Consider the following 115,343-nt stretch of genomic DNA (forward strand, 5'->3'; position numbering starts at 1 on the left):
CCCCGCCGACCTGCCGCCCACCCTGGCCGACCACTACCTCGCCCTCAAGGCCGCGGGCCGCCTGTAGTCGCCCGTCTCGGCCCCGGTTGCCGCGAGGACGCGGATCGGGCGTCCCTGCTGCTGTCGCCCGCGCACGGCGAAGACGTCGGGGTCAGCCGGCGACGAGCTGCCGGGATCCCGCCTCGAATTCGTCGAGGTCGCCGGTCTGCCCGGCCCGGAACGCCCGCCCGCCGATCACCCACTGGTAGAAGACGAACGCGGCCAGGGCCACCGTCCCGATGCCGATCTTGATCGGCCACGGCCACGGCTGCCGCGTGACGAACCCCTCGATGACGCCCGACACGAGAAGCGACACGACGAGCCCGACCGCGATGCTGATCAGCGCGCGGCCGTCTTCGGCCAGGGCCTGTCCGCGAGTGCGGGCGCCGGGCGCGATCCACGCCCAGAAGATCATCAGGCCCGCGGCCATGCTGACGAAGAGGCTGTAGAGCTCGAGCTGCCCGTGCGGCGCGATGTAGAGGAAGAAGTACGGAAGGCGCCCCTCGTCGGCCAGCACTCCCGCGCTCATGCCCACGTTCTGGGCGTTGGTGAGGAGCAGGTAGGCCGGGTAGACGCCCGTGATGCCGAAGGCGACGCTCTGCGCCGCGATGAATGCGTTGTTCGTCCAGACCTGGCCGGTGAACGACGACGGCGCGTTGTCCGAGTAGTAGTCGACGAAATCGTGCGTGGCGAACTGCTTGCGGAACTCGGGGCTGCCGAAGTTCGCGAGAACGGCAGGACTCGAGGCGGCCCAGACCGCGAACAGGATCGCGACGATGGCCGTCACCGCGGCGACCGCGAGCGACAGCCAGCGCACGCGGTAGAGCGCCGCCGGGAGCTGGGCCGCGAAGAAGGCGGGAATCTGGCCGGCGAGGTTGCGACCGGCTCCCGTGAATCGGAGCCGCGCCCTCGAGAGGGAGAGGCTGAGACGCTCGCCCGTGGCGCTCGATCCTGCCGTCGATTTGATGGCCGAGAGCTGGGCTGCGCCGGACTGGTAGAGCTCGACGAGGCGATCGGCCTCGGGGCCGGAGTAACGGCGACGCTTCGAGAGCGCGTCGAGCTCGCCCCAGTCGGCGGAGTGGGCTTGCGTGTAGGCGTCGAGGTCCATTCTGCTTAGATACTGTCATGCCGGATCATCGCGCGCTCCGAGAAGCACCGCCCGCGTTCGACGCGTTCGTGGCCGACGACGACGAGCTCGTCACCGGCGAGGCCGTGGGGCTCGACGTGAGGCCGGCGAGCTTCGTGCTGCGCCTCGCCGGAGTCGTCATCGACTACGTGGTGTACTTCCTCGGTCTCATCGGACTCCTGATCGTCGTGTCGCTGGCGGCGTCCCGCGGAATCGTCGACGGCTCGACCGCCACGGCGCTCGTCGTCGCCGTCATCGTCCTCTGCCTGATCGTGGCTCCCACGGCGATCGAGACCGCCACGCAGGGCAAGTCGCTCGGCAAGCTGGCGGTCGGCGCGCGCGTCGTCCGCCTCGACGGCGGAGCCATCGGGTTCCGGCACGCGTTCACCCGCGCCCTGGTCGGGCTGCTCGAGATCGTGATGACCACGGGCGGAATCGCCGTCGTGGTCGCGCTGCTGAACGGTCGATCGAGGCGCCTCGGCGATCTGATGGCCGGCACCTACGCGCTCAACGAGCGCGCCCCCAAAGAGAGCCGTGCCGTCTACGGAGTGCCGGTGGCCCTGGCACGCTGGTCGGAGGTCGCCGATGTCGCCCGACTCCCGGACTCTCTGGCGCGCAGGCTCTCGGCCTTCCTCCAGCAGGCACCACGGCTGACGCCGGAGAGCAGGATGCGCGTGGCGGCCGGGCTCGCCGCGGAGGCCTCGCGCTACGTGTCACCGCTTCCGGCGTCCGATCCCGAGACCTTCGTCGCCGCGGTGTCGGCGGTGCGCCGCGACCGCGAACTGCGGGCGCTCCAGGGCGAGGCCGCTGTTCTCGCCCGGCTGGAGCCCGCCCTGCACGGACTCCCGCAGGGGTTTCCCCGCCGCTGATCGCATCGAGCCGTCCGACGCGGAGAGACGACTCACGGACGGCACGGCGAGGTCAGCCGGCGAACCACACCTTGCGCAGGGGCTCCTCGATGGTCCAGATCGTCCGGGATCCTGCGGCCAGGCGCGCAATCGTTCCCGGTTCGAGCAGGATCACGGTGGCCGGCTCGTCGGCCGACCCTGCGATCTCCACGCGCCCGCGCCCTGACACGACCACGAAGACCTCGTCGGCTTCGACGTCGGTCGACACCCCCGCGGTGTGCTCCCACAGCCCGAAGGAGACCCCGCCCACGGCGCCGAGTTCGACGACGCCGGTCTTGACGTCGCCGGCGTCGACGAGGCCGGCCAGCAGCTGTGCAGAGGGCAGCGGCTCGAGCGAGAGAGCGAGGGCGGTCGCCGAGAACCCGGCGGACGGCGGCAGCAGTTCGGTCACGCAACGACCCTAGGGCATGCCCTTCGGCCTGCCCTGGGCCGACCGCGCCGGCCGGAGACCCGTCGGCACCAGCACCGCGCGGCGCAGCAGGGCGCCGCGTGGCGAGGGTCAGTACCGGTAGTGATCGAGCTTGTAGGGCCCCTCGACCGGAACCCCGATGTAGGCGGCCTGCTCGGGAGTCAGCGTGGTGAGCTCGACCCCGAGGGCGTCGAGGTGGAGGCGGGCGACCTTCTCGTCGAGGTGTTTCGGCAGGACGTAGACGCCGGTCGGGTACTCGGACTGCTTCGTGAACAGTTCGATCTGCGCCAGCACCTGGTTCGTGAACGAGTTGCTCATGACGAACGAAGGGTGGCCGGTGGCGTTGCCGAGGTTCATCAGCCGCCCCTCCGAGAGCACCAGGATGCTGCGGCCGGTGGGGAGCCGCCACTCGTGCACCTGAGGCTTGATCTCGATGCGCTCGGCGCCCTCGAGGGCCTCGAGGCCGGCCATGTCGATCTCGTTGTCGAAGTGGCCGACGTTCGCCACGATCGCCAGGTGCTTGAGACCCACCAGATCGTCGACCGTGACGACGTTGAGGTTGCCGGTACCCGTGACCAGGATGTCGATCTGGTCGACGACGCTCGACAGCGTGGCGACCTGGAACCCGTCCATCGCCGCCTGCAGCGCGTTGATCGGGTCGACCTCGCTCACGATGACGCGCGCGCCCTGGCCCTTGAGCGCCTCCGCGGCGCCCTTTCCGACATCGCCGTAGCCGGCCACGAAGCAGACCTTGCCGCCGATCAGGACGTCGGTGGCGCGGTTGAGCCCGTCGGGCAGGGAGTGACGAATGCCGTACTTGTTGTCGAACTTCGACTTGGTGACGGAGTCGTTGACGTTGATCGCCGGAAAGAGCAGGGCGTTGTCGCGGGCGAGCTCGTACAGGCGGTGGACGCCCGTGGTGGTCTCTTCGGTGACCCCGAGGATCTCGGAGCCGATGGTCGTGTACCGGTCGCTCGACTCGGCGAGGGAGGCGCGAAGCAGGTCGAGGATGACCTTGTACTCGTGGGAGTCGTCGCCGGAGTCGGCCGGAACGGCCCCGGCCTCTTCGAACTCGCGCCCCTTGTGGACGAGCATCGTGGCGTCGCCCCCGTCGTCGAGGATGAGGTTGGGGCCCGTGAAGTCGGCCCCGGTTGCTGCGGCCTCCGCACTCCAGTCGAAGATCTGGGCGGCGCACCACCAGTACTCTTCGAGGGTTTCGCCCTTCCACGCGAAGACGGGAACGCCTGCGGGCGCCTCGGGCGTGCCGTTCGGCCCGACGACGACGGCGGCGGCCGCCTCGTCTTGGGTCGAGAAGATGTTGCAGCTCGCCCAGCGCACCTCGGCGCCGAGCGTCACGAGAGTCTCGATGAGCACGGCCGTCTGCACGGTCATGTGGAGGGATCCTGCGATCCGCGCGCCCTTGAGAGGCTTCGACTCGCCGAACTCCGCGCGCAGGGCCATCAGCCCGGGCATCTCGTTCTCGGCCAGGCGCAACTGGTGACGGCCGGACTCGGCGAGGGTGAGGTCTTTGACTCGAAAGGAGAAGGCTGCGGCGGTGGCGACTGACATGCCCTCATTCTCGCATCCCGTCCGGCCCGCCGGCCGTCCTCCCGGCCGTCGTGCGCAAATGACGACGATTGCCGAAGGTGAGCGGCATGTTGCGCACGACCACCGTGGGCGGGCGGGCCGGGCCGGAGGCGGGGGCGGGCCGGAGCCTGGGCGGGGTCAGGCCCTACGGAGGCGCAGGCTGTTGCCGACCACGATCAGGGACGAGAGCGCCATCGCCAGGCCGGACACCACGGGGTTCAGCAGGCCGAGGATCGCGATCGGCAGCGCGGCGACGTTGTAGGCGAAAGCCCAGAACAGGTTGCTCCGGATCACGCGCAGGGTGCGCTGCGACAGGGCCAGGGAGTCGGCCACGAGCCTGAGGTCGTCGCGCACCAGGGTGATGTCGCTCGCCTCGATGGCCGCATCCGTGCCGCCGCCGAGCGCGATGCCGAGGTCGGCTCCGGCGAGGGCGGCAGCGTCGTTGACCCCGTCACCGACCATGGCGACGACGTGACCGTCGCGTTGCAGCGCGCGGACCGCGTCGAGCTTGCCGCCCGGCAGCACACCGGCGATGACGCGCTCGATGCCGACGGCGGCCGCGACCCGGGCGGCCGCACCGTCGTTGTCCCCCGTCAGCAGCACCGGCGTGAGGCCGCGGGCCACGAGGCGGGCGACACCGTCCCTGCTGGTCGCACGCAGGGTGTCGCCGACCGCGACGACAGCGCGGGCCCGGCCGTCGATGACGACGACGACGGCCGTGGATCCTGCGCCCTCCGCCTCGTCGATCGCCGCCGCCAGGCCGCCGTCGAGGGCGATGCCCCAGGAGTCGGCGAGCCACGAGCGACGCCCCGCCACGACGAGGCTTCCGTCGACGAGGCCGTGCACCCCGAGCCCCCGTGCGTCTCGAAGGCCCCGACCCGAAGGGCGGCCTCGGCGGCGGGAGCGACCGTCCGGGCGATGGCTCGCCCGACGGGGTGCTCCGAGAGCGATTCGAGAGCCGCAACGGAGGCGAGGACCGCCTCCCTCGACTCGCCAGGGGCCACGACGACGTCGGTGACGCGCATCTCGCCCGTCGTGAGCGTTCCCGTCTTGTCGAGCACGACGGTGTCGACTTTGCCGGCCTGCTCGAGCACTTGCGGCCCACGGATCAGGATGCCGCGGGTCGCGCCCGCGCCCGTCCCGACGAGGAGGGCCGTCGGTGTGGCGAGCCCGAGTGCGCAGGGGCAGGCGATGATGACCGTGGCCACAGCGGCGGTGATAGCGAGCGTGAGCGAGTGCCCGGTCGCGAGCCAGCCGACGAAGGTCGCGACCGAGAGCAGGATCACGACGGGGACGAAGATCCCGGAGATCCGGTCGGCGAGACGCTGCACCTGAGCCTTGCCGGTCTGCGCCTCCTCGACGAGCCGGGCGATGTGCGACAGCTGCGTCTCGGAGCCGACCCTCGTGGCGCGCACCGTCAGGTGGCCGCCGGCGTTCAGCGTGCCCCCGAGACGTCGTCGCCCTCGGATACCTCGATCGGCACCGACTCGCCGGTCAGCAGACTCGCGTCGACGGCGGCCGAGCCTCGCGTGACGACGCCGTCGGTCGCGATCTTCTCGCCCGGGCGTACGACGAACACGTCGCCCACCACCAGGGACGACACCGCTACGCGCTCCTCCCGACCGTCGCGGACGAGCGTGGCCTCGAGGGCGCCGAGCTCGAGGAGCGCGTGCAGAGCCGCACCGGAGCGCACCCTCGCCTTCGCCTCGAGGTACCGCCCGGCGAGGAGGAACACCGTCACCGTGCTCGCCACCTCGAGGTAGACGTCCTGCGCCCCCGCGTCGGGTCGGCCGAACAGCTGCAGAGTCATGTGCATGCCCGGCATTCCGGCACCGCCGAAGAACAGGGCGTAGATCGACCAGCCGTACGCGGCGATCACGCCGAGGCTGATCAGGGTGTCCATCCCGACACCGAGGTGACGCGCCTGGGTGACGGCCGTTCGGTGGAAAGGCCAGGCTCCCCAGACGGCGACCGGGCTCGCCAGAGCGAAGGCCAGCCACTGCCAGTTGGTGAACTGGATCGCCGGGATCATCGACAGGGCGAACACGGGCACGGTCAGCACGGCCGACACGACGAGGCGCTGGCGGAGGCCGTCGGCGGAACCGTGGTCGTGCCCGGCGTGGTCGTCCGCGTGGTCGTGCGCGGCGTGGTCGTCCGCGTGGTCGTGCGCGGCGTGCCCGGTGTCGGCGTGTTCGTGGTCGGTGTGGTCGTGGTCGTGGTCGGTGTGGTCGTGGTCGTGGTCGACGTGGTCGTGGTCGGCGTGGTCGCGGTCGGCCAGGTCGCGCTGGGCCGGGTCGCGCAGCGCCGCGTCAGGCCGACCGGCGACCGGCGCGAGAGCGGGGCAGAAGTCGCTGCCCGCGCAGAGGCCGAGGACCGGGCCACAGGCCGCAAGGCCGCAGGCCCAGCGGGGGCCGAAGTCGCTGCCCGCGCAGAGGTCGCGGACCCGGCCACAGGCCGCACGGTCGCGCGGTAGCCCGCCGCCGAGACCGCGGCGAGGGCGAGCTCGTCGCCGGCGGAGGGCGGCAGTTCCACGCGGGCTCGCTCCGTCGCCAGGTTGACGGACGCCGTTGCCCCCGGGATCTTGTTGAGCTTCCGTTCGACGCGCTGGGCGCAGCTCGCGCAGGTCATCCCCTCGATGGTGAGATCGACGATCCTGCGCTCGTCGCCCCGACGCTCGTCGCTGACCGCGGTCACGAGTGCACCGCGTAGCCGGCCTCGTCGACGGCCGCATCGACGAGGGCAGGATCGAGAGGCGCGACGCTGGTCACCGTGACAGCGCTCGAGGCCCCGGGTTTCAGATCGACGGCCACGCGTTCCACGCCGCCCAGCGCACCGAGCTCGGTGGTGACGGCGTTCACGCAGTGCTCGCAGGTCATTCCGTCGATGAGGTAGGTCGCAGTGGACATGGTGTGCCTTTCGTGGAGGTCGAGGGGCGGACGCGCGGCGCAGGATCTAGGAGCGCACGAGGCGCGCGATCGCGGCAGAGGCCTCGCGGACCTTCTGCTCGGCGACGTCGCCGCCCTGCTGCGCCGCCTCGGTGACGCAGTGCGCCAGGTGGTCGTCGAGGAGCTGGAGGGCGACGGTCTCGAGCGCCTTCGTCGCGGCCGACACCTGGGTGAGGATGTCGATGCAGTAGGTGTCGTCTTCGACCATGCGCTGCAGGCCGCGAACCTGACCCTCGGCGCGTTTCAGCCGCTTGATGATCTGGTCTTTGTCGCCGGAGTAGCCGACGTGCGCCGCGTGGTCGTGCTGTTCCATGATCCTGCCGTCCTCTTGAATACCCCCAGGGGGTAATGACTATACCCCCACCCCGTATCCCACGCCACCCCCTCCCGAAATCGAAGGGGATCCTCGCTTGCGGCGCAGGGTTATGGGGCAAAACGGGGTGCCGGCTGAAAATCCCCTTCGATTTCGGGAGGGGCGGGATCGGGCGGGGCGGGATCGGGAGGGGCGGGATCGGGCGGGGAGGGGCGGGATCGAGCGGGGCGGGGCTGGGAGGGACGGGGCGGACGGGCGGGGCTGGGCTGGGCGCACGACGAAGGCCCACCGTCGAGACGATGGGCCTTCGGTGAAGCAGGACTACGCGCGGATGAGCTCCAGGACGGCGTCGCGGACGCGCTGCATGCCGGCGGGAGTCGCGGCCTCGGCGTTCAACCGCAGCAGCGGCTCGGTGTTGGACGGCCGGACGTTGAACCACCAGAACGCGCCGTCGTCGCTCGTGCCCGACACGGTGAGCCCGTCGAGCTCGTCGAACTCACCCCGGCCGGTGTAGGCCTCGACGATGCGGGCGTAGGCGGCGGGGACGTCGGTGACGGTCGAGTTGATCTCGCCGGACGCCGAGTACGGCGTGTAGCGGTCGGTGAGCTCGGACAGGGGCGCGCTGCCGGAGCCGAACTCGGCGAGGACGTGCAGCGCCGCGAGCATGCCGTTGTCGGCACCCCAGAAGTCGCGGAAGTAGTAGTGCGCCGAGTGCTCGCCGCCGAAGATGGCGCCGGAGGCCTTCATCTCGTCTTTGATCAGCGAGTGGCCGACGCGGGTACGGACGGGGGTGGCGCCGGCAGCCTCGATGGCCTCGGGGACGGACCGCGAGGTGATGAGATTGTGGATCACGTTGATGTGCTCCTCGGGCGAGGCGGCTCGGACGCGCGCGATCTCGCGAACCGCGACGATGGCCGCGACGGCGGACGGCGTGACGGCGTCGCCCTTCTCGTCGACCACGAAGCAGCGGTCGGCGTCGCCGTCGAAGGCGAGCCCGAGGTCGGCGCCGTGCTCGACGACGGCCTTCTGCAGATCGACGAGGTTCTTGGGCTCGAGCGGGTTCGCCTCGTGGTTGGGGAACGAGCCGTCGAGCTCGAAGTAGAGGGGATGATCTCGATAGGCAGCTCGGGCAGGCCGGCCGCGGTGCCGAGGACGGCGGGAACGGTCAGACCGCCCATGCCGTTGCCCGCGTCGACGACGATCGTGATCGGCCGGATCGCCGACAGGTCGACCAGGGAGCGCAGGTACGCCGCGTACGACGGCAGCGCGTCGAAGGGAGTGACCTCACCGGATTCGTCGACGGCTGTGACGCCGTCGGTGAGGAAGGCCGAAGCTCGGTCGCGGATCGACGAGAGCCCCGTGTCGAGGCTGATGCCCTGCGCGCCCGCGCGGGAGAACTTGATGCCGTTGTAGGTGGCGGGGTTGTGGCTGGCGGTGAACATCGCGGCGGGTGCGTTGCGCGACCCGGACGCGAAGTAGGTCTCGTCGGTCGAGCACAGCCCCAGCAGGGTCACGTTCGTGCCGCGGGCGGTCACGCCGCGCGAGAAGGCTGCGGCGAACTCGGGTGAGGAGTCGCGCATGTCGTGACCGACGACGATCTCGGGAGCGGACGAGCCGATCTCGTCGGCGAACGCCGCTCCGAAGGCTTCGACGACCTCGGGCGTGAGCTGGGAGCCGACCAGACCTCGAACGTCGTACGTCTTGACGAAGGCGGTGAGGTCTACGGGCGAATCAGAAGTCATTCCCCAAAACTACATGGCGAACGACCTGCCATCCCTGCGGAGCGGAGAGTCGCTCGGCGTGCCGCGCGCAGAGGTCGTACCCGTGCGGCTCGGCCGTGACGGCCAGCGGGCCCACGACGGCCATCGAGTCGGCGTAGTCGTACGTCAGAGTGGCCACGGCCTCGTTCTGGCACGTGACCTTGCTGCAGGGTCGCCCGTTCATCTCCGATGAGCCTAAGCCCGGCCGCGCGGGAATCCGGCACGCCGTACCGGCGACGGCGAGGTGGGGATCACGGGTCGTCGAGCTGTCGGGCCGACTACCATGAGCGCATGGCCAGGTCTCCTCGAGTTCGCACCAGCGGTCGAGCGGGCTTCCGCGACCGGCACGGCCGAGGTCTGCGCTCGTCGGCGACGGGGCCGCACCTCCCGTTCCTCCGCACCCGCAGCGATCTCTTCGACGACATCGTGGCCGGTGCCGCCCAGTACCTCCGCGAGTTGTGGCCGGACGAACTCGACGACGTCGTCTTCGAGGTCGCAGGTCTCCCCCACGGGGCCGCCGACCGCACCTTCGAGCGGTGGCACGTCGACCCGGTGCGCCGCCGCATCGTGCTCTACCGACTGCCGATCGAGCGACTCGCGCGTCAGCACGAGTCCCGGCAGGCGGGCGACGCGGAGTGGCTGCATCGCGCGGCCGTCGAAGGGTACGTGTTCAGAGCGGTCGGAGACCTCCTCGGCAAGGACCCGTGGGATCTCGCGCCCGACAGGTACCGCGACCACTGAAAAGCGCCGGCCACCCCGGCTCAGGCGCCGTCCACCCCGGTTCAGGCGCCGGCCACCGCGGCTCGGGCGCCGTCCGACGCGTAGGTCAGGGATAGACCTTCACCGGCGTCGACACGGCCGTCGGCGAGAAGAGCGCGTACGCCGCGATCCTGCCCGAGGCGCTGTAGCTGACTGCCGCCCTGAGCCCGTTCGCCTTCGTCAGCGTGCCCACGGACCCCGTGCTGAGCTTCTGGGTGAGCGAAGCCCCGGCCGGAACGGTGAGCGTCGTCGGCGTGCCGCCGATGCTCTGCAAGCGGGCGGAGATGGCCTTGGTCGTCGGGTTCGCGAGCGTCAGGGTGGCGTCCGGCCCCTGGGCGACGGCCAGCATCGTCGATCCGGCGAGTGCGGGGGCCGCTCCCACCCAGGCGAGGTCGATCGCGCCGCCCTTCGACACGCTCGACGATCGCACGCCCGCCACCACCGGCACCGAAGCCGCGATCGTCGCCGTGTACTGCCCGTTCGGCAGACCGTCGAGGGGCACGTCGGTGACCTGCCCGGCCTGGGCAGTGACCGAGAACGTGGCGCCGTTCCCGGTCGGCGTGCGGAGCTGGATGGTCAGGTCGGCGTTGCCCGTGCCCGGCACGAAAGCCCGCAGGATCGTGGTCAGGTCGTCGTAGCCGTCCTGGCCCGACTTGCTGGTGACCGCATCGCTGTCGCGCACGATGATGCCGGGAATCGTCTGGCGCTTCGAGGGCCCGGCCGCCGCGCTGACGGTGTCCGCACCGCCCGGCTCGAGGGTGCGGACGACACCGACCTGCAGATTGGCGGTGATCTGGCCGCCGCGGCTGGTGACGTGCACGACGGGCGAGGCGAGCCCGGTCGCGAACCCGGAGAGGGGGACCGCCTTCTCGCTGTTGGGTGCGACGACGATTCCTTCCAGCCCGGGTCCGTTGACCTTTCCGCTCTCGCCGTAGACGGCGAGGTCGACGGTCGAGTTGACGTCGGTCGGGTTGACCAGATCGATCAGGGTGGTGCGCCCGGTCTCGGTGGAACCGCCGACGAGCCAGCTCGAGCTCGTCGGCTCGGAGCACGGCGACGCCGCGAACCCGGTGAGGTCGGTGGACTGCGCGTCCTGGCTCTGAGCACCGGCGACGAGCGGCACGGTCGTGGACCCCTTCGCCGCGGCGGTGATCAGAAGGGGCTTCGAACGGGTTCCGCCCGGCCCCTTGAGCGTCGACACCTCGGGGGCGTCGCCGTCGCCGGCGCCGGTGACCGTCGACGCCGAGCCGGTCGCCGACACGCTGGTCGCTGAATCGCCGCTCTGCCCGGCGAGGCGGAGGAGGGACCCGGAGCAGACCCGCTGCTGGTCGAGTGCGACCGGGGTGACGACCCGGCCGGCGGGCGTCTCGCTGAACGACGGGAGGGGAAGGGCCGTTGCGGCGGCGATCACGCCCGCCCCGATGGCGAGGGTCACGACGCCGATCGCGGCGCGGACGCCGGTGCTGACGTATTTTCGCCTAGTCATCTCGCTCCTCGTCGAAGGTCGTCGCCGGCTGCTCGGCCTCCGGCTTGCCCGGGCGGGCGCGGCGGCGGCGCGGTGTGGTCGGGATCGCCAGGAGGAGCGCGGATCCGAACACGATGGCCCAGGTGATCAGGATGATCGGGCGCAGGGCCCCCGGCAGGGTTCTGAGTCGTGCGCTCCTTGGCGTCGACGTAGCGCCAGAGCTGACCGCTCGTGGTCTTGCCGACGGGCAGGAACAGGGCGTTGCCGTCGAGGGCTCCGCTGGCGCGCTGCTCGAGGTCGCCGGCCGGACCGTCGTCTTTCGTCGACCCGAGCAGCACGAATCCGACCCCGAGCTCGGAGAGATCCCGCTTCGGATCGAATCCGCTTCGGCTGACCAGGTTGCCGGCGAGGACGGTGAGGTCACGAGTCGACGACGAGAGCTGCTGCTGGGTGGAATCGAGCGTGGACTGCTGGTCGAGCGTCTCCCCTGCCCTCGCTGGAGCGACACGGCGAGGCTGCCGTCGGGTTGCGGGGAGAGCACCAGCGTGCCGACGTCGGGTTTTGCAACGGCCTCGGCGGTGACGTACGCCGACAGGATCCTGCCGGACGACGGCACGATCGTCGCCGTCCCCATGAGCGTCGCGAGGATCAGCGGAACCGAGGCCGCGATGCCGACGACGCCGAGTAGGAAGCCGAACGGCGGCGTGAAGCGTGGGATGCGGTCGAGTGTGATGCTCGCGGCACCGATGAGGCCCGCGAAATAGAGGCTGAGGCCGCTTCCCGCCCAGACCCCCGTCGTGCTGCTGCCGACACCGGTGATCTCGAGGTGCGTGGCGCCCACCGCCGACGCGTAGCCGAGCAGAGCCACCGCCAGGCAGGCGACAGCCGCGCCGCGCGACGGGGCGAACACCGAGAGGGCGGCCAGGATCCCGAGAGGGAGCATGGCGAGGACGATCACGATCGCCATGGTCGAGCCGGTGATTCCGACGGTGGCCACGAGGTCGGTCCAGCCGTTGAGACCCGTCTCGGGCGAGCCGAGGGCGAGCTGCAGAGGCGAGGCGGCCGCGGAGCGCGTCGGAACGCCGGGATCGGCGAACACGGCCCACCAGGTGCCGCGCGAGATCTGGGCGATCGCCAGCGGGACGAACAGGGCGATCGCGGGCACGGGGATCCCGAGCATGCGGTGGGTTCCGCGAGGACGGGTCGCCATCGCGGCCAGCCAGCCGATCACGAGGGCCGGGATGAGCGACGGCGTCGCCGCGGCGACGACGGCGAACAGGATCGATGCCGTGGCGCCCGCCGCCCAGGAGCGGTGGGACGAGACCATGGCGAGGACGAGGAACGGCAGCGCCACGTGGGTGATGACGGCGCCGAGGTGTCCTGTCTGAAGGGCGGAGAGCACGGGCGGCGACACGGAGTAGACGAGCGCCGCGACGGCCGGAACCCAGTGCCGATTCGTGACGCGGCGCGCCGCCAGCCAGGCGCCGATCGCCGAGACGGGCAGAGCGACGAAGAAGAACAGGACGATCGCGGTGGACGGCGACCAGAAGGTGATCGACCCGAGGACGGCGACGAGACCCGTGAACGGGTCCGATGGCCCGACGAAGCCGGTGCCGATGTCGTGCCAGCCGTACCCCACGGACTGCCAGAGAGAGCCGAGCGTCGTGCTGACCGGCAGCAGGCCGCCGCCGGTGACAACGGGCGAGTTCAGAAGGGGAAGAAGGCGACGATTCCGACGACGGCCGCGAGAAGCGTGATCCAGAGTCCCCCAGCGCCGATGAAGCTCGCCTTGGGCTCAGCGGTGTCCTCCACACCGGCCAGACGTGCGTCGCGCTCGTTGACCCGGCGTTCCCGAAGTTGGGCCCAGGTCGCGCGCAGCGGACGAACGACCCGCCAGCGCAGCTTCTTCGATCGTGCGAGGTTCACTCGGGCGGCCGAGACGTGCGATCGGCCGAACGCGACCGAGAACGCGGTGCGGAACTCACCGATCGCGGCACCTGGATTCTTGGCCAGGAGATGCCAGATGGAGCGCAGGATCGCGAGGGGCACGAGACTCAGCCAGTGGAACGGCAGCGCCGCAGCCGGCGCGTAGACGAGGCGACGGTGCAACTGCGCTGCCCGACGCAGCCTGGATCGGCGCGCGTGACCGCCCTCGGAACGGCCGAAGTCTTCGGGGTGTCCCTTGCTCAGCACGCGCGCGGACGGAACGAGGACGACTCGGTGCCCTGCTAGGCGGGCGCGCGTCGAGAAGTCGAGGGACGCATCGATGTGGGGCAGACCGGGATCGAAGCCGCCGAGCGACTGCCAGACGCTCCGCCGCACGAGCATTCCGCCGGCGGCGACACCCAGGACGTCCGCCTGCACGTCGTGCTGAGCCTGATCGAGTTCACCGGCGATCAGGGCGACCGAGGCACCGAAGCGGGTCATGGTCTCGCCGAACTCGGCGATGACGCCTGGGTCTTCCCAGCGCATCAGCTTGGGGCCGGCGATGGCGACCGACGGGGCCACCTCGACGGTGGCCATCAGTTCTTCGAGGGCGGCGTCCTCCGGGGCGTTGTCCTCACCCAGGATCCACAGCCACTCGTCGTCCTCGGTACCGACGGCGGCGGGTCCGATGGCGCGCAGCGCGTGGGCGACGGCGGCGCCCAGGCCGGTGCCGGCGGGAGCCGAGATCAGCTGCGCCGCACCGCTGAGCGAGAGGCGTCCCGCAGGCGAATCCGGCCCTCCGGTGTCGACGACGACCAGAGCCTCCGGGGGTCGCGTCTGGCGCGACAGACCCTCGAGGGTTCTGTCGAGGGAGGCCGCCCCTCCCGGGGCGGCGAGGATCGCTGTGACTCTCGGCTGCATGACGAGGGTGACTCTAAGCGCCCGCGGGAGGCGGAACGGGGATCAGCCCCGCGCGCCGCAGCGATTCATAGAAACGAATCGGGGTACGTCGACGTTCTGGCGGCAGGGCTACGCGCGCTTGCGGAGTTTGCGACGCTCGCGCTCGCTGAGCCCACCCCAGATGCCGAAGCGCTCGTCGTTCTGCAGCGCGTACTCGAGGCACTGCGCGCGGACGTCGCAGGATGCGCAGATCTTCTTGGCGTCGCGGGTCGAGCCTCCTTTTCGGGGAAGAACGCCTCGGGGTCGGTCTGGGCGCACAGTGAGTCGGCCTGCCAGGCGAGCTGGCTGTCTTCGTCTTCGACGACCTTCCGCACCCCGGGAACACCGAGGAGAACGGGATCGACGTGCCAGTCGTCGGGAACCCCGGCGCCGATGTGGCCTGCACGGCCGGCTCCAGAGCCGGCGTCGTAGAAGTCAGTGCCTTCGCCCGCCCCGAAGGTGTCGTGGGCTGGGTTCTCGTGGGCGCTGCGGTCTTGGATGGCCAATGCGCATCTCCCCTCGTTGCAAGTCGCTCCCCCGGCGGTCGCGATACCTGTAATTACACCCGTGTAACTACCGATACGTCAAGTCGGGCATCATAAAACCCTCGACCCCCGACTGAGGGTGATTTGCCGGTCGGGCGTGTCGGTCGGGGGACAAAAGGAGGACCGACGCATCGTTCGGTCCTCCCTGGATGTGCTCGCCCGTGATCCTGCGCGGACGCCGCCGGTTACTCCGCGGCCCTGCGCGCCTCCCAGGCGCTGGACACCATCTCGAGCAGCGAGTGCCGCATCTTCCAGTCGAGATCGCGGCCCGCCAGGACGCCTTCGGCGACGATCCGCGCGGGATCCCCGGGCGTCGCGGCGCGACCTCGGGGGTGAACGCGATTCCCGTGGCGTCCGCCATGGCGTCCATGATCTGCTTCACCGAGACGCCTTCGCCGGAGCCGAGGTTGTAGGCGGTCTCGAGCGTGTCGCCGGCGTCGAGGCGCTTCGCAGCCGCGGCGTGCGAGACGGCGAGGTCGGCGACGTGGACGTAGTCGCGCACGCAGGTGCCGTCGGGGGTGTCGTAGTCGTCACCGTTGATCTTCGGCGTCCGGCCCTCGAGCAGCGCCTGGAAGACGAGCGGGAACAGGTTGTGCGGACTCGCGTCGTAGAGGTCGCTCTGGCCCGAGCCGACGACGTTGAAGTAACGGAGGCTCGTGTGACGCAGCCCGACAGCGACTCCCTGATCGCGGAGCAGCCACTCGCCGATCAGTTTCGACTCTCCGTACGGAGACTCGGGGTTCTTCGGCGTGTCTTCCGTGACCGTGGCCGTCGGCGGCGTGCCGTAGACGGCAGCGCTCGACGAGAACACGATCCGGTCGACGCCCCGATCCGCCATCGCCCCGAGCAGGACGCCCGTGCCCGTGACGTTCTGCTCGTAGGTGTGCAGAGGTCGCTGCACGGAGACGCCGGCGTACTTGTAGCCCGCGACGTGAACGACGCCGGTCACCCCGTGCTCGTCGATCGCCCTTTCGACCAGGCCGGCGTCGAGGATCGTGCCGCGGACGAAGGGGACGCCCTCCGGCACGAACGACTCGAAACCCGACGACAGATCGTCGAGCACGACCGGCTCCAGCCCCTCCTGAGCGAGTGCTCGAACCACGTGTGAACCGATGTACCCGGCGCCGCCGGTGACCAACCATGCCATGCAGCCAACCTAACGTGGTCCGGCGGATGATCTCCGTCGGGCCGCGGCCCTTGCGGAAGCCCTTGCGGGGCGGAGAACAACACTGGCAGTATCTGGATGCACGTCAAACAACCGCCAGCACGGAAGGACTCCCATGCTGCACTCCGTCGCCGTCCTCGCCATCGAGGGCCTCCCGCCGTTCGAATTCGGGGTCGCCTGTGAGGTGTTCGGCATCGACCGCCGCGACACGGGCGGGCCGGTCTTCGACTTCCGCGTCGTGACGGCGCACCCCGGCCCGGTCCGGACGAGCCTCGGTTTCGACATGGTGATCGACAACGGTCTCGACGAGGCCGACGGGGTCGACCTGGTCGTCGTTCCCGCTCATGGCACGGGAGAGGTGGATCCTGCGTACCTCGAGTTCCTGCGACGGGCGCACGCGAACGGCGCGACGATCCTCAGCATCTGCAGCGGCGCGTTCGTCCTGGCGGCGACGGGGCTGCTCGACGGTCGCCGGGCGTCGACCCACTGGATGCATGCCGACGCCCTGAGACGACTCCACCCGGCCGTGACGGTCGACCCCGACGTGCTCTACGTCGACGAGGGGACCCTCGTGACGAGCGCAGGCACCTCGGCCGGGATCGACGCATGCCTTCACCTCGTGCGCCGAGAGCTCGGAGTGGGCGCGGCGAACGCCATCGCCCGGCGCATGGTCATCCCGGCGCAGCGCGACGGCGGGCAGGCGCAGTTCATCGGTGCGCCCATCGCCGAGCGCTGCTCCGACTCGCTCGCGAGCGTCATGGACTGGATGATCGAGAACCTCGACCGCGACCTGACCGTCGACGAACTGGCCCGCCGAGCACTGATGTCGCCGCGGACCTTCGCCAGGCGGTTCCGTGCCGACGTCGGGACGACACCGGGGGCGTGGCTCAACCGCCAGCGACTGCTCCGCGCGCAGAACCTGCTCGAAGAGACCGACGACACGCTCGAGGCGATTGCAGCGGCCACCGGCTTCGGCTCGGCGGCGGTGCTGCGGCACCACTTCTCGCGGGTGCTCCAGACCACTCCGACGGCGTACCGTCGGGCCTTCGGCGAGCGCCAGCTCGCCTAGCGTCCCCGCCCGCTGCACTCGGCTCGCCTGCCGCCTCCCCCTCACGCTGCCCCCGACCCCGCCCCGCCCCCTCCCCTCTCCCTCCCCCGTCCGAAATCGAAGGGGATTTTCGGCCGACACCCCGTTTTGCCGCGTGAACCGTCGGCCCGCAGAAGAATCCCCTTCGATTTCGGGAGGGGCGGGCAGGGTGGGGCGGGCATGGTGGGGCGGGATTTCGGGAGCGGGCAAGGAGGGGCGGGCAGGGTGGGGTGGTGCGGGGCAGAGGACGGGGAGGGGCGGCGGCGGAGAACTAGGCGCTGGTCGCGACGAAGGCCTCGCCGGTGCCGGTGACGGCCAGCCGCCATTCGTCGGGCGTGACGTAGACCGACTCTCCCTGCGAGAGCCGGATGTTGCCGTCTTGACCCTTGAGGTGCAGCTCGCCCTTCGTGACGAGGACGATCGACGGGCCGCCGAGCGAGACGACGGCGCCCTGATCCCCCGGCACGACGTGCAACAGCGCGAAGCCGACGTCGTCGGGGTCGAACCGCTCGACGCCCGCGCCGGCGACGGTCGGCCGCAGGTACGGCAGGGGCAGCGGTTCGAAGTCGAGCACGCGAAGCAGTTCGGGGACGTCGACGTGCTTGGGCGTGAGACCACCGCGCAGGACGTTGTCGGACGGCGCCATGAGCTCGATGCCGAGGCCGCCGAGATAGGCGTGGATGTTTCCGGCGGGGAGGAAGAGCGCCTCGCCCTTCGCCAGGGTCACCCGGTTGAGGAGGAGCGCGATCACGACGCCCGGGTCGCCCGGATAGAGTTCGGCCAGTTGCTCGACGGTCGCGATGGTCGGCGACACCTCGACGTCGGTCGCAGCGACGAGGGCCGTCGCCGAGCCGCTGACCGCTTCGATGGTCGCGGCCGCGTCGTCGCCCTCGAAGAGCCAGGCGACTGTGGCCTCGAGCGACTCGTCCAGGTGCTCGCGGAGGGCATCCAGGTGCCCCAAACCGTCGTCGAGGGCCGCGAGGTCGGCTCGCGTGTCGTCCAGCGGCCGGAAACCGCACAGGGCGTCGAAGGTGTCGCTCAGCGCGTAGATGATCTCGGGCTTCGGAAAAGGATCCTTGTAGTTGCGCTCGGTCGCCACGAGCGGGACGCCGGCGCGATTCTCGCGGTCGAAGCCTTCGCGGGCCTGCTGCGGCGTGGGGTGGGCCTGGATCGAGAGGGTGCCGCGGCGGCCAACACCTTCATCAGGAACGGCAGGTGACGCTTCCCCTGGCCGAGGGCGCGATCGGGCTGAGCGGCGATCCAGTCGGCGAGCGTGTCTGCGCCGTCGACGACGGCGGGATTGACGACGACGCTGGGCGACCCCGGGTGGGCGCCGAGCCACAGCTCGGCCTCCGGGCGGCCCGACGGGGTTCGGCCGAGGAGGGTGGAGATCGCCTCCGTGGAACCCCACGCGTAGTCGCGCGGAACGTTGGTGATGGCAAGGAACATGCCCCCAAGGTATCAACCGGCCGCTGGACCCGTACCGCTTCGCCTCGGGCGCGAGACTCCCTGGCACCTCCGTCGTCTAGCCTGGTCGCATGTCCGTCGCCCGAGCCCTCCCCCGCGTCGACTCCGGGGCGAAGCGTCCGGCAACCGAGCGGACCACCTTCGCCACGTTCGTGTTCCTCGTGCTGTTCTTCGGCGACGCCCTACGGAATTCGATCGGCTGGTGGGGCTGGGGCGCGATCTGCCTCGCCATGGTGGCCTGGTCGGTCGTGCTCGTCGTGAGGCATCCGATCAAGGCGGGCCGTCTGCCGATCCTGCTCGGACTTCTCCTCGCCTGGATGATCGCTTCGCTGATCTGGTCCGACTATCGCAGCGGGTCCCTCCTCGGGATCGGAACACAGCTCATGACGACCGTCGCCCCGGTCGCCATCGTGTCGACCGTGTCGTGGCCCGGCATCGTGAAGGCCCTCGGGCGTGCCCTGCGTTCCATCGTCGTGCTCTCGCTCCTGTTCGAGCTCGTCGTGTCGATCTTCGTGCGGCACCCGTTCTGCCCGGTCTACGTCGACTGCTCGGCGAGCAGCTACCCGGCCGCGTTCAACTGGACCCGTGACAACCTCTTCACCGGGGGCCAGATCCAGGGCCTGCCCGGCAACAGCAACCTGCTGGCGATCTTCGCGCTGCTCGCCCTGATCGTCACGGCCGTGCAGGCGCACGCGCGGGTGATCTCGAGGCGCGAGGCGTGGCTCGGCCTCGTCGCGTCGATCCTGGCCCTGGGCCTCACCCGTTCGTCGACCGTCGTCGCCTGCCTCGTCGTCTGCGCCATCGTCTTCGGCTTCGCCGTCGCTGCGCGCAGGATCCCGCTCGGCCGCCGCTGGGTCGTGGCCGTCGGCGCCCTCGTGCTGGCCGCCCTGGTCGCCCTCGTGGTGACGGTCGGCCGCGGCACGATCCTGCACGTCCTCGGCAAGAGCGAAGACCTCACCGGTCGCGTGACGATCTGGAGGGACGTCGTGAGGCTCGCGGTCGAGCGGCCCGTGGTCGGCTGGGGCTGGACCGGCTGGTGGCAGCCGTACCTCTCGCCCTTCGCCGACCTCGCGCACCGCAAGGGCGTCGTCTACCTCCAGGCGCACAACGCCTACCTCGACGTGTGGTTCCAGCTCGGCTTCATCGGCCTGGGGCTCTTCCTCGCGGTCCTCGTGACGACGGCCTCCCGGTCGTGGTGGTGGGCGACCGACCGTCGCATGCTCGGTGTCGGGCGACCGGCCCCGTGGAACTCGCTCGATCTGCTCCCTCTGCTGCTCCTCGCGACCCTGCTCGTGCACGGTCTCGCGGAGTCGAGGCTGAACGTGGAGTGGGGCTGGGCACTCCTGGTCACGATCTGCCTGTCGACGCGCGCCGACAACTTCCGGTGGTGGACCACACCCGAGGTCGCGCGCTCCGACGTGGCCGCCCCCGTCGCGCCTTAGCGGTCGAGGACCACCGCGCAGCTCAGATCGGTCTTCCAGGAGGGAGCCTCCGGGATCGAGGCGGCCTGCGCACCCGACTCGCAGCTCGTCGTCGCGGCGGCGACGCCGGTGGTCCAGAGCGGGCCACCGTCCCGTCGGTGCGACTCGACGTGCACGTGCACGGCTTGAGCGCAGAACGTCAACGCGAGGGCGACCACCCCGACGGTCACCGCGGCACGGCCCTTCGCCCGGAGCAGACGATCGGCCGCGAGCACGACGAGAGCGATCAGGAACATGGCCGGGACCACCCCGTAGCGGAGGATTCGGCCGTGGAGCTCCTCCGCCGGCGTGTAGTGGTCGAACTGCACGTAGTGGTCGGCATTGACGAGCGCTCCGGCGACCCAGGGGACGGTCGCCCCCGCCGCGACCGCTCCGATCGCGACGAAGTCGAAACCGCGGGTGCGGAGCACCAGGATGACCGCCGCGACGAGGAACGGGATGAGGGCGAGCAGCCCGATCCACCAGCCGAACTGGGTGACCCTGGCCCCGACCCAGTTCGCGGAGGGGTTGGCGATCGGGAGGACGACGCTTTCGAGATAGCCGCGGATGACATCGAGCGCCGTCAACGGACTCCGCTCCGGCCTCGTGCGCGCATGAGTCGCCAGCGCCGCAATCTGGGCCGCCACACCGACGACGAGCGCCGCCGACACCGGCCACGATTTCGGACGGCGCAGGGAGAAGAGCACGAGCGGCAGGAACAGCGCCACCTGGATCTCCGACAGGGCGCAGGCCAGCAGGATCACGGCCACCACCCCGGACTGCCACCACGCCCGCGGGCGGAAGAGCAGCAGCCAGGGCGTCAGCCAGAGGAGCAGCCAGTGGAAGTTGGCCATGTTGCCCAGCACCTCGATCGGCAGCGCCGGCACCAGAACCGTGATCGACGCGAGCGCGGCGCGAGACCACGGCGACGACACGACGTCGCGGCTGCACCAGAACACGAGGCAAGCGACGATCCCGGACGCCGTGCAGACCAGCGCGGTGACCGTCGTGGCGAAGTGGTCGAGAGGCGACACGGCGGTCGCGATGTCGGTGAGGATCCGGGGCACGAACTGCAAGTAGCCCTGATACGGGTGGAACAGGCTCCCGAAGACGCCGAGGTCGTAGCGTTCGTGAAGGAAGACTCGGCCGTCCTCGGCCCAGACCGTGGCCCGGACCTCGGGCGGAAGGCGCAGCCTCGCGACCAGGGCGAGCAGGATCGCGATCAGCACGCCGGCGAGGATCTCGCCACCTCTCGCGGTCGGCCGGCGGCGTCGCACCTCGGCCGCAGGCATGCGGGTTCGGGCGACGTCCGCGGGCAGGTAGGTCATCCCGACAGGCTGCCACGACTCCGCTCGGACGCAGGCTTGCCGGGCGATGCGGCGTCTCCTTCGCCAGCTCACCTGTCACAATGAGGCGTGACGATTCCCGACGCGAGGCGTGATCCGCCGCGGCGGTACCTCTCGGCCTGGATCGGATTCTCGGCCGGCGGCACCTTCAGTCAGTCGCTCACCGTCGCGATCCTGCTCTACGCCCTCGGCATCCACACGGTGCGGGCCCTGATCGGCTGGCCCGGCTCGATCGCCGTCCTGGCCACCCTGGTGGTGCTCGCCTCGCTGTCGCTGCTCGGCGCACGACACCGGATCGAATGGCGAGGCATCCTGCCGATTTCGCTTCTGGGCCTGTTCGGGTTCCTCGGCGTCAGCGTCTTCTGGAGCCAGTACACCTGGGTCACCGTCGGCGGCGTCTTCTACGCTCTGGCGTTCGGGGCCCTCGGCATGTATCTCGCACTCGGGCGCGACCTGGTGCAGGTCATCCGGGCCACCGGCGACGCCCTGCGGATCCTGCTCACCATCTCGCTCTCGCTCGAGGTCCTCAGCGGCCTGCTGATCGACCAGCCGATCTCTTTCCTCGGCATCCAGGGCCGGCTCGCGGAGGGCGGGCCCATCCAGGGCGTGGGAGGCACGCGCAACTTCCTCGGCTTTCTGGCGGCTCTGGCCCTGATCACCTTCGCCGTCGAGTGGATGACCCGGTCGATCACGCAGGGCACGGCCATCGCCTCCGGCGTCCTGGCCCTCCTGACGCTCGTGTTCGCGTCGTCCCCGGTCACGTCGATCGCCGTGCTCGCGCTCGTCGTGGCGGCGATCGCGCTGCGCAGCATCCGCAGGGCGCCCCGCGAGCGGAAATCCGTGATGCAGACCGTCCTCCTCGTGCTCGTGGTGATCGGAGGCGCCCTCGCGTTCTTCGCCCGCGACCGCCTCTGGACGACGATCGGCGCCACCTCCGACGTCGAGACCCGGCTCCGGCTCTGGACCGACATGCGGAGCCTGATCGATCTGCACTCGATCGCCGGGTGGGGATTCACGGGCGCCTGGCAGAACGACGTCTTCCCCTTCACCATCCTCACGACCGGCGGAAAACCCTCCGAGACAGGGCTCGGCGCTTTCTTCGACACCTGGCTCCAGGTCGGCCTGATTGGCCTCGTGCTCCTCCTCGCCGCCGGAGGCCTCGCCTTCGTGCGCGCCTGGCTGACGGCGTCCGACCACCCGATCGTGGCGTACGTGTGGCCGGCGCTCGTGCTGATCCTGATCGCCGTGACGGCCATGGCCGAGAGCTACGTGCTGTTCGAGTCGAACCTCATGCTGTTCGTCGCCATCGCCACGATCACGGCCCGCAAGCGCTCCTGGCGCCTGCGGCTGCCGCACTTCGAGCACAGCGGCAGCGACCTCCCCGACCCGCGCTGAACCGCACGCCCGCACGGCGGGCGGCGGACCGGGCGTCACCTCTCGGCGGGCGTCACCTCTCGCCGGGCGTCATCGATCGGCCACGGTTCCGTCGGCCGTGAGAGTGCCGATCCACGTGGTACGCGACGACTCGCTGATCTCGTTCGGGGCACCGATGAGCCGGGAGGTCCAGAACTTCACGTGCGCCGTCACGAGAGGAGTCGGATCGTCCTTCTGCCAGGGCACGGTCGATTCGTTGGACGTCACCACGGGCGTCCCCGGATCGAGTCGCGTGGCGAGCTCCTTGAGGTGCGCGGTCGTCGCCGCCGTGGACGCGGAGGTGACCGGCCCGGTCGAGACCATCACGACGTCGACGCCGCAGAAGGTCTTGAGACCGAGCCCGTACGGATCCGGGCCGAGGTTGACGAGGACGACGTCTTTGGCGTCGCCGAGCCGAGAGCAGATGGCCGAGATCTCGGCAGCCTGACCGTTGCCGTTGATCGTGCCGAAAGTGCGCGGGGTCCAGGCCGAGACGGTTCCGCCGACGACGAGGACGATGCACATGGCTGCGACGAGACGCCCGAAGCGAACGGAACGCTTCTTCACGCGTCCGGCCAGGAGCCGGATCGGCTCTACAGAGGCGATCACGAAGCCGGGGGCGATCAGCGGAAGAGCCCGCCGGAAGGCCCAACTCTGGTCTGGCGTGATCGACATCTTGTCGAGGTAGAGCAGCGAGACCGCGAAGGTGAGCGCGGTGAGCACGAGGAGCCCGGGCTCGTGTCGCGCGACGGCCCGGCGGACGAGGAGGCCGAGGCCGATGCCGGCGGCCAGGAGGAAAGGCAGCCCGAAGTACCAGACGAACCAGTACAGGGACCACTCGTCGTAGGTGCGGGTGCCGTCGACCGGCGCTCCGGCCGCGCGCTGAAGGCCTTCGACGACAGCCTGGACGCTCGGCGAGTTGCCACCGTGCACGTGGAAGAGAGCCGGGCGCACGGCCCAGAAGGCGAAGGTGAGCGGCACGATCGCGCCGAGGACGGTGCCGAGGCCCGTGGCGCCGCGGTCACCGAGTTCACCGCCGAGGAGGAAGGGTGCGGGACGCCCGCCACGGCTGGAAGCGACAACGCGCTGGACGAGGAGGACGACCGCCGTCAGGACCGTCACGAGGGCGAACAGCACCCAGAGCGCTTTGGTCTGCGAGCCGAGATCGGTCACGTAGGTGTGGAAGTTGGTCTCGAAGTCGTAGACGCTGAACGCGGTGATGACGACGGCGGGAAGAGCGAACAGCGCGAAGGCCCGACCCAGAGGGATCGAGAGGCGTGGCCGAGCGATTCCCAGGATGACGAGCAGGAACGCGACGACCATCGCGGCCACTCCGAGCACACCGTCGATCCGGGTCTCACTCGTCGCTCCGGCCAGCACTCCGGCGAAGAAGAACTCCTGTCGGCGCCCGGTGCGGAAGGCGCTCCAGAGCCAGGTGATCGCGGCGAAGAACAGCGCCAGACTCACGACTTCGGTGTACGTGCCGCGCGAGAAGTAGACCATCGGCATCGAGACACCGAGAATCGTCGACGGCAGAAGTGACCACACGGGGCCCAGGAGACGTCGAGCGACGGTGTAGACGGCGAGGAGGGCCACGCCGCCGAGGACGATGTTGACGACGACCAGCCCGTTCACCCCGGCGGCCCAGTAGCCGAGAGCCAGAAGGGACGGGAATCCGCTCCCCCTGAAGGCGCACGTTCAGGTCGCTCTCGTACCCGAAGATCCCGGGCGCACCGCTCACGCCCGCGATGCCGGACGCGGCCTTCACGGCCTGCGAGACGTCGATGGCCGTCGCGCCCGTGCGAGCGAGCCACGCGCCGAGGTTCGTGTAGATGCCGGGGTCACGACTCGCCACGATGTACTGCGTCGCGAACGGCACCTGGACGATCGTCCAGACGATCGCAGCCCCCACGGCGACCGCGGCGCTCCGGGCCCGGACCACGCTCGGCTCCAGGTCGATCGGCAGGAACCGCCAGCAGAGGGCGCAGAACACGACGATCAGAGGCAGCACGGTGTAGGGCTTGTAGACGCCGAACGCCGCCATGGACGACGTGGCGAGGAAGACGCCCACCAGGATCTGAAGGATCCGCTCGGGGAGACGGCTCACCACGGAGATCGGGCGCGACACCGGAGCCTGCGCTTCTGCCACTGTCACCGGTCTGCGCGGGTGAAACCGTACTGGATCTCTTTCAACCGCTCGAGTGTCTCCTCCTGGAGGATCCGGTTGGTGCGGAGAAGATCGGCGATGACGGCCAAAGCGAACGAGAGGACGGCCGCGACCAACAGGAAGATGCCGATGATCAGGGACTGCAGGTGGTTGCCGCCGGAGTTCGCGGCGATGAGGATGGCGTAGCGGACGAACGGGATCAGCCCGACCACGCCGAAGAAGACGCCGAGCCAGATGAAGAACGCCAGCGGCTTGAACATGAAGTAGCTGCGCACGATCGCCTTGCCCGACTGGAGCATGTGCTCCCCCATCGAGCCGAACAGGCGCGACTCACGGGTCTTGGCGTTGGTCGTGACCGGCACGCTGGCGATCTTCATGCGCTTGTTGCCGGCCTGGATGATCGTTTCCATGCAGTAGCTGAACTGGGTGACGACGTTGAGCTTGATGAGTGCCTCGCGGCTGTAGGCGCGGAAGCCGGAGGCGGCGTCGGGCAGGTTCGTCTCGGCCGCGACGTTCACCACCTGGCTCCCGAATTTCTGCATGCGCTTCTTGAACGGCGAGAAGTGCTCGATGAGATGCGTCTGGCGGTCGCCGATGGCGATGTCCGCCTCGCCCGCGATCACCGGAGCCAGGAGCTCGGGGATCATCGACTGCGGGTACTGGTTGTCGCCATCGGTGTTGACGACGATGTCGGCGCCCTGGCTCAGCGCGTAGTGCACGCCGTCACGGAACGAGCGGGCCAGGCCCTGATTGCGCACGTGGTGCACGAAGTGGGTCACGCCGTGGGCCCTGGCGACCTCCACGGTTCGATCGGTCGAGCCGTCGTCGATGACGAGAACGTGGAGTTCGTCGACGCCCGGGATCGATTTGGGGATGCTCTCGAGAACGGCGGGGAGCGTCGTCTCCTCGTTGAGGCACGGAACCTGGACGAAGACCTTCACGAGGACCTTTCGGATGTTCGGATCGGGAGGACTGCTGCAGCGGCTCGCGCTACTGCGTGGCGAAATTGGCGCGGAGCGCCGCGACACCGTCGACGGAGCCGCCGTCGAAGATGACCTGGCCGTGGGAGAGGACGATGGCGCGGTCGCACATCTCTTCGACCGTGGTGAGGTCGTGCGTGACGAGCACGATGGTGCGCCCCTCCTGCTGGAACTCCTTGATCTTGTCGAGGCACTTCTTCTGGAACGGCTCGTCGCCGACGGCCAGGACCTCGTCGACGAGCAGGACGTCGGGATCGACGTGGATGGCGATCGCGAAGGCGAGTCGCACGTACATGCCGGACGAGTAGAACTTCACCTGCGTGTCGATGAAGTCGCGGATCTCGCTGAAGTCGACGATCGAGTCGAAGTACCCTTCGATCTGCTTCTGAGAGAGCCCCAGGATCGCGCCGTTCAGGAAGACGTTCTCGCGCCCCGTCAGGTCGGGGTGGAATCCGGCGCCGAGCTCGAGGAGAGCAGCGAGCTGGCCGCGGCGGCGCACGGTGCCCTTCGTCGGCTGGATGATGCCGCCGATGACCTTGAGCAGCGTCGACTTGCCGGAGCCGTTCGCGCCGATCAGGCCGACGGTGGTACCGGCCTCGATGTCGAGTGTCAGGTCGCGGAGGGCCCAGAAGTCTTCTTTGTGCTTGCGCGATCGGCCGAAGTTGACCAGGCGCTCCTTGAGCGACTTCTCCTTACGGATGATGAACCGCTTGGAGACCTCGTTCATCGTGATGACGGGAACGTTGCTCATTCTCAGATCTCCTGCGCGAAGTTGCCCTGCAGGCGGGCGAAGACACGCTGAGCCACGTAGACGAGCGCGAGCCCGATCACGAAGAGCACCAGCAGCCGGAACTCGAGGTGGGCGGGCCAGTCGACGGGCGGGACGGCGTGGTTCTTGCCGTCGGCGCCCTTGAGGACGTTGATCTTGCTGCCGGCCTCCCACATGCCTTTCTGGAACGCCAGGATCGCGTTCGACATGGGGTTGAGCAGGTAGACGTCGGCCACCCAGGCGTGGTTCTTCGCGACCGTCTGGACCTGGGTCCAGGAGTAGACGATGGGCGATGCCCAGAAGAAGATCAGCAGTGCCACCTCGACGAGGTACTGGATGTCGCGGAGGTAGACGTTGAACGCCGACAGCAGCAGTGCCAGGGCCACGCCGTACGTGACCACCATGACGACCGCGGCGAGCGCGTAGAGGAGGTTCCAGCTGAGGGGGAACTGCCCCGTCACGAGGATGGCGCCCAGCAGGACGATCATCTGGATGCCGAAGTTGAACAGGGCGGAGCCGATCGAGGCGAGCGGGAACAGCTCGCGGGGAACGTAGACCTTCTTGATCAACCCCGCGTTCGCCAGGATGCTCATCGTCGATCCCGCGACGATCTCGTTGTAGAGGCCCCAGATCGTGAGACCCGAGTAGACGAAGATCGCGTACTGCGGCACGTTACGGGCGGCACCGAGGAACTGCCCGATGGCCACGTAGTAGATGAGGAGCATCGTCAGCGGCCGGATGAACGACCAGACGAAGCCGAGGCTGGAGTCTTTGTAGCGGGCCTTGAGCTCGCGCCGGATCAGCAGGTCGAGCAGGCTCCTGTGCGTGATGACGTCGCGGACGCCACCCCAGAAGCCGCCGAGCAGCGTCGCGTCGGGAGCGCCCGCCGCCACGAAGGGAAGCTTCTCCAGTCGGCGGATGCGTTCTTGTGCAGCAGTGGTAGTCACCGGACTCCTCAATCTCGCCCGACTCCCCCGCTGGAACCGGAACCCGGACTCGACGAGCGCGAGGCGGGTAAACGGGCGGGCTGGATCGGGCGCGGTTTATTATGCCAGAGTCATGCCTGGAGCTCGCCAGCAACCCGGCGCGGTGCCCTCGGAACATGCTGCGAGCCACCGCTACACTGCCACTGGCCGCGGATTCGGTGGCCCCGATGCATCGAAATGGTGGCCCCACATGACGTCCGCTCCTCCTCGCTCCGTCAGTGTCGTGATCCTGGCCTGGCGGCTGGTCGAGGAGCTCGAACGCTGTGTCCGTGCGGTTCGGTCGCAAGAGGGCGACTTCTTGCTGGAGGTCGTCGTCGTGGTGAACGGTGCTCCCGAGGCCGTCCAGGAGGCCGCGCGTCGAAGCGCGCCCGACCGCCTGCTCGTGTCCGAGACGAACCTCGGCTACGGCGGCGGCTGCACGCTGGGCATCGATGCCGTCGACACCGACTACGTCGTGCTGTTGAACGACGACGCCGTCCCCGAGGCCGGCTGGCTCCAAGCACTGGTCGGCGCGGCCGAGGCCGATGAGACCATCGCCGCGGTGTCCAGTCTGCTGCTGAACGACGACGGAACCATCCAGGAGGCCGGCTGTCGAGTCGTCGCCCACGGTGCGACGCACCCGATCGCCGGCGGACTCACCGTCGAGGCGGCCCGCGAAGCAGGACTCCTCGTCACGCACGACGTCGACTACGGCTCCGGTGCCGCGCTCTTGCTGCGACGCTCCGCCGTCGCCGCCGTGGGAGGGTTCGACAAGCGGTACGAGCCGGCCTACTACGAAGACGTCGACCTGCAGTTCCGGCTCCACCTCGCCGGGCACCGGGTCGTCGTCGAGCCGTCGGCGGTCGCGGTTCACTCATCCGGGCTGTCCACCGCGGGTTCGAGCACCTACTACCGCGACTTCCTGTCCAGCCGCGCGCTCGAACTCTTCCAGGAGCGCTGGGCCGAAGTCCTCGAGCGGTTGCCCGAAGCGTCGGCAGACGCACCCGGCCTGGCGCCCGTCGCCGAATTCGGTGTCGCCGAGCGACCGGCGTCGCGCAACGACGAGCCGTCCGTCGTGTTCACCGGTCTCGAAGCCGAGTTCGAGCGATGGGCGTTCGAGCGCCTGGCGTTCGCCGACGACCGTCAGAGGCACACGCAAGACACCCTCGACCTCGCCGCGCGGAGGCAGGCCCTCGCCGAGGTCACGCAGGCCGAGCTGCTCCGACTGCGGGACGAGCTTGCGCACCTTCGGGCGCAACACCGCGAGCTCGGAGAGACGGCGAACGCGCTGCGGCGGCGTGTCGACCAGTTCGAATCCAACCCCGTCCGTCGGGCCGCTAGGAAGGCCCTCGGCCGGTCGAACTGACCTGCTACAGTCGGCACTCGTGTCTGGAACCCGTAGTCTCGTCGTCGGTTCAGGTGGTCTTCTCGGCGGCGCTCTCGTGCGCGAACTCACCGCCCGAGATCGACGGGTGCATCGCGTCGCGGTGCCGTGGGACGACTCCGCCGCCGTGCCCGCCGTCATCGCCGAAGCCGTCCTTCACCTCGTCGAGAGCGGCCCCGGGTCCGAGTGGTCCCTCTACTGGACCGCCGGAACCGGCGTCGTCGCGACGGGTGAGGCCGAGTTCGAGACCGAGCAGCGCGTCGTCGAGGCGACCCTGGCCGAGATCGAGCGCGTCCTGCCGTCCGGGACCAGCGGAACCCTGTTCTTCGCGTCCTCCGCCGGAGCGACCTACGCCGGCAATCCGGCGCCGCCCTTCAGCGAAGACTCCGAGACCGCTCCTCTGGCGCCGTACGGCCGGGGGAAGCTTCGCCTCGAGGACACCTTCCGCGACTTCGCCGCGTCCTCGGGCCACCGCCTCCTCATCGGACGCATCTCGAACCTCTACGGCCCCGGCCAGAACATCGCCAAGCCTCAGGGCCTCATCTCACAGCTGGCAGCGGCGCGTCTCGACGGACGCCCTTCGAACATCTACGTGCCCCTGCACACCGTGAGGGACTACCTCTTCGTCGACGATGCCGGCGCCATGATCGTCGACGCCGTCGACCTCGTCGAGGACCTCGAGGCGGGCAGCAGCCTGCTCAAGATCTTCGCGGCGCAGGAGGGTGTCTCGATCAGCGGCATCATCGCGATGCTCGAGAAGGTCATGGACCGCTCGCTGGACATCGTTTCGGGCCATGATCCTGCCGCGGTCTACCAGGCGCTCGACCTGCGGTTCCGTTCGACGCAGCTCACGCAGGTCGACGCCCGCTCTCTCACGTCCCTGGAGGAGGGCGTGCGCCGCACCGTCGCCGCCCTGCAGACCGCGCCCCGCGACTCGTAGGCGACCCGGCCGAGGGGAGGCCGACCTCGAGGGGTTACTCGGTCGCCAGGCTCCACATCGCGTCGGCGTAGTCGTCCCAGCTCGGGTGCTCGAGACTGTCGGCCTGCTGCGCCAGCCGGGACACCAGGGCATCGTCCGTCAGGAGGGCCCCGATCGACATGGCCATCGCCGCGATGTCATGCGGCGACACGAGAACCGCACCGTTGTCTTCACCGAGATCGCGCATGCTGCCGAAGTCGCTCGTCAGCACCGGCGTCCCGCTCGCGAGGGACTCGACGACGGGCAGGCCGAACCCCTCGTTGATGCTGCAGAACACCGAGAATCGGGCGAGCCGGTAGAGGCTCCAGACGATCTCGTCGCTGACGCCGGAGAGGAGCGAGATGCGTCTGCCCACCCGTCGCAGATTGGCGACCATCGTCTTGAACTCTCCGTCGCCCCAGGCGTTGCCGCCGACCAGGACGAGATGGAAGTCGTGCCCCCGACGCCAGTTGAGCTCGGCGGCGGCGAGGAGATTGAGGTGGTTCTTCCGCGGCTCGTGACTGCCGACGGCGAGAACGATCGGGAGGCCGTCGTCGAGGCCGAGCTCGCGGCGGGTGCTCTCGACGACGTCGTCCGCCACGTCACCCGTCTGCCAGGGCAGTGCGATGGTCTCGACCCGAGGACCTTCGAGACCCGTGCCTCCGAGCATCCGCCGCCAGCCGCCGTATTCGGTGGCCGCGGCGGACGAGATGGCGCCCACGGCGTCGAAAGCCGACAAAGCGGCGAGGTACTTGGAGAAAGCACCCGGCATGCCGGGCCCGCTGGTCTCGGAGGTCGTCACCGGGATGCAGTCGAACCCGATGGCCGTCGAGCGACTCCGGCTGAAACGCGCGATCGTGTGGATGTTCCAGGTCCGCTTCGATTCCGTCGTGATCTCGGGAAGCACGAACGTCGCGCGAAAGGGGACGACGAAAGCGTCACGGTGTTGGACGATGCGGTCGCGGACGGCGTCATCGAGAATGACCCGGGAGATCTCGTCGTCGCTCGAGCCGACGAGTCGCGCTCCGTTGAGGGTCCAGGAGACGAGACTCACGTCGTGGTCTCGGGCCCACCGGGTGATCGTCGCGCGAGACACGCGCTGGATTCCGGTGGTGAACCGGCTGCGACCGGTGTCGGTCACATCGATGACGATCCCCGAGTCGACGACCACCTCGCCCGCCTGCGCCGGGACCGGTGTCGCCGCGGCGCGCGACCAGCTCGCCCGAAGGGGTTTTCGCAGCCCCTGCAGGCGCCAGTCCCGGGTGAAGTCGAGGATCTCGGAGGAGGTCGGGATCCGACGCTCGAGACACGCGAGGAGAAGGTAGGACACCGAGTCGTCCGGGGCGCCCAGAGCTGTCGACACCTCGTCGACCAGTCGGGCACCCTTACTTCGCTTCCAGCCGTCGGCCGCACCGAGGAGCGCCGTCGCGGCGACCCGAAGGGCTGCATCGGCTGCAGGGCGACCGAGGACGGCGAGGCCGGGGATCGTCATGGTCGTCATCGGAGGCTTTCTGTTGCGGAGGCGGCGGCCGGGGCCAGGGGGACGACGGCGGCCTGCCAGAGCTCGTCGGCGTAGGTCTTCCAGGTTTTCTGGGTCTGGCCCTCGATCTCGCGGCGCAGACCGCTCAACGCGACGTCATCGGTCAGGAGTGTCCGCATGGCGGCGACGATCTGCTCGTCATCACGCGGATCGACCTGGAGGCAGCCACCGGCGGCGGCGACTTCGTCGAGACTGCCGAAGTCGCTCGTCAACACGGGGGTCCCGAACGCGAGGGACTCCGCCACGGGGAGGCCGAAGCCTTCGTGGAGCGAAGCGAAGACCGAGAATCGCGCCCGCGCGAAGAACGACCACAGGTCTTCGTCGCCGAGTCTGCGGTGTGACTCGACGCGCATGCCCTCCTTTCGCAGCTCGGCGACCTTTCGATCGAACCGGTAGGTCGCCTGTCGGCTCCCTCCGCCGATGAAGACGATTCGGAAGTCGTGACCCTCGCGGAAGAGGACCTCGGCGGCGAAGAGCGCTGCGTCCTGATTCTTCCGCGGCTCGTGGCTGCCGACGGACAGGATGATCGGCGGTTCTTTCGGGTCGACGACGACGCTGGCCACGGCGCGCCGGGCGATCTCGGAGACTTCCGTCGCCAACGACACGGCGACGACGCTCGGACCCTCGACGCCTTGACTGGGCAACATGTCGACGAAACCGCGGAACTCGTCGGACGCCGACTCGCTGATGCCGGCGACGACGTCGACGTGCTTGACGACGCTCAGGTAGTGCGCGAACCGCTCCGATTCGGCGTTGGGAAGCGTGTCGGCGCTGATCAGCGGAATCGCGTCGTAGCCGATGGCGGAGACGGTGTTCGGAGAGTCGGCGGCGAGGCACGCGATCTCGGGGCAGACGCCGTCGGCCGGGACCTCGGCGAGAAGGAGGGTGGACTCCCACGGCACGAGGATCGCCGCGGTCTCGAGCTCGGCGTTGGTCACCGGGTCGTCGACGACCTTCTCGAAGCGGCGATCGTTCCAGTGCAGGACGCGGTCGCGCTGGCGCTCGGTGAGAGGAACGTAGCCGGAATTGTCGACGGTCCAGGCGACGAGGCGGTGCGGACGATCCGGGTCGTCCTGCCATTCGGGCACGGTGTGCCGGACGACGCGCTGGATGCCGGTGTTGTGCTCCCAGCGCGCGCAGAAGTCGACGTCGACGAGCACCTCGCCCGTCACGATCTCGATGCTGCGGAGCGCCGAGAACGACCGTGATCCTGCCTGGATCGTGCCCTCGAGGGCGCTGATCATCGCGGTCGCGGGCGTCGACAGCACCAGTGCCCGCGAGAGGCGGGCGAGGTCGTCCGGTTCGGGGAAGATGCCGGTGATGCCGATGTGCAGGAGCCAGACCTGGCGGTCGTCGTGCGACGAAGCCACGGAACGGCTGAGGGTGTCGAGGACTTCGGCGGCGGTGGACGTGTCGCCCACTGTGACGCCGAGGGTCGCGGCCACTCTGACCAGTCGCGCCCGGAGGGCGCGCTGCAGCTCGGTCGTATCGACTCGCGGCATCAACGCCCCAGTCGCTTGGCGATGGCGGCCGCGGAGAGTTGGGCGGCCGGAACGACGCCGAATTCGTCGACCTTGCGCTGGACCATGCGGACCAGGCGCAGAGGCCTCGTGATCCGCCAGGACAGGGTCGACTGCATCTCGCGAACGGCATCCGTCACGCTCGAGGTCACCCGGAGCCAGTCGTCGAGGACGGCTTCGCGGAGCTCGTTCAGGTCGTCCTCTGCACTCTGGGCGGCCCCGCCCTCCGGGATGTTCTGAGGGTCGCTCTGCGGCTCGGAAAGTGACACGTATGGATCCTTCTTCTGATCTCGGAAGCGCCCTCTCGCCCCGCACGGGGGTGTCGAGAGTTCGAGAGAACACCATACCGTGGTGAGGACCCTGTCTTTCGGGAGACGGGCATCGAAGCTAGGGAAGCATGAACCGCAAATCCACTGCGATCTGGATCGTCGGGGCCGTCGTGGTCGTCGGGGCAGGAATCGGCGTCGCCGCGCACGCCGTGGCGACGCGTGACAGCTCGGCTGCGAGTTCGCCGCGTCCGTCGGCGACGTCGACCGGCGCTGCCTCGACAGCCCCCGGCGTTCCACCGACAAGCACGGCGGTCAACCCGCGACCCGCTGCGTCCGATCCGGCATCCACGACACCGACGCGTCCCAGCGCTACCCCGTCGACACCCGCCACAGCCGTGAAGAAGGTCACTCCTCTTCTCAGCTACTACGCCTTCTCCGGCTCCACCCTGACTCTCGGCGCCGGAGTGAACGGCCTGGTCGACACGGGCGGTACCTGCACGGTCACGGCCTCGCGCGGCGACTCCACCGTCACGCAACGCTTTTCGGCCTCGCCCGGTCCGACCTCGACCGACTGCGGCGCCATGGCACTCACTTCGCCCCGATTCGTCCACGGCACCTGGAGCCTGATCATCGCCTACTCGTCCCTCCGCGCTTCCGGAACGTCCGCCGCGATGCAGGTGACCCTCTGATGCGACGTCGTCTCTCGCGACTGGCTGCGCTGCTTCTCCCGGTGGCTCTCGTCGCGGGCGCCCTGACGGTCGCGTTCGACGTCGCCGTCCCGGCCCAGAAGGCCACAGCCGCCGACGCGTCCCTCTTCCAGGCGGGCAACATCATCTCCGACCAGGCCTTCAACGACACCGGCACGATGTCGGCGGCTCAGATCCAGGCGTTCCTCGCGAGCAAGGTGACGACGTGCACGTCGGGGCGCACGTGCCTCAAGGACTACCGTCAGACCACGAGCACTCGCGCGGCCAACGCCTACTGCTCGAAATACACGGGGGCTGCGAGCGAGACAGCGGCCACCATCCTCTCGAAGGTGTCCAAGGCCTGCGGTATCAACCCCCAGGTCCTGCTGGTCACCCTGCAGAAGGAAGAGGGCCTGGTCACCTCGACGGGCCCGTCGTCCGGTGCGTACACGATCGCCACCGGCTTCGCCTGCCCGGACACCGCGGCGTGCGACTCGCGCTACTACGGCTTCTTCAACCAGCTCTACAGCGCCGCCAGACAGTTCCAGGTCTACGCCAAGAATCCGATGTCGTTCCGATACCGATCGGGCGTGAACAACATCATCCAGTACAGTCCGAGCGCCGCCTGCGGCTCGGCCTCCGTCTACATCCAGAACCAGGCGACGGCGAGTCTCTACAACTACACGCCCTACACACCGAACGCGGCCTCCCTGGCAGCCGGATACGGGTCGGCGAGCTGTGGCGCGTACGGCAACCGCAACTTCTACCTGTACTTCGCGGATTGGTTCGGCAATCCCTCGAACTGGTTCAAGTCGTCGTCCTTCGAAGGCGGCTCGGTCGCCGGCTGGACGCGCAGCGTCGGCACCAGCAACCGCTCGATCGCCGTCGACCCCGCGCACGCGCAGTCCGGCATCGACTACATGGTCATCAACACCCAGCAGAAGGGCTCCGCCCTGACCCAGGACGTCACCCGCACCACGCGGGTCGGGGAGCAGGCGATCGCGAGCGTCTGGGTGCGGTCCGCCACCGCGACGCCGTTCTCCGGCCGACTGTCGCTCTGGGGGCTCGGAGGGACGACCGAGCAGGCCGTAACGAATTTCTCGGTGACCGGCACGTGGACCCTCGTCACCGTCACCCTTCCGGTGCGCACATCGGACCACGGGACGATCCGGCTCGACATCAATATGAACACGACAGGCGCGAACCTCTGGGTCGACAACACCTCTCTGACGTTCGGCACCGCTCCCGTGCTCCAGAACAAGTTGGCGAACCCGTCCTTCGAAGGCAGCTTCGCGGGCTGGGGCCCGGGCAACGGCGCGATGAACCAGCAGATCTACAAGCAGACGACTGCTCGGCAGGGCTCCTGGTTCGCGGCGGCTAACACGCCTGTCGCCGGCCGGAGTTTCTCGCAGACGGTCAAGCAATCGACGGCCTCGGGCCAGCGCTGGACCTTCAGCGTCTATCTCCGCTCCAGCACCTCGAAGCCGTTCACCGGCAGCCTCGCGCTCTGGGGGCTCGGCGGATCGTCGAACATCCGGAGCACCGTGCCCTTCACCGTCGGCAGCACCTGGACCAAGGTCGAGACGACTCTCGACATCGGCGCGATACGCCCGTCACAGCTGAAGGCGGAGGTCTACCTCTCGACGACGGCGGCCACCGCGAGCCTCTGGCTCGACCAGGCGTCGGTGTCCAACAACCTCCTCACGGCGGGTTCGTTCGAGGCGGGACAGACCACGGGCTGGAACCGGGCGGTCTCCACGATGAACCTGGTGTCGTACCCGGCCTCCGCCACAGCCGTGACGGCCCAGAACGGGGTGTCCCTCGGGGCGACCAACACGCCGAAGGCTGCCTACTCCATCTCGCAGTCGCGAACCATGGCGCCGGCTCCCGGCGAGACCTACTCGGCCGAGATCTGGGTGCGGTCGGCGTCCGGCGCCGCGTTCAAGGGACGCCTCGCCCTCTGGGCGCTGGGCGGGACGACCGAGGCGACCAGCACCTCGTTCACGGCCGGCGCCACGTGGCAGCGAGTGGCGATCGAGCTCCCGATCGCGAAGACGGGCCACACGAGTCTGAAGTTCGAAGTCTATGAGGACACGGTGGGTTCGACGCTCTTCCTGGACGGCGCTCAGCTCCACTGACCAGGCGCGTGTTCGGGCGGGCCGACAGGGTGGCCGGGCTATAGTGACGTGTCGGAAAACGCCGAGGAACCTAAGGAATTTGAATTGACGAAGCGCGCCCTCATCACCGGAGTCACGGGTCAAGACGGCATGTACCTCAGCCGCCTTCTCCTCTCGAAAGGGTATGAGGTGTACGGCCTGGTCCGCGGCCAGAACAACCCGAAGCGTCAGATCATCGAAGAGTGGGCGCCGGAGGTGAAGATCCTGACGGGCGACCTGCTCGATCAGTCGAGTCTCCTCCGTGCGCTGAACGCCTCGAAGCCCGACGAGGTCTACAACCTGGGCGCGATCTCGTTCGTGGCGTACTCGTGGGAGAACGCTCAGCTGACCAGCCAGGTGACCGGCCTCGGCGTCCTGAACATCCTCGAGGCGATCCGCCTCTACGCCGGCGACGACATCGAGAAGGTGCGCTTCTACCAGGCTTCGTCCTCCGAGATGTTCGGCCGCGTACAAGAGGTGCCGCAGAAAGAGACCACTCTCCTGTGGCCGCGCTCCCCTACGGCGTCGCCAAGGTCTACGGCCACTACATGACCATCAACTACCGCGAGTCGTACGGCATGCACGCCTCCTCCGGTGTGCTGTTCAACCACGAGTCCCCGCTGCGTGGCCCGGAGTTCGTCACCCGCAAGATCTCCATCGCTGTGGCTCGTATCGCCCTCGGCCTGCAGGAGAAGCTCACCCTCGGCAACATCGACGCGAAACGCGACTGGGGTTTCGCCGGCGACTACGTCGAGGCCATGTGGCGCATGCTGCAGCAGGAGACCGCCGACGACTACGTCATCTCGACGGGTGAGACTCACGAGGTGCGCGAGTACCTCGACATCGCTTTCAACCACGTCGGCATCAGCGACTGGGAGAAGCACGTCTACCAAGATCCGCAGTTCTTCCGCCCCGCCGAGGTCGACCTCCTCATCGGCGATTCGACCAAGGCGACCGAGGCTCTCGAATGGAAGCCGACCCTGTCGTTCGACGGCCTCGTGAAGAAGATGGTCGACTCCGACCTCGAGATCGAGAAGGCCAAGGCCGGCAAGTAGCAGGCGGACGAGTCCGGGAGCACGCACGATGCCACGCGCACTGATCACGGGCGTCTCCGGCCAGACCGGGAGCTACCTCGCCGAGAACCTCCTCGCCCGCGGGTGGGAGGTGCACGGTGTCCAGCGTGAAGACACGCGCGATCCCATCGTTCCGGCGCCGGTGACGGTGCACCAGGCCGACCTCGCCGACTTCCCCGCGACGGCCGCCGTCGTCGCCGCCGTCGCCCCCGACACGCTCTTCAACCTCGCAGCGCTGTCGTCGGTCGCCGCGTCGTGGCAGAAGCCGATCGAGACGGCCCTGCTCAACGGCGCCGCCGTGGCGAACCTTCTCGATGCGGTGAGCGCGCTGCCGCCCGCCGATTCCGGTGCCTTGCGCGGATTCGTGCAGGCGTCGAGCGCCGAACTGTTCGGAGCGGCCGACGAGTCACCCCAGACGGAGTCGACCCCGATCCGACCGGTGAATCCCTACGGCGCCTCGAAGGCCTACGGCCACGCACTGGTCGGCGCCTATCGTGCCGCCGGTCTCCGCGCCTCGAGCGTGATCCTCTACAACCACGAGTCTCCTCGTCGTCCCGAGGCCTTCGTCACGCGCAAGATCACCGCAGGCGTCGCCAGGATCACGCGCGGCGAGCAGGACGAACTCGTGCTCGGCAACCTCGATGCGCGGAGAGACTGGGGCTGGGCGCCCGACTACGCGGAAGCTCTGGCCCTCGTGGGTGACTCCGACTTCGCGTCCGACTACATCGTCGCGACCGGCGAGTCGCACACCATCCGCGACTTCGTCGCCGCCGCGTTCTCCGCGGCCGGCATCGACGAGTGGGAGCACCTCGTCCGAGTCGACCCAGCCTTCGTCCGACCCGTCGACGCCACGGAGCTGCGGGGAGACTCCAGCCGTCTCAGGAACGCGCTGGGCTGGTCGCCCACGAAGGGTTTCGCCGAGGTCGTTGCGGCCATGGTGAGTCACGACCTCGGCCAGAGCTGACGGGCTCTCCGTCTTCTCCCACGGTGCGCGCGCTCAGAGACGGGCGGCCGACGACCAGACGAGATCGGTGAAGCGCTTCCAGGAGGCATCCGTCGAGACCTGTGCCGGCACGGGCAACGCAGCCGCCGAAGCGATCGCATCGGCCAGCGCGAGTTCGTCGCGCTGCGTCACTGTGACGCACGACCAGCGCTCCTGGAGCTCCGCGCCGAATCCCGTCCGGGCGATAACACCCCGCAGGCCGGCAGCCAGGAGGGATTCGACGGCGACGTCGTGACTCGAGTACGGAGCCATGCTTACGATGATGTCGGACGCACGGACCCGAAAACTCGTCTCGTGACCGATGACGGCCGTTCGGAGGAACGGGTCACGGCTTCCGTCGGAGGACTCCGCGGGAGCGGAGATGCGCACGACCTCGAGGGGCTTGGATCCGAGACTCGCACCGTCACCCTCTGATGCACCGACCAGCGATAGGGCGTGCACGACTGTTTCGAAGTCGGCCGTCACGGCGTCGGCCCCCGCGAGAACGATCCGGGGCCGTTCGTCGGCGGGGCCGATCTCGACTGCGTCGAGCCCCAGTGCTCCCTCGACGAGGGTCGGACCGGGTACTCCAAGCGCCGGCAGCATCGACTTCCATCCGGCCAGTTCACGGTACGCCGTGGACGAGACGGTGACGACACGGTCCATGACGCGAACCGCCGCCAGATGCCAGCTGAAACGCCGGGGGTCATCGGCCGGTTCATCGGGCCACTTGTCGTAGAGCTCCACGTCGAGGAGAGGGCCGAGGCCATAGCCGATGGACATGGTCGCGGTCGACGATCCCGAGGCGAGCGACATGACCTTCGACGCCCTGGTCGGTTGATCGCACACGTCGGGGAGGAGATAGACGCCGCGCAGCGGCACGATCACGGTGCCCGCAGGATCACGGTCGCGTGACGAAGAGGGCGAACCGTCGCTCGCTTCGACAAGGGAGCCGTATGCAGCGGACCACGTCACCGACACGACGCCCTCGGGGGCAGAGGCCCTTATCTCTTCCGCCACTCGTCGGCTGTCGCCGAGGCCGTCCGTTCCGAGGAGACCCTGGACATCGAGGAGCACGGCGTCTTCCACGACGCGGACGACGGGTAGCGTCGCTGAGCCCTCCGACTCCGCCGCGGCGATGAGGAGGTCGGCGGCGCGATCGAAGTCGGAGAGGTCGACGGCTCGGGTGATCTCGTCGACGAACAAGGCGTGCGGCAGGGTCGCCGTAACGACGGCGGCGAGGAACCAGTGCTCGTGGGGTTTGAGGGCCCTCACGAGAGCGACGAGCCTGCGCCGCACGGCCGCGGACGGCTCCGCCGATGGCGAATCCCTGTTGTTTCGCCCGTCACCCGCGCTCGGATCAAGGACGGTGAGCGGGCGGTCCGGGCGACCGAGGCTCCTGACGATCAGGTCGAGGCGCGCAGCGACGGCGGAGAACAGAGCGGGGCGCGAGGTCGTCGAGGGGTCTGCGGTGGTCATGCGAAGGCTCCGAGGGTCGCGCCCGCGGTCAGGACGGCCCAGAGTTCGTCGGAATAGTCGTCCCAGGTCCGGAGTCTCGCCGCGCGACACTCGGCGGAAAGCTTCGCCAGTGCCTCACCGCCCGAGAGAAGGTCTCTCATTGCGGTGACGAGTGCGGCGTCCGAGCGGGGATCGATGACCAGGGCGCCGCCCCGTTCCGCGATCTCCAGGGTACTGCCGTAGTCCGTCGTGATGACGGGGGTGCCACAGGCGATGGACTCCGCGACCGGCAGGCCGTAGCCCTCGTGCAGCGACGGGAAAAGGGTGAATGCCGCCTCGCGATAGGCGCTCCACAGGAAGTCGTCGCTCACGCCACGTCGCGCCGAGACCGGTCGCCCCAGTGCGATGAGCTCTTCCAGTCGAGTATCGAAGGACGTGCCGAAGCCTGCTCCACCGAGGAACATGACCTCGAACTCGAGCCCTTCTCGCCAGAGGATCTCCGAAGCCTGAAGAATCGCAAGATGGTTCTTGCGCGGTTCGTGAGTGCCGACGGCGACGAGAAGCGGCGTGGACAACGAGCGGCCCAGGCCGAGGGAACCCGGCGTCGAGGGCGGAGCATCTGCAGCGAGCTCGCACTCGACCACCCGCGGTGTGGGTCGGTTCTGTGCGGCCACCGCCGAGAAGAAGCCGTCGAACTCAGCCGTTGCGGCCCTGCTAATCGGCGAGACGACCTCGGCTTCTCGAAGAACCCTGAGGTAGTGCAAGAAGTCGGTTCCGCCGGGCGGAGGAAGCGCTTCGGGGCTCACCAGAGGGATGCAGTCGTAGCCGATGGCACTGATGGTGTTGCCCGAGTACCGACCGATCGATTCGTAGACGGCACTCTGGCCCCGGGTGCAGACCTCCGGCAGGATGATGCGGCAGCGCCAAGGGACCAAGATCGGCGAGATGTTGTCGTCGAGGTCACGATCGATCTCCGCATCGGGTTCGACCTTGCCCCACTGGAGGACTCGGACTCGCTGCGCGGCCGTGAGGTCTTGAAAGGCGTTGGAGCGGTCGTTCCACGCGACGAGCCGGACCGGGAAGCGGCCGTACCAACGACTCATGGTCTCGCGAACAACTCTCTGGATGCCCGTGTTTCGATTCGACCGGGCGCATCCGTCGACCTCGGCCACGACTTTGTCTTCGAGGACCTCTGCGAAACGCTCTCCGCGACCGCGCTCGTAGGCGACCTGGGCCGTCTCCGCGAGGAGCCACACGAAGAAGTCGGCGCGCGCGAGGGTGGCGAGGTTCCGCCGGGCTTCGAGAAGCAGCGTCTCCGACGGGAAGACCGTCGTGAGTACTGTCAGCGTGAGCCACAGCTCATCCGTGCGACGCCCCGAGACGAGGCGATCGACGACTCGGGCGAGAGCCACGGAGCCGTTGTCCCCGGACGCCAAAGCATCGAGGGGCGCGTCGTATACCGGCACCTCGACCGGGCCTGTCCCGAGAAGAGTTGCAGCGAGCGCCGCAGCTCGCTGTGCGAAAGCGGCGCGGACGCGCTCGTGGCCCGACGCGACGTGGCTCACTTGCGCCCCAGACCGCGCGCGCCGAGGCCACGGATTCCGCGGATCGGTTTGGTGATCCGCCACGAGAGTGTGCCTCGCATGTCGGTCACGAGCGCGCGATGAGCGAGGATCTCGGATCGCGTATTGGCGACGAAATCGGTCCAGCGCTCGACCTGCGCGGCTTCGAGGGCTGCCACCTCGGCTCGCAGTCGCTCGATCTCAGCGAAAAGCTCTTCTCTCGAGGCGTCCGGCCCCGTGCTGCCGTCGTGGCCCGTGTCGCCGGTCGTCATCGTCTTCCCTCCGAGTCCCTCGCGCGAGCCGGACAAGCAACCCCCGCGACCATCACTTCTGTGCCTTGGGCATCAGCCAGAGTCCGTTGTTCTGGAAACTGTCGCTCGCGATCAATTCTGCTCCGGCTGCCTTGCCGGCCGGCCAGTCGCGGCGGGTGATGACCAGATCGGTCGTCGGCAACTGCTTCGTCTTGCTCGTGTCGATAATCTTCACGGGCCGGGGTTCCAGGAGATACGCGTAGATGTTGCGACTCACGCCGAATTCATCGCCGCCGGTATCGAACGAGACCGAGTCGTGCGGATACTGCGCCACGTAGTTCTGGAGGACGAACGCGTTGTTGAAGCCACCGAAAACCGGTCGCATGGTGCGCACCTGCGCGACGTTCGACGCGACGGCGAAGTAGCCGCCGAGCACGACCAGGACAGTCGCCGCCGAACGTGGTCGCATGAGGAAGAAGCAGCCGATGGCCGCCGCCAGCGTGGCCGCGACGAGCGGTGTCGAGTGCGCTGCCGTCACGTTGGGCCAGTCGAACTGCGTGAGTCCGGCCACATTGATGGCCAGCCAGATGCCGCCTTTGTTTTCGATGATGTCGGGCAGGACGCGAAGACCGACGACGACGTAGGCCGCCATGGCCAGCATCGTCGCGAGGAGTGCGGTTCGCCGGATCTTGCCCCGAACACCGCCCAGAGCGGCGAGGATTCCGAAGAGACTGAGCAGGGACGCCATCGGTTGGAAGTAGCGGCCGTAGGTGTAGGTGTCGAGCCGGAACGGTGACGACGTGACTGCCGGGCCGACGTATACCGCGGTCACGACCTCGAGAGCCAGAGCGGCGATCAAGATCCACGTAGCGGCCCCGAACGTGCGGGTCTTCCACTCGAGGCGACCTTTGAGGACCAGGAAGACCACGCCGATCACGACCAAGCCCAGACTAGCCGCGAGGTGGTACCAGACCTGTCCTGACGTCGCCACGAGGAAGCCCGCCGGGTTCTGGTGAAAGATGCTCAGGATGCCTTTGACCTCGCGCTTGCCCACCATCGGGTAGAGAGAGCGCGTGACCGACCGGTAGACCAGGAAGAGCACTCCCGAGAGGATGATCGAGCTCGCCAGCAGGCTGATCGCGTTGGCCCACTGCTTCTTGACGAGGAGGAAGACGCCCCACAGGATCGACGCCCCCACGAGCCCGACGAGTCGACCATGGCTGAAGAAGGCGTAGGCCGACGCCGCCCCGAGGATGACGAATGCGACCGGCGTCGGGCGCTGGAACGCCCGGACCGCCGCCCAGCCGCACACGGCGACCATGAGTCCGAGAAAGTTCTCGGCGAGCGCAAACCCCGACATCTGCGTGATGGCCGGCAGGAGAGTGATGATGGCTGCGGCACTGACGGCGGTGGGCCAGGCGGTGCCGAACCGGCGCGCGATCAGGGCGTAGAAGGGAAGGGAGGCCAGCGCGGCCAGCGCCGACATGATCAGGGCGGCGCGATAGACGCGGGATGGATCCTGCAGCACCCACCAGAGGGGCACGAGGACGACGCTCCAGCCCGGGTAGTAGCTCTGCCCGGAGAGATGGGGGATGGAGCCGAAGCCCGACATGACGATCGAGTTGGCCAGATAGCCGATCTCGTCGTCGGAGAACACCGGCGACTGACGAGACCGCGCCGCAAGGAACTGGGTCAGGATGCTGATGAGCACCAGCACGACGGGGAGGACCCACGCGCCGATCGTGGTCATCCGGGCTGACAACCGGACGGACCGATCGGCGAGCGCGGGTTGAGCTACTTGGCTGATGAGTTCTCCTGGTTAGCGGGCCACGGCGCGCCGCGCGCTGGTCTCACCCCGGCGCGACGCCAGTCATCTTAGCCGGGGCGCTTTGCCGGCAGCCGTCCGATGCGCGACTGTCGGAGCTGCCTGGCAAGGACCACGGGCTGGGGACGGTACCGTCTCTGTGTGAGCATCCGAGTCCTGGTCGACGCCACGTCGATCCCCACGAACGCCGGGGGCGTCGGCCGCTACCTGCTCAACCTGATCCCCGCTCTCGCCGAGCGCGACGACGTCGAGCTCGTGGTGGCGTCCCAGCGGAGAGACGCCGACCTGTGGGCCGAGAAGGCACCTCGAGCCCGCGTCGAAGTCGTTCCCGGCTGGGCCCGCTCCGTACCCGGGCGGCTGATCTGGGAGCAGCTGGGCCTCGGCCGTCTGGCCTCGAGGCTCGCCGTCGACGTCCTGCTCGCTCCGCACTACACCGTGCCGCTCGCCTCCCGGGTGCCCATCGCGGTGACCCTGCACGACGCCACCTTCTTCTCGCACCCGCATCTGCACTCGCGCCTGAAGCGCACCTTCTTCCGCACGTGGACCCGCGTGTCCGTTCGACGCGCCGCCGTGTGCATCGCGCCGAGCGAGGCGACTCTCGAGGAGGTCCGTCGCGCCACCCGAAAGCCCCTGCCCGGCGCTGTCGTCGCGTATCACGGCATCGACGCCGAGCGGTTTCGCCCGCGGGGAGCCTCCGACCAGGCCCGCGCCGTGTCGTCCTTCACGGGCCGCGGTCCGTACGTCGGGTTCGTCGGCACGATCGAACCGCGGAAGAACGTCGTTCCGCTCGTCGAAGCCTTCCTCGAGGCCACCGACGACGAGCGCCTGGCCGGCTGGCGGCTCCTCATCGCGGGCGGCGCGGGATGGGACGACGAGGCCGTCGAGCTCCTCCGTGCGAAGACGCACGCCCCCGGGTGCAGTGGACCGGTTTCCTCGACGACGGCGACCTGCCCGGCTTCCTCTCGGGAGCGGATCTGATCGCGTATCCGAGCGACGGTGAAGGCTTCGGGCTGCCGCTGCTCGAAGCGATGGCCTGCGGCACCGCCGTCCTCACGACGAAGCGCCTCGCCCTCCCCGAAGTGGGCGGCGACGTCGCCTTCTACGCCGAGCCGACCCGGTCGTCCCTCGTGGAGGCGATCCGAGGCATCCTGCTCGACAGCCGTACCCGCACCGAGCGGGGTCTCGACGGGCCGGCCCGCGCCGCGACCTTCACGTGGGAACGCTCGGCCGCCGACCACGTCCGCGCTTTCGAGAGCGCCAGGCGGGTGCGCCCGTGACGGCGTCCGGCGATGTCGCCGTCATCACGATCACGTTCTCCCCTGGTGACACGCTGGAGGCGTTCATCGGCTCCCTCCGCAGCGAAGCGTTCCCGCCCGGCCGCGTGATCGTCGTCGACAACGGGTCGACCGACGGCGCGCCGGAGGCGGCCGCGCACGCGCACGACCACGTCGAGCTCGTCCACTCGCCCGGCAACATCGGCTACGGCGCCGCTGCCAACCTCGGAATGACCCATGTCGACACCGCCGTCGACTGGATCCTCGTCTGCAACCCCGACACGCAGGTCACCCCCGGCGCCATCGCGACTCTCCTCGAAGCCGCTGCGTCGCACCCCGACGCCGGAGTCCTGGGGCCCCGCGTCGTCGAGCCCGACGGCAGCATCTATCCGTCGGCCCGCGCTCTGCCCGCGATCCGGACCGGCATCGGGCACGCGCTCTTCTCGGGCATCTGGCCCACGAATCCCTGGACCAGGCGCTACCAGCAGCGCGACGTCTCGAACGCGAGCTCCCCTCCGAGGTCGGCTGGCTCTCGGGAGCCTTCCTCCTGGTGCGGCGGGGGCCTTCGAGTCGGTGGGTGGCTTCGACGACGACTTCTTCATGTATTTCGAAGATGTCGATCTCGGCCGACGAATGGCGCTGGCCGGGTGGCGGAACATCTTCGTGCCGGATGCCGTCGTCGTACACATCGGCGGAGCCAGCACCGAGAAGGTCGCCGACGTGATGGTCCGGGCGCATCACCGCAGCGCGTACACGTACATCGCCAAGACGCACCCCGGCCTTCTGTGGGCACCCGTCCGGATTGCCGTGAAGCTCGGCCTCCGCGTGCGGGCCGGATCGATCATCCGAAAAGCTCACCGAGCGGAGTGATCGTCGGGCCGCGCGGCACGCCCGGCACTCGCCGTCAGCCGTGCAGCGTTCGCCCCAGGATGTCGCGGTACTTCGCCGAGACGGCCTCGACCGAGTAGTCGCGGGCCGTCTCGCGAGCGGCCGAGCCGAGGCGTTCGCGAAGCGCGGCGTCACCTTCGACCCTGCTCACGGCGTTCGCCAGGGCGGTGGCGTCGCCGGGCTCGACCAGCAGCCCGTTGACCCCGTCGACGATCACGTCGACGATGCCCGGCGCGCGCGAGGCGATCACGACGCAACCCGCCGTCATCGCCTCCAGCAGGGCGACGGGCAGGCCGTCGCGGTCGCCGTTCGAGGCGGGGACGGAGGGGTAGAGGGCGACGGAGGCCATTGCATACTCCCGCGCCAGGTCGTCGCGACCGCGCTGCCCGACGAACTCCACCTCGGGGCCGGCCTGGGCCTCGAGGCGCCCGCGCAGGGGTCCGTCGCCGACGACGATGACACTGCGCGACTCGTCGGCGGGGAGAAGCGCGAGCGCGTCGAGCAGGACGGCGGCGCCCTTCTTCTCGACGAGCCGACCGACGAAGAGGAGCCGACCCGACTCACGGGGTGTGCTCTCGACGGCGCGCTCGACCGGCCCGACGTCGACGCCCATGGGAATGACCCGCACCTGATCGGACCTGGCGCCGAGCTTCTCGAGCTCGACCGCCATGTCGGCGCTCATGCAGGTGACGAAGCGGGCACCCCGGATCACGCGACGCTTCAGACGCGTCGGCGCGCCGCCCTGGAGGGCGTAGAGATCGCCGCCGAGCGTCGTGACCACGCGGGGCAGGTCGCCGAGGACGGCGCTGCCGACGATGCCCTGCGGGATGATCCAGTGCAGATGCGCGAGCGCGGGCGCGTAGCGCTTGTTGGCGCGGCGTAGGGCGAACGCCATGGCGGCGAAGAAGAAGGGCACCTGGACCCAGCGTGAGCGCTTCGCCCGGAGGTTCTCGACGATCGCCCCGTCCGCCAGATCTTGGAAGCGGCGAGGGAAGTAGGAGTACCGGTGGATGGTCACGCCGTCGATGACCTCGTGCCGCGCCGCCCGTCCGACCATCGGGGCCACTATCACCACGTCGAAGTCGCCGGAAACGGCCTTCGCGAGATCGAGGACGAATCCTGGAGTGCCGTCGCCGGCTCGCGCGGGGAGGGTCGATGTGGCTACGAGCAGAGTTGGCTTCGGGGTGGGAATCGACATAATGTTGCACTCGGCCCGGCTGAGCAGCTGGGCCGACAGCAGCCTCCTAGGTCCGGTGCGAGGGCGGTAGGTGTTCGCCACCGATCTTACGGGCCGCTCCCGTGGTTCGAGTTCGTGGCCGGCCGTGAGGCTGTTGCCGACCAGACAGCGAGGAGCCCCGTGACGACGAGCACGCCGACACCGACACCGACCAGAAGGTCGGGCCGAGCCTCCGTGATCTTCTACGCGAAGATCTTCTTCGGGGTGGTCGCGCTCGCTCTCCTCGTCATCGGAGTCGTGCGCGAGCGTTCCAGCATCGCCCACGGCCTCTCGCAGATCGACGTCGCGACGGGCGTCCTGGCGGTCGTCTTCACGCTCGTCGCGCTGATCAGCAACATGCTGTCGTGGAAGTCCGTCATGGCCGCCCTCGGCTCCCCCGTGCGCCTGCCGGCAGCGGTCTCGATCTTCTTCGTCGGCCAGCTCGGCAAGTACATCCCGGGCGGCGTCTGGTCCATCGCCTCGCAGGCCGAACTCGGGCGCGCCTACGGCATCGCCAGGAGCCCCAGCGCTCTGGCCGCGATCACGTCGATGCTCATCGGCATGGTCACCAGCGCCGTGGTGGGAGTCGTCGGCCTCCTGCTCTCGTCCAGCGACGGGCTCCGCACCTACTGGTGGCTTTTCATCTTCGCCCTGGTCGGTCTCGTCCTGTTGACCCCGCCGGTCCTCGGGCGCCTCGTGCATCTCGCGCTGAGGCTCCTCCGCCGCCCCGACGACCTCGGGCGGTTGACCTGGACCGGCACCATCAGCGCGTTCTGCTGGTCCGCTCTGATGTGGGTCGCGTACGGCGCCCAGGCGACCCTCCTGCTGCGCGCCTTCGGCGCGCACGGCGCCGGGCTCTTCGCTCTGGCGATGGGGTCGTACGCGATCGCCTGGCTCGTCGGCTTCCTCGTCATCATCGCCCCCGCGGGCCTGGGCGCGCGCGAAGGCGTCCTCCTCCTGCTGCTCAGCGGAGTCGGCGGGGTTCCCGGCGCGGCCACCAGCCTCGCCGTGCTCAGCCGCGCCATGATGACCCTCGGCGACGTCCTCCTGGCCGCGATCGGAGCGGGAGTGGCGTCTCGACGACGCCTCGCCCTGGCGCGTTCGGCTCAGGCGGGCTCGCAGGCCCGCTGACCCGCATCGGGTCACCAGCGCCGTGCGCGCAGGGTGTTCGCGCTAGGCCAGGAGACCCCGGAGGTACTCGCCGTAGCCGCTCTTGACGAGCGGCGCGGCGAGCGCGGCCAGCCGGGCGTCGTCGATCCAGCCGCGGCGCCAGGCGATCTCCTCCACGCAGCCGACCTTGAAGCCCTGCCGGTGCTCGATCACCCGGACGTACTCGGACGCCTGCATCATCGATTCGTGCGTGCCGGTGTCGAGCCAGGCGGTTCCCCGCTCGAGGACCTGCACCTGGAGTTTGCCCTCCGAGAGATACCGCTCGTTGATGGCGGTGATCTCGAGCTCTCCGCGCGGGCTCGGCTCGATGTTCTTGGCGATCTCGACGACCCGGTTGTCGTAGAAGTAGAGGCCGGGCACCACGTAGTTGCTCTTGGGGTGCTCGGGCTTCTCTTCGATCGAGACGGCCTTGAAGTCGTCGTCGAACTCGACGACGCCGTACCGCCGCGGATCGGCCACGTGGTACGCGAAGATCACGCCGCCGTCGGGGTCGGTGTTCGCCCGCAGATTCGTTCCGAGGCCGACGCCGTGGAAGATGTTGTCGCCGAGTACCAGGGCGACCTTCTCGTCGCCGATGAACTCCTCGCCGATGATGAACGCCTGCGCGAGGCCGTCCGGCGACGGCTGGACCGCGTAGGAGAGCTCGACGCCGAGATCGCTTCCGTCGCCGAGGAGGCGACGGAACGACGGCTCGTCTTCGGGAGTCGTGATGATCAGGATCTCCCGGATGCCGGCCGACATCAGCGTCGAGAGGGGGTAGTAGACCATCGGCTTGTCGTAGATCGGCATCAGCTGCTTCGAGATGCCCTTGGTGATGGGGTAGAGCCGGGTGCCGGAGCCGCCGGCCAGGATGATCCCGCGCATGGTCTAGACCTCCGCCCGCTGCGTGCGCAGCGATTCGTAGTAGGCGAGGCACTCGTCGTAGGAGGGCAGCAGGCCCTGCTCCGCAGCCTCGGCCAGGGTCGGGGCGGCGACGTCTTTCGGCGAGAGGAGCGGCTCTCCGAGGTCGGACGGGAAGACCAGGCCGATCTCGGGGTCGGTGACGCTGAGCCCCTTCTCGCGCTCCGGGTTGAACACCTCGGAGACGAGGTAGTTGACCGTGGCGCCCTCGGTCAGGGCGACGATCGCGTGGCCGAGCCCCTCCGACAGGTAGACCGCCCGGCGGTCCACGTCGTCGATCAGGACGCTGTCCCATTGGCCGAAGGTGGGCGAGCCGGTGCGGATGTCGATCACGAAGTCGATGAAGGCTCCTCGGGGAGCGGAGACGTACTTGGCCTGGCTCGGCGGGACGAGCGCGTAGTGGATGCCCCGCGCGACACCGCGCACCGACACCGACGTGTTCGTCTGCTTGAGCGTGAGAGGGTGGCCGACCGTCTCTTCGAGGGTCTCGTAGCGGTACTGCTCGAAGAAGACACCTCTGTCGTCGCCGTGCTGCTTCGGCGTGAACTCCCACGCCCCCGGGATCGTCAATTCGCGAATCTGCACCCGCTGAGCCTAGCAAGGGGCCGCGCTAGGCTCGAAGGGAGCCGAATGCGGCCGTCGGGGCGGTAGTGCCCTGCTGATCCCGGAGCAGTTTCCTTCATGAACACCACCAAGATCCGCCGCCTTCTGGCGGACCTCGTCCGCGTCAACGCCCGTTACGCGCGCGACGACATCTACCGGAACACGATCCGCGAGCGCCTCAACACCGTGGGGGTCGGCAGCCACAGCATCGAGGCCCGCGAGGCCAAGCAGTCGCCGCGAAGCGCCCGCCCTTTCCGGGGGCTGGTCGAGACGAGCCTCGCCCTTTCCGGCATCGGCCACTCGGGCCCCGGCCGGCACGTCAACATCGTGCTCGGCGAAGTGCGCGAGGGCGCGGCCTTCGCAGGAATCCAGACCGCCGTGTCGGTGGGGGTCTCGTTGGCCGGCGAGCTGGGCCTGCCGGTCCGGGTCGTCATGGTGTCGTGGACGACGCCCGGCAACTCGTCGAAAGCCGCCGCCGCGGTGCTGCGCGAGCGCTTCGAGGGCGTGACCTTCGAGGTCGTCGCCCGCGAGGAGATCCTGCGCACCACGTTCGGCGAGCGCGACGTCTGGCTCGCGACGCACTGGAAGACGGCTCACGCCATCGACGTCGCCGCGACCGCGGGTGTGATCGACCGCTCCCGGGTCGCTTACCTCGTCCAAGACTACGAGCCCGGGTTCAGCCCCTGGTCGACCGAGTTCGCGCTCGCCAGGGCGACCTATCGGGCAGGATTCCGCCTGCTCGTGAACTCGAAGCCGCTCCAGCAGTACCTTCTCCGCGAGGAGGGGGTCGAGGTGCCCGACGCCGCGACCTTCTCACCCCACTTCGACCTCGAGCTGCTGCGCCGCGTCGCATCCGAGCGCACGCACGACGACGTGACCCGTGTGCTGTTCTACGGCCGCCCGTCGAAACACCGCAACCTCTTCAGGATCGGCGTCTCGGCGCTGCAGATCGCGGCCGACCGGCTCCAGGGGAGGGAATCGCACTCGAATTCGCCTCGGCGGGCGAGGTGCACCGCGACGTCGACCTCGGGCACGGGCTGAAGCTCGAGAGTGTCGGAACCCTGCCGTGGGACGCCTATTTCCGATTCATCGCCTCGCGTAACGTCGTGCTGTCGCTCCAACTGAGCCCGCATCCGAGCCACCCGCCGTTCGACGGCGCGATCTCGGGGGCTCAGGTCGTGACGAATGAGTTCGCCGGCACGCGCGCCCACCTGCACCCGAACATCGCGGCCGTGCCAGCCGACCCGGTGAGTCTGGGCGAAGCCGTCGCCGAGGCCGTCCGCCGTGCTGCCGGCGCGGGGCCGACCGGCTACCTCGACCTCGCGCCGGGCACGCTGGGCGGCTCGCTCGACGACGCCGTCGCCCATCTCGCCCACGACCTGGAGAAGGACGCATGACCGCCACTACCACCACGGGACCGGGCGTCGTGGTCGTCGTCCCGGTCTACGGCGACCTCGACTCGTTGCGCGAGTGCCTCGGGGCGCTGCTTCGACACCTCGACCTCACCCGGCACCGGATCCTGCTCGTCAACGACTGCGGCCCGGACGCCGACGAGATCGAGAACGCACTTCTCGGCATGATCGACGGGGTGTCGGGCGTCACCTACGCCCGGAACGACGAGAACCTCGGCTTCGTCGGCACCTGCAACCGCGCGGTGAACGAACTCGACACGTCCGACCGCGACGTGCTCCTGCTCAACAGCGACACGGTGCCGACTCCGGGCTTCGTCGACGAGATGCTCGAGGTGCTCTACGCGCAGGACGACATCGGCGTCGTCACGGCGCGCAGCAACAACGCCACGATCGCGAGCTTCCCGTTCCGTCTCAGCGCCGGGGGCGATCGCACGTTCGAGCGCACGACCGAGGTGTTCGAGGCGCTCTCCGGCCGGCTCCCCCGCTGGTACTCCCCTCCGGTCGCCATGGGCTTCTGCTTCCTGACCCGGCGTACGCTGATCCGCCGCTTCGGTCTGTTCGACGACGCCTTCGCTCCCGGCTACGGCGAAGAGAACGACTACTGCCTGCGCATCGGCAGACAGGGCTACGTCTCGACGATGGCGAACCGCGCGCTGGTCTTCCACTCGGGATCGAAGAGTTTCGTCGGCGCCCGGCGCAACACGCTTCGCACGTCCCACCAGCGCGAGCTCGAGCGGCGCTATCCGTTCTACGGCGAGGCGGTGCAGTCGTTCCTCCGGCACGACGTCGCCCCGGCCGACCGGTTCTCCGATGTGCTCGTTCCGCGGGCCGGGTCGCGTCCGCGGATCTCACTCGATCTGCGAGACGCACCCGCCGAGGTCGTGGCGACAGCCGTCCCGAGCTTCCTCGCCGCGTTCCCCGGATCGTCCTGGACGCGCGAGGTCGTGGTCGACGCTGACGTGGTCGACTCGGCCGTGGTCGACTCGGCCGTGGTCGACGATGCAGTGCCCGCCGACGACACCTCCGTGGCGACCACCACGAACGACGACGACATCGTCACGGCGACGATCCTGGTCGACGGCTTCACGACCCCGCGCGCCCTGGTGAGAGCCCACCGACGCTCGTCGGTGCTGGTGTCGCTTGCTCCAGATCCTCGGCCGTCGGCCTCGGCACCCTGGACCGACGCCGCCTTCCGGGCCCGCGCCCGAGACGTGGCGACCACCCTCGATCGTCACAGCGCCGTCAGCATCGACGGCGACTGGGCGAGCGCCGCGCTCTCGCTCACGGACGCGCTGGCCGAGCCCGTCGGCGCCCGGGTCGATGCTCTCGACGCTCGCTGGGCCGACCTCCACCTGGCCGACGTGACCCTCGACGCGGCCGGCCCCGAGTCGGGTGCCGAGGTGGAGCGCCTGCGCACCGAGATCGCCGATCTCCGGGCCAGCCGCACCTTCCGCACCGGCGAGAAGATCGCGCGTCTCGCCCCTCGCCTGCCCGGACGCCGCAAGTGACCGACGACCGGAGTCGCCGCCCCGGCTCTGCCCTGCGCGCCGTCGCCAAGCGATTCCGCCCTGCGCCCGCCCCGCTGACCGTCAACGACCGGCTGCTGCGCTGGGCGAGGCGGATCGGCGAATTCGGCGTCCTCGACCGCGAGTACTTCGAGATCCTGGTCGGTCGCACGTTCGCTTCCGACGCGGAGGCGATCGAGTTCTACGTGCTCAACGACGGCAGCCGTGGCCTCTCCCTGTCTCCCCTGATCGAACCGGAGTGGCTCCACGACCGGCAGCCCGACGAGCGCATGAGCTGGTACGACTTCCTCCACCAGGAGTCGGGCGACCTCGTCGCCACGTCGCCGGTGTTCGACTCGGCCGTCTACGCCGCGTCCGTCGACTCGTCGTCCCGTCCCTCCACGCCGCTCGACGCTCTCCGACACTTCCTCGCGCACGCGACCGCCGCGACGCCGATGCCCGTGCCCGAGAGCCGGCCCGGCCCGGCTCCCACCTGGGCCGACCAGCGCGCCCGCGCCCTCGACACGGCCCGCCGCTTCGCCGCCGCCCAGCGTCGCACCCGGCGCCGCTACCGGAAAACATGGGGCGGCCCCGACCTCGAGCAGGCCAGAGAGACGTACTCCGCAGGCCTGGCGCGGCTCGACGCCGAGAAGCCCGTGGTCTCTATCATCCTTCCGACCCACGACCGGGCCGGCAGGCTCGAGCAGGCGATCGCCTCCGTCGTCGCTCAGACCTACACGGCGTGGCAGTTGATCGTCGTCGACGACGGCTCCACCGACGACACGCCAGAAGTCCTCGCGCGATTGACGGCGTCCGAGCCGCGAATCACGAGCATCGCGCAGGATCCCGCCGGGGCCGCTGCGGCGCGCAACACCGGTCTGGCGAATGTCACGGGGTCGTACATCGCCTTCCTCGACTCCGACAACACCTGGCGCCCCAGCCACCTCGAGATCGCCGTCGCCGCCCTCCTGCAGGGCGACTCCCCCGCCGTGTACACGGGGCTGCGCATGGTCGGCCTGAACAACACCGCCGACGCCGCGGCGGAGTCGCAGGAGACCTTCCGTGGCGAACCCGGCACTCTCGACGATCTCCTCGCCGGAAACTTCATCGACCTCAACGCGCTGGTCGTCTCGGCGGTCGCCGTCGCCGACATCGCCCCGTTCGACACGAGCCTGAAACGCTGGATCGACTACGAGTTCGTCCTGCGGCTGGCGTCGCGCAGCGGAGTGCCGGCCTACGTCGACCACCTCTCGGTCGACTACGACAACACGTTCGACCCGCAGCGGCTCTCGTCGCGCGAGGGCGCTTCCTGGCAGGAGGTCGCCGTCGCCCGGCAGCTGATCGACTGGGAGGGCCTGGAGTCGTCGGCAGCGGCGCGCCGCGCAGACCTGGTCTCCGTGGTCATGCCGGTCTACCGCGAGTGGCGAATGACCCTCCGGGCCATCGAGGCCGTCCTGGCGTCCGCGGCGAGCGGCCCGGACGTCGAGGTGGTCGTCGTCGACAACGCTTCGCAGCGGAGCGTCTCGGCGATTCTCACCGCCTGGTTCGGCGACGAAGCGCGCGTGCGGGTCCTCCGACAAGACCGAAACCTGAACTTCGCCCTGGGCAGCGACGTCGGACTCGCCGCCACCACCGGCTCCGTCGTCGTCATGCTCAACAACGACACCGAGGTGCAGGCGGGATGGCTCGCTCCGCTGCTGCGCGAGCTGGACGATCCTGACTGCCTCGGGGCGCAGCCCCTGCTCCTCTACCCCGAGGGCACCGTGCAGGCCGCCGGCACCGTGTTCGGTGGCGACAAGGTTCTGCCGTGGCACTTCCTCGCCGGGCACCCCCGCGCCGACGTCGACCGGGCGGCCCAGACGGCCTTCTCAGCCATCACCGCGGCCGCCGCAGCCTTCCGGGCGGCCGACCTGATCCGCTGGCGCGGATTCGACCCGGTGTTCGCCAACGGCCTCGAAGACGTCGACCTCTGCCTCCGCGCCCTGGCGTCCGCCGAGTCCGGCGAAGCGCACTTCGCGGTCGCGCTCGACTCCGTCGTGATCCATCACGAGAGCAAGTCGCCGGGACGGGACGACGCCAGGATCACGAATCGCAGGATCTTCGACGAACGCTGGCAGGGCAGCTATCCGGCTTCCGAACCGGGGCGCTACTCGGCAGCCGGCTTCGTGTTCGCCGGGGTCTCGGCAGGTGAGCCCAAAGGACACGACGTCATGGTGCGGTCGTCGCAGCCCGTCGTGCTCCGGCCGGATCGGGTCGTCGCAGACGGTCCGTGGGCGGGGCGCCCGTCGCTGCGGTGGGCCCTCAAGGTGTCGCCCGGACTCCGAGAGAGGGCCGGCGAACTCGCCGCCTCGCTGAGAAAACGGGGCCAGGAGGTCGTGCTGGACGAGCCGGACGCGTTCTACCGGTCGTCCTGCTCCCTGGACGACGTGGCCGTGGCGCTGATCGACGCCGACCGGTTCGTACCGCAGCCAGGGGCCGTGAACGTGCTCTGGGATCCGGCCGGGGTCGCCGACCCGCTCGCGACGGCGGCGTTCGCGCTGCACGCGGGCCCCGGAGGGATCGTCCGAGCTCCGTCGACCCCCTCCGACGTCGAGGCGCTCGTGCTCGAGGCGCTGGCGAAGCGGTGAAGGTCCGCGCCCGCGTCGGGGTGTTCCCCGCCTACGACGACAACCCGTACATCACTCTCCTGACTCTCGCCGCGCGGGCCCGAGGCTACGAGTTCGTCGAGTCGACGTCGCTCGAGGGCCTCGAACGCACGGCGGCGCAGCTCGGATCAGGAGACGCGCTGCATCTCCACTGGACGGCGCCGATCGTCCAGCGCGCCTCCTCCGCGGACGAGGCCGCCACGCGCGCCGCGCGCTTCCGGACCGCGGTCGACGGGGCGGCATCCCGCGGCGCACGAGTGCTGTGGACGCTCCACAACGTGGTGCCGCACGACGTGCGGCACGAGGCGATCGAGCTCGAGCTCTGCCGCTACCTCGCCGAGCGGGCCGACGTCATCCACACCATGACCGACGACGTGGCCGAGGTCGCGGCGCCGTTCTACGCCCTCGACGCCCGGAAGATCGTCGTGATCCCGCACCCCAGCTACCAGGGCGTGTACCCGTCCCAGGTCGATCGCGGCGACGCCCGGAGTCGCTTCGGCCTCGCGGAGGGCGAGCACGCGATCCTGTTCTTCGGGCAACTGCGGCCCTACAAGGGGCTCGACGCTCTGCTGTCGGCCGTCGCCCTGGCTTCTCCGCGGCCGCCGGTCCTGCTGCTGGCCGGCCGCGCCGGTGACGACGACCGGGCGGCCATCGAGGCGCTGCTGCCAGACGGGGTCCGGGTGATCACGCACTACGAGCACGTGGACGACGCCGACGTGCAGCGGTGGTTCCGCGCGGCCGACGTCGCCGTGCTGCCGTACCGCCGGGTTCTGAACTCGGGCACGCTCCACCTGGCGGCGACGTTCGGGTTGCCGGTCGTGCTGCCCGACGAGGTCCATCTGCGGCGTGCCTTCGGTGGCGAGGAATGGATCGCGTGGTTCGATCCGGCGCGGCCGGTCGAGAGTCTCGCCGACCTACTCGGCTCTCCGACGACGTTCGAGCTTCCCCGAGAGGCCGCTGCGGCATTCTCGCACCGCCTGGCGCCGTACGCGCTCTCCGAGCGCTACGCGGATCTGCTCGACGCGCGTCTCGGTTGACGCGTCGGTCGGTACCGCGCCGCGGCTGACGTAGCGCGTCTCGTCTCGGCCCGACGAGGTGCCGGCCGCGGACGCGAGAAACCCGCCGCACGCGGGGCGTGTGGCGGGTCCCATCCGGACGCGAGAAACCCGCCGCACGCGGGGCGTGTGGCGGGTCCCATCGGGTTGCCCGGAGCCGTCCAAAACCCCGGACACGAACCGGGAGGGCCCACGCTTTCAGCGTGGGCCCTCCCGGCCGCTTCGGGGCGAGGGTTACTGCGCGATCTGGGCGGTGATGGTGGCGGTTCCGACGAGGAGGCCGGCCTTGACGGCGTCGGTCTTGAACGTGGAGTTCAGCAGCTTCGCGGCGTCGGGGGACACGTGCACGGTGGTCCCGGTCAGGATCGCGTCGTTGCCCTGGACCTGGAGGGGCTTCAGGGTGCCGCCGTGGAGGGAGAACAGGTACGCCTGCGTGACGGCGACCTTCCCGTTGACGAGCACGTCACCGTAGAGCTTCGAGTTGCCCGGGTTCACGGTGAAGTTCGCCAGGGTGACCTTCGTGGAACCCGCGGTCAGGTTCAGGCCCGACCCGTCGTGCTCGAGGATGCCCTGGACGTAGGGGCGGTAGTCGCCCTTCGGGGACCAGTACGCGACCGAGCCGCCCGTGATCGGGAACTTGATGGTGCCGTCGGTCAGGGTCGCGGTGCCGTCGACCGACGGGGTCAGCCCGAGGCTCTTCAACGCGGCGAGGAAGTTGCTGTCGAGAGCGACGCCCGTGTTGCCGCCGAAGATCTCGGGGACCGCGGCGACGGGGGCGGGGATCTTCGCCGACGACGCGGCGAGGTGCACGGACGGGGCCGCGGTCGCGGCTGTCCCGATCCCGGCGGCTCCCGCGATGAGAAGTCCCGCGGCGGCGAAGCTGATTCCGGCTTTGGAGATGGTGCGCATGATCTGTTCCTTTGATGGACGATTGGTGAACGTTCCAGACACGTCCGGTGGGCCTTTGCCCGATGCACTGTGTTCGCCACCACCCCCAGAACGATTGGAACGGACTCTCTTCGTTACCCTTCCGTGACCCGGGGCCCTTTTCTCCCACCGGCGCGTACAGTCCACCTGACGGACGCAAGTCCACCCGACGGGCGAATCTCCGCCGCTCGTTTCCCCTTCCGGCCCAGACCCTGCCGACGACGACAGGATCACATGACGGTGCAGGGCCACCCAGCCGCGACCGCGGACTCGACTGACGACTTCCTCGCGAGAAGTGCATCAGGAGACCAGGTCGCGTTCGCTGCCCTGTACGACTGCACCATTCCGCGGGTTCTGGGCATCATCACGGCCGTCCTGAGGGATCCTGCGCAGTCCGAAGAGGTCGCCCAGGAGGTGTACCTGGAGGTCTGGCAGCACGCGCCCCGGTTCGACTCGGCCAAGGGCCACGCGACGACGGTCATCTTCACGCTCGCGCGACGCCGGGCCATCGACCGGGTGCGCGCCTCGCAGGCGTCGCGCGACCGCGATCTCACCGTCGGTATCCGCGACAGGGAACAGCCGTTCGATCACGTGGCAGAGACCGTCGAGACATCGCTCGAATATCAACGCGTCCGTCGCGCGATGGAGCGCATCACACCGGCCCAACGCCGCGTGATCGAACTCGTCCACGACGAGTACCTGGACCAAGCCGCGGTGGCCGAGCGACTGGGGATCAAGGTCGGGACAGTGAAGACCCGGCTCCGTGACGGTCTCATCGCCCTGAGACGAGAGCTGACGACGAGCGATGAACCGGAGGAGGCCTCCTCCCCGCGAACCTGCGGCAGCGACGCCGTTGAGGTGCGGCCCTCGTGGCCGTCCAGGGCGTGGCGCCCGCCGCCGAGCACGAAGCCGACGCACCGCTTCTGGCCGCGAAAGCGCGATGAAAAGTGCTGCGGCCAGCGGTTAGGATTCCTTTTCGGGGGAAAGATGTCTCACACGCGGGCTCGAAGCCGAGCCAATTCACTGCCGAGGTCGGTTCGGCGACGCGGACTCGCGGCGGTCGGTCTGGCCGGTGCCGTCGTGATCCTGCTCACCGGGTGTATCTCTATCGGCCACGGGGCCGACTCGATCTCGAAGCGGCACCATTCCGCGTCCGCACGCCCGACGGCGACCGCGTCCGACTCGGCGTCCGCCTCCGCCGACCCCGGTCCTGAGAGCGGCTCGGCGTCCGCTGAGCCCGTCGCCCCGGATCCCGCGAACTCGCGACCGGCCACGCCCGAACCCGTCGCGACGCCCGTGCCGCGGCCCACGCTGACGGCCGTGCCGCGCGGAACCGTCGTGGCCGAAGGCGACGTCGCGTCACCGAAGGGCAGCATCCACTTCCACTACCGCATGGTCGCCGACGGCGACAACACCTACTCGGCCCAGTACTCGGGCTTCACGTCCACCCTGCCCGTGCCCGTGTCGGCGACCCTCATCGACATCGCACCGAAAGTCGGCGACGGGCTGACCTACCACGGCGTCGGCGACCACCGACTCGGCGGTCCGACGACCACGGCCGCACCCACCTCGACGGCCTCGCTCGGCGGATCGGGCCAGCCGTCGTACCTCGGCACGCTCGTGACCTACTCGTCGGCGCCCTCCGAGAGCGGCGTCCCGACCGAGATCGGGCCGAACAAGGTCCTCGCCGTCACGTCCATCCGGTGGTCTATCCCGGTGCGCCAGTCGAACGTGCATCCCGTCGACCACGGAACGCGGCCCTATGCCGCCGGCGCTCTCACCGCCACGACGGCCAGGGGCACACCGAAGCAGTACCGCGTCGCCACGGGCGACACCACGGCCGAGGTGGCCGCGCGCTTCGGGATCTCGACCGAAGACCTCATCTGGTTGAACGCGAATCTCGAGGTCTTCGGCGACCAGCAGTACCTGTACGCCTCGACGACGCTGAATCTCGACCCCGACAGCCTCTGACGGCGCCGCGCGGTCAGAGCAGGCGGCGTTCGAGCGCCCAGGCGGTCAGCTCGTGCCGCGACGAGAGCTGCAGTTTGCGAAGCACGCTCGAGACGTGCGTCTCGACGGTCTTCACCGAGATGAACAGCTCGGTGGCGACCTCCTTGTACGCGTAGCCGCGCGCGATCAGGCGCATCACCTCGCGCTCGCGCGCCGAGAGCCGGTCGAGCTCGTCGACGGCCTCCGCCTGCTCGCCGGCCGCCGCACCGAAGGCGTCGAGCACGAACCCCGCCAGCCGGGGCGAGAACACCGCGTCACCGCCCGCGACGGCCCGAACCGCAGCACTGACCTCGGCCCCCGAGCTGCCCTTGGTGATGTAGCCGCGCGCACCGCCTCGAATCACTCCGACCACGTCTTCGGCGGAATCCGACACGCTCAGGGCGAGGAACCTCGTGGACGGGCAGCGACCGGCCGTCCGCCGGAGAACCTCGGCACCGCCACCCCCGGCGCCACCGGGGAGGTGCACGTCGAGCAGGACCACCGTGGGCGTCTCGGCCACGATGGCCTCCACCGCGGAGTCGACGTCGGCCGCCTCGGCCAGGACACGAAGGTCAGGATCGAGGTCGGCTCGGAGGCCCGAGCGGAAGATGGAGTGGTCGTCGACGATCACGACCGAGATCTCGCTGTCGTGCTGGTCGCTCATTCGTCCTCGCTCCGCTCCAGGTGGAGGTGCACCTCGGTGCCGATTCCTCCGGCGCCCGGACGCACCCTCGCCGCGCCGCCGGCTCGCCTCATCCGCCCCATTATCGACTCCCGGACCCCGAGGCGGTCCTCCGGGACGTCGTCGAGAGCGAAACCTGCGCCACGGTCTCGAACGAACACGTCGACCGAGCGCGCCGCGCTCTCCAGATAGACGGAGACGTCGCCTCCGGCGTGCCGCGCAGCGTTCAGCATCGACTCCCGCGCCGCCGCCGCCACCTCGCCGGTGCCGAGTTCGGAGGTCTCCCCCACGACGACGACCTCGATCCGCACCGGGTAGTCGAGTTCGAGGGCCGCCGCGAAGTCGCGGAGATCGGCCGCCAGGTCGCGCTCGACCGCCTGGGCTCCGGCGTAGAGCCAATCGCGCAGCTCGCGCTCCTGCGCTCGCGCGATCCGGGCGACCTCGCTCGACGCTCCGGCGCGGTTCTGGATCAGCGCGAGGGTCTGCAGCACCGAGTCGTGCAGGTGGGCCGCCATCTCGGCTCGCTGTTCGTCGCGCACCTGTTCCGTGCGCCGAGCCGCCGTCTGGCGGCGGAGCGTCAGCGCCTCCGGGCCGATCGCGACGGCCGCCGCCGACGCCGCGGTCACGACGACGAGCAACCAGAGCCACCCGGCCCCCGGCTGCAGTGAGATCAGGGCGACCAGGAACGCGAGGACGACAAGGCCGCAGCCCACGCCGACGCGTTGCAGGAAGGCCGTTCGGATCGCCTCAGGATCGAGAGGCACGTCGACGTAGCGCGACCAGGCGATCGAACCCAGCGCGAGAGCGATGACGAGAGGAACGGTGAGAGCCAGGATCGACGTCGACCCGGTGAGCAGGATGGCCACGAACGACAGCACCGCCAGCGCCGCTGCGAGGTCCACGAGCAGCGTCGGGACGGGAACACGCCGCTGCACCGGCGCCTCGGCGGAGGCCGAGTCGCGGCCCTCCGGCGTGCGCAGCGGAGTCAGAGCCCACAGCCACAGGTAGAGCAGGATCCCGGCCCCGCCGGCGAGGTTGGACAGCGCGAACGCCCAGCGCACCCCCGCCACCGACCAGCCGAGGTGCTCGGCGAGCCCTTCGCTGACGCCGCTGACAGCGCAGTCGCGCGGACGCGTCATCCTGCGCGCCCCCGGCGCCCGCGCGCCCGACCCTGCCGTTGTGCTCACCAGAGCATCCAACCATCCTCGTGCGCCCCCGACAGCCCGGAGGGACGGATCTCAGGGTCGGCTCAGGGCGATACCTGATAGCGGCGACCTCCGAGCACGCGCCACCATCGGAGCATGTCAGAGAACACTCCTCCCACCGCCTCGCCTCGGCCCGCCACAGCACCCGGCCAAGGCTTCTTCGACTGGGTCCGCCGACTCGGTGTGAGCCGCGGCGACGCCTGGATCGGCGGCGTCTGCGGCGGTCTCGCCGCGCGATTCGGCATCGACCCGATCATCGTGCGCGGGATCGCCGTGGTGGTCGCCCTCCTCGGCGGCCCGGCGTTCCTCCTCTATGCCCTGGCCTGGCTGCTGCTGCCCGACGCCGCGGGCAGGATCCACCTCGAGAGCCTCATCCGGGGCGTCTTCGACGCCGCGACCGTCGGAGTCATCGTCTTCGTCCTCTTCGCGTTCCTCCCCATCGCTCAAGGCGTCTGGTGGGTCGCGGGGTGGCCGTTCGGCGGCTCGTCGGGCTGGCCGGAGTCGCTCGGAAAGGTGTTCTGGAGCGCCGTCGTCGTCGCCGCGATCGTGCTGCTGGTCGTCTGGGCCTCGCGCAGGGCGGGCGGCTGGGGCGCCTCCGGGTGGGCAGGGCCCTCCGGGGAGAAGGCGACCCAGGATCCTGCGTTCCCCGGAACGGGTCAGGAGACCGGCCCGAACACGGCCGGCTTCGCGCCCACTGTCCCCCGACGGCGCCGATGCCCCCGATGCAGGGTGCCGCGCCCGGCGTCGTCGACGACTGGCGCGCGCGTCAGGCCGAGTGGAAGCTGCAGTACGACCAGTGGAAGCGGCAGCAGGCCGACCTCTCGCGCGATCTCCGCGAGCAGCGCACGGCCGAGTCGGCCCGCCTCCAGGCCGAGGCTCTCGAGCGAGCTCGACTCGACCGCCTGGCCAACCCGCGGACCAGCGGGCCCTTCGTCGCCATGTCGCTCGGCGTCGCGGTGATCGTGGGTGCCCTGGCGTCGTCGATCGCCTGGAGCGCCCTCGGCATCCGCGACTTCCAGACCGCGTTCGGATTCGCCGCTGCCACCGGGGTGGTCGGTCTCTCGATGGTCGTCGCCGGTCTCCTTCGACGCCGCAGCGGCTTCCTCGCCTTCGTCGCGATCGCGCTCACCCTCGTCACCGTGCTCCTGCTCACCGGACGAGCCTTCGACACGTCCCTCTTCGACGGCCTTCCGTCGTTCACCTTCTCCTTCTGACACCCCCGCCGGCCCCTGACACCGCCGCCCGGCCACACCGACCAGAGAGGTCCCCGCCATGACCGACGAGACCCAGCCGACGAATCCAGCCGACGACCCGACGGCGCCCGACACCGCCGCCACCCGACCGATGCCCACCTCCGGCACCGTCTCCCACGAATCGTCGACGCCCCGCATCCGCTGGGCCGGCGTGGTCTGGGGCGCCCTGTTCTGCGCCTTCGGAGTCGTGTCGATGGTGGTGCTGTCGACGCCCGCGAACCGCCACGCGTTCACCTCGTGGGTGAACGGCCTCGGGCCCTCGGGCGCCGGAGTCGTGGCCCTGGTCGCCGTCGGGATCCTGGTCCTCCTCCTCGGGATCCTCGGCGCTGCAGGACGCGCCCAGCGACTGCGCTGAGTAGCCGCGGCGACGGGCGGCCTATGGGTGTCAGCCCGCCGACTCCCACAGCTCGATCGGCAGTCCCTCGGGATCGTGGATGCGCGCGAACCGCCCGAAACCTCCGGCATCCCACTCGGGCCGACGCTCGACGGCGATCCCTTCGGATTCCAGCCTCGCGACGAGCTCGTCGAGGTCGGTGACGCGGAGATCGAGCATGAACGACTGGTTCTCGGCGAAGTAGTCGCTCTCGGCAGGGAACGGAGCGAACACGGTCGTGCCCGCCTCCTGGCTCCAGACGCGGTCGGCGCCCGCTTCGATCCCGAGGTGGTCCCGGTACCACGCCGCCCTCGCCTCCGGATCGACGCTGCGGAAGAAGACTCCGCCGATTCCCGTCACGCCCACGGCGCACCTCCGCTTTCGTCCGATCGGCTCCGAAAGCCGTCCGGCGGCCCACCGCCGATTGACGGCGACGATAGCACCGGCTGCGGTTCTCCGACTTCCGCAGCGCGCGCCCGAAGCGACACGTCGGGGCGACCTGCCAGAGTGGGGCGATGATCCAGGACGCCCTCGCAACGGCTCGACTCTCGCTCGTCCCGCTGAGCGACGATCACCTCGACTTCGAGGTGGCTCTCGACGCGGACCCGAGCGTCATGCGCTACCTCGGCGAGGGGTTCCCCGCGGCCGTGACGAGGTCGAACGCCGCCACACCGAACGTCTCGCGTCGGCGAAGGACGGCCTCGGCTTCTGGGCGGGCTTCGTCGACGGAGAGTTCGCCGGCTGGTGGCTGCTCGAAGCGACGCCGGACGACGCGCGAGGACCCGCCGAGGTGGGTTACCGCCTTCTCCCGGCCTTCTGGGGTCGGGGGCTGGCTTCGGAGGGCGCGGCGGCGCTGCTCGACCACGGCTTCCGCCGGCTCGACCTGCCGAAGATCTTCGCCGAGACGATGGCGGTCAACACGGCGTCGAGGGCCGTCATGAGCCGCCTCGGCATGAGGCACGTCGCGACCCGCGGGGAAGGAGCCGTCGGCGCCGTCGAGGGCTCTGCGCAGGGCGTCGTCGACTACGTCATCACGCATGCGGAGTGGCTCGCCGGCCGGGGCCGGCCCGCAGCCGTCGAGCGCGGCATCGCGCAGCCGTTCACCGGCGAGCAGATCGCCGGCACCATGGTCACCGTCGGCTCTTCCGACCCGGACTGGCCGCGGCAGTACCGGAGCGCGGCGGCCGACCTCCTGGCCGCCCTCGGGGCCAGGATCACGGCGATCGAGCACATCGGCAGCACGGCGGTTCCCGGGTTGGTCGCGAAGCCGATCATCGACATCGCCGCTCGGGCGGCCCCGGGCGTCGACCCGTTCTCGCTGCACGACGCGATCGACGCCCTCGGGTACCGTCCGCACACCGCCGGCCCGAAGAACCACGCCGTCTTCGTGAAGAGCGCGGGTTCGGAGCGCAGCCACCTCCTGCACGTGTTCGCGGACGACCAGTGGGACACGTGCAACCAGCGCCTGTTCCGAGACAAGCTCCTCCACGACGAATCGGCCAGGCGTCGCTACGCCGAGCTGAAGGTCGCTCTGGCGTCGTCGGCGACCGACGGCAAGCAGTACACGGCCGGCAAACGGGCTCTCGTCGAGGAGCTCCTGCACGAGGAGCAGGCCGCCCGCGGCCTCCCCTCACCACCGCCTGGGAGAAATAGGCGACAGCGCAGGTGCGCGCCCTCCGCACTGCGGAACGGAGCCTCGCCCTATCGTGGACGGATGCGGCACCTCCTCCGACTCGACGATTTGCGGCCGGACGACCTCGGGGCCCTCTTCGAGCTGGCCGATGCCTACCGGCAGGGCGCGGGCCCCACGACCACCGGGGCGGCAGCGCTGTTCTTTCCGGCGACCAGTCTCCGCACCCGCGTGTCCTTCGAGCGCGGCGCAGCTTTGATGGGCCTTCAGCCGATCTCGTTCCCGCCCGAGACTCTCGACAAGCCCGAGTCCCTCGACGACGTCGCCGGATACTTGGCCGCGTGGGTCGACGTCCTGGTCGTCCGGCACCCCGACCTTCGTGTCCTCGAGGGCCTGGCCGAGTCCGACGCCATCCCGATCGTCAACGCGATGACCGACGACAACCACCCCTGCGAAGTCCTCTCCGACCTCTACGCTCTGGCGCAGACTCGCGATCCGCGGCGACTCCGGTTCCTCTTCGTCGGGGCGGACGGGAACATCGCCCGCGCCTGGGCCGAGGCCGCTCGGGCCTTCGACCTCGACCTCGTACAGTGCTGCCCAGAACGCCTCGCCACCGCGGGCGTCGCCTGGACCGACGACCTGCCGTCCGCGGTCGCCCGGGCCGACGTGATCCTGACCGATTCTCCCGGTGCGCACGGAGAAGAACTCGAGGCGTTCAGGATCACCGGCGCCCTCCTCGACCGAGCTCCCTCCGGCGTGCAACTCGCGCCGTGTCCCCCGTTCCAGCGAGGACGCGAAGTCGGCCTCGACGCCCTCGCGAGCCCCGCCTTCGTCGGCTACGCCTTCAAGGCCACCCTGCTGCCCGTGCAGCAGGCCGTCCTCGCCCGATCGCTCGGTCTCGGGTGACTCCGCCCACGGAGGCGCCCGGCGACACGGGGCGCCGGGGCGAACGGCCGACGGCGGACGTGCTTCGCGCGTTCGGCGCGGCGGCTGTGCCCGAACTTCTGGCCGGGGGCCGCGGCCTCACGTGGCGCGCGGGCAACGTCGTGCTGCGCCCGGCCGGCGAGGAGGACGAAGCGACCTGGAAGTCCGAGACGCTGTCGGTGCTCGCGGAGTCCGACGACTTCACCGTGCCCCGGCCTCTTCGCACCGCGGAGGGCGCGTGGGTTCGCGACGGCTGGGAGGCTCTGGAGTGGATTCCCGGAGACGCTGATCCGGCGCGCGTCGACGACGTCGTGCGAGCCGGGCTGGCGTTCCAGCGAGCGATCGCGGTGACGACTCCACCGGCGTTCATCTCAGCGTCGACCGACCTGTGGAGCCGTGCCGACCGGATGGCCTGGGAGGAAGACCGTCTCCCCCGACACGAGCTGCTGCGCCAGGTGGCGGAGGAATTCCGGCCCGTCGAAGCCCGCTCCCGGATCATCCACGGCGACCTCCTCGGCAACGTGCTGTTCTCGGCCGGACGGCACCCGGCGATCATCGACTGGGCGCCGTACTGGCGACCGCCGGGCCTCGGGGCGGCGATCGCGGTGGCGGATGCCGCCTGCTGGCACGGCTACGACCTCGTCGGTCTCGCCGACGACCACGGCATCGCGGAGTGGCGCCAGTTGCTGCTGCGCGCGCTGGCATTCCGGATGGCCACGCAGCATCTGCACGAGCGCTGGGATGACGACTTCACCGATCGCCACGCGCCGGTCGTCGCTGCTGTCGTCGCCCTGCACGAGAGCTGACGGATTAGGCCCTGCCGACTACCGGCCGCGCCGATCAGCGCCGCAGGCGAGAGGCGACTCGCCCGAGAAGCCCGCGCAGGGCGGGAGCGCGACGATCGACGAGGAACACCCAGCCACGTGCGCGATCGCTGAGCGGCTGGAGCTCGTGGTCTGCGGGAAGCGGAGGCAGAGGCATGCGAGCCGTCACGACGGCGTGATCCTGCGATTCGATCGACGGCCCAGCCGTGAAGCGCACCACGACGGCATAGCGCCCGGGCGCCGGCAGATCGTTCGTCGAGATGCGTGCGTGCCAGCGATCACCGTCGACGACGAGGTCGAGCGAGGTCTCCGTCTCACCCTGCAGCGCGAGGCTCGCGCCTTCGACTCCCTCGGGCCAGGGCAGCGGCCCGGAGAGCGCCAACGTCGACGGTGTCGCATCGACGGTGTCGACGACCAGAGGCACGGCCCGGCGAACCAGCGACACGCGACGGACGGCCGCGGCCTCGCCCGACCGCACGGCGGACAGCATCCAGCGCAGGATCACTGATTCCACCGTCGAACCATCGAGGGCCGTGACCGAGGCGGTCGCCGCGAGCGCCGTCACCGTCGTCTCGAGAGCAGCGACCTCGGCGAGGGCCGCGTCGTTCGCCAGGGCCGTGAGCGGCCCGTCGACCAGCAGGGCCCCGACGTCCAGCCCGCCTGCACCGCTCTCGTCGAGGGCGACGAGAGCCTCCGCCCAGGCGCGCAGGCCCGCCGCATCGAACTGTCGGGAGGATCTCGCCGCTGCCGCGGCCACCGCGAGCTGCCGGGCCTCGTCGATCCTGCCCGCCTCGACGAGGGCGACGAGCGCGCGCCGATCGGCCGTGGCCGTCTCGAACCCGTCGCGCGGCACGGCGGCTACGAGCTCCGCGAACGCACCGAGCACCGCAGGGTCGGCCGCCTGACCCGCCGCCAGCTGCGTGAGGTAGCCGCTGAGGTGCACCCAGCCGTCGGCGTCGAAAACGAGTCGGGAGTACTGCTGGGTGACGCCGGGGTCGCCCAGCGCGGCCACGCGGCCCGCGCAGGCCAGCTCCTGCTCGAAGTAGAGGCGGGCCGCGATCTCGGGGGCGTACCGGCGGTCATGGACGTCGACCCGGGGCGATCGCGGTAGAGGTACACGCAGTCGGGTACCACGTCGATGGCGGTCGCCAGGGTGAACGCACGGGTCATCGGCAGGATGTCGTCGGTGCGGGCGATCTCGGGAAAGGCCAGCGAGTGGTCGTCCCAGAACGAACGCCGGAACATGCGGTTCCACGCCGCGCGCCCGCTCACCAGCGACGGGAGGTCGACGGGCTTCGCTCCGACGACATGCGTGTCGAAGGGGTACCAGCGCGCGGTCGGGCTCCACGTCGACGTCGGCGAGAACTTGAGGTGGTCGCCGATGGCGAAGTCCGAGCCGCTCGACTCGAGGGTCGCGACCAGCGCCGCGTACGCACCTCGCGGGACCAGGTCGTCGGCGTCGGCGAAGACGAGGTAGCGCCCGGTCGCCAGGCCGACACCCGTGTTGCGTGCGGCTGCGGCTCCGGTGGTGTCGGCGACGTGGTGCAGGATCCTGCCGTCTCGTCTCGCGTGCTCGGCCAGACGCTCACCGGTGCCGTCCGTCGAATGGTCGTCGACCACCACCACTTGGAGTTCGTCGCCTCCTTGCGCGAGGACGCTCGCGAGGAGCTCGTCGATCCAGGGCTCGACGTCGCGTGCGGGAATGACGACGCTGACGAGCGGTGCGGTGTCGATGGGATTCTCCTCGGTGGGCGGTGCGGGCGTTCGCGTTCGATTCTGTCGCATCGGCGCCCCGGGCGGCGCTGTACCCCGTTCGAGGTTCTGGCGTACCCCCGTCATTCTCTTTAGGCTCAGGGCTCAGCACATTCTTCATCTACTGAAATCGGGTTCATAGATGCTCCATGTCATTCGCCGCGCCTCCGTGACGCTGGCTCTGGCCAGCGCGCTCGTCGCGATCGCCATCACCCCTGCCCAGGCGGCGAGCGCTCCGGCGCGCGTGAGCGGCCTCGTGTCGAGCACCCAGAACTGGGCTGCAAAGACCGTGCTGATCAAGTGGAAGGCCATGGCCGGCGTCACGTACACGGCGAAGTACTCGACGTCGAAGTCCTTCACGTCGGCGACCTATCGGAACACCACCGGCGCAGCGGCGAATCTGACCGGCATTCAGCCCGGCCACACCTACTACGCCGTCGTGCGCGCCGTGAAGGGCAAGTCGGTCGGCGCGTACTCGACCACCATGTCGTTCTCGCTCACGCCGGGATACACCGGCCTCTTCTCCTCCGTCGCCGCGAAGCCCGCCAGCAACGGCGTCACCGTCACCTGGGGCGCGGCGCCCTACGCGACCGACTACCGCGTCGTCTCCTCCGCCGGCCCCAACCCGAACCGCCGCCCCGACTACTGGGCGCCATCGACGAGCGCCTGGTTCTCGGCGTTCGACCCGGTCACGAAATCGCGGACGATCACCGGGAGCGACGCCAACCTGACCAAGACGGCCTACGGCAACCCGATCTACGCGCACGTCGAGGCCAGGAGCACGATCAAACCGTCCACGCACACGCGCGACTCGAAGCAGGTCGTCGCCTGGCCGACTCCGGTCGCACCCGACAAGTCGGCTCTGCCTGTGAAGTTCGGGAGCTACAACGTGGAGTGCGGTGGATGTGAGAAGTCCGGTACTCCGAAGTGGCCCACCCGCGGCCCGTTGGTCGCCCAGAACGTCACCGCCCAGAAAATCGACGTCCTGACCGCCCTCGAGGCGAGCGGCGACGCCGACAACAACAGCAAGACGGGCTGGAACGAGATCTACCTCGACCTCGACAAACGTCTGGCGAACCTCACGCTCACCGACACCGGTACGGCGCCGAGCAAGCCCAATCAGGGCAACCGCATCTACTACAACCCGGCGAAGTACACGCTCGTCGGCAAGGGGTGGCTCCGAGGAATCCACGACTACAGTCAGCCGGCCGGCTCACCCGACCTCAACACGCCGTGGGCCGAGCTCCAGTCCAAGGACGCCACGAAGACCACGTTCATCGTGGTCGCCGCGCACTACGGGATCCCCACGACGACGAACAAGAACACGCGCAAGAACCAGCTCGGCCAGGATTCCGCCGAACTGCTCAAGGCGCTGGCAGCGGTGAACACGAGCAAACTGCCCGTGATCCTCGGTGGCGATTTCAACGACAACCGCTATCCCGAAGGCCGCACCGATGGAGCTCAGCCGACCCTCATCCGCGGAGGCTTCTACGACTCGTCGGCGGCGCTCGCTCGTCACGGGACGACGCGGTCGACCTACAACGACTCGCTCCCGCCGGTCAAGCAGCCAGGCGACCCGAACGGCGACGGCCAGCGGATCGACTACATCCTGACCCAGGGCTTCCAGGGAAGCGACCAGTTCACGAACAACTACATTCCGGTCGGAACGAACGGGAAGCAGATGACCACCGTTCCGTCCGACCACAACCTGATCGACGCCAGCCTCCACGTGCCCGCGAAAAGGGTGAGCTGACCGAGACGGGCCCGCTGTCGGTCGGCTGATAAAGTCGGCGGCACCCATGACCGAGAAGCCTTTCACCGTCGCCGCTGTCATCGCGACGTACAACGTCGCCCGCTACCTTCCCGATTTCCTGGCTTCGCTCCAGCGCCAGACGATCGGTATCGAACACGTGCAGCTCGTGTTCGTGGATGACGGGTCGACCGATGACGGTCTCTCGATCCTGCGCGCCTGGGCTTCGGGGCGCGAAGCCCACGTGACAATCATCACGCAGGAGAATCAGTGGGTCGCCGCTGCCCGCAATGCGGGGCTGCCGAGCGTCGATGCCGACTGGGTCACCTTCGCCGATCCCGACGACGTCCTGGACGACCGATACTTCGACGAAGTGGTGAAGTTCATCGAGCTCCACGGCGGTGGCGACATCGCCCTCCTCGCCGCCCACCAGATGCGTCTCACCGACGACGGCGCGCTGACCGACACGCATCCGCTTCGCGCCAAGTTCGGAAAGAAGTCCCGGATCGTCGACCTCGAGCTCGAGCCCGTCATCCAGATGAGCGTCAACTCCGCCTTCTTCCGGGTCGACGCGATTCGATCCGCCGGGGTTGCATTCGACGGCCGCGTGAGGCCGGTCTTCGAAGACGCCCACTTCATCGGCCGCTACCTGCTCCAGACCGGCGGGCACGTGCTGGGGCTCATGTCGTCGGCCAAGTATCACTACCGGATCCGCTCCGACGGCTCCAGCCTCATGCAGACCTACTTCAACCGCCCGGAGAAATACACCAGTGTCCCCCGGTACGGGCACCTCGATCTCCTGCGACTGGCCCAGTCGAAGGGCGGCGTTCCGCGGTGGCTCGAAAACCTCGTGCTCTACGACCTCTTCTGGTACTTCAAGGATGAGCGCGGCATCTTCTCCCCGACCGCGGCTGCGCCGGAGGAGGTCTTCGACGAGTTCCACGAACTCGTCGGCGAGGTCGCTTCGATCTTGTCGGCCGACTCCATTTATGCCTTCAGCGTCATGTGGGTGGAGGAGGCCATCAAGCTGGCGCTCACGGTCGGTTATCGCGACCCCTCCTATCGCAGCGAGACAGCGTCTCTCGACCGCGTCGACGAGACACACCAGCTCGTCGCCCTGAGCTACTGGTTCACCGGGGACCTGCCGGACGAGCTCTTCACCGTCGACGGACGCCCCGTCGAACCCGAATACGAGACGATTCAAGATTTCGTCTTCTTCGGCCGTGCGCTCGTGCGCCAGAGGCATGTCTGGCTCCGCCGGGGTGAGGCGACGAGCGTCACCGTCGACGGACGCCGCCTGCCCATCGACATCGAACAGCGCCTCGTACCGCTCGAAGTCCTCACGTTCCGGCAACTGCGACCATTCATCCTCACCCAGCGAGAGGGCGGCCTCGAGCGCTTCGAGGCGGGCGATCAGTCGATCGGACAACGCCTGCGTCTGAAGGCGGAGGCCCGACTCCGCCTCGCCCGCGAGGCCCTCCGGCCCGACAATCGTTTCGACCGCAAGCTGGAGTGGGCCCTTCGCTCGAAGAAGACGCGCGAACGGTTCGCCGACGCCTGGGTCTTCATGGACCGAGACACCGACGCCAACGACAACGCCGAACACCTCTATCGCCACGTCTCGAAGACGCACCCCGAAATCAACTCCTGGTTCGTCCTCGAACGAACCTCGCGAGATTGGAACCGGCTGCAGGCCGAAGGTTTCCGACTCGTGGAATACGGGTCGTTCGACTGGTACCTCCTCCTGTTCCATGCGGAACACCTCGCCTCCTCCCACATCGACCAGTACGTCGTCGACCCCTTCCGAGAAGATCGCTACGGAAAGCGCCGGTTCAAGTTCACGTTCTTGCAGCACGGGGTGACGAACTACGACATCTCCCGCTGGGTCAACACCAAGCCGGTAGAGCTGTTCGTCACGGTCACGCCGCAGGAGCGCGACACGATTGCGGGGACCGGTCAGTACGTCTTCTCCGACCGCGAGGTGCTCTTGACGGGATTTCCCCGTCACGACGCGCTGCTTCGGAAGCGGGCCGCGTCCAGTGAGCGCGATCTGATCGTGGTAATGCCGACCTGGCGAAAGAAGCTCGCAGGCGAACAGGCCGCAGGCTCCAATGAACGCGCGAAGAACCCAATGTTCATGACGAGCGAGTTCGCGTCCAACTATCAGGCACTCCTTCGTTCGTCGAAGCTGCAGGGACTCGCAGCACGCTCGGGCAAGAGACTCGCGTTCATGCCCCATCCCAATATTCGCCCGTATCTCGCCGACTTCGACCTGCCCCCTCACGTCGACATCCTCGACTTCGCCACGAACAACGTGCAGGACGTTCTCGCTCGGGCAGCGGGATTCGTGACCGACTACTCCTCCCTCGCCTTCGACGCCGCGTTCCTCGACGTTCCGGTGATCTACTTCCAATTCGACAGCGAATCGTTCTTCGATGGCACTCACGTCGGTCGTCGCGGAACCTTCGACTACGCGCGAGACGGTTTTGGTCCGGTTGCTACGGACGTCAAGGGGTGGAAGCAGCCATCGAGAGAATCGGTGCCGTCGACTTCTCGTCCGAGGATATCTATCGGGCTCGTGCCGGTGCCGCATTCGTCACTCGCGACGAGCACAGTTCCGAACGTGTGTTCCAGGCCATGCGTGCGCTCGACGGCGGCCCGCGGCCCGTTGGACGCAGCGCCGAGGCTGGCGCTCCTAATGACCGGCAAGCAGAGGCCTCCTCACCATGCTGATAATCTCGACAGGCACGATCACCCGAGATGCACAAGAAAGATGGTCCTATGTGGGGTCGGACGACTCTCCCGAAAAGTGTGACCTGTGGCTGACGGCGCGGTGACCCAGGCTCCTTCGTTCGTCGTCTCAGTCGTCATCGCGACCTACAACGTCGCCAAATATCTACCTGAATTCCTCGCTTCGCTCGAGGCGCAGACCATTGGCATCGAGTCGGTTGAACTCATCTTCGTCAACGACGGCTCGACCGACCGCAGTGGTGAGCTCGTCGGATCGTGGGCCGCGGGCCGCGAGTCTCACGTGCGCTACATCGAGCAGACCAATGGAGGCGCAGCCGCCGCCAGAAATGCCGGACTCGAGCTTGTCACGGGCGCCTGGGTGACCTTCGCCGACCCAGACGATGTGCTGGACAGCCGCTACTTCGAAGAGGTCGAGAAGTTCATCACGCTTCATGCGCGACCGGACATGGCTGTCCTCGCGTCCCACCTCATGATCCTCGACGAGAGCACGAAGGAGTACAAGAACTCCCACGCACTGAGGGCCAAGTTCAACAAGGGAAGCCGCGTCGTCGATCTTCTCGTCGAGCCGACCGTACAGATCAGCGGAGGAACCACGTTTGTCCGCGTGTCGGATCTGCGTTCGTCGGGACTCCGATTCGATGAGCGGGTGCAGCCCAACTTTGAGGATGGCCACTTCATATCCCGGTTCTTCCTCCAGACGGACACTCACCTCCTCGGCATTATGGCGTCTGCGAAGTATTTCTACAGGACGAGACAGGACGGCTCGTCACTCATCCAGAGCAGTCAAATCAAGCCGGAGAAATACACGACCCTGCTCCGCCTCGGATTCTTGAGCCTCCTCCGAGAGGCCGCCCTGCTGGGGCCAGTGCCCCGGTGGCTCGAAAACGTCGTGCTCTACGACCTCATCTGGTACTTCAAGAACGAGATGGCCATCCGGTCGTTGACGGCTGCGGCACCCGCGGACCGCTTCGATGAGTTTCATGCGCTGGTCGGCGAGATCCTCTCACTCATCAGCAAAGACGCCATCCGGACCTTCGACCTCATGGGCGTCGATTTCATCATCAAAGAGACCCTGCTCTTCGGCTACTCGAGTGAGTCTCGTGAACCCGAGTACGTCCGGATCATGGAAGTCGACGAAGCCCGCCAGCAGGTCCACCTGAGCTACGTGTTTGCGGGCCCCCTCTCCCGGAGCGGCTCGTAGTCGATGGAGTCGCAGTAACGCCCGAGCACTCGACGATCCAAGACTTCAACTTCTACGGACGAACCCTCATGCGCCGCCGCCATCTATGGCTCGCGCGAGGGCAACGAACCGCCGTCCACGTGGCCGGACGACAGCTCTACATTTCGCGAACGGATCAGTGGGGCAATCCCGAGCACCTGACCTTCAAGCAGCTCAATCCCGTCATCGAGGCTCAACGCAAGAGAACCCGCGAGCGGTACGCGAAACCCAGCGAACGAATCAAAGACCGTCTCTCCGCCAGTCTCCGGTCGACGGTGGACTCGGGGAAGAAGCGCTTCGCGAAGCCCTCGGTGCTCGACTGGTGGTTGGGGGTGCGACTCCACTCGGGAGGAGTCCAGAACAAGTTTTCCCATGCCTGGGTTTTCATGGACCGTAACACCGATGCGAACGACAACGCGGAGCACCTCTACCGTCACGTCCGAACGCACCACCCCGAGATCAACGCCTGGTTCGTCATCGAAAAAGACACGGACGACTGGCAACGCCTCCAGGCGGAGGGCTTCCGCCTCGTCGCCTACGGCTCCCGCGAGTGGAAACTCCTGATTCTGAGCGCTGATCATTTGGCGTCGTCACACATCGACCACTACGTGGTGCGGCCACTTGACTGGCGCCGCTACGGTCTTCCTCGATTCCACTACACGTTCCTCCAGCACGGCATCACGAAGGATGATCTCTCGCGATGGCTCAACATCAAGCCGATCGATCTCTTCGTGACCGTCACCCCCGCGGAGAAGCAGTCCATCGCGGGCCCCGGCCCCTACAAGTTCAGCGACAAGGAAGTCGTGATGACCGGCTTCCCTCGACACGATTCGCTCTTGAGAAAGCGCTCAGCGCAACCTCCCGAAGGGATAGATGCCATCGTCATCCTGCCGACGTGGCGTCAAATGCTTCTGGGGCCGGCACTCCCCGGCTCCAACCGCCGGTCGAAGGGCGTGAACTTCAATGAAAGCGTCTATGCGCAGAAATACAAAGAGCTTGTTCAGTCACCTCGACTGAAGGCCATCGCCGACGCCGCAGGCAAACACATCGTTTTCATGCCCCATCCCAACATGCGACCGCATCTCGAAGACTTCTCCGTCCCTCCCCACGTGAGACTCCTGAGCTTCGCCGAAGAGAATGTGCAGGACGTCTTGGCCCGCGCACGGTTCATCATCAGCGATTATTCGTCGCTCGCATTCGAGGGCTCCTACCTCGGTGTCCCCGTCGCCTACTTCCAATTCGACGCCGACGAGTTCTTCAACGGGCTCCACATCGGTCGACGTGGGTACTTCGACTACGCCCGAGACGGGTACGGTCCCGTAACGAACAGTGTCAATGGCACCCTGGACGCACTCGAAGAATCCGCGGCCCACGATTTCGAATTGCAAGAGCCCTATCGCGAGCGAGTCGCCAGCAGCTTTCCAACGCGCGATGAAAACAATTCCGAACGAGTCGTACAAGCGATGCGGGCTCTCGACGGTGGTCCTCGCCTCATTGAGCCACGCGTCATCGATCTGGATCACAGCCGTCTGCCGGAAGGCCGCCAGGCGTGACACTGACTGGGCCCGCACGGGCCGGATGGATCTTTTAAATGGTCGAGCTCTCGCCCGCGGTATTCCGGCCTCGTAAACCGAGCGAAGTCGGACGCCCGCGTTACGCGGCCCTCGATGCCGTCAGGTTCATTGCTGCCGCGGCCGTGGTCGCGTTCCACTACACGGCGAGAACGACCTCGTCCTGGCCCGAGCCGATCTCGAGCATTGCGCCTGGCCTCGTGCGTGTGACGAAATTCGGCTATTTCGGAGTCGATCTCTTCTTCGTCGTCAGCGGCTTCGTGATCCTGATGAGCGCGTGGGGGCGCCCTTTACCAGCCTTCGTCGCCTCGCGCATCTCTCGCCTGTACCCGGCCTATTGGGTCAGCGTGATCATCACGGCCGCCGTCCTGGTCCTCTTCGGGACGGTGAAGATCACGGCGGGCCAGGTCGCTGTCAATCTGACGATGCTTCAAAGCGTGGTCGGCGTTCCCGAGGTCGATGGCGTGTATTGGACGCTGTGGGCCGAGATGCGCTTCTATATCCTCATTGGGGTCTTCCTCGTGGTCGGCATTACGACGAAGCGAATCCTCATCTTCGCAGGAGTGTGGCCGGTTCTCTCGCTCCTGGCCTTTGAGAACAATTCGCACCTTCTCCGTATCATCCTGGTCGCGCCGTACGCCGGACTTTTCGCGGGTGGGATGCTTCTCTATCTCATCGTGCGAAACGGGTCAACGGTCATTGCCTGGTTGCTCCTAGCGGCCAACGTCCTGATGACCGTGCCGACCGCAGGCGCAAACGCTGCCAGCTCCATCTTCTCGACCACGGGCCTCCACCTCTCGTCGACCACGACGTGGCTGGTCACCGTCGGCTGCTTCGCCATCGTGGCACTCGTTGTGCTGACCCCTCTCAAACGGTGGCGATGGCGAGTTCTGACGATCGCCGGCAGCCTGACGTATCCGCTCTATCTCCTTCACGAGGAGATCGGGTACGTCATAATTCAGCACCTCGCGCCCCATACTCACTGGTGGGTCGCCGCCCTGGTCGCTGCCGCGACAGCACTCGTCTTGGCCGCGCTTGTGCACTATCTCGTCGAACGGCCGTTCATGCCGATGCTTCGGCGGGTCATCAGCCGAGAGCTGGAGCGATCAGACGACGGCGAGCCGAAGAAGCAGGAGTCTCAGACGGTCAGCTGATAAGCGTCGATGACCTCTTGCGCCGGCCCGATGGTCTGCAGCTCGCCGGAATCGAGCCAGGCGACCTCGTCGCACATCTCTTTCACCGTGTTCATCGAGTGGGAGACGAGGATCACCGTGCGGCCCTCGCCCTTCATCTCGGCGAACTTGGTGCGGCAGCGCTTCTGGAATGTCGCATCGCCGACCGAGAGCACCTCGTCGACGACGAGGATGTCGGGCGTCACCGCGATGGCCACAGAGAATCCGAGGCGCACGTACATGCCCGACGAGTAGTTCTTGACCGGCTGGTCGATGAAGTGGCCCACGCCGGAGAACGACACGATCTCGTCGAACTTGCGGGTGACCTCCTTGCGCGTCATGCCGAGGATCGACCCGTTCAGGAAGACGTTCTCGCGACCCGTCAGCTCGGGGTGGAACCCGGAGCCGACCTCGAGCAGTGACGCCTGCTTGCCGTTGGCGGTGATCGACCCCGACTCGGGCCACAGGATCTTGGCGAGGCACTTCAGAAGGGTCGACTTGCCCGACCCGTTGCGCCCGATGAGACCGAAGGTCTTGCCCTGCGGCACCTCGAACGAGATGTCTTTCAGCGCCCAGAAGTCTTCGTGAACCGACTTCTTACGGCGCATCACGGTGCTCTTCAGCGAGTCGTTGCGCTCGGAGTACATCCGGAAGCTCTTCGACACGTGGTCGACGGAGACGGCGACATTGCTCACAGGAGTTCCGCCAACTTCTTCTCGTTCCGGGAAAAGACGAAATAGCCCAGCGCCAGAGAGACGGCGGCCAGAAGGATGCAGGCCAACGAGTCACTCCAATGGGGCCAGCGGTTGTCGTACATGAGGTTCCGGAAGACGGTGGAGAAACGCTCCATCGGGTTCAATTTGTAGAGGTGCAGGATCCACGGCTTGTTGGCCTTGTCGGCCGCGTTCTGCACCAGCGTGAGCGGGTAGATGATCGGCGTGAGGTACATCCACATCTGAAGGGCGATGCCGATCAGGTGCTGCATGTCGCGGAAGTGCACGTTGACGATCGCGAGCATGAGCGCGAGCCCCGTGGCGAACGCGGCCAGCATCACCATGAAGAACGCGACCACGGGGATCCACGGCCAGATGAAGGAGCCGAAGCAGGCGAGGACGACGACGAGGAAGGCCATCTCGATCATCCACGTGAAGCCGTGCGCCCCGACGGTGGCGAGCGGCAGGTTCATCCGCGGGAAGTAGACCTTCTTGATCAGGGACCCGTTCGCCACGATCGACGACATGCCGGCGTTCAGCACGGAACGGAAGAAGATCCACGGCAGCAGACCGCACATCAGCCAGAGAGGGTAGAAGTGCAGACCGCTGGGGTCGCCGACCTCGAGCCGCGCCTTGAAGATGAACGAGTAGACGATCGTGTAGATCAGCATCGTCGCGAGCGGATTGATGAGCGACCAGAGCTGGCCGAACACCGTGCGACGGTACTTGCCCTTGACCTCTCGCGCGGTGAGGTTCGCCAGCAGTTCGCGCGACGAGACCAGGTCGGTCATGTAGGTCATCAAGAAACTCCGGGAAGTGAGAGCCTTCGGGCAGGCATCTCTTAAGGGGACGAACCATTCTCACATGCTTACGGCCGTCTCGAGGTTCACACACCGTTCAGCCGGGCGCCATCTCGATGTGGTCGTATCCATAAAGGGACGTGGTATCGGGACGGGCCTTGTAGGCTCGACCGGTGCGAGTCATCTTCAGCAATCACAGCACGGCGCCCGTGAATCTCGGTGGCGCCGAGCGGTCGCTGTTGAAATTGGTCGACGATTGGGCTGCGAAGAACCCTGATTTCGAGCCGTTCTTCTTCACCAAGGCTCCGACCGGGCTCTTCACGAAGGCGCTCGACGAGCGCGGCTGGAAGTACCGCGCCTTCCGTTTCCGCGGGTGGGCGCTGCCCAGCCCGCAGCCGGCGCCCGTCGCCGAGCGGACGACGTTCGCTGCTGCCGACTATCAGGCCGTCGGAGCGATGATCGACGAGCTCGAGCGGCTGAAGCCCGACCTCGTCGTCACGAACACGCTGGTCGCACCGTGGGCCGCCTTCGCCGCGAAGACTCTCGGTCTCCCCCACGCGTGGTTCGTCCGCGAATACGGCGATCTCGACCACGACCTGAAGTTCCAAGAGGGCCGCCGACGCACTCTCGCCGACATCGGACTCCTGTCGGAAGCCGTCTTCACCAATTCCCTCGCGCTCAAGAACCACGTCGCGTCCGCGGTCGACCCGGAGAAGATCTCGGTGGTCTACCCGTCGGTCGACGCCGGCTTCGTCACCGAGCGAGCCGCGCAGGCTCCCGCTTCCACCCCGTTCCCGCAGAGCTCCCCGGGGCTGAAGATCACCGTGGTCGGGCGCGTCGAGCCGGGCAAGGGGCAGTTCCGCGCGATCGACGCCTTGGGCCTGCTCAAGGCCGACGGCATCGACGCCTCGCTCTGCCTTGTCGGATCCTGGAAGACGCCCGGCTACGACCTCGAACTCCGCGATCGCGCGACGGCCCTGGGCGTCGCCGACCGCGTCACGTTCGCGGGCGAGCAGGCGAACCCGTACCCCTACGTCGAAGCCGCCGACGTCTGCGTCACCCCGTCGACGGTGGAGGCGTTCGGGCGGACCACACTCGAATATCTGATGGCGGGACGACCCGTCGTCGCGTCGAACACCGGTGGCAGCGCCGAACTCGTCGAACCGGGCGTGACCGGTTCGCTCTTCGATCCCGACTCGCCCCGCGAACTCGCCGACGCTCTCGCCGTCTACGCCACCACGCCCGGGCTCGCCGAGGCCCACGGCCACGCGGCCAGAGCGAGCGTCGAGCGGGTGCTCGGCAGCGAATTCTCCCAGGAGGCGGCGATCACGCGCCTCGAGGGTCTGGTCGGGCAGCCGGCGTACAAGCTGCCCGAGATCTCGCGGTACTGGTTCGCACTGCCGGGCGACTACGCCTCCCTGGGAGCGACGACCGCCCGGATGGCGGCCGGGCTCCTCGCGTCGCGCCTGCGGACGCGCTCCGGCCTCGTCGGGCGGATCCTGCGCCGCCCGGGCGTCGCGACCCGGAGGATTCTCGGACGATGACGTCGGCGGGGGAACATCCGGGGCACGACGCGTCGTCGACGACGGTCGAACGGCGTCCCGTGACGATCGTGGTGCCCATCTACGACGACCTCGACGGGCTCCTCGCCTGTCTCCGCTCGCTGATCCAGCACGTCGACTTCGGCATCGACCGCGTGATCCTCGCCAACGACGCCGGGCCGAACGCCGACGTCATCGAAACGGCCGTGCTGCGGCAGATCGACGGCCATCGCGGCTTCGAATACCACCGCAACGACCTCAACCTCGGGTTCCTCGGCAACTGCAACAACGTCGTGCTCAACCTCGACCACTCGGGCAACGACGTCATGCTGCTCAACAGCGACACCGTCGTCACCGCCGGCTTCCTCGACGAGATGGCGGCCGTGCTCGACCTCTCCGAGACGCACGGGGTCGTCGCCCCGCGCAGCAACAACGCCACGATCGCGACGATCCCGCACCTGCGACGCAACCTCCACGCCCCGATGACCCTGTCGCGCACGAGCGCCGTCCACGCCGCCGTCGCGCCCCTCCTTCCCCGGTTCACGATCGCGCCCGTCGCCATGGGCTTCTGCTTCCTGATCCGACGCGAGCTGATCGACCGCTACGGGCTCTTCGACGAGCGCTTCTCGCCCGGCTACGGCGAAGAGAACGACTTCTGCCTCCGCATCAACGAGCACGGGTACGCCTCCCTGCTCGCGAACCGCGCCCTGGTCTTCCACACCGGTTCGACGAGCTTCTCCGGCGATCGCGGCCCCTCGCTCCGCTTCGCCCACGAGAAGGTGCTCATCGAGCGCTACCCGCACTACGTCGGCGCGCTGCAGCTGTACCAGCACGTCGGCCGCGACCCGGTCGACCGGTTCGCCGACGCGTTCCTCCCGGGAGATCACACCAGCAGGATCGCGATCGAGGTCACGCCCGAGGCCACGGCGGAGGCCCTGCCGTGGGCCGAACGGATCGCAGTCGGCCTCCACGAGGGCATCGCCCTCACCGTGCTCGTGCCCCGCAGCCGGCTGGCCGCGGCGAAGGCCGCCATCCCGTCGGCGACCGTGCGCGACATCTCGACGGCCCGCGAGGTCTTCGACGTCGTGGTCGGCGCCGGTGCCGTCACGAGCCTCAGCCGCCTGCTGCGCCTCAACGAGCTCGCGCCGCGGCTCGTGGTGGTCGACGCCGACATGCCGCGCGACGCCCGGTGGGCTCGGCGCGTGGCCGGTAGCCAGGAGGAGGCCGTGAGGCGCCTCAGCCGCGAGTACGCCGACCATCGCGTCGCCTCTCACACGGTCGAGTCGGTCGTCGAGGCGCTGCACGTCATGAGCGCCAGCAGGATCGACGTCGAGACCCTTCGCCGCCGCTGGTCGCGACTCATCGACATCGGCGCCGCCGCCGGGCTCACCATGTATCCCAAGCGGGCGACCCTCCGTCGCCGCGCCGCTCTGCTGGCCGCGTCGCGGACGCCGCGGATCACCCGCTGGCTGCGGTCGGTCTTCATCCGGGCCTAGGGACGATGCCCTCCGAGGCCTTCCGCCTCCGTCCTGCCACGCCCGACGACGCCGGGTGGATGGCGGAGCTGCGCGCCGTCGTGATGCGTCCCGACCTCGAGAGGCTGGGGCGCTTCGATCCTGCGCGCGTGCGCTCCCGCTTCCTCGACGGCTACTCCCCGGCAATACCACCGTCGTCTGCGTCGACGACGAGCCCGTCGGTCTCATCGCCGTGAGACCCGAGCAGGACTCCCAGTGGATCGAGCACTTCTACCTCGCCACCGAGCACCAGGGTCACGGCCTCGGCGGCGCCGTGCTCGAGGCGATTCTGTCGACGCACCGCGACGCACGGCCGTTCCGTCTCGACGTCCTGCGCGGCAGCGCGGCTCGGCGGCTCTATGCCCGCCACGGCTTCGTGTTCGAACACGGTGACGCCGTCGACGAGTTCTGGGTGGAGGCATCGACCGGCTCGGTGCCCGAGGAGAACGAGGAGAAGTGCGCTAAACCGGAATCATGACCCTCAGCACCCTCGATCCCACCACCGCCCTCATCGTCGTCGATCTCCAGAACAGCGTGACGACGATTCCCGTCGCCCCGCACAGCGCTGACGTCGTCGTCGAGAACAGTCGTCGACTCCTCGACGCGTTCCGCGCCAGGGGGCTCCCGGTCGTCCTCGTGAACGTCGACGGTCGCGCTCCCGGCCGGACGGAGGGTGCGCCCCGCCCAGCGGCGAGCGCGGAGCCGCCCGCCGACCCGACGGGCTTCGTGGCGCGACTCGACCGGAGGGAGTCCGACCACGTCGTCACGAAGCGCACCTGGGGCGCCTTCACGCGCACCGACCTCGAGACCCACCTCAGGAGCCTCGGCGTCACCCAGGTGGTCGTCACGGGCATCGCCACCACGGCGGGCGTCGAGTCGACGGCCCGGCAAGCGCACGAGGCCGGATTCCACGTCGCTCTCGCCACCGACGCCATGACCGACATGAGCGCCGAGGCACACGAGAACAGCGTCACGAGGATCTTCCCGCGCCTCGGCGAGACGGGCACAACCGACGAGATCCTGGCTCTTCTCGAGGTTTCGGAGCACTGACGATCCACGGGTTCGCCGTCGGTCCGCTCGCTCGAGCGGATCGACGGTGAACCCGTAAATCGGGGGCGCCGCTAGGGCAGGATGTGCCCGGCGGCCGTGAACAGGCGGTACCACTCCTGCCGCGTGAGGGGCAGGTCAGAGCCGGCCGCAGACGCCCTGACGCGCTCGCGGTTCGTGGTGCCCAACACGACCTGCATGCCGGCGGGGTGCCGCGTGATCCACGCCACCGCGATCGCTTCGGGCTTCACGTCGTATTTGGCGGACAGCTCGTCGATCACGTCGTTCAGTTCGCCGTACGCCTCGCGGTCGCCCAGGAACACGCCGTCGAAGAAGCCCTTCTGGAAAGGCGACCAGGCCTGCAGGGTGATGTCGTTGAGGCGCGAGTAGTCGAGGATCCCGTTGTCGCGATCGATCGACTGGTCGAGCCCGGCCATGTTCGCGGCGACCCCCGCCGTGATCAGGTTGGCGTGCGTGATGCTGAGCTGCACCTGGTTGACGATGAGCGGCTGCGAGACCGATCGCTTCAGCAGCTCGACCTGCATCGGCGTGTGGTTCGAGACACCGAAGTTCGTCACTTTTCCGCTGGCCTTCAGAGCGTCGAAGGCGGCAGCGACCTCGTCGGGCTCGACGAGGGCGTCGGGGCGGTGGAGCAGCAGGATGTCGAGGTGCTCGAGCTGGAGGGCGGCGAGCGACTCGTCGACGGACTCGAGGATGTGCTCGGTCGAGAAGTCCCAGTAGCCGTCGGCCAGGCCGACCTTCGACTGAACGATGACCTGCTCGCGCTCGGCCGGGCTGAACGTGATGGCTTCGCCGAAGCGGCGTTCGCACTCGTGCAGCGGCGTGCCGTACACGTCGGCATGGTCGAAGAAGTTGATGCCGGCGTCGCGGGCCTCCCCCACCAGAGCGCGGATCTCGTCGTCGGTCAGGGGCTCGATCCGCATCAGGCCCAGGATGATGTTGGAGGCGGGGGTGGTCGTGTTCGTCAACGTCGTCGTCTTCATGACTCCATTGTTCACCCCCGCGGGTGGCAGACGCACCGCGGGGAGGAGGCCTAGGATTTCCTTCACCCGATGAGTGGAGATCGCGATGAGGCGAATCCTTCCCGTGACGGCGATCCTGATCGCCCTGACGTTCGTCGCGGGCTGCTCGGTGGTCTCCACCGGAGTGATGCCTCACCCGTCACCGACGAGGGCTGCCGCCTCGAATCGGTCCGCGACGGGCGCGCTCATCTCGGCTCTGGCGTCCTGCGGGCTGTTCCCCGATGACGACGGCGTTGAGCTCGGCGACAAGGTCGCCCTCGCCCTGGCGAGCCAGCCGCACGGAGAGCCGACCGACGTCGACGCGGTCACCGCTCGCTGCACGCTGACCGCCCTCGGACTCCCGGCGAAAGAGGGCGAGCTCTTCGACACGACAGCCGCCACGGGCGGCTACCAGACGCTCCAGTGGGGCCGGTGGTCGGCGTCGCTGCGGGTGAAGGACACCCTGCACTTCGAGGTCGATGTCTTCGCGGTGCCCAGCTGACACACGGTGTGCCGGATCACGCCGCTGGAGCGCCCCCTGAGCTGCCGGTAGCATCGTGGTCACGCCCGCGAACGGAGAAAGATCACATCATGCGCATCCTCGTCACCGGCGGTGCCGGTTTCATCGGCTCCAATTTCGTCCGACGCACCCTCGAAGACGCCTACCCCGGCCTCGAGGGCGCCGACGTCACCGTCCTCGACGCCCTCACCTACTCGGGCAACCTCGAGAACCTCGCATCGGTCGCCGACTCGCCCCGATACCGATTCGTCGAGGGCGACATCCGCGACGCAGCCCTTCTCGACACCCTCTTCCCCGAAATCGACGCGGTCGTCCACTTCGCCGCCGAGTCGCACGTCGACCGCTCCGTGCGCGACGCCTCGATCTTCGTCGAGACCAACGTGCTGGGCACCCAGCAGCTGCTCGACGCGGCCCTCCGCAACAACCTCCAGCGCTTCGTGCACGTCTCCACCGACGAGGTCTACGGCTCGATCGCCGAAGGGTCATGGGCAGAAGACCGTCCCCTCGAACCGAACTCGCCCTACTCGGCGTCCAAGGCCGGCAGCGACCTGCTCGCCCGCAGCTACCACCGCACCCACGGCCTCAACGTCTCCATCACGCGCTGCTCCAACAACTACGGGCCCTACCACTTCCCCGAGAAGGTCATCCCGCTGTTCGTCACGAACCTCATCGACGACAAGCACGTCCCGCTCTACGGCGAGGGCGACAACATCCGCGACTGGCTCCACGTCGACGACCACACGCGCGGCATCGCGCTGGTGCTCGTCAACGGCCGCGCCGGCGAGATCTACAACATCGGCGGCGGCACCGAGCTCACCAACAAAGAGCTCACCCAGCTGCTGCTCGACGCCACCGGCAAAGACTGGTCCTTTGTCGACCGGGTGCAGGATCGCCTCGGCCACGACCTGCGCTACTCCGTCGACATCTCGAAGATCCGCACCGAACTCGGCTACGAACCCCAGGTACCGTTCACGCAGGGGCTGGCCGACGTCGTCCAGTGGTACCGCGACAACCGCACCTGGTGGGAACCCTGAAAGAGCGCGCGGCGCTGGTATGAGCGCAGCGCAGGGGCAGCGCTACCTCGTCACCGGAGCCCGCGGAATGCTCGGCTCCGACCTCGTCGAAGCGCTCTTCGGGCGAGATGTGACTCTGCTCGGGCGAGCCGACCTGGACGTCACCGACCGCGGCGCCGTGCTGGCCGCTGTCGAGGGCCATGACGTCGTCATCAATGCCGCGGCCTACACGAGGGTCGACGACGCCGAGACGCACGAAGACGAGGCCCTCGCCGTCAACGGCGCCGCGGTCGGTCTCCTGGCCGAGGCGACGGCGGCGCAGGGCGCCAAGCTCGTCACGGTCTCGACCGACTACGTGTTCGACGGCACCGCGACCCTGCCGTACGGCGAAGAGACGCCCCTCGACCCCCTGAACGCCTACGGCCGGACCAAGGCGGCCGGAGAACGCCTCGCTCTCGCGGCGAACCCCGACGGCACCTACGTCGTCCGGACCGCGTGGCTCTACGGGCGGCACGGTCCGAATTTCGCCTCGACCATGCTCCGGCTCGCCGCGACCAACGACACCGTCACCGTCGTCGACGATCAGATCGGCCAACCCACGTGGACCTCCGACCTGGCAGCACAGATCGTCGCACTCGTCGACGCAGACGCCCCGGCCGGCGTGTACCACGGCACGAATTCGGGTCGAGCGACATGGTTCGATTTCGCTCAGGCGGTGTTCAAGGTGGCGGGGCTCGATCCTGATAGGGTCAAGCCGACCGACAGCTCCCAGTTCGTCAGGCCGGCGCCTCGACCGAGCTTCAGTGTTCTCGGTCACGACGCGTGGCAGCGAGCGGGTCTCGATGCCATGCGCCCTTGGCACGAAGCGCTGACCGAGGCCGCCGGCACAGGAGTATTCGATCATGATGACGCTGCGAGTAGTCGTTGACCAGATCCTCGCGCCCGTTCCGGGCGGGGTAGGACGCTATACCGAAGAGCTGACCCGTCAGATCATCGCCTGCGCTCCGCGCGGTTGCGATGTCGAGGGGATCGTCGCTGCGCATCCGCAGGAGGACTACGACCGGCTCGAAGACAAGCTGCCCGGGCTCGCGAGCCTGTACCGGTCGGTGCTGGGGCGACGCGAGCTGTCGCTCGCCTGGCAGGCGGGCCTGCTCGGTCTGCCCGGCAGGGGCATGGTCCACGGCACGAGCCTCATGACGCCGCTCTACAAGCACGACCGGTCGCTCGATCCCGCGACCCAGACCGCTGTCACCATTCACGACACGGTGCCGTGGACCCACCCCGAGACCCTGACTGCGCAGGGCGTGCGCTGGCACAAGGCCATGACCAAGCGGGCCTTCAAGTTCGCCGACGCCGTGGTGGTCCCGACCCACACCGTCGCGTCCGAACTCTCCGAGCGCTTCGACTTCGGCGACCGTCTCCGAGTGATCGGCGGCGCGGTGAGCCCCGACGTCACGCTTCCCGACGACGCCGACGCCATCGCCGACACCCTGGCGCTGCCCGAGAAGTACGCGCTGAGCGTCGGAACCCTCGAGCCGCGCAAGGGCCTCGAACCGTTGATCGAGGCCATGGCGCACCCTGACGCGCCCGACATCCCCCTCCTCATCGTGGGGTCCGAGGGCTGGGGCGACGTCCGCATCGAGGAGGTCGTCGCGCGCATGGGCCTCGCCACCGACCGCGTGCGCGTGCTGGGGCACGTTCCCGACTCGACCCTGGCCGTCCTGCTCCAGCGCGCGGCCGTCTTTGTCTTCCCGTCGCTCGCCGAAGGCTTCGGGCTGCCGATCGTCGAGGCGCTGAGCTTCGGCACGCCGGTCGTCCACTCCGACGCTCCCGCGTTGATCGAGGTCGCCGCGGGTGCCGGCGTGGTCGTGGCCCGCGACGACCGCGCGGGCTATCCCGAGCGCCTCGCGCAGGCGATGTACCAGGTCGTCAACGACGTCGAGCTCTCGACCCGTCTCGGCGTCGCCGGTCTCGACCGCGCTCGCGCGTTCAGCTGGCGCGACTCCGCCGAGAAGGTCTGGCAACTGCACGCCGACCTGTAGTCGGCTGGCGCGACCCTAGCCCGTCGGCGCCGACGCAGTGGCTTTCTTCACCGCAGCGCGGATGGCAGCGAAGTCGGGGTGCACATTGTCGTAGGTCGGCGGCACGATCTCGAGGTCGGTGATCGGCTGCGACCGGGCCTTGAGCGCGAGCGACACGAACTCCGACAGGGTGCCCTGCGGGATGTCGGTCTTCACGACCTGGGTTCCGGCGCTGGCGACCGCCTGGAACTTCGACAGCACCTTCGCGGGCGTGAACTGTTTCAGCACCGCCTGCTCGACGGTGCGCTGCCGCGCCATTCGGTGGTAGTCGTCGGTGCCGTGTCGGGCCCGGGCGAACCAGAGCGCGTGGTAGCCGTCCAGATGCTGCACGCCGGGCTCGATCCAGCCGTCGACGTTGATCGGCTGGCCCGCTGCGTCGATGCCGCCGTTGATCGGGATCCGGTAGGGCACGTCGACGGTGATGCCGCCGAGGGCGTTGATGAGGTCGACGAAGCCGCCCATGTCGATCAGCGCGTAGTACTGGATCTTCAGGCCGGTGATGCCCTCGATCGCGTCGCGCTCCGCTTCGATGCCCGAATTCGATCCCTCTTTGGCAGCGTTCGGATAGAGCTCGGGATGCTCCTCGCCGTACGTGTAGAGGAAGCTCACCAGGCAGTCGTCGCCGCAGGTGTACCCGTCGGGGTACGGACCGTAGAGCGGCGACCCCTTGCGGAACGGAGCGTTGTAGAGGTTGCGCGGGATCCCGATGATGGTCGTCTTGCCGGTCGCCGCGTCGATCGACGCCACCGACATGCTGTCCGGGCGCAATCCCGTGCGGTCGGCGCCGGCGTCGCCACCGAGAAGCAGGACGTTGTACCGGCCGTCGACGGGCGCTGCGACGTCTTTCTTGGAGGAGAAGAGGGTGTCGAGGAGACCGTGCTGCACGCCGGAGAGATACGACCCGTAGGCAGCGGTTCCGGCCGTGCCCACGAGGACGACCACGGCCAGCGCGGCGACGAGCCCGCGGCCCAGGGGCGCGAGGCTGACGAACCGGACCAGCCGGAGGGTGTCGATGGTCAGGACGACCCAGAGCACCGCGTAGTAGGTGAGGAAGACTTGGACGATCGTAAGGGCGATCGTGTTCGTGGCGATGTCGAAGAGCAGCGAGTGCGCGACGATGACCGAGACGAGCGAGACGACGATCAGGGCCCAGAAGACCAGGGTCGATGCGAGCCCCCAGCGGCCGAGGCGCCGGTTGCCCGCGAGGGCCTGCGCGGATCCCGGGATCAGGACATTGAGGACGACGAGCCACCAGGCCCGCCGCGTCATCACGGCGAGTGACCGGGTGTCCGGGTTCCGGACGGGTGTGGCTGCAGTCACAGGGCTCGTTTCAGGGCGACGTTCTTCTCCTCGACGAGTTCGGCCAGGCTCTGGGCGTACTCGGCCAGGCGCGACGAGATCGCAGGATCGGAGGCGCCCAGAATGCGCGCGGCCAACAGCCCCGCGTTCGCGGCACCGCCGATCGAGACCGTGGCGACCGGGATCCCCGCCGGCATCTGGACGATCGAGAGCAGCGAGTCGAGGCCGTCGAGTTTCACGAGGGCGACGGGCACCCCGATGACGGGAAGAGTGGTCACGGAGGCGAGCATGCCGGGGAGGTGAGCCGCACCGCCCGCACCGGCGATGATGACGCGGATGCCGCGCCCGGCGGCCTCGCGCCCGAAGGCGATCATCTTGTCGGGGGTGCGGTGTGCCGAGACGACCTCGACCTCGAAGGGGATGCCGAACTCGGTCAGGATGTCGGACGCCGACTTCATCGTCGCCCAGTCGGAGTCGGAGCCCATCACGAGGGCGACCCGCGGAGAAGCCTCCGAAGCGGCAGCGGGCACGACGTCTTGTTCGTTTTCTGGCAGCACGCAGTCAGGGTAGCTTCTAGCCGGCGAAGAACTCGGCAGCGGCGCGCGCCCGGAACACGACCTCGTCGAGGTCGTCTCCGCCGGCCGTCACGTGACCGACCTTGCGGCCGGGACGGGGATCCTTGCCGTAGTCGTGGATCTTGACGCTCGGCTGATCGGCCATCGCGGCCGGCAGACGGTCGGCGATGGTTCCGGTGACCGGGCCGCCGAGCACGTTGACCATGACGCTCCACTCGTCGTGGAGACCCGTGTCGCCGAGCGGCAGGTCGAGGACGGCCCGGAGGTGCTGCTCGAACTGGCTTGTCGTCGACCCGTCGATCGACCAGTGGCCGGTGTTGTGCGGGCGCATCGCGAGCTCGTTGATCAGGACGCGGTCGTCGGTCGTCTCGAAGAGCTCGACGGCCAGCACGCCGGTGACGCCCAGCTCGGAGGCGACCGTTCGAGCGATCTGCTCGGCCATGTCGGCGATCCTGCCGGCCGATCCCGGAGCGGGAGCGATCACCTCGGCGCAGACGCCGTCTCGTTGGATCGACTCGACGACGGGCCAGGCCACGATCTCTCCGCTCGGGCGCCTCGCGACCGACTGTGCGAGTTCGCGGCGGAACTCGACGAGCTCTTCGGCCAGGAGCGCGCCGCCGGTGTTGCCCTCCGAGAGGCCGGCGAACCAATCGGCGACCTGACCAGAAGACGTCACGACGCGGACACCCTTGCCGTCGTAACCGCCGCGGGCCGTCTTGACGACGACACGGCCCCCGTGGTCGGCGAGGAAGGCATCGAGGTCGGCGGCCGTCTCGAGGCGCGCCCAGTCGGGCACCGGCAGACCGAGCTCGGTCAGTCGTTCGCGCATCACGAGTTTGTCTTGGGCCACGAACAGCGCGCTGGGCGACGGCTGGACCGAGACGCCGGCGTCGACGAGAGCCTGCAGCACGTCTTGCGGCACGTGCTCGTGGTCGAAGGTGATGACGTCGACGTCGCGAGCGAACGCGAGCACCGTCGCGGCGTCGTGGTAGTCGCCCACCTCGGTGGCGGCGAGTCGCGCCGAGGATCCTTCGTTCTCGGCCAGCACGCGGATCTCGAGGCCGAGCCCGACCGCGGGCGGAACCATCATCCGGGCGAGCTGCCCACCACCGATCACACCGACCGTGAGTGCCATGAGCCTGTCTTTCGTCGTGGTGCTGTTGGTGTCGCCTGGACGCTACGGGCGGCCCAGGCCGCGGACCTCGAAGCCCGCGGCCCGCCAGGCGACGGCGTCGAGGCAGTTGCGGCCGTCGACGACGCGTTTGTGGGCGACGAGGGTCGCGACGGCCGCGGGGTCGAGCTCACGGAACTCTTTCCATTCCGTGAGTACGAGGACGGCGTCGGCGCCGCGAACGGCGTCTTCGGCGGTCTCGGAGGTCGTGAGGGTGGGAAGGCTGCGCGTAGCCGTCTCGTTCGCCTCGGGGTCGAAGGCCGTGACGGTGGCACCGGCCTCGACGAGCTTCGTGACGACGTCGAGAGCCGGTGAGTCGCGGACGTCGTCGGAGTTCGGCTTGAAGGCCAGGCCGAGCACGCCGATCGTGGCACCGTCGAGGTCGCCGACCAATTCGCGGGTCAGCGTGACGACGCGCTCACGCCGGCGGAGGTTGATCGCGTCGACCTCGCCCAGAAACGACAGGGTGTCGTGCAGGCCGAGCTCGTCGCCGCGCGCGCGGAAGGCGCGGATGTCTTTCGGCAGGCAGCCGCCGCCGAAGCCGAGGCCGGCGTTGAGGAACTTGCGGCCGATGCGGGCGTCGTGACCGATCGCGTCGGCGAGCTGTGTGACGTCGGCGCCGGTCGCTTCGGCGACCTCGGCCATGGCGTTGATGAACGAGATCTTGGTGGCGAGGAACGCGTTGGCCGAGACCTTGACGAGCTCTGCGGTGGCGTAGTCCGTGACGATGCGCGGCGTCCCCGTGGCCAGCGCGGTGGCGTACACCTCGTCGAGCACGGCCGTGGCAGCGGCGCCGGCGTCGCCGGAGGGCACGCCGTAGACGAAGCGATCGGGCGAGACGGTGTCTTGGACGGCGAAGCCCTCGCGCAGGAACTCGGGGTTCCAGGCGAGCGTGGCGCCGGATTTTGCGCCCTCGACGAGGCCGGCGAGGCGAGCCGCGGTTCCGACGGGGACCGTCGACTTGCCGACCACGAGGTCGCCCTCGCTCAGGAACGGGAGGAGGCCGTCGATGGCGGCGTCGACGTAGGTGAGGTCGGCGTTGAAGCTGCCTTTGGTCTGCGGCGTGCCGACGGCGACGAAGTGCACGGTGGCCTCGGCGGCGGCGCTCATGTCGGTCGTGAAGCGGAGCCGACCGGTCTCGAGGGCCTTGGTCAGCACCTCGGGAAGGCCGGGCTCGAAGAACGGCGCCCGCCCGGCTCCGAGCTCGTCGACCTTGTGCTGGTCGACGTCGATGCCGACGACGTCGTGGCCCAGTTCAGCCATGCAAGCCGCGTGAACGGCGCCGAGGTACCCACATCCGATGACAGAGATTCGCACGAGACGACCCTAACGGAAGATGGCTCGCGCCTCCCTGAGCCCCGCCTCGGACCTCAGTTGCCGTTCCAGAGCGTCGATCCCTCGGAAGGCGCCGACTGCTCCTGCTGTCGCATGCGTGCGACGGCACTGATGTTCTCCTCCATGAGGTCGTGCAGGGTCGACTGCACCAGGTCGGCGCTCGGGACGTCCCAGAGCACGACCGGCCGGTCGAGGCCGGTGTTGATCAACACGTCGCCCGATCCGAAGAGCGACTGGGCCCCGTTCTTCCGGACGGTCAGGTCATAGCCGCGCGTGTGCATCAACTCTTGGCGGGTGCGGACGAAGAGCCCGCGTCGAATGATGATGCGCCGCGTGGTGATCGTGTAGTGGCGCCCGAGCCAGGCGAGCAGCGGGAAGACCCAGAGCAGGATCACGAGGACGAGGGCCGCGACCAGCACCGCCTGGTTCTGCCAGGCCTCCGGCAGACGCCCGTTGAAGAATCCGGCGAGGCCGAAGATGACGATCAGCGCGAGCGACGGCCAGAAGAGCACGCGCGCGTGCGGGCGCAGCCGAGCGATCACCTCTTCGGATACCGGCTCGGGAGCCTCGTACGGAGCCCCGCCGCGATCAACGGTCGACATGCGTCATTCATACCTCAGGTGCGTCACGTCTCCGGCAGCGACAGCGAACTCGGTGTCAACGTCATCCTGCAGGACGAGGAGTCGGCCGGCCTCGTCGAGGCCGGTCGCCGTGCCGTAGCGGTTCTCGCCGTCCGGAAGCTCGACCCGCACGCGGCGACCGACGGTGTCGCACACGGCGACGACCGTGTCGCGGATGCCGGACGTGTCTCCTCCCGACGCCGCGAGGCGCTCGACGAGCGCGCGCAGGTTTTTGAGGTACGCCGTGAACACGCGGTCGCCGATCTCGGCCGCCGTGCCGGTCGCGCCTTCGAGCGTCAGAGACGTCGACGTCGGCGTCGGCAGGTTCTCGGCGGCGATGGTCAGGTTGATGCCCGAGCCCATGACGACCGCGTCGGGGACGCCGTCGACGGTGACGAGGTCGGCGAGGAGCCCGGAGACCTTCTGCCCGCCGATCTGCACGTCGTTCGGCCACTTGAGCGTGACCTCGCGATCGGGCAGGAGATCGTCGATCGCCGCGCGGAGGGCGCCACCGGCGATCAGGGGATACCAGCCCCAGGCCTCGACGGGCAGGAGCGCTCCGGATGCGGTCCGCGTGCGGAGCAGCACGCTGGCCGCGAGCATCTCGCCGACCGGTGCCGACCAGGCGCGGTCGAGCCGTCCGCGCCCTGCCGTCTGGCCGAGGGACGCGATGACGGCGAAGTCGCCCTTCTGGGCGGCTTCCGCCACCAGGTCGGCGTTCGTCGAACCGGTGCTCTCGCGGTAGTCGAAGTCGCTCGACTCGGCCGATGCGAGCGGGAACAGGTCGCCGCCGCTCACCAGCCGAACCCTCGGAACGCCGCCTGCACGGCGGCGGACGCGTCGACCTTCTCGGTGAGGACGTCGGCTGCCGGCAGACCGCGGAAGTCGTAGATGTCGTAGCTGCCGCAGTCGACGATGTCGCGCGGGGCTCCCAGGTTCGTCAAGTCGTCTCCCCAATAGTCGGTGTGGCCGGCCGCGTCTCCCGCCGTCGCCACGACCACGTAACTTACCCGGGCGTTCCTGTAGGAGGCCAGGTTCACCAGCCACGGATAGACGCTGAAGTCGAAGTTGACCTGCAGCAGGTCGACGCTGCCGCCGCCGTAGGCCTGGAGCCCACGTCCGGTCCAGAACTGGGCGACACCCGTGACGTGCTTGCCCCGGGACCAGTCGGTGAGACAGGTCGCGGCGGAGTAGCCCGGGCCGGCGGCCTCGCGAGCCACCGCGACTCCCGCTGGGACGGTGACGCCCACGACGACGAGGGTGCCCAGGGCGATCAGCGACGCGACGATCCTGCGCCCCCGCGCCTTCGGGAGCGCCCGAACCGGGGCGACGGCCACCCCGACGACCAGCACCAGGACCGGGGAGAACAGCAGCGGCAGGGCATACCGTGTCGAGATGCTCCCGGTGACCAGCAGCGCAAGGGGCAGCAGGATCACCGTGAAGCCGCCGAAGAGCGCCACGAGCGCCACCGGACCCGTACCTCGCCTCCCGACCGCGAGGACGCCCGCGACCAGCGACCCGAGCAGCAGCACCGCGGCCACGACCGCCTCGACCAGCCCGCCCGGCGTCGCGACGAGGGCACGCACCGTGTCGGCCCCGAAACGCAGGCTCAGGTCTTCCTCCCCCAGCGGAAGTACTCGTTCTTGTCGGCGATGATGAAGCGCTGCAGCGGGTGCCGCGCGAGATAGCCCACCGCCGAACCGGCCAGCAGCGCCAGCGCGGTGGCGGACGGCCGCCACCAGGGGTCACGGATCCGGGCGCGCCAGCGCACGAACGACAGCACGGCGAGCGCCGCGACCAGCGGCGCCGTCACCCAGAGGACGAAGAGCGGGTTGGACAGGGTCGACACGGCTGCGATGAGCCCGATGCCGAGGGCGGGCAGCAGGATCCTGCGCCCTCGTCCGTCGAGCGGGCCGGCCAGGTGCGCGACGAGTCCCACCGTCGCGACCAGCGCCATCACCGTGCCCGAGTAGTAGGTCGTGGTCAGGTAGAGCGAGGCGATCTCGCCGGTGTTCCCGCCCGGACGGCTCTCGAGGAGGCTCAGTGCCACGACGACGAACACGCCCAGGACGGCGGCAGCGACCGGCCGGATCACGACGAGGGCGGGATCCTGCTCCGGTCGCGTCCGGATCACGCGGCCCGCGGCGTACCGCAGCAGGGCGTAGAGCAGGACGACGTTGAGCACGCCGTTGAGGAGGAGTGCTGCCGCGACGGTGCCGGTGACGGCCGCCGAGGCGGCGTACAGCGGCAGCTCGGGAAAAGCGAACAGGACCGGCGACATGCCCCATTCGAAGGGCTCGCCTCGCTCGATCGATCGCAGCATCAGCGGCAGCAGCACCGAGTCTCCGTCGTCGAGGAGCAGGCTGCGCTTGGCCCCGGCCAGGCCGTGCGCGAGGGCGACGACGGAGGACGAAGCGGCGAGCAGGACCCCGAGAACCTCCCACCCCAGGCGGGTTCGGCGGGCGGCGCGGCGGGTGGACACGCCACGACGCTACCGGTGCCGGACGCCGGCCACCTTCGTCGTGCGCAACTCGCCGCTCATTTTCTCGTTCGGCGGTCATTTGCGCACGACGAGCGACGAAGCGCCGGGGGCCTCCTGGCGCGGTTAGTAGAGTGGTCGGCGTGACTGAAGAGCCCACCCAGCCCGTACCCGCGACCACCGCGAGCAAGCTTGCCGACCTGAAGCAGCGCTACCACGAAGCAGTGGACGCGCCAGAAGCCGTCGCCCTCGAGAAGCAGCACGCCCGAGGCAAGAAGACCGCCCGCGAGCGGATCGAGCAACTGCTCGATGCAGGGTCGTTCGTCGAGATCGACGAGTACGTCCGCCACCGCACCACGGCGTTCGGGATGGACGCCAAGCGCCCCTACGGCGATTCCGTCGTCACGGGTACAGGAACGATCGGTGGCCGGCAGGTCGCCGTCTACTCGCAAGACTTCACGACCTTCGGCGGCTCCCTGGGCGAGGTGGCCGGCGAGAAGATCGTCAAGATCATGGAGCTGGCGCTGCGCACCGGCGTGCCGATCATCGGCATGCTCGACTCCGGCGGGGCACGCATCCAGGAGGGCGTCGTGGCCCTCGGCAAGTACGGCGAGATCTTCCGGCTCAACACCAAATCGTCGGGCGTCATCCCGCAGATCTCGATCATCATGGGCCCGGCCGCGGGCGGGGCCGTGTACTCGCCCGCTCTCACCGACTTCGTCATCATGGTCGACAAGACCAGTCAGATGTTCGTCACCGGCCCCGACGTGATCAAGACGGTGACCGGCGAAGACGTCGGTTTCGAAGAACTCGGCGGAGCGCTCACCCACAACAAGATCTCCGGTGTCTCGCACTACCTGGCCGCCGACGAAGACGACGCACTCGACTACGTCGCGACGCTCCTCGGGTTCATCCCCGACAACAACCTGACCGATCCGCCCGTCTACGACGTCGCGCCCGAGATGGAGACCACCGACGCCGACCGGCAGCTGAACACGCTCATCCCCGACTCGCCCAACCAGCCGTACGACATGCTCACGGTGATCGAGCACATCGTCGACGACGGCGACTTCCTCGAGGTGCAGCCCCTGTTCTCCCCCAACATCGTGATCGGCCTCGGTCGCATCGAAGGCCGCTCGGTCGGCATCATCGCGAACCAGCCGAACGTGATGGCGGGCACTCTCAACATCGACGCCGGTGAGAAGGCGGCACGGTTCGTGCGCTTCTGCGACGCGTTCTCGATCCCGATCCTCACCCTCGTCGACACCCCCGGCTTCCTTCCCGGCACCGACCAGGAGTGGACGGGCATCATCCGCCGCGGCGCCAAGCTCCTCTACGCGTACGCCGAGGCGACCGTGCCGCTCGTCACGGTCATCGCGCGCAAGGCGTACGGCGGGGCCTACATCGTCATGGGGTCGAAGCAGCTCGGTGCCGACATCAACCTCGCCTGGCCCACCGCCGAGATCGCGGTCATGGGCGGGCAAGGAGCCGTCAACATCCTCTACCGCTCCGAGATCAAGCGCGCCACCGATGCCGGCGAAGACGTCCACGCGGTGCGCACCAAGCTCGCCAACGACTACACGTACAACGTCGCATCGCCGTTCCTCGCGGCCGAGCGCGGTGAGCTCGACGGCATCGTCGAACCGGCCGCCACCCGCGTCGCAGTCATCAAAGCGCTCCGGGCGCTCCGCACGAAGCGGGCGTCGCTGCCGTCCAAGAAGCACGGGAACATCCCGCTGTGAGCGGGCGACACGCCCTCCCCCTCAGAGCGACGGGGACACGCCGACGATCAGGGTGCTCTCGGGCAACCCGACTCCGGCCGAGGTCGCGGCGGTCACAGCCGTCCTGGCCTCGCTGGAGGCCGAGCGAGCAGCCGAGGCGGCCGCTCAGAAGGCTCCGCAGGTGATCTCTGCCTGGGAGGAGAGCCGCCGCGGCTTGCGCGGCGCCATCACGGTCGGACCCGGCCAGTGGAGCCGACACGCGGGCTGAACCGCTCTCACCGGAGACGCGGTGTCGTGACCGCGGACGGTTACGGCGCTGTCCTGCGGCCGCGCTGAGGCGAGCCACGCCGAGGCCGGACAGAACCGCGCGACAGGGACCTCGCTGGCACCTCTAGAAGGGCCGGGATTGCAGAAGGGCCGGACACCCAGTCCGGCCCTTCGCAAAATCCCCGAGTCGGGGCGACAACCCGAATGTCGCCCCGACTCGCCCCCGAACGATGATGGGCCCGCTTACCCTAGTTGACCCTCGTTCGGTGGTGTAACTCTGAGAGAGACACCTAGCACTAGTAATAATGCTGCCCTGGGAGGCCCGCCAAAAGTCGTCATTTAGGGGGACAACGGGGTGCAAAAACAGTCGGTCACGAGCCCCCGATGCCCCCCGTTGTGGGGATCCCCCGGCGTTTCGTATGCGTCACGACACTCGAATGGGGGACATTCCAGGTCGAAATGCACCTCGGCGGCAGGTCAGGCGTCGACGTGCTCGGACGCGACCTTCGAGCGCGGGATCTGCAGCCAGAGGCTGACCTCGTCTTCTCCGTCGTCTTCGTCCTCGTCGTCGAAGTCGTCGTCGGCCGCGGTGCTGGAGCCGAGGGCGCTCGACTCGAGGTCTTCGGAACTGAGCCCGACGACGGTGACCGCGTACTCGGATCCTGCGGAGACCGTCCGGATGATCAGCCGGTCGGCCGCTGCATCACGGATGGCATCGGCCAACTCGCGGTGGACGCGCTCGAGTTCGACGTCGTCGAGATCGTCGATGCCGCCTTCGTCGAGCAGGCTGACGATCGTGCCTCGCCGGCGCGCCGCCATGACCTCTCGGCGGACGTCGTCGCTGAGGAGCCGGCGGCCACGGATCTCGTCGCGGATGGCGCCCTCGAGGTTCAGGCACTCCTGACGTTCTTCGGGCGAGAGATCGCCGCCGGTCGCCACGATTCGCTGCAGCATCGGCCGCGCGGTGCGCCCCGTCTGCAGCAGGCGGAACTGCCGCTCGTTCACGTGCGCCTCTTGGGCGGCCTGCCAGTCGGCGGCCTCCTGCTCGGCTCGGATGAACTCGCGGGTATCGCGACTGGCCCGGGCCAGAGTCGCCTGGAGGGCGTGCGAGATACCCACCCAGCTCACGCTGCCGACGACGCCGAGACTCGCCAGTTCGGCGAAGTTTCCGCTCCAGATGACGGAGTGGACCACCAGGAACCCGACGCCGAACCAGGCGAAGCCGTGGCGACGCCGGGTCGAGACGATGACCATGAGCGTGCCGACGGCGGCCACGTACCAGGTCGCGTATCCGTTGCCGCCCGTGCGATGCGGGTCGAGCTGCGACGCGACGACCAGCGGCAGGATGACGGCCACCGCCAGGGCGACGCAGGCCATCCAGACCGGCAGGGTGAGGTTGCGGGACTTCGTCGGGTACAGGACCAGGGCCGTGGCGATCGCGTACAGCACCATCGTGACGACGACCGGCCCCGCGTGAGTCGGCATGTCGAGCGAGACGGCGGCCAGCAGCAGGTGGTAGAGCGAGAAGAGGGCGGCGAGCCCGATGGGGAGCCAGCGGGGCAGCTTGACGTTCATTCTTCGTCCTCCACGACGTGCGTCCGAACGGCCTGCGGGCGTGGGACGGCGCGGGGCCAGGTGAGTCGGATGACGGTGCCCGATCCGGTTTTCGTGTGGATCGAGGCTTCGCCGCCGGCGTTGGCCAGCCGCTCGGTGATCGACACGCGCACGCCGAGCCGTTCGCCGGGCACGGCGGCCGGGTTGAACCCGGAGCCGGTGTCGCCGACCTCCACGGTGACCATCTCTCGCGCCCAGTTGACGCTCACCCAGCGCGAGACGTCGTCCCCGCCGGCGTGCTGAACGCTGTTGACGATGGCCTGGACGGCCGCGGAGTAGAGCGCCTCGGCCGCATTCGCCGGGATCACGTGGTCGTCGAGCCCCTTGGCGCGCACCTCGACGTCGGCGCCGAGGTTGGCCACGAGCACCTGAATGCGCTCGCGCATCGAGGTGAGGCTCGTCGACGACTCGTCGAACGGGGTCACGCTCGCAGCCGTCGTGAGGTGCGACATCGCGTTGCGCGCCATCGTCGTGGCCAGTGCTCGCTCGTCGGGCGAGAAGGCTCGAGACGCCGAGATGAAGGTCGTCAGGACGCTGTCGTGCACGATCGCGTCGACCTGGACCCGCTCGAGTTCGGTGGCGTGCTCACGAATGGCGCTGGAATAGCGGGCCACGGCCATGTTCTGCGCCGTGTCGACCGACATGGAGGCCTGCCGGAGGAGCGTGATGAGGATCAGGACGGCCCCGCCCAGGATGATCGAGTACGACGCGTCGAGCGCGGCTCGGAGCGGCTCGACCCCGCCGCCGGAGGGCGTGATCCGGATCAGCCCGTAGATGACGGGAGCGAGGAAGAGGTAGCCGGTCGCGACCCAGAGGGAGAAGGCGACGGCAGCCGCCGAGGTGGCGACGGTGACGAGGTACCAGAGCCACGGCACCTGGGGTTGCACGTGGGTCGGATCTTGAACGGCCAACGGCCAGGTGATCAGTGCGACCAGGAAGGAGATGGCGACGAAGGCCGCCGCGGTCTCGACACCGCGCATGACGGTACTGGCGAGGCCGATGGCGATGAAGCCGCCGAAGATGGCGATGGAGATGATCCAGCCCCAGGCGACCTGCATGCTCGGCTGCTGAGCGATGACGAACGGAACGGCCTGGAGGCCGAAGACCACACCGAGGGCGGCCAGAGCGCGCGCGAAGATCTTGTCGAGCAGCGGCCCGCTGATCGGATTGCGTGTCTGCCTCGGTCGGAAGGTTGGAACGGACGAGGCTCCGTCAGCGGCCATCGCCGCCGTCCGCGTCGAGGCCCGGGAGGATGCCGTCTTCGACGGCCCGGCGGAGCAGGTCGACCTTGGTGGGAGCCGGGCGACCGACCTCGACGTACTTCACGCGGATGCGGTCGAGGTATTCGCGGGCGGTCGAGTACCCGATGCCGAGCTGCTGCGCGGCGAGCTTGAGCGGAAGGCCCGAAGCGTAGAGGTGCAGGATCTCGCGCTCGCGCCGCCCCAGCTGAGCCTTGGCGAAGTCGCGGTCGGCGTCGATCGCGCTGGCCCACTCGAGGTTGTTGAGGACGTCGCCGCGGGCGACCGTCGCGACGGCGGCCATGACGGTCTTGGTCGCGGACGACTTGGGGATGACCCCGGCGGCGCCGGCGGCGAGCGCCTCGCGCACGCTGGCGACTCGGTCGGCGATGCTGTGGACGAGGACCGCCGAACCGGTGGCCTGGACGCGCTTCACGTTCTCGGTCACGGTCGAACCGTCGCCGAGCGACAGGTCGAGGACCACGACGTCGACCTCGCGGCCGGCCAGATTGTCGACGAACTCCTGAACGCCGGCGGCGGTGAGGATGACGTCGAAGCCCTCGTTCTGGCACGCGGCCTGAATGCCGAGCCGGACGGACTCGTGGTCGTCGACGATGGCGACGCGCACGGAGCGGGTGCTGCCGGGCGCGGCACTCGCGGGCTCGGTGCTCGGGTTCGCCGGGTTGGCACCGCTGGCTTCGGTCGTGGATTCTGGCACGATCATCCTTCGTTCGATGGGCGCGTCGGGGCCCTGATCCCCGGGCGTCACAGCCCAAATCTTACTGGGCCGGGAGGCGCCTAACGGCTCAGGCGCACCACTGTTTCAAGATGGTGCGTATTGGGGAACAGATCGAAGGCCCGGAGGTCTTGGAGCTGGTACCCACGCTCCGCGAAGAGCGCGATGTCGCGAGCCAGAGCGACGGGGTCGCAGGCGACGTAGACGATCTGGGCCGGCTCGATGGACGCTATCCGTTCGACGACCTCCCTGCCAGCCCCCGAGCGGGGAGGGTCGAGGACGACGGTCGCGTCGCGGAGGCGCTGCCGCTCGCCCGGTGACGAGGTCGTGGCGAGCTCGGTGATCCAGCGCTCGACCCGACCGGTGACCGCCGCGGCGCCGATCCACTCGGCGAGGTTCTCGGCGGCGTGGTCCGTGGCGCGGGTGTCGCTCTCGACGCTGGTGATACGCGTGGCCTGGCCGAAGCGGTCGCCGACGGCGGCGGCGAGCAGCCCGACTCCGCCGTACAGGTCGAGGTTCATCGCCCGAGGATCGAACCGCTCGGGGTCGATGAGGTCTTGCACCGCTGCGGTCAGGGTGCCGGCGGCAAGGCGGTGCACCTGCCAGAACCCGCCGTCGTCGAGGCGGAACTCGCGGTCGCCTACTCGTTCGACCACGGTCGTCCTGGCCTGGCTCCCCACGATGAGGCGAGCGCCGCCGTCGCTCGGCGCCAGCACGTCGATCTGCTCCTCGCCCGCGAAGAGCTGCTCGAGCGGGGCCGCGGCCTCGACGGCCTCCGTCGCCAGCGGCAGGTCGTCGACGGCGACGACGGTGTGCGAACGAGCCGCATACGGCCCGGGTCGGCCGGCCTCGTCGACGTGCAGCCGGATCCTGGTGCGCCATCGCGTACCGGAGAGGTCGTCGTCGCCGTCGAGCGCCTCGACGGTGATGCCCTTCGTCGTCTCCTCGTCGACCTTCCCCATGCGCGTGAGAGCGTCGACGAGCACCTGGCGCTTCAGCTCGCGCTGGTGAGAGAGCTCGATGTGCCCGAACTCGGCTCCGCCGGCGCGCCGAGCAGGATCACGATCGATCGACGCCGCCGACCACACGTGGGCCTGCCGATGCTCCGACGGCTCCAGGACGGAGACGGTGTCGGCTCGCCAGAACGACTTCTTACGATCGTCGGTGATGCGCGCAACGACCTTCTCGCCGGGGATCGCGTCGGTCACGAAGACGACACGACCGTCGAGTCGCGCGACGGAGATGCCGCCGTGCGCGATGGAGGTGACGTCGAGTTCGACGTCGTGGCCCTGCATGTCACCCATGGCTCCAGTGTGACGCATGGACACGGCGGAGCGGCCCGCCGGAGCATCCGCAGGCACGCTGGGATCACCCGCGACTCTTCTGCCAGGCTGGGCCCATGACCGTGCGCCTCTACCTCGCCAGCACCAGCCCGGCCCGCCTCTCGCTGCTCCGCGCGGCCGGCGTCGAGCCGATCCTGATCTCCCCCGGCGTCGACGAGGACGAGGCGGTGGCGCAAGAGGCGTTGATCCTCGGGCGCCCCCTCTCGGCCACCGAGACTGTGGCCCTTCTCGCCCGCGCCAAGGCGGAGGCCGTGATCGGGAGCCTGGTCGACGGCGAACCGATCGACGGCTTCGTGCTGGGAGGAGACTCGGCCTTCGAGATCGAGGGGGAGGTGCTGGGCAAACCCCACGACCCCGTCGTGGCCACCCAGCGGTGGCGGCAGATGGCCAGGGTCGGGTCGGGGGTGCTGTTCTCGGGGCATCACCTGATCGATCACCGAGGAGGACGACCGCACGCGGGCCACTCGGCCACGGCCTCGGCCGAGCTGACCTTCGCCGACGACCTGAGCGACTCCGAGATCGCCCACTACGTGGCTTCCGGCGAACCCCTGGAGGTCGCGGGGGCCTTCACGATCGACGGTCTCGCCGGCGCGTTCATCACCAACATCGTCGGAACCCCGAGCGCGGTGGTCGGCTTGTCGGTCCCGGTGCTCCGGCGCCTCTTCTCCGAGCATTTCGGTATCGAGTGGAATCAGCTCTGGAACTCCCCTGCTGCACGGGGTTTGTAGTGTCATACGACCCTCCCTTGTAGAGCACCTCTCGCGGTGCGGGAGGGTTTTGTGCGGGGCAGCCAAAGGGCAGTGAGGTCGGGCCCGTAGGCTTGGTTCTCATGCCGCGTATTACCAAGGTGCTCATCGCCAACCGTGGAGAGATCGCCGTCCGGGTCATCCGCGCCGCGCGAGACAGCTCCATCGCCTCCGTCGCGGTCTACGCCGACCAAGACCGAGATGCCCTCCACGCCCGCCTCGCCGACGAGGCCTACTCGCTCGACGGAACCACCAGCGCAGACACCTATCTGGTGATCGACAAGATCTTGTCGGTGGCCCGCCGCTCGGGAGCCGACGCCGTGCACCCCGGCTACGGCTTCCTCGCCGAGAACGCCGAGTTCGCCCGCGCGGTCATCGACGCCGGCCTGATCTGGATCGGCCCGTCACCGGACGCCATCGAGCAGCTGGGCGACAAGGTCTCGGCCCGCCACATCGCCGAGCGCGTCGGGGCCCCGCTCGCCCCGGGAACCCTGAACCCCGTCTCGGGCGCCGACGAGGTGCTCGAGTTCGTCGACCAGTTCGGTCTTCCCGTCGCCATCAAGGCGGCCTTCGGAGGCGGCGGCCGCGGCCTGAAGGTGGCCAGAACGCGCGAGGAGATCCCCGAGCTGTTCGACTCCGCGACCCGAGAGGCGATCGCCGCCTTCGGTCGCGGCGAGTGCTTCGTCGAGAAGTACCTCGACAAGCCGCGTCACGTCGAGACCCAGTGCCTCGCCGACGAGCACGGCAACGTCGTCGTCATCTCGACCCGCGACTGCTCTCTGCAGCGCCGCCACCAGAAGCTCGTCGAAGAGGCACCTGCCCCTTTCCTGACCGAGCCGCAGGAGACCGCGCTCTACGCCGCGTCGAAGGCGATCCTCCGCGAGGTCGGCTACGTCGGCGCCGGCACCTGCGAGTTCTTGATCGGCCAGGACGGCACCGTCTCGTTCCTCGAGGTCAACACGCGCCTCCAGGTGGAGCACACGGTCTCCGAAGAGGTCACCGGCATCGACCTGGTCCGCGAGCAGTTCCGTCTCGCCGAGGGCGGCGTGCTCGACTACGACGACCCGATCGCCGAAGGCCACTCGTTCGAGTTCCGGATCAACGGCGAAGACGCCGGCCGCAACTTCTTCCCGGCGCCCGGCCCGATCCACGTCTTCAAGGCCCCGGGCGGGCCCGGCGTGCGCATCGACAGCGGAGTGCAGGCCGGCGACGAGATCTCCGGATCGTTCGACTCGCTCCTCGCCAAGCTCGTCGTGACCGGTGCCACGCGCGAAGACGCGCTCGAGCGCGCCCGTCGCGCCCTCGACGAGTTCGAGATCGCGGGCCTGCCCACGGTTCTGCCCTTCCATCGCGCCATCGTCGTCGACCCGGCCTTCGCGCCGGCCGACGGCAAGCCGTTCTCGATCTACACCCGCTGGATCGAGACCGAGTTCGACAACACCATCGAGCCCTGGAGCGGCGAGGCCGAGGCACCCCGCGTAGCTCCCGAGCGCAGCACGGTCGTCGTCGAAGTCGACGGCAAACGCATCGAGGTCACCCTCCCCGCCACGCTGGGCTCGCGCGCCGTCGCCCCGGCCGCCCCGCAACGCCGCCGCTCGTCGGGCAGCCGAGCGGGCGCCGGTGCCACGGGCAACTCCGTGACAGCGCCCATGCAGGCGACGGTCGTCAAGCTGGCCGTCGAAGAGGGGCAGAAGGTCGTCAAGGGCGACCTGGTGCTCGTGCTCGAGGCCATGAAGATGGAGCAGCCCGTGTCGGCCCACCGCGACGGCACCGTCTCGGGGATCGACGCCACCGTCGGCTCGACCGTCTCGTCGGGGCACGTCCTGCTCTCCATCGGCGACTGACCCTCGGTCACGTTCTGCGTCGCGCGACGCGCGTCCGGTGCCCTGCGCAGCTCCGCCGGGCCACCGGGCAGCCGGGCCGCCGGCCCGCCGGGCACCTCGCGGAAGTGGTGTCGCATGTCGGTCGCTGACAGAGGACGCCCTGTCACCACAGGAGCCTTTCACCCCAGGACTCCCAGCACCACACTCTCGACCCACTCCCACCGGTCGTGAACCTGTAACGCGGTGAATCGGAGCGGGACGTAGCCCCGCAGTCGAGCCTCGGCATCTCGCCGGCGGTCGTCTGCGACCTTCTGCGGTGTCGAGGGGAACCGATAGCCGCCGACCTCGATGAGCACCCGTGTTCCGTCGACGCGGAAATCGACGAGACCAATACCGTCGATCTTCGGCTGCTGCGTCAGGAGCAGCCCCGTCGATTCGATTCGCTGGCGGAAGATCGACTCGACGCCGGACGCTGACCCTGCCCGCGTACGACGGACGAGCGAGCCCTCTCGCGGCAGATGTTCGGTGCGGGCGAGGAGCTCTCCCTGTCGATCACCTTGGCGGTGAGCGCCGTGTCGACGACCGCGATCGCCGTCTCCTCGTCGCTCCAGCGAAGCGTCTGCAGGAGGCAACGATCGAGCGCGACGCGCCAACACCACGCCGAATCGCGCGGATCGTCGGTCGAGTGCACGCGAGGACCGAGTTCACCGATTACCGCCCCACGGGCCGGTGCGGGCCGGCCCGCCGTGGAGGAGTTCTTCGGCGCGCACACCGTCAGCCGTTCGTCCCACCCGCCCCAGAGGCCGAAGCTCTCCGCCGCACTGACGCCCGCCAGTCGTGCGCCGAGCCGAACGGCGACCATTCCGCTGCCGGAAGCGCCCGGCAGCGCGTAGACACCCCTCCGCAACCTCAGAATCCGACCGTCGCAGACCAGCCGCCGGAGCGACCGCGACGTCGCACCCTCTGCGCAGAGTTGCGGGTACGTCGCGAATCCCCCGCCCGTCTGAAATGCCGCCTGCAGTGGTCCCATGCCTCGAGGATGGCGGGGCCGGCGGCGACACCGGGGCGACGAAAGCCAACTGTGGAGAACGGGTCCGTGGATCCTGCCCTGTGGAGAACCGGCGTCAGTTGACGATGTGCATCGCGCGAGCGGCGTCGGCGATGCTGCCGGAGAGCGAGGGGTAGACGGTGAAAGCGCGTGCGACCTGGTCGACGGTGAGACGGTGCTCGACGGCCAGCGCGAGCGGGAACACCAGCTCGGACGCGTTCGGGGCCACGATGACGCCGCCGATGACGGTGCCGGAGCCCGTACGGGCGAAGATCTTCACGAAGCCGTCGCGGATACCCATCATCTTCGCGCGCGGGTTGGAGGCCAGGGGCAGCTTGTAGATCTCGCCCTGGGCGATTCCGTCCTCGATCTGCTGCTGGGTCCAGCCGACGGTGGCGATCTCCGGTTGCGTGAAGATGTTCGAGGTGACGTTCCGGAGCTCGATCGGCGTGACCGCGTCACCCATGGCGTGGAAGACGGCCGTGCGGCCCTGCATCGAGGCCACCGAGGCGAGGGGAAGGAAGTCGCTGCAGTCACCGGCGGCGTACACGGCCGGGATCGAGGTGCGTGCCACGCGATTGACACGGATGTGGCCCGATTCGGTGAGCTGGATCCCGGACTCCTCCAGGCCGATACCCGACGTGTTCGGGACCGAGCCGACGGCGAGGAGACAGTGGCTGCCCTCGATCCTGCGCCCGTCCGAGAGGGTCGCCACGACGCCGTCCTCGGTGCGCTCGACCGAGGCGGCACGCGATTTCGACAGGACGGTCATGCCGTTGCGCGTGAAGACGTCCTCGATGACTCGTGCGGCGTCGGCGTCTTGCCCGGGCAGCACCTGGTCGCGGCTCGAGATGAGCGTGACCCTCGAGCCGAGGGCGGTGTAGGCGCTGGCGAACTCGGCACCGGTGACCCCGGATCCGACGACGATCAGGTGCTCCGGGACGGCCTTCAGCGTGTAGAGCTGAGTCCAGGTCAGGATCCGCTCGCCATCGGGCTTCGCGGAATCGAGCTCGCGGGGGCGGGCTCCCACGCTGACGACGAGGGTGTCGGCTTCGATCCGGTCGAAGTCGGTTCCGACCGAAGCGCGCCCGGTCTCGGAGACTCCGACCGTGGACACGACGATCGTTCCGGGCCCGGCGAGGCGCCCCACGCCCGAGACGATGCGGACGCCCGCCCTGATCAGTTGCGCGCGCATGTCCTCCGACTGCTGCCTTGCGAGTCGGACGAGCCGCTCGTTGACGGCCTGCAGGTTCACCGCGACCTCGGGTCGCACGGGTCGCGCGTTCTCGCCTCGCGTGAAGAACTGGACGCCGAGGTCGGCCGCCTCGCCGATGGCATTGCTCGCCTCGGCGACCGCGATGAGCGCCTTGGACGGCACGACGTCGGTGATGACGGCCGAACCGCCGACGCCGACGCCCTCGACCAGAGTCACGTCGGCCCCGAGCTGAGCGCCACTCAGCGCGGCCTCGTACCCGCCCGGGCCGCCGCCGACGATGGCGATGCGGTGTTTGCGCTCGAACTCGTAGCTCATGTGCTCATTATCGTTGGGGCGCGCGCCTGTGAGTGGGCACTCGAGCCTGTGAGTGGGCACTCGGCGCTGTGGATGAGCGCACTCAGCGTCCTCGGCCGCCCCTAGAGTGGATCGCATGTCTTCGACCCCCACGAATCCTCTCGACGACCCCGCTGCCGACCCGTTCGAGATCGCAGCGACCGCCGCCGACGAGATTGCGCGCGCCACCGGCGTCGCCCACCACGACATCGCCCTCACGCTCGGCAGCGGCTGGGGCAAGGCCGCCGAGCTCCTGGGCGACACCGTCGCCGAGATCCCCGCCTCCGAGATCACGGGCTTCACCGCGTCCGCGGTCGTCGGGCACTCCGGCTCGCTTCGCAGCATCGAGCTGGCCGACGGTCGGCACGCTCTCGTCATCGGTGCGCGAACGCACTACTACGAGGGCTACGGGGTCCGACGGGTCGTGCACAGCGTCCGCACTGCGGCCGCCACAGGCGCGAAGACCATGATCCTGACCAACGGCGCCGGCGGCATCAAAGAGACATGGAAACCCGGTTCCCCCGTCCTCATCAGCGACCACATCAACCTCACCGCCGACTCGCCGCTCGAGGGTGCCACATTCATCGACCTCACCGACCTCTACTCGAAGCGCTTGCGCGACCTCGCCCGCAGCATCGATCCGAGCCTCGACGAGGGCGTGTACACGCAGTTCAGAGGCCCGCACTACGAAACGCCGGCCGAGGTGCAGATGGCGAAGGCCATCGGCGGGCACATCGTGGGCATGTCGACCAGCCTCGAGGCCATCGCCGCGCGCCAGGCCGGCATGGAGATCCTCGGTTTCTCCTTGATCACCAACCTCGCTGCCGGCATCCAGAAGACACCGCTCAGTCACGCCGAGGTCCTTCAGGCCGGCCGCGACGCCGAGCCCGTGATCAGCGATCTCCTCGCGCGCGTGGTGGCGGCCCTGTGAGCGATCACGTTCTTCCCGCCGACCTCCGCTCCCGCGCCGAGGCCTGGGCGGCCCAAGATCCCGACGACGAGACGCGCGACGAGTTGCGCGGGCTGCTTTCGGCGGCCGAAGACGGCGACCACGCGGCGATCGACGACCTGGCCGGTCGCTTCGACGGGCGACTCGAATTCGGCACCGCAGGTCTCCGCGGCGAATTGGGCGCCGGATCCACGCGCATGAACCGCGTCCTCGTGGCCCAGGCCGCGGCGGGCTTCGCGGCGTTCCTGCTGTCGCGCGCATCCTCTCCCGACCCCGCCGGCTCCTCTCCCGAGGCCACGGACTCCGCGACCGGTCACGCCGCGGGGCCGTCCATCGTCATCGGCTACGACGGGCGCAAGAACAGCGACGTCTTCGCCCGCGACACGGCTGAGATCATGGCGGCAGCCGGCGTGGCCGCGACGCTGCTGCCGCGGGCACTGCCCACTCCGGTCCTCGCCTTCGCCGTCCGCCATCTCGACGCCAGCGCGGGGGTCATGGTGACGGCCAGCCACAACCCTCCCCGCGACAACGGCTACAAGGTCTATCTCGGCGGTGCCGACAGCGGCTCGCAGATCGTCGGCCCGGTCGACGGCGAGATCGCCGCGCTCATCGGCAAGGTCGCCGAGGGGTCCGTGCTCGATCTTCCCCGCTCCGACGACTACGTCACGGCCGGCGACGATCTCGTCACCGATTACGTACGGCTCACGGCGGCGGTCGCCGGCTCCCCGACCGGTCGTTCGCTCCAGCCCCGCGTCGTCTACACGGCGATGCACGGGGTCGGGTGGGAGGTCGCTCGCCGAGTGTTCGCGACTGCGGGCTTCACGGAGCCGATTCCCGTCGCCGAACAGGTCGCCCCCGATCCTGCTTTCCCGACCGTGGCCTTCCCCAATCCCGAAGAGCCCGGTGCGATGGATCTCTCGTACGCCACGGCGATCCGCGTCGGGGCCGATCTGATCATCGCGAACGACCCCGACGCCGACCGACTTGCCGTCGCGATCCCGTCACCGGCGAGGCCCGAGGCAGGCGCGGCTCCCACAGGCGATTCCGGCTCTGATGACGGCGCGGCGTGGCACCGCCTCTCAGGAAACGAGGTCGGCGCCATCCTGGGCTGGCGCGCAGCGGAACGCGTGACACGCGAGGGCGGCTCCGGGACCCTTGCGGCGAGCATCGTCTCCTCCCCGCTCTGCAGGCAGTCGCCGACGCCTACGGCCTTCCGTACGCCGACACCCTCACCGGCTTCAAGTGGGTGTCGCGCGTCGAGGGTCTCGTGTTCGGCTACGAAGAGGCCCTGGGCTACCTGGTCGATCCCGCCAAGGTCCGCGACAAAGACGGCATCTCGGCGGCGGTCGACATCCTGGCCCTCGCGGCCGAACTGGCGACGTCGGGCTCCTCGCTCGAGCAGCACCTGCGCGATTTCGACGAGCGATTCGGCGCGTTCGCTTCGTCACAGGTGTCGCTCCGGGTCTCCGATCTGGCCGAGATCCCTCGGATCACGACGGCCCTCCGCTCCACGCCGCCCGACTCGATCGGTGGGCACCCGGTCGAGAGGCTCGACGACTTCGAGCCCGGATTCGAGCAGTTCCCGCCCGGCGACATCCTTCGCTTCTGGCTCTCGGGCGACGACACGCACGACGGCTCCCGGGTGATCGTGCGCCCGAGCGGCACCGAGCCGAAGCTCAAGGTCTACATCGACGCCTGGAGCACCTCCGGCGCTCCCGCCGCACGCCGCCGCGCCGCCGACGCTGTGGTCGCCGATCTCGACGCCGGGGTGCGGGCCCTGCTCCGGTAGCTGCAGCGGGCCGACCGTCGGCGGGGTCGGTGCGGCCGCAACCCCGTCGGGCCGGCCCCCGGCCGGCCCCGGCCGGCGCGCATCAGCCCAGCGCGCGCTCGAGCTTCTCTGCCAGCTCTTGCTGGTCGAAGTGGTTGACGATGACGATGACGTCGGCGAACGTCGGGCCGATGGCGTCGACGAACTCGGCCGAGGTGAGGATCACCTGCGCGTCTTCGGCGACGGCGCGAACGCTCCCGATGTCGGCTGCGACGACATCGGCCTCGATGTCGAGCTTGGCCAGGACGCGCTCGGCGTTGACCTTGAGGATGCCGCTGGAGCCGATACCGGCTCCGCAGATGGTGACGATCTTCATCAGGCGACCTCTCCGGTCGATGCAACGCCCATCAGGCTCCGGACCTCGTCGGGCGTCGATGCAGCGGCGAGCGCTCCGATCACCGTGGAGTCGTTGAACACGTTGGCGATGTCGGCGATCGACTCGAGGTGACCCCCGACGGACTCGACCGCGAGGCCGAGGACAACGCTCACCGGGTCGTTGTGGGGGTGACCGAAGGAGACCGGCGAGGCGAGGGTGACGACGGCGAGCCCGTTGTCGAGCACCTGGTCGTCGGGCCGGGCGTGTGCGAGAGCGAGCCCGGGAGCGATCACGACGTAGGGACCGTGCTCTTCGATCATGCGGACCATGGCGTCGGAGTACCCCGGCTTGGCGGCGCCCGACGCGGTGAGCGCTGCCCCCGCCGCCCGCACGGCCGCGCGCCAATCGGCGGCGGCAGCGCCGATCACGATGGCTTCGTCGGGGAGCGGAGGGAGGGTCATGATCAGGCCTTCTCGAACCCCGCCACGATGCGGTCGGCCAGGTCTTCGCGATCTTCGAGGGGCAGGAACGACGCCGCGGCGGCGTTGAGCTGGAAGGTCTCGAGGTCGGCCAGGTCGTAGTCGAACGCCTGGGCCAGCAGGGAGAGCTCACGGCTGATGCTGGTGGCGCTCATCAGCCGGTTGTCGGTGTTGACCGTGACGCGGAATCCGAGCTGGTAGAGCAGGTCGAAGGGGTGATCGTAGACCTCGGTGCCCCACTGCTGGATGGCACCGGTCTGCAGGTTCGACGACGGCGAAAGCTCGAGCGCGATCTCGCGGTCGCGCACCCAGGCGGCGATCGGCCCGAGCCCGACCGTGGTGTGGTCGCCGTCGCGGTCGATCACACTGACGTCTTCGGCGAGTCGCACGCCGTGGCCGAGGCGGAGGGTTCTTCCGTCGAAGAGGGCGCTCTTGATGCTGTCGAGGCCGTCGGCTTCGCCGGCGTGGACGGTGACGGGGAAGAACTCGCGCGCCAGGAGGTCGAAGGCGGGCTGGTGGTTGGACGGCGGGAACCCGAGTTCGGCACCGGCGATGTCGAAGCCGATGACGCCGTTCTCACGGTGACGCAGTGCCAGTTCGGCGATCTCGAGCGAGCGGTCGGCGTGACGCATGGCGGTGACCAGCTGGCCGACGGTGATCTCGTGGCCGCGCTCGGCGAGATCGGTGATCGCGTCGTCGATGCCGCTCTGAACGGCCGAGACCGTCTCGTCGAGCGTGAGGCCCTGCTGAAGGTGCTGCTCGGGCGCCCAGCGCACCTCGCCGTGGATGACGCCGTCGGCAGCCAGATCGAGCACGAACTCGTGCGCGACCCGCTTGAGCGCGGAAGCCGTCTGCATGACGGCGATGGTCACGTCGAAGGTCTTGAGGTAGTCGACGAGCGAGCCGGAGTTGCTCTGGGACACGAACCACGCGTCGAGCTCGGCGGGAGACGACGCCGGAAGGAGATCCCGGCTTCGCCGGCCAGCTCGATGATCGTCGACGGTCGGAGGCCGCCGTCGAGGTGATCGTGGAGGAGACCTTCGGGAGCGCCGCGATGCTCGGCCCTCCGTTGGGCAGGCGATATTCCTGATCCGGTGCACTCATGACTCAAACCTACTAGGAGGACGAAGCATCAATCTGGATGCGGGCCACAAGCAGCCGGAGAGAACTTAGGAGATTCGCTCCACGACCCGCGGTCCGACGGCGGGCGCCGAATCGCCGATGGCCCAGGCGCCCTCGACGGCCTCGAGGGCGCGGGCGAACCGCGACGGATCCTCGGCGTGGAGAGTGAACAGCGGCTGCCCCTCCGTGACGCGATCGCCCGGCTTCGCATGCAGCTCGATCCCGGCCGAGGCGACCACGGGATCCTGCTTCCGCGCGCGCCCCGCGCCGAGTCGCCAGGCACCGATGCCGAAGGGCAGCGCTTCTTGCGTGACGAGGTAGCCCGACGACGGTGCCGGCACCACGTGCGTCTCAGGAGCCGTCGGAAGCGGAGCCGACGGATCGCCGCCCTGGGCGGAGATCATGGCCCGCCAGGTGTCCATCGCGCGACCGTCGTCGAGGGCCGCCTCGACGTCGGCATCCGGCTGCCCGGCCAGGGCGAGCATCTCGCGCGCGAGCGCGACCGTGAGCTCGCGGATGTCGGCCGGACCGCCTCCGGCGAGCGTCTCGAGCGACTCCCGCACCTCGAGCGCGTTGCCGATGGTGAGGCCGAGAGGCGTGTTCATGTCGGTCAGGAGCGCCGAGGTGGTGACGCCCGCGTCTTTGCCGAGGTCGACCATCGTGCGTGCCAGCTCGCGCGAGGCCGCGATGTCCTGGATGAAGGCGCCGGACCCGAACTTGACGTCGAGCACGAGCGCCGCCGTGCCTTCGGCGATCTTCTTGGACATGATCGACGAGGCGATCAGGGGATCGCCTCGACGGTTCCGGTGATGTCGCGCAGCGCGTACAGCTTGCCGTCGGCCGGCGCGAGGCCCGACCCGGCGGCGCACACCACGGCTCCGACCTCGTCGAGGATCTCGCGCATCCGCTCGTTCGAGATCGATGCCTGCCAGCCGGGGATCGACTCGAGTTTGTCGAGCGTTCCGCCGGTGTGGCCGAGACCACGGCCGGAGAGCTGCGGCACGGCGACGCCGAACGACGCGACGAGCGGCGCCAACGGGAGGGTGATCTTGTCGCCGACTCCCCGGTCGAGTGCTTGTCGACGGTCGTCTTCGACAGCGACGAGAAGTCCATGGTCGAGCCGGAGGCGATCATGGCGAGCGTCAGGTCGCGGATCTCGCGTCTCTCCATGCCGTTGAGGAAGATCGCCATCGTCAGAGCGGCCATCTGCTCGTCACCGACGTAGCCGCGCGTGTAGGCGTCGATCAGCCAGTCGATCTGCTCGGTCGACAGAGCGCCGGAGGACCGCTTGACGCGGATCAGGTCGACGGTGTCGAACGGTTCGACCGAGGAAGCGGGGTGGTACTCACAGATGTCTCCAGAGGTTCGTAAAAGCCGGGCGCAGGATCACGACCGGGTCACGCCGGGTCACGGCTGCGACGCGCGGTAGGCGTCGAGTTGACGAGGCCCGAAGGCGTCCGGGATCACCTCGTCGATGGTCTTGAAGCCGGACACGGTGTCGAGCACCATGCCCTCCGCCGAGTGCTCGTAGAGCAGCTGACGGCAGCGGCCGCACGGCATGAGGACTCCGCCGTTGCCGTCGACGCAGGCGAAGGCGACGAGGTGGCCGCCACCGCCCATGACGAGGTCGGACACGAGGGAGCACTCGGCACACAGCGTGAGACCGTACGACGCGTTCTCGACGTTGCAGCCCGAGACGATCCTGCCGTCGTCCGTGAGCGCGGCGGCGCCCACCGGGAACCGGGAGTAGGGCACGTAGGCCTTCTCCATGGCCGCCGTGGCCGTGGCGCGGAGAAGACCCCAGTCGACGGTGGTCATGACTTGATGTAGGGCTTGCCGGAGGCGGCCGGGCCGCGCGACTGGCCGACGAGGCCCGCCACGGCGAGGATCGTCACGACGTACGGCAGCATCAGCATGAACTCGCTCGGCACCGGTGACCCGACGACGCTCAGGACGTTCTGCAGGTTGCTGGCGAAGCCGAACAGGAGGGCCGCCAGCGTCGCCCGGATCGGATCCCAGCGACCGAAGATGACGGCAGCGAGGGCGATGTACCCGGCGCCGGCGGTCATCGTCTTCTGGAATTCGCCGAGGTCCCCCAGGGTGAAGAACGCGCCTCCGAGCCCGGCGATGGCGCCGGCCAGGGAGACGTTCCAGAAGCGTGTGGCATTGACTCGGATGCCAACGGTGTCGGCCGCCTGCGGGTGCTCGCCGACGGCACGGAGGCGCAGGCCCCAGCGCGTCTTGAACAGCCCGAACCACACGGCGGCGATCGCGACGTACATCAGGTACACGACGACGTTCTGCTGGAAGAGCAGCGGCCCGATCAGCGGGATCCTCGACAGCACAGGGATGTCGAACGGCGAGAAGAGGAGGCCCTTGTTGAGACCCGGCGAATTGGTCAGCACCTCCGAGTAGAGGAAGCTCGTCAGACCGGTCACGAGCACGTTCAGGACCACGCCGACGATGACCTGGTCGACCAGGTAGCGGATGCTGAAGACCGCGAGCACCATCGACACCAGCGCCCCGGCGATCATGGCGCTGACGAGACCGATCCAGAGCGAGCCGGTGATGCTGGCGACGACCGCGGACACGAAGGCGCCGCCGAGCAGCTGTCCTTCGATGGCGACGTTGACGACGCCGACGCGCTCCGAGATGACGCCGCCGAGGGCACCGAAGATGAGCGGTGTCGAGAGGCTCAGCGAGCCGATCAGGAGACCGGGCACCAGGATCGAGTTGTTCGCGCCCGCCCAGGAGAGGAATCCGACCAGGAACAGGACGCCGAACAGCGCGATGAGCCAGATCGGCGTCTTCTTGTAGCCGAGAGTGCGGTAGGCGGCGAAGAGGGTGATCAGCGCCAGGACGATCGTGACGACGACGCCGGTGCCGTGAGTCGGCAGGACCGCGTTCGGCAGCTTGACGAAGTCGGTCGACGTCGACAGGCGGAAGGTCGAGTGACCGCTGCGGCCGGCGACGAAGAAGAGCAGGATCGCCAGCACCGTGAACGCCGCGAGGGCGATCGGCGCCTTCCACGACCGGCTGCGCGTGATGGTCAGTCCGGGAGTCGGGGCCGCCGGAACGGCCACATCGGGAGTCAGGACGCTCACTTGGTCACCACCGCCGTCTTCGAGTTGGTGCGTCGGACTCGCTTCTGGCGCGGGCCCGGCGCAGGGATGCGGAAGATCGTGCGCACGAGCGGCGGGGCCGCCACGAACAGCACGATGAGGGACTGCACGACGAGCACGATGTCGATCGGCACGCCGTTCGCGGCCTGCATGGCGTAGCCGCCCGCCTTCAGCGCGCCGAAGAGCAGACCGGCTCCGAAGACGCCCCAGGGGCGCGAGCGTCCGAGCAGTGCCACCGTGATCGCGTCGAAGCCGATGCCCGCGTCGATGCCCGAGGAGAACCCGGTCGTGAGCGTGCCGAGTACCTGCGTGGCTCCGGCGATTCCGATCAGGGCGCCCGAGATCAGCATCGCGTACACGTAGACGTTCTTGACGTTGATCCCGGCCGTGCGGGCCGCGTGCGGGTTCTCGCCGACGGCGCGGAATCGGAAGCCGAGGCTCGATCGGTTCAGGAGCCAGGCGACGAAGATCGTCGCCGCGATGACCACGAGGAACCCGACGCTCACCGGGAAGTGCACCCCGAAGAGCCTGGGCAGGATCGCGGATGGCAGCGTCGCCGGCGACTGCGGGTTCGTCGAGCCCTTGGCCTGGAGCAGCCCGGGGTGCGCAGCATGAACGAGATCAGGTAGAGGGCGACGTAGTTGAGCATGATCGTGACGATCACCTCGTGCGCTCCCGTCCGTGCCTTCAGGAATCCGACGAGGGCACCCCAGAAGGCTCCGCCCGCGATGCCGGCGATGATCGCCAGCGGCAGGTGGATGGCCAGCGGCAGGTGGAACGAGAAGCCGACCCAGCCGGCGAAGGCCGCGCCGATCAGGATCTGCCCCTGGCCGCCGATGTTGAACATGCCCGCGCGGAACGCCAGCGCGACCCCGAGCCCGGCCACGATCAGCGGCATCGCGAAGTTGATGGTGCTGGCCAGCGGTGCGATGCCGGCGAGGAAGCCGACCGCCTGGAAGTTGATGATGGCGCCCTGGAAGAGGGAACTGTAGGCGACCGACACGGAGTGCCACACCGCACTCAGCATGTCGCTCGGCTTGGCGAAGAAGTACCCGGCCGTCGACTGCACCGTCGGGTCGGTGACGGCGATCAGGATCCCGCTCAGCACGAGGGCGAGCACGACGGCCAGGACCGAGATCATCGCGTTGCCGGAGACGATCTCGCGCAGGATCCCGGAGGCCCGGTCGTCTCGCGACTCTCGCGGCGCCTCGGGCGTCGTCTGCACGGCTCCCTCGGACTCGACCAGCCCGGTGTCTCCGGGTGGCGTGGGTGAGGTCTCGCTCATGCGAGTTGCTCCTGTTCGTGCGACTGCTGATATTCGGGTGGGACCTCGCCGGCCATCATCAGACCGAGGACGTCGCGAGGCGTGTCGGCCGGCACGATTCCGATGATCGACCCGCGGTACATCACGGCGATGCGATCGGCCAGGGCGACGACCTCGTCCAGTTCCGTCGACACCACGATGACCGGGACGCCTTCGTCTCGGGTGGCCACGATGCGCTTGTGGACGAACTCGATCGAGCCGACGTCGATGCCTCGGGTGGGCTGCGCGGCCACGAAGAGGCGCAGGTCGCGGGACAGCTCTCGGGCGAGGACGACCTTCTGCTGGTTTCCGCCGGAGAGGCGGCCGACCGGAGTCGCGATGCCCTGGCTGCGGACGTCGAACTCCGCGACCTTGTCGCCGGCGAACTTCGCCAGGTCGATCAGCTTCAGCCAGCCCCTCGACACGAAGGGACCGGCGTACGAGCGGTCGAGCATGAGGTTCTCGGCGATCGTGAATTCACCGACGAGACCGTCTTCGGTGCGGTCCTCCGGCAC

Annotated in this window: 95 protein-coding genes and 13 pseudogenes (2 of these 108 only partly in view); 49 read left to right on the forward strand and 59 right to left on the reverse strand. The window is 68.9% G+C overall.

Going from position 1 to position 115,343, the window contains the following annotated elements:
- Positions 1–67: pseudogene (locus QUE79_RS17830) on the forward strand (DUF58 domain-containing protein); it begins 1,225 nt to the left of the window's first position.
- 84 nt (positions 68–151) lie between these two features.
- Here QUE79_RS17830 and QUE79_RS17835 read toward each other — a convergent pair.
- Entirely contained in the window at positions 152–1,147 is a 996-nt protein-coding gene (locus tag QUE79_RS17835; RefSeq protein WP_286344239.1) for a stage II sporulation protein M, read from the reverse strand.
- Positions 1,148–1,164: 17 nt separating this feature from the next.
- Here QUE79_RS17835 and QUE79_RS17840 point away from each other — a divergent pair, with 17 nt between their 5' ends.
- Positions 1,165–2,034, forward strand: coding sequence for an RDD family protein (locus QUE79_RS17840; RefSeq protein WP_286344240.1), 870 nt, complete (start codon positions 1,165–1,167; stop codon positions 2,032–2,034).
- Positions 2,035–2,086: 52 nt separating this feature from the next.
- On the opposite strand, the gene QUE79_RS17845 is transcribed toward QUE79_RS17840, so the two are convergent.
- The 7 genes and pseudogenes from QUE79_RS17845 to QUE79_RS17885 form a co-directional block, all read right to left on the reverse strand.
- Positions 2,087–2,464, reverse strand: coding sequence for a cupin domain-containing protein (locus QUE79_RS17845; protein ID WP_286344241.1), 378 nt, complete (start codon positions 2,462–2,464; stop codon positions 2,087–2,089).
- Positions 2,465–2,572: 108 nt separating this feature from the next.
- On the reverse strand, positions 2,573–4,051 hold the full coding sequence (gene ahcY, locus QUE79_RS17850; RefSeq protein WP_286344242.1) for an adenosylhomocysteinase: 1,479 nt from the start codon (positions 4,049–4,051) through the stop codon (positions 2,573–2,575).
- 156 nt (positions 4,052–4,207) lie between these two features.
- A pseudogene (locus tag QUE79_RS26230) lies at positions 4,208–6,697 on the reverse strand (heavy metal translocating P-type ATPase).
- 62 nt (positions 6,698–6,759) lie between these two features.
- Entirely contained in the window at positions 6,760–6,975 is a 216-nt protein-coding gene (locus QUE79_RS17870; protein ID WP_286344243.1) for a heavy-metal-associated domain-containing protein, read from the reverse strand.
- 46 nt (positions 6,976–7,021) lie between these two features.
- Positions 7,022–7,327, reverse strand: a complete 306-nt coding sequence (locus tag QUE79_RS17875; RefSeq protein ID WP_286344244.1) for a metal-sensitive transcriptional regulator — start codon at positions 7,325–7,327, stop codon at positions 7,022–7,024.
- A gap of 321 nt (positions 7,328–7,648) precedes the next feature.
- A pseudogene (locus tag QUE79_RS17880) lies at positions 7,649–9,069 on the reverse strand (phosphomannomutase/phosphoglucomutase).
- Positions 9,059–9,271, reverse strand: a complete 213-nt coding sequence (locus tag QUE79_RS17885) for a DUF3499 family protein (protein WP_286344245.1) — start codon at positions 9,269–9,271, stop codon at positions 9,059–9,061. Before QUE79_RS17885 ends, QUE79_RS17880 begins: the two are co-directional and overlap by 11 nt.
- A gap of 107 nt (positions 9,272–9,378) precedes the next feature.
- Between QUE79_RS17885 and QUE79_RS17890 the strand changes: the two genes are divergently transcribed.
- Positions 9,379–9,828 carry a metallopeptidase family protein gene (locus tag QUE79_RS17890; RefSeq protein ID WP_286344246.1) on the forward strand — a complete coding sequence of 150 codons (450 nt, stop codon included), beginning with the start codon at positions 9,379–9,381 and terminating at the stop codon, positions 9,826–9,828.
- An 85-nt stretch (positions 9,829–9,913) separates the two neighbouring features.
- Here QUE79_RS17890 and QUE79_RS17895 read toward each other — a convergent pair whose 3' ends face one another.
- The 5 genes and pseudogenes from QUE79_RS17895 to galE all read right to left on the reverse strand — a co-directional run bounded on the left by QUE79_RS17895 (position 9,914) and on the right by galE (position 15,868).
- A complete protein-coding gene (locus QUE79_RS17895; protein ID WP_286344247.1) occupies positions 9,914–11,332 on the reverse strand; it encodes a DUF5719 family protein in 1,419 nt (472 codons plus the stop codon).
- A complete protein-coding gene (locus tag QUE79_RS17900) occupies positions 11,325–12,950 on the reverse strand; it encodes a hypothetical protein (RefSeq protein ID WP_286344248.1) in 1,626 nt (541 codons plus the stop codon). Before QUE79_RS17900 ends, QUE79_RS17895 begins: the two co-directional genes overlap by 8 nt.
- A gap of 68 nt (positions 12,951–13,018) precedes the next feature.
- The gene (locus QUE79_RS17905; protein WP_286344249.1) at positions 13,019–14,158 is read right to left on the reverse strand and encodes a glycosyltransferase family 2 protein; all 1,140 of its coding nucleotides are present in this window, start codon (positions 14,156–14,158) and stop codon (positions 13,019–13,021) included.
- Positions 14,159–14,266: 108 nt separating this feature from the next.
- Positions 14,267–14,571, reverse strand: a pseudogene (locus QUE79_RS17910) (WhiB family transcriptional regulator).
- A 335-nt stretch (positions 14,572–14,906) separates the two neighbouring features.
- Positions 14,907–15,868, reverse strand: a pseudogene (galE, locus tag QUE79_RS17915) (UDP-glucose 4-epimerase GalE).
- 133 nt (positions 15,869–16,001) lie between these two features.
- Here galE and QUE79_RS17920 point away from each other — a divergent pair.
- Positions 16,002–16,955, forward strand: coding sequence for a GlxA family transcriptional regulator (locus QUE79_RS17920; RefSeq protein WP_286344250.1), 954 nt, complete (start codon positions 16,002–16,004; stop codon positions 16,953–16,955).
- A 289-nt stretch (positions 16,956–17,244) separates the two neighbouring features.
- Here QUE79_RS17920 and manA read toward each other — a convergent pair.
- Positions 17,245–18,422, reverse strand: a pseudogene (gene manA / locus QUE79_RS17925) (mannose-6-phosphate isomerase, class I).
- Between the two features lie 89 nt (positions 18,423–18,511).
- Between manA and QUE79_RS17930 the strand changes: the two are divergent.
- Positions 18,512–19,882 carry an O-antigen ligase family protein gene (locus tag QUE79_RS17930; RefSeq protein ID WP_286344251.1) on the forward strand — a complete coding sequence of 457 codons (1,371 nt, stop codon included), beginning with the start codon at positions 18,512–18,514 and terminating at the stop codon, positions 19,880–19,882.
- Here the strand turns inward: QUE79_RS17930 and QUE79_RS17935 are convergent.
- Positions 19,879–21,228, reverse strand: coding sequence for a hypothetical protein (locus QUE79_RS17935; protein ID WP_286344252.1), 1,350 nt, complete (start codon positions 21,226–21,228; stop codon positions 19,879–19,881). The two genes, QUE79_RS17930 and QUE79_RS17935, sit on opposite strands and share 4 nt — an antisense overlap.
- An 87-nt stretch (positions 21,229–21,315) precedes the next feature.
- On the opposite strand from QUE79_RS17935, the gene QUE79_RS17940 reads away from it, so the two are divergent.
- Complete coding sequence (locus QUE79_RS17940; RefSeq protein WP_286344253.1) at positions 21,316–22,641, forward strand: exopolysaccharide production protein; 1,326 nt, start codon at positions 21,316–21,318, stop codon at positions 22,639–22,641.
- Positions 22,642–22,710: 69 nt separating this feature from the next.
- On the opposite strand, the gene QUE79_RS17945 is transcribed toward QUE79_RS17940, so the two are convergent.
- Positions 22,711–24,294, reverse strand: coding sequence for a glycosyltransferase family 39 protein (locus QUE79_RS17945; protein WP_286344254.1), 1,584 nt, complete (start codon positions 24,292–24,294; stop codon positions 22,711–22,713).
- Positions 24,295–24,491: 197 nt separating this feature from the next.
- On the opposite strand from QUE79_RS17945, the gene QUE79_RS17950 reads away from it, so the two are divergent.
- The gene (locus QUE79_RS17950; RefSeq protein ID WP_286344255.1) at positions 24,492–24,677 is read left to right on the forward strand and encodes a hypothetical protein; all 186 of its coding nucleotides are present in this window, start codon (positions 24,492–24,494) and stop codon (positions 24,675–24,677) included.
- Positions 24,678–24,810: 133 nt separating this feature from the next.
- Here the strand turns inward: QUE79_RS17950 and QUE79_RS17955 are convergent, their stop codons facing one another.
- The 3 genes and pseudogenes from QUE79_RS17955 to QUE79_RS17965 all read right to left on the reverse strand — a co-directional run bounded on the left by QUE79_RS17955 (position 24,811) and on the right by QUE79_RS17965 (position 27,522).
- Positions 24,811–25,767 carry a glycosyltransferase family 2 protein gene (locus QUE79_RS17955; protein ID WP_286344256.1) on the reverse strand — a complete coding sequence of 319 codons (957 nt, stop codon included), beginning with the start codon at positions 25,765–25,767 and terminating at the stop codon, positions 24,811–24,813.
- 70 nt (positions 25,768–25,837) lie between these two features.
- Positions 25,838–26,557, reverse strand: a pseudogene (locus tag QUE79_RS17960) (ABC transporter ATP-binding protein); the annotation flags it as partial.
- A gap of 2 nt (positions 26,558–26,559) precedes the next feature.
- Complete coding sequence (locus QUE79_RS17965) at positions 26,560–27,522, reverse strand: ABC transporter permease (RefSeq protein ID WP_286344257.1); 963 nt, start codon at positions 27,520–27,522, stop codon at positions 26,560–26,562.
- Positions 27,523–27,751: 229 nt separating this feature from the next.
- Between QUE79_RS17965 and QUE79_RS17970 the strand changes: the two genes are divergently transcribed.
- Both QUE79_RS17970 and QUE79_RS17975 read left to right on the forward strand, forming a co-directional pair.
- Positions 27,752–28,906 (forward strand): glycosyltransferase family 2 protein, encoded by a 1,155-nt coding sequence (locus tag QUE79_RS17970; RefSeq protein ID WP_286344258.1) that lies wholly within the window; start codon positions 27,752–27,754, stop codon positions 28,904–28,906.
- A gap of 19 nt (positions 28,907–28,925) precedes the next feature.
- Positions 28,926–29,864, forward strand: a complete 939-nt coding sequence (locus tag QUE79_RS17975; protein WP_286344259.1) for an NAD-dependent epimerase/dehydratase family protein — start codon at positions 28,926–28,928, stop codon at positions 29,862–29,864.
- A gap of 34 nt (positions 29,865–29,898) precedes the next feature.
- Here the strand turns inward: QUE79_RS17975 and QUE79_RS17980 are convergent, their stop codons facing one another.
- Genes QUE79_RS17980 through QUE79_RS17990 form a run of 3 tightly spaced genes read right to left on the reverse strand, consistent with a single transcriptional unit; the run spans position 29,899 to position 33,211 of the window.
- A complete protein-coding gene (locus tag QUE79_RS17980) occupies positions 29,899–31,383 on the reverse strand; it encodes a glycosyltransferase family 4 protein (protein ID WP_286344260.1) in 1,485 nt (494 codons plus the stop codon).
- Entirely contained in the window at positions 31,380–32,924 is a 1,545-nt protein-coding gene (locus QUE79_RS17985) for a glycosyltransferase (protein ID WP_286344261.1), read from the reverse strand. The genes QUE79_RS17980 and QUE79_RS17985 overlap by 4 nt, the downstream gene beginning before the upstream one ends.
- Positions 32,924–33,211 (reverse strand): hypothetical protein, encoded by a 288-nt coding sequence (locus tag QUE79_RS17990; protein WP_286344262.1) that lies wholly within the window; start codon positions 33,209–33,211, stop codon positions 32,924–32,926. The genes QUE79_RS17985 and QUE79_RS17990 overlap by 1 nt, the downstream gene beginning before the upstream one ends.
- A 128-nt stretch (positions 33,212–33,339) precedes the next feature.
- Between QUE79_RS17990 and QUE79_RS17995 the strand changes: the two genes are divergently transcribed.
- The 4 genes and pseudogenes from QUE79_RS17995 (at position 33,340) to QUE79_RS18010 (ending at position 38,090) form a co-directional block, all read left to right on the forward strand.
- Positions 33,340–33,900 (forward strand): hypothetical protein, encoded by a 561-nt coding sequence (locus tag QUE79_RS17995; RefSeq protein ID WP_286344263.1) that lies wholly within the window; start codon positions 33,340–33,342, stop codon positions 33,898–33,900.
- Positions 33,900–36,035, forward strand: a complete 2,136-nt coding sequence (locus QUE79_RS18000) for a hypothetical protein (protein ID WP_286344264.1) — start codon at positions 33,900–33,902, stop codon at positions 36,033–36,035. Before QUE79_RS17995 ends, QUE79_RS18000 begins: the two co-directional genes overlap by 1 nt.
- Before the next feature lie 129 nt (positions 36,036–36,164).
- Positions 36,165–37,108, forward strand: a pseudogene (locus tag QUE79_RS18005) (GDP-mannose 4,6-dehydratase).
- A 28-nt stretch (positions 37,109–37,136) separates the two neighbouring features.
- Positions 37,137–38,090, forward strand: coding sequence for a GDP-mannose 4,6-dehydratase (locus QUE79_RS18010; protein WP_286344265.1), 954 nt, complete (start codon positions 37,137–37,139; stop codon positions 38,088–38,090).
- A 33-nt stretch (positions 38,091–38,123) separates the two neighbouring features.
- Here QUE79_RS18010 and QUE79_RS18015 read toward each other — a convergent pair whose 3' ends face one another.
- From QUE79_RS18015 to QUE79_RS18030, 4 genes are all read right to left on the reverse strand, one after another.
- Positions 38,124–39,587: a hypothetical protein gene (locus QUE79_RS18015; RefSeq protein ID WP_286344266.1), complete on the reverse strand. Its 1,464-nt coding sequence runs from the start codon at positions 39,585–39,587 to the stop codon at positions 38,124–38,126.
- Positions 39,584–40,978: a glycosyltransferase gene (locus QUE79_RS18020; RefSeq protein WP_286344267.1), complete on the reverse strand. Its 1,395-nt coding sequence runs from the start codon at positions 40,976–40,978 to the stop codon at positions 39,584–39,586. Before QUE79_RS18020 ends, QUE79_RS18015 begins: the two co-directional genes overlap by 4 nt.
- A gap of 149 nt (positions 40,979–41,127) precedes the next feature.
- Positions 41,128–41,400 carry a hypothetical protein gene (locus tag QUE79_RS18025; protein ID WP_286344268.1) on the reverse strand — a complete coding sequence of 91 codons (273 nt, stop codon included), beginning with the start codon at positions 41,398–41,400 and terminating at the stop codon, positions 41,128–41,130.
- A 52-nt stretch (positions 41,401–41,452) separates the two neighbouring features.
- A complete protein-coding gene (locus QUE79_RS18030) occupies positions 41,453–43,129 on the reverse strand; it encodes an ArnT family glycosyltransferase (RefSeq protein ID WP_286344269.1) in 1,677 nt (558 codons plus the stop codon).
- 216 nt (positions 43,130–43,345) lie between these two features.
- Between QUE79_RS18030 and QUE79_RS18035 the strand changes: the two genes are divergently transcribed.
- The 4 genes and pseudogenes from QUE79_RS18035 (at position 43,346) to QUE79_RS18045 (ending at position 45,348) form a co-directional block, all read left to right on the forward strand.
- Entirely contained in the window at positions 43,346–44,182 is an 837-nt protein-coding gene (locus QUE79_RS18035) for a glycosyltransferase (protein ID WP_286344270.1), read from the forward strand.
- A complete protein-coding gene (locus QUE79_RS18040) occupies positions 44,119–44,481 on the forward strand; it encodes a glycosyltransferase (RefSeq protein ID WP_286344271.1) in 363 nt (120 codons plus the stop codon). Before QUE79_RS18035 ends, QUE79_RS18040 begins: the two co-directional genes overlap by 64 nt.
- A pseudogene (locus QUE79_RS25810) lies at positions 44,478–44,846 on the forward strand (glycosyltransferase); the annotation flags it as partial. The gene QUE79_RS18040 and the pseudogene QUE79_RS25810, both read left to right, overlap by 4 nt.
- 232 nt (positions 44,847–45,078) lie before the next feature.
- The gene (locus QUE79_RS18045) at positions 45,079–45,348 is read left to right on the forward strand and encodes a glycosyltransferase family 2 protein (protein WP_286344272.1); all 270 of its coding nucleotides are present in this window, start codon (positions 45,079–45,081) and stop codon (positions 45,346–45,348) included.
- Positions 45,349–45,382: 34 nt separating this feature from the next.
- Here QUE79_RS18045 and QUE79_RS18050 read toward each other — a convergent pair whose 3' ends face one another.
- Complete coding sequence (locus QUE79_RS18050; protein WP_286344273.1) at positions 45,383–46,564, reverse strand: glycosyltransferase; 1,182 nt, start codon at positions 46,562–46,564, stop codon at positions 45,383–45,385.
- A 159-nt stretch (positions 46,565–46,723) separates the two neighbouring features.
- On the opposite strand from QUE79_RS18050, the gene QUE79_RS18055 reads away from it, so the two are divergent.
- Positions 46,724–47,713, forward strand: coding sequence for a lysylphosphatidylglycerol synthase transmembrane domain-containing protein (locus QUE79_RS18055; RefSeq protein ID WP_286344274.1), 990 nt, complete (start codon positions 46,724–46,726; stop codon positions 47,711–47,713).
- Positions 47,714–47,755: 42 nt separating this feature from the next.
- On the opposite strand, the gene rfbA is transcribed toward QUE79_RS18055, so the two are convergent.
- On the reverse strand, positions 47,756–48,616 hold the full coding sequence (gene rfbA / locus QUE79_RS18060; RefSeq protein WP_286344275.1) for a glucose-1-phosphate thymidylyltransferase RfbA: 861 nt from the start codon (positions 48,614–48,616) through the stop codon (positions 47,756–47,758).
- Between the two features lie 3 nt (positions 48,617–48,619).
- Positions 48,620–49,237 (reverse strand): dTDP-4-dehydrorhamnose 3,5-epimerase family protein, encoded by a 618-nt coding sequence (locus tag QUE79_RS18065; protein ID WP_286344276.1) that lies wholly within the window; start codon positions 49,235–49,237, stop codon positions 48,620–48,622.
- Between the two features lie 96 nt (positions 49,238–49,333).
- On the opposite strand from QUE79_RS18065, the gene QUE79_RS18070 reads away from it, so the two are divergent.
- The 5 genes from QUE79_RS18070 to QUE79_RS18090 are packed head-to-tail and all read left to right on the forward strand — an operon-like array spanning position 49,334 to position 55,854.
- Positions 49,334–50,296 carry a rhamnosyltransferase WsaF family glycosyltransferase gene (locus QUE79_RS18070; protein ID WP_286344277.1) on the forward strand — a complete coding sequence of 321 codons (963 nt, stop codon included), beginning with the start codon at positions 49,334–49,336 and terminating at the stop codon, positions 50,294–50,296.
- Positions 50,263–50,652 carry a rhamnosyltransferase WsaF family glycosyltransferase gene (locus QUE79_RS18075; protein WP_286344278.1) on the forward strand — a complete coding sequence of 130 codons (390 nt, stop codon included), beginning with the start codon at positions 50,263–50,265 and terminating at the stop codon, positions 50,650–50,652. Before QUE79_RS18070 ends, QUE79_RS18075 begins: the two co-directional genes overlap by 34 nt.
- Positions 50,649–52,175, forward strand: coding sequence for a glycosyltransferase family 2 protein (locus QUE79_RS18080; RefSeq protein WP_286344279.1), 1,527 nt, complete (start codon positions 50,649–50,651; stop codon positions 52,173–52,175). The genes QUE79_RS18075 and QUE79_RS18080 overlap by 4 nt, the downstream gene beginning before the upstream one ends.
- Positions 52,172–54,799 (forward strand): glycosyltransferase family 2 protein, encoded by a 2,628-nt coding sequence (locus QUE79_RS18085; RefSeq protein WP_286344280.1) that lies wholly within the window; start codon positions 52,172–52,174, stop codon positions 54,797–54,799. Before QUE79_RS18080 ends, QUE79_RS18085 begins: the two co-directional genes overlap by 4 nt.
- A complete protein-coding gene (locus QUE79_RS18090; protein WP_286344281.1) occupies positions 54,796–55,854 on the forward strand; it encodes a glycosyltransferase in 1,059 nt (352 codons plus the stop codon). Before QUE79_RS18085 ends, QUE79_RS18090 begins: the two co-directional genes overlap by 4 nt.
- Before the next feature lie 252 nt (positions 55,855–56,106).
- Here the strand turns inward: QUE79_RS18090 and QUE79_RS18095 are convergent, their stop codons facing one another.
- The gene (locus tag QUE79_RS18095; protein ID WP_286344282.1) at positions 56,107–56,781 is read right to left on the reverse strand and encodes a hypothetical protein; all 675 of its coding nucleotides are present in this window, start codon (positions 56,779–56,781) and stop codon (positions 56,107–56,109) included.
- Positions 56,782–57,033: 252 nt separating this feature from the next.
- Between QUE79_RS18095 and QUE79_RS25815 the strand changes: the two genes are divergently transcribed.
- The gene (locus tag QUE79_RS25815) at positions 57,034–58,770 is read left to right on the forward strand and encodes a sigma-70 family RNA polymerase sigma factor (protein WP_350271580.1); all 1,737 of its coding nucleotides are present in this window, start codon (positions 57,034–57,036) and stop codon (positions 58,768–58,770) included.
- A gap of 13 nt (positions 58,771–58,783) precedes the next feature.
- On the opposite strand, the gene QUE79_RS18105 is transcribed toward QUE79_RS25815, so the two are convergent.
- Positions 58,784–59,452: a LuxR C-terminal-related transcriptional regulator gene (locus QUE79_RS18105; RefSeq protein ID WP_286344283.1), complete on the reverse strand. Its 669-nt coding sequence runs from the start codon at positions 59,450–59,452 to the stop codon at positions 58,784–58,786.
- A complete protein-coding gene (locus QUE79_RS18110) occupies positions 59,449–60,657 on the reverse strand; it encodes an ATP-binding protein (RefSeq protein WP_286344284.1) in 1,209 nt (402 codons plus the stop codon). The genes QUE79_RS18105 and QUE79_RS18110 overlap by 4 nt, the downstream gene beginning before the upstream one ends.
- Positions 60,658–60,771: 114 nt before the next feature.
- On the opposite strand from QUE79_RS18110, the gene QUE79_RS18115 reads away from it, so the two are divergent.
- Genes QUE79_RS18115 through QUE79_RS18125 form a run of 3 tightly spaced genes read left to right on the forward strand, consistent with a single transcriptional unit; the run spans position 60,772 to position 62,283 of the window.
- A complete protein-coding gene (locus tag QUE79_RS18115; RefSeq protein WP_286344285.1) occupies positions 60,772–61,635 on the forward strand; it encodes a PspC domain-containing protein in 864 nt (287 codons plus the stop codon).
- Entirely contained in the window at positions 61,614–61,889 is a 276-nt protein-coding gene (locus QUE79_RS18120) for a hypothetical protein (RefSeq protein WP_286344286.1), read from the forward strand. Before QUE79_RS18115 ends, QUE79_RS18120 begins: the two co-directional genes overlap by 22 nt.
- 58 nt (positions 61,890–61,947) lie before the next feature.
- Positions 61,948–62,283 carry a hypothetical protein gene (locus QUE79_RS18125; protein ID WP_286344287.1) on the forward strand — a complete coding sequence of 112 codons (336 nt, stop codon included), beginning with the start codon at positions 61,948–61,950 and terminating at the stop codon, positions 62,281–62,283.
- Between the two features lie 30 nt (positions 62,284–62,313).
- Here QUE79_RS18125 and QUE79_RS18130 read toward each other — a convergent pair whose 3' ends face one another.
- Complete coding sequence (locus QUE79_RS18130) at positions 62,314–62,667, reverse strand: VOC family protein (protein WP_286344288.1); 354 nt, start codon at positions 62,665–62,667, stop codon at positions 62,314–62,316.
- 58 nt (positions 62,668–62,725) lie between these two features.
- On the opposite strand from QUE79_RS18130, the gene QUE79_RS18135 reads away from it, so the two are divergent.
- A complete protein-coding gene (locus tag QUE79_RS18135; protein WP_286344289.1) occupies positions 62,726–64,837 on the forward strand; it encodes a GNAT family N-acetyltransferase in 2,112 nt (703 codons plus the stop codon).
- Positions 64,834–65,661, forward strand: coding sequence for a hypothetical protein (locus QUE79_RS18140; RefSeq protein ID WP_286344290.1), 828 nt, complete (start codon positions 64,834–64,836; stop codon positions 65,659–65,661). Before QUE79_RS18135 ends, QUE79_RS18140 begins: the two co-directional genes overlap by 4 nt.
- Positions 65,662–66,537: 876 nt before the next feature.
- Here the strand turns inward: QUE79_RS18140 and QUE79_RS18145 are convergent.
- Positions 66,538–67,518, reverse strand: a complete 981-nt coding sequence (locus QUE79_RS18145; RefSeq protein WP_286344291.1) for a glycosyltransferase family 2 protein — start codon at positions 67,516–67,518, stop codon at positions 66,538–66,540.
- Positions 67,519–67,573: 55 nt separating this feature from the next.
- Between QUE79_RS18145 and QUE79_RS18150 the strand changes: the two genes are divergently transcribed.
- From QUE79_RS18150 to QUE79_RS18170, 5 genes are all read left to right on the forward strand, one after another.
- Positions 67,574–69,184 (forward strand): endonuclease/exonuclease/phosphatase family protein, encoded by a 1,611-nt coding sequence (locus QUE79_RS18150; protein WP_286344292.1) that lies wholly within the window; start codon positions 67,574–67,576, stop codon positions 69,182–69,184.
- A gap of 46 nt (positions 69,185–69,230) precedes the next feature.
- Positions 69,231–71,996: a bifunctional glycosyltransferase/CDP-glycerol:glycerophosphate glycerophosphotransferase gene (locus tag QUE79_RS18155; RefSeq protein ID WP_286344293.1), complete on the forward strand. Its 2,766-nt coding sequence runs from the start codon at positions 69,231–69,233 to the stop codon at positions 71,994–71,996.
- A 3-nt stretch (positions 71,997–71,999) separates the two neighbouring features.
- Entirely contained in the window at positions 72,000–73,133 is a 1,134-nt protein-coding gene (locus QUE79_RS18160; RefSeq protein ID WP_286344294.1) for a glycosyltransferase, read from the forward strand.
- A gap of 119 nt (positions 73,134–73,252) precedes the next feature.
- Positions 73,253–74,704, forward strand: a complete 1,452-nt coding sequence (locus tag QUE79_RS18165) for a CDP-glycerol glycerophosphotransferase family protein (protein ID WP_286344295.1) — start codon at positions 73,253–73,255, stop codon at positions 74,702–74,704.
- 38 nt (positions 74,705–74,742) lie between these two features.
- Positions 74,743–75,876 carry an acyltransferase family protein gene (locus tag QUE79_RS18170; RefSeq protein ID WP_286344296.1) on the forward strand — a complete coding sequence of 378 codons (1,134 nt, stop codon included), beginning with the start codon at positions 74,743–74,745 and terminating at the stop codon, positions 75,874–75,876.
- Here the strand turns inward: QUE79_RS18170 and QUE79_RS18175 are convergent.
- A complete protein-coding gene (locus QUE79_RS18175; protein ID WP_286344297.1) occupies positions 75,861–76,589 on the reverse strand; it encodes an ABC transporter ATP-binding protein in 729 nt (242 codons plus the stop codon). The genes QUE79_RS18170 and QUE79_RS18175 overlap by 16 nt on opposite strands.
- A complete protein-coding gene (locus tag QUE79_RS18180; RefSeq protein ID WP_286344298.1) occupies positions 76,586–77,407 on the reverse strand; it encodes an ABC transporter permease in 822 nt (273 codons plus the stop codon). The genes QUE79_RS18175 and QUE79_RS18180 overlap by 4 nt, the downstream gene beginning before the upstream one ends.
- A 173-nt stretch (positions 77,408–77,580) precedes the next feature.
- Between QUE79_RS18180 and QUE79_RS18185 the strand changes: the two genes are divergently transcribed.
- The 5 genes from QUE79_RS18185 to QUE79_RS18200 are packed head-to-tail and all read left to right on the forward strand — an operon-like array spanning position 77,581 to position 81,512.
- On the forward strand, positions 77,581–78,951 hold the full coding sequence (locus tag QUE79_RS18185; RefSeq protein WP_286344299.1) for a glycosyltransferase family 4 protein: 1,371 nt from the start codon (positions 77,581–77,583) through the stop codon (positions 78,949–78,951).
- A complete protein-coding gene (locus QUE79_RS18190) occupies positions 78,948–80,444 on the forward strand; it encodes a glycosyltransferase family 2 protein (RefSeq protein ID WP_286344300.1) in 1,497 nt (498 codons plus the stop codon). Before QUE79_RS18185 ends, QUE79_RS18190 begins: the two co-directional genes overlap by 4 nt.
- A 5-nt stretch (positions 80,445–80,449) precedes the next feature.
- Entirely contained in the window at positions 80,450–80,659 is a 210-nt protein-coding gene (locus QUE79_RS25820) for a hypothetical protein (protein ID WP_350271581.1), read from the forward strand.
- A complete protein-coding gene (locus QUE79_RS25825; RefSeq protein WP_350271582.1) occupies positions 80,656–80,940 on the forward strand; it encodes a GNAT family N-acetyltransferase in 285 nt (94 codons plus the stop codon). The genes QUE79_RS25820 and QUE79_RS25825 overlap by 4 nt, the downstream gene beginning before the upstream one ends.
- Positions 80,937–81,512, forward strand: coding sequence for an isochorismatase family protein (locus tag QUE79_RS18200; protein ID WP_286344301.1), 576 nt, complete (start codon positions 80,937–80,939; stop codon positions 81,510–81,512). The genes QUE79_RS25825 and QUE79_RS18200 overlap by 4 nt, the downstream gene beginning before the upstream one ends.
- A 71-nt stretch (positions 81,513–81,583) precedes the next feature.
- Here QUE79_RS18200 and QUE79_RS18205 read toward each other — a convergent pair whose 3' ends face one another.
- On the reverse strand, positions 81,584–82,513 hold the full coding sequence (locus QUE79_RS18205) for an aldo/keto reductase (protein ID WP_286344302.1): 930 nt from the start codon (positions 82,511–82,513) through the stop codon (positions 81,584–81,586).
- An 85-nt stretch (positions 82,514–82,598) separates the two neighbouring features.
- On the opposite strand from QUE79_RS18205, the gene QUE79_RS18210 reads away from it, so the two are divergent.
- The 4 genes from QUE79_RS18210 (at position 82,599) to QUE79_RS18225 (ending at position 86,106) form a co-directional block, all read left to right on the forward strand.
- Positions 82,599–83,033, forward strand: coding sequence for a hypothetical protein (locus tag QUE79_RS18210; protein ID WP_286344303.1), 435 nt, complete (start codon positions 82,599–82,601; stop codon positions 83,031–83,033).
- Positions 83,034–83,122: 89 nt separating this feature from the next.
- Positions 83,123–84,085, forward strand: a complete 963-nt coding sequence (gene rfbB, locus QUE79_RS18215; protein WP_286344304.1) for a dTDP-glucose 4,6-dehydratase — start codon at positions 83,123–83,125, stop codon at positions 84,083–84,085.
- 19 nt (positions 84,086–84,104) lie between these two features.
- Positions 84,105–84,992 (forward strand): dTDP-4-dehydrorhamnose reductase, encoded by an 888-nt coding sequence (rfbD, locus tag QUE79_RS18220; RefSeq protein WP_286344305.1) that lies wholly within the window; start codon positions 84,105–84,107, stop codon positions 84,990–84,992.
- Positions 84,967–86,106: a glycosyltransferase family 4 protein gene (locus QUE79_RS18225; protein ID WP_286344306.1), complete on the forward strand. Its 1,140-nt coding sequence runs from the start codon at positions 84,967–84,969 to the stop codon at positions 86,104–86,106. Before rfbD ends, QUE79_RS18225 begins: the two co-directional genes overlap by 26 nt.
- A gap of 15 nt (positions 86,107–86,121) precedes the next feature.
- Here the strand turns inward: QUE79_RS18225 and QUE79_RS18230 are convergent, their stop codons facing one another.
- From QUE79_RS18230 to QUE79_RS18265, 8 genes are read right to left on the reverse strand one after another with little or no spacing between them, the layout of a single operon-like run.
- On the reverse strand, positions 86,122–87,465 hold the full coding sequence (locus QUE79_RS18230) for an LCP family protein (RefSeq protein ID WP_286344307.1): 1,344 nt from the start codon (positions 87,463–87,465) through the stop codon (positions 86,122–86,124).
- Positions 87,462–87,998: a 5-(carboxyamino)imidazole ribonucleotide mutase gene (purE, locus tag QUE79_RS18235; RefSeq protein WP_434011067.1), complete on the reverse strand. Its 537-nt coding sequence runs from the start codon at positions 87,996–87,998 to the stop codon at positions 87,462–87,464. Before purE ends, QUE79_RS18230 begins: the two co-directional genes overlap by 4 nt.
- Before the next feature lie 19 nt (positions 87,999–88,017).
- Entirely contained in the window at positions 88,018–89,154 is a 1,137-nt protein-coding gene (locus tag QUE79_RS18240) for a 5-(carboxyamino)imidazole ribonucleotide synthase (RefSeq protein WP_434011016.1), read from the reverse strand.
- Between the two features lie 42 nt (positions 89,155–89,196).
- Complete coding sequence (locus tag QUE79_RS18245) at positions 89,197–90,507, reverse strand: UDP-glucose dehydrogenase family protein (RefSeq protein ID WP_286344309.1); 1,311 nt, start codon at positions 90,505–90,507, stop codon at positions 89,197–89,199.
- 53 nt (positions 90,508–90,560) lie between these two features.
- Entirely contained in the window at positions 90,561–91,127 is a 567-nt protein-coding gene (locus QUE79_RS18250) for a PH domain-containing protein (RefSeq protein WP_286344310.1), read from the reverse strand.
- A gap of 3 nt (positions 91,128–91,130) precedes the next feature.
- A complete protein-coding gene (locus QUE79_RS18255) occupies positions 91,131–91,943 on the reverse strand; it encodes a biotin--[acetyl-CoA-carboxylase] ligase (RefSeq protein ID WP_286344311.1) in 813 nt (270 codons plus the stop codon).
- Entirely contained in the window at positions 91,940–92,731 is a 792-nt protein-coding gene (locus QUE79_RS18260) for a hypothetical protein (RefSeq protein ID WP_286344312.1), read from the reverse strand. The genes QUE79_RS18255 and QUE79_RS18260 overlap by 4 nt, the downstream gene beginning before the upstream one ends.
- 23 nt (positions 92,732–92,754) lie before the next feature.
- On the reverse strand, positions 92,755–93,627 hold the full coding sequence (locus tag QUE79_RS18265; RefSeq protein ID WP_286344313.1) for a hypothetical protein: 873 nt from the start codon (positions 93,625–93,627) through the stop codon (positions 92,755–92,757).
- Between the two features lie 140 nt (positions 93,628–93,767).
- Between QUE79_RS18265 and QUE79_RS18270 the strand changes: the two genes are divergently transcribed.
- Together QUE79_RS18270 and QUE79_RS18275 are read left to right on the forward strand one after the other, a co-directional pair.
- The gene (locus QUE79_RS18270) at positions 93,768–95,366 is read left to right on the forward strand and encodes an acyl-CoA carboxylase subunit beta (protein WP_286344314.1); all 1,599 of its coding nucleotides are present in this window, start codon (positions 93,768–93,770) and stop codon (positions 95,364–95,366) included.
- A 52-nt stretch (positions 95,367–95,418) separates the two neighbouring features.
- Positions 95,419–95,613, forward strand: a complete 195-nt coding sequence (locus tag QUE79_RS18275; protein WP_286344315.1) for an acyl-CoA carboxylase subunit epsilon — start codon at positions 95,419–95,421, stop codon at positions 95,611–95,613.
- Between the two features lie 476 nt (positions 95,614–96,089).
- On the opposite strand, the gene QUE79_RS18280 is transcribed toward QUE79_RS18275, so the two are convergent.
- The 4 genes from QUE79_RS18280 to QUE79_RS18295 form a co-directional block, all read right to left on the reverse strand.
- Positions 96,090–97,187, reverse strand: coding sequence for a DUF8320 family protein (locus QUE79_RS18280; RefSeq protein ID WP_286344316.1), 1,098 nt, complete (start codon positions 97,185–97,187; stop codon positions 96,090–96,092).
- Positions 97,184–98,449 (reverse strand): sensor histidine kinase, encoded by a 1,266-nt coding sequence (locus tag QUE79_RS18285; RefSeq protein WP_286344317.1) that lies wholly within the window; start codon positions 98,447–98,449, stop codon positions 97,184–97,186. Before QUE79_RS18285 ends, QUE79_RS18280 begins: the two co-directional genes overlap by 4 nt.
- Complete coding sequence (locus QUE79_RS18290; protein WP_121371674.1) at positions 98,439–99,092, reverse strand: response regulator transcription factor; 654 nt, start codon at positions 99,090–99,092, stop codon at positions 98,439–98,441. Before QUE79_RS18290 ends, QUE79_RS18285 begins: the two co-directional genes overlap by 11 nt.
- A 170-nt stretch (positions 99,093–99,262) precedes the next feature.
- Entirely contained in the window at positions 99,263–100,504 is a 1,242-nt protein-coding gene (locus QUE79_RS18295) for a class I SAM-dependent RNA methyltransferase (RefSeq protein WP_286344318.1), read from the reverse strand.
- 95 nt (positions 100,505–100,599) lie between these two features.
- On the opposite strand from QUE79_RS18295, the gene QUE79_RS18300 reads away from it, so the two are divergent.
- Positions 100,600–101,271, forward strand: coding sequence for a Maf family protein (locus QUE79_RS18300; protein ID WP_286344319.1), 672 nt, complete (start codon positions 100,600–100,602; stop codon positions 101,269–101,271).
- Positions 101,272–101,372: 101 nt separating this feature from the next.
- Positions 101,373–103,133 carry an acetyl/propionyl/methylcrotonyl-CoA carboxylase subunit alpha gene (locus QUE79_RS18305; RefSeq protein WP_286344320.1) on the forward strand — a complete coding sequence of 587 codons (1,761 nt, stop codon included), beginning with the start codon at positions 101,373–101,375 and terminating at the stop codon, positions 103,131–103,133.
- A gap of 394 nt (positions 103,134–103,527) precedes the next feature.
- Here QUE79_RS18305 and QUE79_RS25830 read toward each other — a convergent pair whose 3' ends face one another.
- Positions 103,528–104,142 carry a type IV toxin-antitoxin system AbiEi family antitoxin domain-containing protein gene (locus QUE79_RS25830; protein ID WP_350271583.1) on the reverse strand — a complete coding sequence of 205 codons (615 nt, stop codon included), beginning with the start codon at positions 104,140–104,142 and terminating at the stop codon, positions 103,528–103,530.
- Between the two features lie 94 nt (positions 104,143–104,236).
- The gene (locus QUE79_RS18310; RefSeq protein WP_286344321.1) at positions 104,237–105,691 is read right to left on the reverse strand and encodes an NAD(P)H-quinone dehydrogenase; all 1,455 of its coding nucleotides are present in this window, start codon (positions 105,689–105,691) and stop codon (positions 104,237–104,239) included.
- A gap of 115 nt (positions 105,692–105,806) precedes the next feature.
- Here QUE79_RS18310 and QUE79_RS18315 point away from each other — a divergent pair, with 115 nt between their 5' ends.
- Entirely contained in the window at positions 105,807–106,640 is an 834-nt protein-coding gene (locus QUE79_RS18315; RefSeq protein ID WP_286344322.1) for a purine-nucleoside phosphorylase, read from the forward strand.
- Positions 106,637–108,447, forward strand: a pseudogene (locus tag QUE79_RS18320) (phospho-sugar mutase). The gene QUE79_RS18315 and the pseudogene QUE79_RS18320 overlap by 4 nt, the downstream one beginning before the upstream one ends.
- Before the next feature lie 82 nt (positions 108,448–108,529).
- Here QUE79_RS18320 and QUE79_RS18325 read toward each other — a convergent pair.
- From QUE79_RS18325 to QUE79_RS18360, 8 genes and pseudogenes are all read right to left on the reverse strand, one after another.
- Positions 108,530–108,802 carry a PTS sugar transporter subunit IIB gene (locus QUE79_RS18325; RefSeq protein ID WP_286344323.1) on the reverse strand — a complete coding sequence of 91 codons (273 nt, stop codon included), beginning with the start codon at positions 108,800–108,802 and terminating at the stop codon, positions 108,530–108,532.
- Positions 108,802–109,263, reverse strand: a complete 462-nt coding sequence (locus QUE79_RS18330) for a PTS sugar transporter subunit IIA (RefSeq protein WP_286344324.1) — start codon at positions 109,261–109,263, stop codon at positions 108,802–108,804. The genes QUE79_RS18325 and QUE79_RS18330 overlap by 1 nt, the downstream gene beginning before the upstream one ends.
- A gap of 2 nt (positions 109,264–109,265) precedes the next feature.
- Positions 109,266–110,385, reverse strand: a pseudogene (locus QUE79_RS18335) (adenosine deaminase).
- A gap of 65 nt (positions 110,386–110,450) precedes the next feature.
- Positions 110,451–111,756, reverse strand: a pseudogene (locus QUE79_RS18340) (thymidine phosphorylase).
- A 54-nt stretch (positions 111,757–111,810) separates the two neighbouring features.
- Positions 111,811–112,221 (reverse strand): cytidine deaminase, encoded by a 411-nt coding sequence (locus QUE79_RS18345; RefSeq protein WP_286344325.1) that lies wholly within the window; start codon positions 112,219–112,221, stop codon positions 111,811–111,813.
- The gene (locus QUE79_RS18350) at positions 112,218–113,507 is read right to left on the reverse strand and encodes an ABC transporter permease (RefSeq protein ID WP_434011017.1); all 1,290 of its coding nucleotides are present in this window, start codon (positions 113,505–113,507) and stop codon (positions 112,218–112,220) included. Before QUE79_RS18350 ends, QUE79_RS18345 begins: the two co-directional genes overlap by 4 nt.
- A pseudogene (locus QUE79_RS18355) lies at positions 113,504–114,810 on the reverse strand (ABC transporter permease). Before QUE79_RS18355 ends, QUE79_RS18350 begins: the two are co-directional and overlap by 4 nt.
- A protein-coding gene (locus QUE79_RS18360; protein WP_286344326.1) for an ABC transporter ATP-binding protein crosses the window boundary here: on the reverse strand, positions 114,807–115,343 show its 3' end. It continues 1,002 nt past the right edge of the window; only the last 537 of its 1,539 coding nucleotides appear in the window; the start codon falls outside the window, past its right edge; its stop codon occupies positions 114,807–114,809. Before QUE79_RS18360 ends, QUE79_RS18355 begins: the two are co-directional and overlap by 4 nt.

This window comes from Frondihabitans sucicola (assembly GCF_030296615.1).
Lineage (GTDB): Bacteria > Actinomycetota > Actinomycetes > Actinomycetales > Microbacteriaceae > Frondihabitans > Frondihabitans sucicola.

Bases quoted from the DNA above. Each gene is read 5' to 3' on its own strand.
- QUE79_RS18115 (WP_286344285.1), top strand. From the start codon at position 60,772: ATGTCAGAGAACACTCCTCCCACCGCCTCGCCTCGGCCCGCCACAGCA.
- QUE79_RS17995 (WP_286344263.1), top strand. From the start codon at position 33,340: ATGAACCGCAAATCCACTGCGATCTGGATCGTCGGGGCCGTCGTGGTC.
- QUE79_RS18280 (WP_286344316.1), bottom strand. From the start codon at position 97,187: ATGAACGTCAAGCTGCCCCGCTGGCTCCCCATCGGGCTCGCCGCCCTC.
- rfbD (WP_286344305.1), top strand. From the start codon at position 84,105: ATGAGCGCAGCGCAGGGGCAGCGCTACCTCGTCACCGGAGCCCGCGGA.
- QUE79_RS18300 (WP_286344319.1), top strand. From the start codon at position 100,600: ATGACCGTGCGCCTCTACCTCGCCAGCACCAGCCCGGCCCGCCTCTCG.
- QUE79_RS18095 (WP_286344282.1), bottom strand. From the start codon at position 56,781: ATGCGCACCATCTCCAAAGCCGGAATCAGCTTCGCCGCCGCGGGACTT.
- QUE79_RS18305 (WP_286344320.1), top strand. From the start codon at position 101,373: ATGCCGCGTATTACCAAGGTGCTCATCGCCAACCGTGGAGAGATCGCC.
- QUE79_RS17970 (WP_286344258.1), top strand. From the start codon at position 27,752: ATGACGTCCGCTCCTCCTCGCTCCGTCAGTGTCGTGATCCTGGCCTGG.
- QUE79_RS18295 (WP_286344318.1), bottom strand. From the start codon at position 100,504: ATGGGTGACATGCAGGGCCACGACGTCGAACTCGACGTCACCTCCATC.
- QUE79_RS18125 (WP_286344287.1), top strand. From the start codon at position 61,948: ATGACCGACGAGACCCAGCCGACGAATCCAGCCGACGACCCGACGGCG.
- QUE79_RS17890 (WP_286344246.1), top strand. From the start codon at position 9,379: ATGGCCAGGTCTCCTCGAGTTCGCACCAGCGGTCGAGCGGGCTTCCGC.
- QUE79_RS18000 (WP_286344264.1), top strand. From the start codon at position 33,900: ATGCGACGTCGTCTCTCGCGACTGGCTGCGCTGCTTCTCCCGGTGGCT.
- QUE79_RS18240 (WP_434011016.1), bottom strand. From the start codon at position 89,154: ATGGCACTCACGGTCGGTGTGATCGGTGGTGGGCAGCTCGCCCGGATG.
- QUE79_RS18155 (WP_286344293.1), top strand. From the start codon at position 69,231: ATGACCGAGAAGCCTTTCACCGTCGCCGCTGTCATCGCGACGTACAAC.
- QUE79_RS18250 (WP_286344310.1), bottom strand. From the start codon at position 91,127: ATGTCGACCGTTGATCGCGGCGGGGCTCCGTACGAGGCTCCCGAGCCG.
- QUE79_RS17870 (WP_286344243.1), bottom strand. From the start codon at position 6,975: ATGTCCACTGCGACCTACCTCATCGACGGAATGACCTGCGAGCACTGC.
- QUE79_RS18025 (WP_286344268.1), bottom strand. From the start codon at position 41,400: ATGACGACCGGCGACACGGGCCACGACGGCAGCACGGGGCCGGACGCC.
- QUE79_RS18330 (WP_286344324.1), bottom strand. From the start codon at position 109,263: ATGACCCTCCCTCCGCTCCCCGACGAAGCCATCGTGATCGGCGCTGCC.
- QUE79_RS25830 (WP_350271583.1), bottom strand. From the start codon at position 104,142: ATGGGACCACTGCAGGCGGCATTTCAGACGGGCGGGGGATTCGCGACG.
- QUE79_RS18200 (WP_286344301.1), top strand. From the start codon at position 80,937: ATGACCCTCAGCACCCTCGATCCCACCACCGCCCTCATCGTCGTCGAT.
- QUE79_RS18310 (WP_286344321.1), bottom strand. From the start codon at position 105,691: ATGAGCTACGAGTTCGAGCGCAAACACCGCATCGCCATCGTCGGCGGC.
- QUE79_RS18225 (WP_286344306.1), top strand. From the start codon at position 84,967: ATGATGACGCTGCGAGTAGTCGTTGACCAGATCCTCGCGCCCGTTCCG.
- QUE79_RS18345 (WP_286344325.1), bottom strand. From the start codon at position 112,221: ATGACCACCGTCGACTGGGGTCTTCTCCGCGCCACGGCCACGGCGGCC.
- QUE79_RS17920 (WP_286344250.1), top strand. From the start codon at position 16,002: ATGCTGCACTCCGTCGCCGTCCTCGCCATCGAGGGCCTCCCGCCGTTC.
- QUE79_RS25815 (WP_350271580.1), top strand. From the start codon at position 57,034: ATGACGGTGCAGGGCCACCCAGCCGCGACCGCGGACTCGACTGACGAC.
- QUE79_RS18325 (WP_286344323.1), bottom strand. From the start codon at position 108,802: ATGAAGATCGTCACCATCTGCGGAGCCGGTATCGGCTCCAGCGGCATC.
- QUE79_RS18120 (WP_286344286.1), top strand. From the start codon at position 61,614: ATGTCGCTCGGCGTCGCGGTGATCGTGGGTGCCCTGGCGTCGTCGATC.
- rfbA (WP_286344275.1), bottom strand. From the start codon at position 48,616: ATGCGCGGGATCATCCTGGCCGGCGGCTCCGGCACCCGGCTCTACCCC.
- QUE79_RS18015 (WP_286344266.1), bottom strand. From the start codon at position 39,587: ATGACCACCGCAGACCCCTCGACGACCTCGCGCCCCGCTCTGTTCTCC.
- QUE79_RS18070 (WP_286344277.1), top strand. From the start codon at position 49,334: ATGAACACCACCAAGATCCGCCGCCTTCTGGCGGACCTCGTCCGCGTC.
- QUE79_RS17980 (WP_286344260.1), bottom strand. From the start codon at position 31,383: ATGACGACCATGACGATCCCCGGCCTCGCCGTCCTCGGTCGCCCTGCA.
- QUE79_RS18030 (WP_286344269.1), bottom strand. From the start codon at position 43,129: ATGACCACGATCGGCGCGTGGGTCCTCCCCGTCGTGCTGGTGCTCATC.
- QUE79_RS18180 (WP_286344298.1), bottom strand. From the start codon at position 77,407: ATGACCTACATGACCGACCTGGTCTCGTCGCGCGAACTGCTGGCGAAC.
- QUE79_RS18170 (WP_286344296.1), top strand. From the start codon at position 74,743: ATGGTCGAGCTCTCGCCCGCGGTATTCCGGCCTCGTAAACCGAGCGAA.
- QUE79_RS17930 (WP_286344251.1), top strand. From the start codon at position 18,512: ATGTCCGTCGCCCGAGCCCTCCCCCGCGTCGACTCCGGGGCGAAGCGT.
- QUE79_RS18190 (WP_286344300.1), top strand. From the start codon at position 78,948: ATGACGTCGGCGGGGGAACATCCGGGGCACGACGCGTCGTCGACGACG.
- QUE79_RS18205 (WP_286344302.1), bottom strand. From the start codon at position 82,513: ATGAAGACGACGACGTTGACGAACACGACCACCCCCGCCTCCAACATC.
- QUE79_RS18285 (WP_286344317.1), bottom strand. From the start codon at position 98,449: ATGGCCGCTGACGGAGCCTCGTCCGTTCCAACCTTCCGACCGAGGCAG.
- QUE79_RS18105 (WP_286344283.1), bottom strand. From the start codon at position 59,452: ATGAGCGACCAGCACGACAGCGAGATCTCGGTCGTGATCGTCGACGAC.
- QUE79_RS18210 (WP_286344303.1), top strand. From the start codon at position 82,599: ATGAGGCGAATCCTTCCCGTGACGGCGATCCTGATCGCCCTGACGTTC.
- QUE79_RS17935 (WP_286344252.1), bottom strand. From the start codon at position 21,228: ATGACCTACCTGCCCGCGGACGTCGCCCGAACCCGCATGCCTGCGGCC.
- rfbB (WP_286344304.1), top strand. From the start codon at position 83,123: ATGCGCATCCTCGTCACCGGCGGTGCCGGTTTCATCGGCTCCAATTTC.
- QUE79_RS17875 (WP_286344244.1), bottom strand. From the start codon at position 7,327: ATGGAACAGCACGACCACGCGGCGCACGTCGGCTACTCCGGCGACAAA.
- QUE79_RS17985 (WP_286344261.1), bottom strand. From the start codon at position 32,924: ATGCCGCGAGTCGATACGACCGAGCTGCAGCGCGCCCTCCGGGCGCGA.
- QUE79_RS18050 (WP_286344273.1), bottom strand. From the start codon at position 46,564: ATGTCGATTCCCACCCCGAAGCCAACTCTGCTCGTAGCCACATCGACC.
- QUE79_RS18010 (WP_286344265.1), top strand. From the start codon at position 37,137: ATGCCACGCGCACTGATCACGGGCGTCTCCGGCCAGACCGGGAGCTAC.
- QUE79_RS18145 (WP_286344291.1), bottom strand. From the start codon at position 67,518: ATGACGGGGGTACGCCAGAACCTCGAACGGGGTACAGCGCCGCCCGGG.
- QUE79_RS18080 (WP_286344279.1), top strand. From the start codon at position 50,649: ATGACCGCCACTACCACCACGGGACCGGGCGTCGTGGTCGTCGTCCCG.
- QUE79_RS25820 (WP_350271581.1), top strand. From the start codon at position 80,450: ATGCCCTCCGAGGCCTTCCGCCTCCGTCCTGCCACGCCCGACGACGCC.
- QUE79_RS17835 (WP_286344239.1), bottom strand. From the start codon at position 1,147: ATGGACCTCGACGCCTACACGCAAGCCCACTCCGCCGACTGGGGCGAG.
- ahcY (WP_286344242.1), bottom strand. From the start codon at position 4,051: ATGTCAGTCGCCACCGCCGCAGCCTTCTCCTTTCGAGTCAAAGACCTC.
- QUE79_RS17885 (WP_286344245.1), bottom strand. From the start codon at position 9,271: ATGAACGGGCGACCCTGCAGCAAGGTCACGTGCCAGAACGAGGCCGTG.
- QUE79_RS18045 (WP_286344272.1), top strand. From the start codon at position 45,079: ATGTATTTCGAAGATGTCGATCTCGGCCGACGAATGGCGCTGGCCGGG.
- QUE79_RS17950 (WP_286344255.1), top strand. From the start codon at position 24,492: ATGCCGGGGTCACGACTCGCCACGATGTACTGCGTCGCGAACGGCACC.
- QUE79_RS18315 (WP_286344322.1), top strand. From the start codon at position 105,807: ATGTCTTCGACCCCCACGAATCCTCTCGACGACCCCGCTGCCGACCCG.
- QUE79_RS17840 (WP_286344240.1), top strand. From the start codon at position 1,165: ATGCCGGATCATCGCGCGCTCCGAGAAGCACCGCCCGCGTTCGACGCG.
- QUE79_RS17905 (WP_286344249.1), bottom strand. From the start codon at position 14,158: ATGCAGCCGAGAGTCACAGCGATCCTCGCCGCCCCGGGAGGGGCGGCC.
- QUE79_RS18150 (WP_286344292.1), top strand. From the start codon at position 67,574: ATGCTCCATGTCATTCGCCGCGCCTCCGTGACGCTGGCTCTGGCCAGC.
- QUE79_RS17895 (WP_286344247.1), bottom strand. From the start codon at position 11,332: ATGACTAGGCGAAAATACGTCAGCACCGGCGTCCGCGCCGCGATCGGC.